Here is a 111,750-nt window from a genome sequence, read left to right as displayed (position 1 = left end):
GTAGTCGCCAAGCGCATAGTGCTCGACCTCGGCCAGCCTGTCGCGCAGCGCCTCGCCGCTGACGCCGTCGGCGCCAAGCCGCACCGCCGCCAGCGAAGGCAGTTCGAGCGCCCAGTGCAATTGATCGAATTGGTCCGGCCGCACCAGCATGAACTCCAGCGCCGGCGAGATCAGCACGATACCGGAGGGACTCAAGCCGACATCCTCCTGCAGCGTCCTGGCCAGCAGCGCGGCTCGAAAGCCGCCATAGCTTTCGCCGGCGAGGAAGAGCGGTGAAGCGGTGCGGCCGTTCTGCGCCAGATAGAGCCGGATGAAGGCGCCGACCGAGCTGGCGTCCTGGTCGACGCCCCAGAACGCTTTGGTGTCCTCGCCCGGTGCTTCGCGGCTGTAGCCGGTGCCGACCGGATCGACGAATACGAGATCGGTCATGTCGAGCCAGCTATCCGGATTGTCGATGAGCCTTTGCGGCGGCGGCAGGAATTGGCCGTCGGCAGCGGTCGCGACGATGCGCGGGCCGATCGCGCCGAGATGCAGGTAGGCGGAAGCCGCGCCCGGCCCGCCGTTGAAGACGAAGGTGATCGGCCGCTCCTTCGCCGGGGCGGGCGACTGCTGCGTGTAGGCGACGTAGAAGATTTCGGCCGTGACCTCGCCCTTGCCGGAAAGCAGCGACAGCGTGCCGGCCTTGGCTTGGTAGTCGAGCTTGCGCCCGCCAAGCGTGAGCGAATGCTCGGTGACCTGCGGCGGCGGCAAAAGCGACAGCACGCCGCCGGCCGGCGCCGGCCGTTCAGGTGTTTCGGCGCCGGCTGGCTGCGCAAAGGCTGTGAGCGCCAGGAGGATGAGGGGTAGGAGCTTCAACTTGGACCGCATGCGACCTCCGCGGGAATGACTGCCGCAAAGGTATGGCTGGAAGGGGCGAAGTCAAAGGGGATAGGCTTGGCGCTGTGTTTGGAACTGCGATCTCCCCCGCAAGGGGGGAGATTGGCAGCTTCACCCCCCAAACGCCCTCTCCAGCGCCGCGACATCGATCTTGACCATACCCAGCATCGCCTCGGTGGCGCGTTTGGCGCGCTCGCGGTCGGGATGCGCGGCCATGTCGCCGAGGATTTTTGGTACGATCTGCCACGACAGGCCCCAGCGGTCCTTCAGCCAGCCGCATTGCTCGGGCTTGCCGCCATTGTCGAGAAAGGCGTTCCAGATGCGGTCGATCTCGGCCTGGTTATCGAGCTCGACGAGGATCGAGAAGGAATGGTTGAACGGATCGAGCGGACCGGCTTCGAGCGCGATGAAATTCTGATCGTCGAGCACGAATTCGATGATCTTGACGCTGCCGGCGGGGCCGCTCGGATTGTCCGCCGCCACATCGGTCGTGCGGCCGATCGCGGAATTGGGAATGGTGGCGACATAGAATTCCACCGCTTGCCGCGCGTCTTTTTCGAACCACAGATGCGAGGTCACCTTGGCCATGCTGGATCTCCTTCCTGTCTGGCAACGGCCCAAGGACGTTCGAGTTTCGCTCCATCCGACAGGGTATCTCGTTTTCGAGTTTGGAAATCGCCGACGGTGGCGGCCGATGCCGGGCAGAGGAGCGCTGTCCCGCCAGCATCTCAGTGCTATCCAGGCACCGAAAACGACCGGAAGGGATGCAAATGGACGCGACTGCATCAAGGCTATGCAGGCACCGCTGAAGGAGGCTTACCGCGAAGACGCCGCCAAGGCTCTGATCACACTCAGGGTGCGCGGCAGCCTCGACGGTCAGCCGATCGCCTGCAAGGTGGAGCCGGGCAGGGCCCCGCTATGGCCGCTTCGCGGCCATTTCCCTTCAAGGGGGAGATCGGCTAGCGCTACTGTGCCGATGGCTCTTCCGCATCCCCCTCGTCGGTGAAGGGCGAGGCGCTCGGCACGCACTGCACGGCCCAACCCTGCGGCGTCGGCTGCTTCTGATATTCGGCAATCGCGTTGCTGCACTGTTCGCGGGTGTCGAAAGTGCTGGGCAGCACCACCATGCCGCCCTGCGGGCCGGCGATCACAAGATACCAGACCAACGCTACGCTGGGGGTGGCAGCCATGGGAATTCCTCTTTGCTGGATGTCGGAGTCGGATCGATCCTAGCAACTCCCGGCAAACGGCGAAAGCAGGACGGCGGCACACGCTCCCCCGCCCTGGTCACAGACCCGTGAACGACCGTTGGCCGGACGCTTACTCGACAGCGAAGCAGTAGAACAGGCCGTCGCCGCCCGTGCCTTGGAGGGCTTCCTGGCTGCAGCCGCCGCGCGAGGCATGCGAGGAGTTCCACGACTTGGCCGCTGCCGAATCGTCGAGCCCCATGCGGTCGTGATGGCCCACCATCGCGACGCCCTCGGCGCCGCTCATCGTCCAGTCGCCGCAGGTCTGCTCGGCGATCTTGGTGCCGTCGGGCTTCGAGCCGGTCAGCACGTCGTGCCGGTTGGGCTTGTCGCCGCGGCCGTTGACGACTTCGCCCTTCTCGGTCAGCGCCGCCTGCTTGGTGATGGCGTTGGCGTCGCTGTGCAGCGAGGCGACGTCGTCGGCGATCTTCTCGCCCTTGGCATTGAACCAGGGACCCTTGCCGATGCGGTCGCGCGCATCCTCGGCGCTGGAGGAGAGATAAGCGTGCCAAGTCTTGCCGCTGACGCCGGCCGCTTCTGCCAGCGAGGCGCAATGCGCGTCCGCACCCTTGAGGCCGCCGAGATCGGCGCCCTTGCCGGAGCCGACGCTGGTGACGAAGAAGCTCATCTTGGCGTCTTGCGACAGCGCCGCGCCTGCCGTGGCGGCAAGTGCGGCGGCAATGGCGGTGGCGGCAACGAGAAGAAGTCTGCGCATGTCGGTCCTCCGATTTCGAATGTTCTACATTCGAAGAACGTAGCCGGAGGCTTGTTTCATCCGCCTTGAGGCAGGTTTATTCCGGCTGCCGATAGGCGACGAAACGGTTGTGCTTGGCCTGGAAGATCAGCCCGGTTTCCTTCAAGTCCGGGCTTGCCAGCGGCACGATGCGTTTGGCGATCTCGGAAGGATGCGGCAGCGTCTCCGGATCCTCGCCCGGCATGGCCTGGGCGCGCATCGCCGTGCGGGTGGCGCCTGGATCGGCGGCGTTGACCCGAAGCGACAGGCTCTCGGTCTCATGCGCCCAGGAGCGCATCATCGTCTCGACCGCGGCCTTGGAAGCGGCGTAGGGCGCCCAGAAGGCGCGCGCCGAATGCGCCGCGTTGGAGGACATGATGATCGCGCGGCCGGCATCGGAGAGCCTAAGCAGCGGGTCGACCGTGCGGATCAGGCGCCAGGTAGCGGTGACATTGATGGTCATCACCTTTTCGAAGGTTTTTGCTTCGACATGGCCGATCGGCGAGATCACCCCGAGGATGCCGGCATTGGCGACCAGGATGTCGAGCTTTCCCCAGCGCTCGTGGATCGCGCCGCCCAGCCGGTCGATGCCCGCCATGTCGGCGAGGTCGAGCGGCACCAGCGTCGCCTGTCCGCGGCCGTCGGCCTTGACCGCGTCGTCAAGCTCTTCCAGCCCGCCGACAGTGCGGGCGACCGCGACGACATGCGCGCCGGCGGCGGCCAGTTCCCTGGCGATGAAGTAGCCGATGCCGCGCGAGGCGCCGGTGACGACCGCGACGCGGCCGGAAAGGTCGAGGGTCATGCGAGCGATTCCGTGGGGTGGACCGGCTTACGAGCCGCCGCTCGCCAGCAGCGACAGCGTGCGCACGTTGTCGTGGCCTTCGAAGTCGAGCAGGCGGGTAGGGTACTGGCCGGTGAAGCAGGCGTCGCAGAATTGCGGCTGGTCGTTGTCGCGGCGCGCCTCGCCAACGGCGCGGTAGAGCCCGTCGATCGACAAAAACCCGAGCGAATCGACGCGGATGAACTCGGCCATCTCCTCGACCGACATGCGCGACGCCAACAGCTTAGACTTCTCCGGCGTGTCGACGCCGTAAAAGCACGATGCGCTGGTCGGCGGCGAGGCGATGCGCATATGCACTTCCTTCGCGCCGGCATCGCGCACCATCTGCACGATCTTCTGACTGGTGGTGCCGCGCACGATGGAATCGTCGACCAGCACCACGCGCTTGCCCTCGATCATGCGGCGATTGGCGTTGTGCTTGAGCTTCACGCCCATGTGGCGGATGGAATCGCCCGGCTGGATGAAGGTGCGGCCGACATAGTGGTTGCGGATGATGCCGAGCTCGAAGGGAATGCCGGCGGCCTGGCTGAAGCCGATCGCGGCCGGCGTGCCGGAATCCGGCACCGGCACCACGATGTCGGCCTCGACCGGGTTTTCTTGCGCCAGCTCCGCGCCGATGCGCTTGCGGACCTCATAGACATTGCGGCCCTCGACCGAGGAATCCGGCCGCGCGAAATAGACATATTCGAAGATGCAGAAGCGGGTCTTCTGCGGTTCGAACGGAAACAGGCTCTCGATGCCCTTGGAGGTGATGACCACCATCTCGCCCGGCTTGATGTCGCGCACGAAGCGGGCGCCGATGATGTCGAGCGCGCAGGTTTCCGAAGCTAGGATCCAGGCGCCGTCGAGGTCGCCGAGAACCAGCGGACGGATGCCGAGCGGATCGCGGCAGCCGATCATCTTCTTGGCCGTCATCGCGACAAGCGAGAAGGCGCCCTCGACCTGGCGAACGGCATCGATGAAACGCGAGTTCAAATCGCGTTCCTTGCTGGTCGCGACCAGGTGGAGCAGCGTTTCGGTGTCGGAAGTGGAGGAGAAGATCGAGCCTTGTTTCTGCAATGCGCGCTGGACGGTGAGCGCATTGGTGAGGTTGCCGTTATGGGCGACCGCAAGGCCGCCTTCGGCCAACTCGGCGAAGAAGGGCTGGATGTTGCGCAGGCCCGCGCCGCCGGTGGTGGCGTAGCGGGTATGGCCGATCGCGCGGTTGCCCTGCAGGCGATCGATGACGTTCTGCTTGGTGAAGGTGTCGCCGATCAGCCCGACATGACGCTCGACGTGGAACTGGGTGCCGTCATAGGAAACGATGCCGGCGGCTTCCTGGCCGCGATGCTGGAGTGCGTGAAGCCCGAGTGTGACGATGGCTGCCGCGTCCTGGCGGCCGAAAATGCCGAACACGCCGCACTCGTCATGGAAATGGTCATCGGCCTCGGCGGAAAGGACTTTGCCTGCGTCTGCCGTTGAGTCTGCCATCTGGGGCTCAAGCTCCGCTAAAACCGCCATATAAGGCGATCGCTCATCGAACGCAACGCACGCGATGCCGCATTCATAAATGCTTGAGGCCAGCGCTGGCGCTGGCCTGAACTTCAGTTTGCCGGTGCCGGAGTGGCGGGAGCCGGCGCAGGGGCTGGTGCCGGCTCATTGTCGGCCGGCGCTTCGCCTTCGCTGTCGTCGGGTGCCGTCGCGTTGTCGTCGCCGGTCGCCGGCGGTTCGGCCGCGGGCTGGTCGGTGGTCGCCGGCGCGCCCGCCTGGGGCGTGCCCTTACGCGTATATTTGTTGACCAGCTCTTCCGTGTTCTCGGGCAGCACGCTTTCGAGCTTTGCTCCGATCGTCTCGAGCAGCGGCCGGGACTTGGCGTTTGCCACCCAAGCGGGCGCCTTGGCGCCGGCCAGCCAGTTGAAGAACAATAGCGCCACCGCGACGACCAGGATGCCGCGCGCCGCGCCGTAGAGGAAACCGAGCGTGCGATCGAGCGCGCCGATGCGCGAATCGATGATCCAGTCGGCGATCTTCATGGTGATCACCGAGACGACGATCAGCGCGATGACAAAGACGATGCCGGCCGCCGCGGCCATGGCGATCTTGTCGTTGTCGACATAGGGCTGAACGTAGGGCAGGACCGGCTTGTAGAAGAAGAAGGCCGCCGCCGCCGCCGCTGCCCACGACACCACCGACAGCACCTCGCGGGAAAAGCCGCGCACCATGGCAAGCATTGCTGAGACCAGGGTGAAGCCAACGAGAATTCCGTCAAGCAGCGTAATCGGCATGTCTTTCGCCCCACATCATGAGCTGCATCACTCCCCCTCGTCGGCGCGGCTGCGCCGTGAGCCGGCTATGCGCGCCACCAGGTCGGCAAGCTCGGTGGGCTGGAAAGCGCCGGCCGCGATTCCCCCGGCCCCATTACCGCCAACGACTTCCTCGCTGCCAAGCGGCAGCACCGCGCTTCCGAAACCCAGCTTTTCGGCCTCTTTAAGGCGCTGCTGCGCATGCGCAACCGGCCTCACCGCGCCCGAAAGGCTGATTTCGCCGAAATAGACGCAATCGGCGGGAAGGGCAAGACCGGTGAGCGACGAAACCAATGCTGCGGCAACCGCGAGGTCGGCCGCCGGCTCCGAGATTCGGTAGCCGCCGGCGACGTTGAGATAGACGTCGTGCTGGCCGAAACGGACGCCGCAATGCGCTTCGAGCACCGCCAGCACCATGGAGAGCCGCGCGCCGTCCCAGCCGACGACGGCGCGGCGCGGCGTGCCGAGCGAGGAGGGCGCCACCAGCGCCTGGATCTCGACCAGCACCGGCCTTGTGCCTTCCATCCCGGCGAACACGGCGGCGCCGGGCGATTTCGCATGCCGCTCGCCGAGGAACAGCTCGGATGGATTGGCGACCTCGCGCAGGCCCTTGTCCGACATCTCAAAGACGCCGATCTCGTCGGTCGGCCCAAAACGGTTCTTCACCGTGCGCAGGATGCGGAAATGATGGTTGCCTTCGCCCTCGAAATAGAGCACGCCGTCCACCATGTGCTCGACGACGCGAGGGCCGGCGATCTGGCCTTCCTTGGTGACGTGGCCGACGAGCACGATCGCGGCACCTGTGGATTTCGCATAGCGGATCATCGCCTGGGCGGCCGCGCGCACCTGGGTGACCGTGCCGGGCGCCGAATCGGCAAGATCGGTCCACAGCGTCTGGATGGAATCGAGGATGACCAGATCCGGCCGCTTGCCGTCGGCGATTGTCGCGAGAATGTCCTCGACATTGGTCTCGGCCGCGAGTTCGACAGGCGTCGAGGCGACGCCGAGGCGCTGAGCACGCAGCCTGATCTGCGCCACCGCTTCCTCACCCGAAACATAGACGATGCGGTGGCCCTTCGAGGCCAAAGCAGCTGCGGCCTGCGTCAGCAGCGTCGACTTGCCGATGCCGGGATCGCCGCCGACCAGAAGTGCGGAGCCGCGCACGAAGCCGCCGCCGGTGGCGCGATCGAGCTCGCCGATGCCGGAGACGATGCGCGGCGCGTCCTCGATATCGCCGGCCAGGCTGGTGAGCACCACGGCGCGGCCCTTGCGCACATTGCGGGTGTTGGCGGGCCCCGAGCCGATGCCGCCTGCGGTGCCTTCTTCGACCAGCGTGTTCCACTCGCCGCAGGCGTCGCATTTGCCGGCCCAGCGCTGATGCACCGAGCCGCAATTCTGGCAGATGAACTGAACGCGCGATTTGGCCACGCTGCTACCTTTTCGGCTTCTGGCGGACGTCGCGTTCCTTCGCGCCCCCCTCTGTCCTACCGGACATCTCCCCCACACGGGGGGAGATCAGACGGCACGACGGATTTCGCCAATTTTCAGCGTTGCAGAAAAAAATGTCGGCGCGGATGACGGCCAATCTCCCCCCTCGTGGGGGAGATGTCCGGCAGGACAGAGGGGGGCGCCGTAGAGCGCCTACGCCCGTCACCTTTGTAGCCGTCGCGACCACGCGCCTACTCAAACCTCTCCGGTAAATGATGCTCTTCCGCCAGGTCGGAGAATCGTGTGAACTCGCCGTGGAAGGCAAGGCTGACGGTGCCCGTCGGTCCGTGGCGCTGCTTGGCCACGATGCACTCGGCCTTGCCGCGCGCCTCGTTCATCTCGTTTTCCCACTTGATGTACTCGTCGGTGCCGAGCTTCGGCTCGCGGTTCTTGAGGTAGTATTCCTCGCGGTAGACAAACAGCACCACGTCAGCGTCCTGCTCGATCGAGCCGGATTCACGCAGGTCCGAGAGCTGCGGCCGCTTGTCGTCACGGCTTTCGACCTGACGCGACAGCTGCGACAGCGCGATGATCGGCACGCCGAGCTCCTTGGCTAAAGCCTTCAGCCCCGTGGTGATTTCGGTGATTTCCTGCACGCGGTTCTGCGAGGCGCGCGCGCTCGAGCCCTGCATCAGCTGGATATAGTCGATGACGATGAGGTCGAGGCCGCGCTGGCGCTTCAGCCGCCGCGCCCGGGCGGAGAGCTGCGCGATAGAAATGCCGCCGGTCTGGTCGATGAACAGCGGGATCTTCTGCATCGTCTGCGAACAGGCGACCAGCTTCTCGAAATCCATCTCGGATATCTCGCCGCGGCGGATCTTCGATGACGAGATTTCGGTCTGCTCGGAGATGATGCGGGTGGCGAGCTGTTCCGACGACATTTCGAGCGAGAAGAAGCCGACCACGCCGCCATTGGCCGCCTTGAAGGTGCCGTCGGCCTGCTGTGCCGGTTGATAGGCCTCGGCAATATTGAACGCGATGTTGGTGGCCAAGGAGGTCTTGCCCATGCCCGGGCGCCCGGCAAGCACGATCAGGTCGGAAGGCTGCAGGCCGCCCATGCGGCGGTCGAGATCGCGCAGGCCCGTGGCGATGCCTGACAGATGGCCGTCGCGCATATAGGCGGCGTTGGCCATGTCGACTGCGGTTTTGACCGCATCGTTGAAGCTCTCGAAGCCGCCGTCGTAGCGGCCGGTCTCGGCGAGCTCGAACAGGCGCCGCTCGGCGTCCTCGATCTGCTCCGACGGCGACATGTCGACCGGCGCGTCATAGGCGATGTTGACCATGTCCTCGCCGACGGTGATCAGCGCCCGGCGCGTGGCGAGGTCGTAGATGGCGCGTCCGTAATCGGCGGCGTTGACGACGGTGACCGCCTCGACGGCGAGCCGCACGACATACTGCGCCACCGTCATGTCGCCGACCTTCTCTTCCGCCGGCAGGAAGGTCTTCAGCGTGATCGGCGTTGCGATCTTGCCCATGCGGATGAGTTCGGCAGCCACCTCGAAAATCTTACGGTGCAGCGGCTCGTAGAAATGGGCGGGCTTGAGGAAATCCGAGACGCGGTAGAAGGCGTCGTTGTTGACCAGTATGGCGCCAAGCAGCGCCTGCTCGGCCTCGATGTTGTTCGGTGCCTCGCGATAAAGCGGTTGCTCCGCCACGCCGATTTTGCGCGCTGCTTCAGCCATGATGTCCCCGATTTCGATCCCGCCTTTTCGATATCAGAATTGGACAAATCGGTGCTGACTTATCTGCAACAGTGAGGTTCCAACTGGCTTCGATGCTCGCGATTCACAACCAAAATTTTTCCGTGGAAAGAATCGTCATTGACTCGAATCGAAGGGCGCAACCGTAGCGGGTCCCGAGCGAGAACAAAACAGGAAAATACGATGCTGGCCATATCAGTCGTGGCAATCCTCGTCTGCGCCGTGTCGCTTCGACCCGGGATGACAAAGCGGCTCAGCCAAGCGTGTCGCCCCAGTCCGCCCGCCGCGCCGCTTTGAACGATTCGCCGTCGCGCTTGCTGGAGAGGCGCTCGCCGGCATGGCCGTCGGGCTGGCAGAGCTTGAGCACGACGACCTTGCCCGAACCGCCCTTTGGCGGCGCGATCACCCGGGAGGCGCGCTGCGGCGCCGGCAGTCGCGAGGCGGCGAGGTAGATGAACTTCTCGTCCTCCCACGGCACGTCGGCGTCCTTGGCGAGCCGATGCAGCCGCGAACGCGCGACGCGGCGGGAAAAATGGCACCAGTCGGGCGCAATGAGCGGGCAAGGCGCTTCATGCGGGCAGGGCGCCAAGACGTGCGCGCCGGCTTCGATGAGCTGCCGGCGCGCGGCAAGGATACGCTGCCAGCCGGCCGGCGTGCCGGGCTCGACGATGAGGAGCGTGTCGGCCGTCAATCGCCAGAGCCGGTCGACGAGTTTTGGCAACGAGGCCGGCGCGATCTCGTCCAGGACATAGGCGGCGCTGACCAAGTCCGCAGGGTCGAGACCATCGAGATCGATGGTGGCGTCGCCGGCTACCCAGCTCGTGCGGGCCGCGATCGCGCCGGCGGCCAGCGACTGGCCGACCTTACGCACCGCGGCGCTTGCCTCGACCAGAACCGCCTGTTCGAGCTCCAGCCAGGTATCAGCTGTGGCCCAAAGCATGGTGCCAGGCCCGGCGCCGATATCAAGCAGGCTTTTCGGCTGGAAATCGGGATGGGCATCGGCCAGCGCGTCGAGGCAAGCGCGAACGGCGGCATAGGTGGCGGGCAGCCTGGTCGCCAGGTAAGCCTTCACCGCCATGTCTTCGCCCATATGCAGGCGGCCGTCACGCAACTCGGCGCGATAGCGTTCCGAAAGCGTTCTCGCGGCCTGTTTCAGCGCCGGCAGCGATACCTTTTCGAGCAGGCTGTCGACGCCTTGCCGGAGCGCGGTGGGCAGTTCCAATTCAGGCTCCTCTTGGCGCGAGCAGGATCACCGAGGCGCCGACGATGCAGAGCGCGGCGCCGGCGAGGTCGAAACGGTCGGGGCGCATGCCTTCGGCCAGCCAAAGCCAGCCGAGCGAAGCGGCGATGTAGATGCCGCCATAGGCGGCGTAAGCGCGACCGGCGGCGCTCGTGTCGACCAGCGCCAAAAGGAAGCCGAACAATGCCAGCAAGGCCAAGCCCGGCACCAGCCAGAGCGGCGACTTCGCCAGCCGCCACCAGGCCCAGAAGGAAAAGCAGCCGGCGATCTCGGCAAGCGCGGCCGCGATGTAGATCAGGTAGTTCATAAAAAAGGCCTCGCGAACGAGACCTTTTTCGTGGCGTCAGGCGGCAATGGCAAGCGGCAATCGCCGCCGTTCTATTCCACCTTCTTGCGGCGGCTCGGTTTGACCGCCGGCGTCGCCGGCTCCTGATGGCCGAGGTCGCGCAATTCCAGCGCCTTCTCGCATTTGGCCATATAGTCGCGCGTCATCGGCAACGTGTCGTTCTTCTTGGCGAGCTGGAACTGAAAGATCACCAGGTCCTGCCAGCGGAAGGCGGCTTCCGAGGCCGCAAGGTAGAACTCCCACATGCGGCAGAAGCGCTCGTCATAGATGGCCTTCGCCTTGTCGCGGTTGGCGGCAAAGCGCTGGCCCCAATGCTTCAGCGTGTCGGCGTAGTGGAGCCTGAGAATCTCGATGTCCGTGACGATAAGGCCTGATTTCTCAATCGCCGGCAGCACTTCCGACATCGCCGGGACGTAGCCGCCCGGGAAGATGTATTTGCGGATGAAGGCGCTGGTCGCCCACGGCACGCCGGAGCGGCCGATGGTGTGGAGCAGCATCACGCCGTCGGGCTTGAGCAGCGTCGCCGACTTGTCGAAGAAAGTCCGGTAGTGGTTGACGCCGACATGCTCGAACATGCCGACCGAGACGATGCGGTCGAAACGTTCATTGAGCGCGCGATAGTCCTTGAGGTCGAAATGCACGCGGTCCTGCAGGCCCAGCGCATGCGCGCGGTCGGTGGAGACGCCCTGCTGCTCGGTGGACAGTGTCACGCCCTGCACGTCGACGTCGAAGGCCTTGGCGAGATAAAGCCCGAGGCCGCCCCAGCCGGAGCCGATATCGAGCACCGTCTGGCCGGCTTTGAGTCTCAGCTTGGCGGCGATGTGGCGCTTCTTGGCGACTTGCGCTTCGTCCAGCGTCATGTCGGGCTGTTCGAAATAGGCGCAGGAATACTGCATGTCCTCGTCGAGGAAGAGCTTGTAGAGCTCGCCGGAGAGGTCGTAGTGGCGCTGCACGTTGCGGCGTGATCTCGACGCCGTGTTGATCTGCTGCAGGCGGCGGAAGGCATGGCGCAGACCCTCGATGGCCTTCGACCAGGTCACGTCGATGCCGCCGCTGCCCATGTTCTGGAAGGCGATCCGCATCACCCCGAGGACGCCGCCCTCGGGGATGTCCAGTTCGCCGTCCATATAGGCTTCAGGCACGGCCAGCATCGGATCGAAGGTGATCGCGCGCTCGGCATGGGTGGTCTTGATGTGGATGTGTACGGGTTCGCCGCTGCCGTCGCCGAACTTATGCGTCGAGCCTTTCGGCCCGGTCACTTTGAGGTCGCCGGTCCGCACCAGCCGTTCGAGAACGTGTTTCAACAGGATATTCATGACCAAATGTCCCCTCAAACGGACCATCCGGCAGCCGGACCGAATGCCAAATCGAAAGTGCCACAGCGCATCGCTCGCGTCCAATCGACGCGCCAAGCCGTAATCTGCAACAAGATATAGGGATTAGAAAAGTTCCTATTGGCACAAAAAAGCCCGGGTCGAAGACCCGGGCGTTGGTCCAGTCGGCGCTGGACCCAGGAGGAGCCGGAGCACGGCTCCTGCCTTGTCGATCAGGCGTTGTCCTCGCCGCCTTCGAATTCGGCGTTCGGGTCGAAGAAGTTGTCCGGCCGGGCGTTGTCGTTGATGTCTTCGCCATAGATAGCTTCGGCCGTCGTCAGCGTCTCGCCCTTGGCCTGGCGCTCCGCTTCATCGGCCGAGCGGGCGACGTTGAGCGTCACCGTGACCTCGACTTCAGGATGCAGCGCGATCGCCACGTTGGAGAGGCCGATGGTCTTGATCGGCTGGTTGAGCTCGATCTGGTTGCGGTTGACGGAGAAGCCCTCGGCGGTCAGCAGTTCGGCGATGTCGCGGGTCGACACCGAGCCGTAGAGCTGGCCGGTCTCGCCGGCCGAGCGCACGACGATGAAGCTCTTGCCGTCGAGCTTCTCGGCGATCTGCGAGGCCTCCGACTTGCGCTCGAGATTGCGGGCTTCGAGCTGGGCGCGCTGGCCCTCGAACTTCTTCTTGTTGGCTTCGTTGGCGCGCAGCGCCTTGCCCTGCGGCAGCAGGAAGTTGCGGGCGAACCCATCCTTGACCTTGACGGTGTCGCCCATCTGGCCGAGGCGGGAAATGCGCTCGAGGAGAATGACTTCCATGGTTTCGTTCCTTTGGTTTGGCGCCATCGCGGATGACGGCGGATTCTTTTGGGAACAGGTCAGGAAGCAAATGGCGTCTTCGCCGGTGTCGCTGTCCTGCCTGTTTTGGCAGTTAGAGGTTTATGGCCTCAACTCGGGATTTTGAGCCTACCCGTCGCGGCGCCCGTCGCCGTGGGTCGAAGCGGGCGGCAAGCCGCCCGCATCAAATAGCTTAGCGAACCACGTAGGGCAGCAGGCCGAGGAAGCGGGCGCGCTTGATCGCCTTGGCGAGTTCGCGCTGCTTCTTCTGGCTGACAGCGGTGATGCGCGACGGCACGATCTTGCCGCGCTCGGAAATGTAGCGCTGCAGCAGACGCACGTCCTTGTAGTCGATCTTCGGAGCGTTGGCGCCGGAGAACGGGCAGGTCTTGCGGCGGCGATGGAACGGGCGCCGGGTCGGGATCTGGTTGATGTCGACCATTATTCTGCACCCCCTTCAACGTTTTCGCGCGGACGGCGCGGACCACGGTCGCCGCCATCACGGTCGCCGAACGAACGCGGGCCACGGTCACCGCGGTCGCGGTCGCCGAACGAACGCGGACCACGGTCGCGATCGCCGAAGCCGCCGCGCTCGGAGCGCTCCTCGCGCTTCTGCATCATCGCCGAGGGGCCTTCCTCATGCGCCTCGACCTTGATGGTGAGGAAGCGCAGCACGTCTTCCGACAGGCCCATCTGGCGCTCCATTTCGTTGAGCGCGGCCGGCGGGCAGTTGATGTCCATCAGCGTGTAGTAAGCCTTCCGGTTCTTCTTGACCCGGTAGGTGAGGGACTTCAGTCCCCAGTTCTCGATCCGGCCGACCGATCCGCCATTGGCGGTGATGACGCCCTTGTACTGTTCGACAAGCGCATCAACCTGCTGCTGCGACAGGTCCTGCCGGGCAAGAAACACATGTTCGTAAAGAGCCATTATGTTTTTCTGCCTTTCTTCGTTTCTCTCACCGGCCCTCGCGGCTAAGCCTCTGCAACTTGTCTGGCCCGGTCGCAAAGGAGCGGGGAAGAAAGGAGCATCGCGAGACGGTCGAGAGCGGAGACACGGGAGGCCCAAAGCGCTTATGGCTTCATGACGTGGCCCTTCAAAGCCACGGCCCTCCGTTCAGCCCCCAGCAAGGACCGGCAGATTGGGGGCGTCTATACAGCAATTCGTGAGGAAGGCAAGGGCGGGAGAGCGGGTCGGCGGTCCCGCAGTGTCGCAGGACTGGCGGCACTTGGGGGAATTGGCTGACCCGTCGGCCCGCAGCAGGTCGGCCATTTCATCGGAAGGCGATCCACTCAGCTCATATGCGCGACGAGCGGGACTACCGTCTCGGGGAAGAAGTCGGGCGCGACCCGGCGCTTGCCGAACATCATATCGTACTGGATCAGCCGAAAATCGTTGATCTTCGGATCGATCTTCTTTTGTCGTGCCCAGTCGGGCGTCGCCTCGCCGGAGGGCGAAAGCAGAAGGTTGCGGTCGACGACGCGGTAGCGCTCGCGCAGCGCGCCGAGGAAACCGGTGTAATAGGGGTGGGTGATCCCGGCCGTGGTCAGGATATGGTAGGGCAGGAAGGCGGGACTCACCGAGCCCAGATTCTCGACCGGACCGGAGCGGTTCGACCAGATGATCAGCGGCGTGTCGTGATGCTCGAGCGCTGCCTCGGGCGTCGGCTCCCTGCGCGGCGCGACATTGTCCTTGAGGAAGCCGGTCTCGACATAGACCGGGCCGAGCGGCGGCAGATGGTCGCCGAAGAACGCGATGACGGTCGGCCGCTCGCGCTTCTTCGCCCAGTCGATCAGGCGCTGCAGGCCGCGATCGGCGTCCGCCGAGCCTTCGGCGTAGGAGAGCAGCGATTCCCGCGCCCAGGTGCTGATCGGCGCGTCGACCCGATGGGTCGGATTGTAATAGCGGTAGGGCTCGTAGGGCCCGTGGTTCTGCAGGCTGACCGCGAACAGGAACACCGGCTCTTCGCTGGCATCGGCTTCGCGCATGATCTCGTCGGTCATAGCCGCATCGGAGGCCAGCGGCCCGCGCTTTTCCATCGGCGGCAGCGTCTCTTCCGAGCGGAAGTCGTTGAAGCCGAAATCGGCGTAGACGGCGCCCCGGTTCCAGAACCAGTTGGTGCCCGGATGGATCGCGCGCGCCCTATAGCCTTCGCTCTTCAGGAAAGTCGCCAGCGACGGCGTCGGCGTGCGCACATATTGCTGATAGGGAATCGAGCCCGCCGGCAGGAAGGCGTTGGAAAAGCCGGTCAGCGCCTCGAACTCGATATTGGCGGTCATGCCGCCGAATTCCGGTGAGAACATCGAGCCCGAGCGCAGCGCGCGCACCGTCGGGATCGGATCGGGCTTGATGCTGACGCCGGGAAGCTCCGTCGGATCCCAGAAGGATTCGCTCATCACCACGATGATATCGGGCTTCTGGTCCGGCACCGAGGCGGCAACCTCGGGACGCGCGATCGCGTCCATCGTCTTCTCGGAATAGACGGGCGGGGCCGAGACATGCGCCATCGGCACGTTGAGCGCGAAGGCGAGCGCGAAGCCGTTGGAGGCGTAATTCTCCTTCTGGTCCCACATGATCGGGATGATCTGCAGCCTGTCGCGCGTCCACGAGAAGGTGGCGTAGTCCATGATCGAGACGAAGAAAGCGAGCAGCGGCACGGTCAGCGTCAAGCGCGCCAGCCGTCCCTTTCGGCTGAGGATCGGCACACGCCGGCGCCAGAGCCGCCAGCCATAGACGAGCAGCGCGAGGCTGGCGACGATCGCGGCCGCAAGCAGCACGGCCGTCCACGGGCGCTCGCGCACCAGAAGCGGCATCAGCGCCATGATCTGGCGGGCATAGAGGAAATCGGTCGGGTAGAGCGGATCGCCAAGATAGTGCGATTTCTGGTGACCGACAAAGGCCAATGCCAGTGTCAGCGGCGCGACGATCATCAGGCTTTGATGGCTGCGGCCGAGTATGGCGTCGAGCCCGACCAGCACCAGCGAAAAGACGATGATCGTGGTCCAGCCGGGCTTGAAGGGCTGCAGGAAGAAGTCGACGGTGCCGAAGAAGTCGCCGCGCACGATCCATTCGATGGCGAACACCAGAAGGGCGGAGGCAAGCAGCGTCGCCAGGCCGTAGCGGACAATCGGCCATCTGCGCCCCGGCAGATAGCCGGTGGACGGATCGTCTTCCAAAAATTGCGGCGCGGGCTTGGCCGCGCCTTTCCTGATCCTAGCCACTTTGCTTCCCCGGCCCATGTCACGCGTCTTCCACTCGCGTCACGCCACTGTCATCGAAATGTCACACAAAGCTAGCGCCTGTGGCGGAAATAAGAAGAGCCAGCAAACGATTCGTGAGCGGTTTTCATCAGGTGTGATCGCCAAAAAGCCTTTCAGAACAGGGAACTCGGCCGGTTTCCCGGCTGGAACAGGCGCTGAACTGGTGCTTGCGGGCTTGACTTGGCCGTCCGCCTTGCGCCAGAGGCAGGGAAAAACCAGCCGCTGGAGACGCTAACATGGCCGTCGCATTCACCTTTCCGGGACAGGGCAGCCAGGCCGTCGGCATGGGCAAGGACCTCGCCGATGCCTTTCCCGAGGCGCGCGGCGTCTTCGAGGAAGTTGATGAGGCGCTCGGCGAAAAACTGTCGAAGCTGATCTGGGAGGGGCCGGAAGAAACCCTGACACTAACGGCCAATGCCCAGCCGGCGCTGATGGCGGTGTCGCTGGCCGCGGTAAGGGCGCTGGAATCGCGCGGTTTTTCGCTGAAGGACAAGGTGGCTTATGTCGCCGGCCATTCGCTCGGCGAATATTCGGCGCTTGCCGCAGCCGGCTTCGTTTCGGTGGCCGATGCCGCGCGGCTGTTGCGCACCCGCGGCAATGCCATGCAGGCGGCGGTGCCGGCGGGCGAGGGCGCCATGGCCGCGATCATCGGGCTGGAGCAGGCCGATGTCGAAGCCGCCTGCGCCGAAGCGGCACAAGGCTCTGTCTGTCAGATCGCCAACGACAATGGCGGTGGCCAACTGGTGATTTCCGGCGCCAAGGCGGCCGTCGAACTGGCGGCGAAGCTCTGCACCGAAAAGGGTGCCAAGCGGGCGCTGATGCTGCAGGTCTCGGCACCCTTTCACTCGGCATTGATGACGCCGGCCGCCGACATCATGCGCGAGGCGCTGGCGGGTGTGGCCAAAAGTTCGCCAGTCGTCCCGATCGTTTCCAACGTCACCGTCACGCCCACCAGCGACCCGGACGAGATCGCCCGCCGCCTAGTCGAACAGGTCGTCGCCCGCGTGCGCTGGCGCGAGACGGTGGAATGGTTCGGCGCCAATGGTGTCGCGACGCTCTACGAAATCGGCGCCGGAAAGGTGCTGTCCGGCCTCGCGCGCCGCATAAACCGCGACATCGCCACCGGCGCCATCGGCACGGCGGCGGAGGTCGAGACGGCGCTGGCTGCTTTAGGATAAACGGGAAACTCTTGCCGGCGGGTGCGGCATGCCTACTTCCATCCGTCTTCTCCCGAAGTCGAGTGTCGCCTCGACGATCTCGTGGCGAGGACTGGTCGAAGCAAAGCCGAATACCTGCGTACTTCGTTGAGCGTGGACTCGAAGATCTCGAGGACTATTACCTGGCTGCGGAAGTGCTGGAGCGGATCAGGCTTGGTGAAGAATCGGTCGTGAGTGCCGAGAACTTCTGGTATGGCCTGGACAACATGACAAATGCGGAACGAGGGTCGCTCGCGGGGCGTCCGGAAGAATGAGGTTGAAGCAATGTTCGAACTGACCGGCCGCAAGGCGCTCGTCACCGGCGCATCGGGAGGCATCGGCGAGGCGATCGCCAGGGTGCTGCACAGCCAGGGTGCGATCGTCGGCCTGCACGGCACCCGTGTGGAGAAGCTGGAAACGCTGGCCGGCGAGCTCGGCGACCGCGTGAAGCTCTTCCCGGCGGATCTGACCAACCGCGACGCGGTCAAGGCGCTCGGCCAGAAGGCGGAGGCCGATCTCGAAGGCGTCGACATCCTGGTCAACAATGCCGGCATCACCAAGGACGGCCTGTTCGTGCGCATGTCGGACGCCGACTGGGATTCCGTGCTCGAGGTGAACCTGACCGCCGTGTTCCGGCTCACCCGCGAGCTGACCCATCCCATGATGCGCCGCCGCCATGGCCGCATCATCAACATCACCTCCGTGGTCGGCGTCACCGGCAATCCCGGCCAGACCAATTACTGCTCTTCCAAGGCCGGCATGATCGGCTTTTCCAAGTCGCTGGCGCAGGAGATCGCCACCCGCAACATCACCGTCAACTGCGTCGCCCCGGGCTTCATCGAATCGGCCATGACCGGCAAGCTCAACGACAAGCAGAAAGAGGCCATCATGGCGGCGATTCCCACGCGGCGCATGGGCACCAGCGCCGAGGTCGCCTCGGCGGTCGCCTATCTCGCCTCGAATGAGGCGGCTTATGTCACCGGGCAGACCATCCACGTGAATGGCGGCATGGCGATGATCTAAGGGCATGGTGACATTCAGCTGATGCCGGCCTGCAAACGGTGGCTTTCTGCGTTTCCGGTGCAAACGGACGCAAATATCCGCTCCGCGACGGTCCTGGAAAGCCACCATTTTCGGCTCGGCTTGACCTGAATCTCACACACCTAGCCGACCGAGCCCCGGGCGCCTGTGAAAACAGCCATTTCGGCTTGGACGCCCGCTGTTTTTCGTGTAATGCGGCCGGCAACCCGGCGGTTCGGGCAAAAACCGGTCCTGTGGCGTTGCGTTTCCCACAAGACCATCTTTCAGCTTGATTAGCGGCATTCCGCCCGCTAACGAAGACAACACAACGTAAGACGAGGCCCCAAATGAGTGACACCGCAGAGCGCGTCAAGAAGATCGTCATCGAGCATCTCGGCGTCGATGCCGACAAAGTGACGGAGCAGGCGAGCTTCATCGACGATCTGGGCGCGGACAGCCTCGATACGGTCGAACTCGTGATGGCGTTCGAAGAAGAGTTCGGCGTCGAGATTCCGGACGACGCCGCCGAGACCATCCTGACTGTCGGCGATGCCGTGAAATACATCGACAAGGCCTCGGCCTGAGGCTTTCCGCGGGTATCGCCGGGGAGGACCTGCGATGAGGCGAGTCGTCGTCACGGGCCTTGGCCTGCTTTCGCCGTTCGGCATGGGTGTCGAGCACAGCTGGAAGGAACTGCTTTCCGGCCGCAGCGCTGCCTGCCGCATCACCGAATTCGAGGTGGACGACCTTGCCTGCAAGATCGCCCACGTCATTCCGCGCGGCGACGGTTCGAACGGCACCTTCAATCCCGAGGCCGTGCTCGAGCCGAAGGAACTGCGCAAGATCGGCGACTTCATCCTCTACGGCATCGCGGCCGCCGACGAGGCGCTGGCCGATTCCGGCTGGAAGCCCGAGACGCATGAAGATCAGTGCGCCACCGGCGTGCTGATCGGTTCCGGCATCGGCGGCATAGACGGCATCGCCGAGAACGCGATGATCCTGAAGGAGCGCGGCCCGCGCCGCATCAGCCCCTTCTTCATCCCCGGACAGATCATCAACCTGGTCTCCGGCCAGGTTTCCATCCGGCACGGGCTGAAAGGCCCGAACCATGCGGTCGTCACCGCCTGCTCGACGGGCGCGCACGCCATCGGCGATGCCGCGCGGCTGATCATCTGGGGCGATGCCGACGTCATGGTGGCCGGCGGCGCCGAGGCGCCGGTCACGCGGCTTTCGATGGCAGGTTTCGCCGCGTGCCGCGCGCTCTCCACCGAGCGCAACGATACGCCCGAGATCGCTTCGCGCCCCTATGACCGCGACCGCGACGGCTTCGTCATGGGCGAGGGCGCCGGCGTCGTCGTCCTGGAAGAGCTCGAGCACGCCAAGGCGCGCGGCGCCAAGATCTATGCCGAGGTCACCGGCTACGGCCTGACCGGCGACGCCTATCACATCACCGCCCCGGCCGAGGACGGCGACGGCGCCTTCCGCTGCATGACGGCGGCGCTGAATCGGGCGAAGCTCTCGCCCGCCGACATCGACTACATCAATGCGCACGGCACCTCGACCATGGCCGACACGATCGAACTCGGCGCCGTGGAGCGGCTGGTCGGCAACGCCGCTTCCAAGATCTCGATGTCGTCGACCAAGTCGTCGATCGGCCATCTGCTCGGCGCCGCGGGCGCCGCGGAAGCGATCTTCTCGATCCTCGCCATCCGCGACAACATTGCCCCTGCCACCATCAATCTCGACAATCCGGAACGCGAGACGGCGATCGATCTCGTGCCGAACAAGCCGCGCCAGCGCCAGATCGATGTGGCGTTGTCGAACTCCTTCGGCTTCGGCGGCACCAACGCCTCGCTCGTCTTCCAACGTTACGATGGCTGAACATTCAGCCTACCGGCAGGTCCGCCGCCTGCCGTCATTTTTGCCAAATTTGCCCCTACACTTCGGCTAGGGGATTCGTTGCAAGATCAGACGGTAGGGCGCCATGAATACAAATCCGGGCGGCGGTGGAGAATTCGGACAGCGCCAGGCGCAAGGACCGATCGTGCCCAAGACAGCCGCCGAGGCGCTGCGCCCCGAGGCCGGCACGCCGCCGCCGTCGAAACGCTCGCGCGCGTCGCGCAGCCAGGTCGTCGTATTCCTGAATTTCTTCCTTTCGTTGGTCATCCTGGTCGTGCTTGCCTCGGGTGCCGCACTCTATTTCGGCATGCAGGCCTTCATTGAGCCGGGTCCGTCCGCCAATGGCGACACCTTCATGGTCAAGCCGAACACCGGCGTGCAGGAGATCGCCGATCAGCTGGAGCGGCGCGGCCTGGTCAGCGATGCGCGCATCTTCAGGCTGGGGGTGCGTGCCACCGGCAACGATTCCGCGCTGAAGGCCGGCGAATACGCCATCAAGCCGCGCGCCTCGATGCGTGACATCATGGAGCTGTTCAAGAGCGGCAAGTCGGTGATGTATTCGCTGACCATCCCCGAGGGGCTGACGGTCGAGCAGGCGCTGCAGCGCGTGGCCGAGCAGGATGCCCTGACCGGCGACATGCCGGCGACCATGCCGCCCGAGGGCAGCATCGCGACCGACACGCTGCGCTTCACGCGTGGCGCCACCAGGCAGCAGATGATCGAAAAGCTGGTCGCCGATCAGAAGAAGCTGGTCGAGGACGTCTGGGCGCATCGCGCGCCCGACCTGCCGATTGCGAACATGGAGGAGTTCGTCATCCTGGCCTCCATCGTCGAGAAGGAGACGGGCAGGGGCGACGAGCGCTCGCGCGTGGCCGCCGTCTTCCTCAACCGGCTCGCCAAGGGCATGCGGCTGCAGTCGGATCCGACCATCATCTACGGCCTGTTCGGCGGCAAGGGCAAACCGGCCGACAGGCCGATCTACCAGTCCGATATCGACAAGCAGACGCCGTACAACACCTATCTGATCAAGGGCCTGCCGCCGACGCCGATCGCCAATCCGGGCCGCGCCGCACTTGAGGCGGTGGCCAATCCGTCGAAGACCGACGACCTTTATTTCGTCGCCGACGGCAATGGCGGCCATGTCTTTGCCGCGACGCTGGAAGAGCACAACCAGAACGTCGCCCGCTATCGGGCGGTGCAGAAGAAGCAGGCCGATGCGGCAGCCAAGGCCTCCGGCCAGACGACGGCGCCGGCCGCTCCTGATGGCGATGCCAACTCCGATTCCAGTGCAGGCGCCAGCGGCGAGAATGGCGATGCGGGCGGCGACGCGGCCCAGTAGGCCACGGTGATTGCCGGATCTGGCCCGCCTCCTTTGACGCCGGGCCGTATTCATGTTTTGAGGGGACATCCGACGCCGGCCAGAGGTCCGGCGTCTTGCAAGGGGCGCATGCACGGGCAATCGGGCCGGGCCTGCGTCAAGGGGTGACACGCATCATGAACGTGCAGAGCATGACCGGTTTCGCGCGAGCCGCCGCTGAGCTCGACGGCACGTCGATCGCCTGGGAAGTCAAATCGGTCAACGGCAAGAGCGTCGAGGTCAGGCTGAGGCTGCCGCCGGGTTTCGACCGGCTCGAACCCGCTGTGAGGCAGACCGTGCAGAAACGCTTCGCGCGCGGCAATTTCCAGGCGACGCTGACTGTCGCCCGCGCCGTCGCCCAGCAGGCGCAGCCGGTCGTCAACGAGGCGTTCCTGAAGGACCTGGCGGGACTGGCCAAGCGCCTCCAGGAGCAGTTCGGCACCGCGCCGGCGACGGCTGACGGTCTGCTGTCGCTGCGCGGCGTGCTCGACATCCTGGAGACGGTCGAGACCGAGGAGGAGCGGGCCGCCCTCGACGCGACGATCCTGTCGGCGCTGGACATGGCCCTGGCCGGGTTGGAGCAGGCAAGGCAGAGCGAAGGTGCCGCCCTGCGCAAGCTGTTGTCCGGCCATATCGACGCCATTGAAGCGCTGACGCTGAAGGCCGAGGCCGACCCATCGCGCGAGCCCGCGGCGATCCGCGAGCGTATCGCCGAACAGGTCAGCCTGCTGATGGATGCCTCGGCCAATCTCGACGCGGTCCGTCTGCATCAGGAAGCGGCCTTCCTCGCCACCAAGGCCGATATCCGCGAGGAGATCGACCGGCTGAAGACGCATGTCGCATCAGGCCGGGCGCTGCTTTCCAGCGGCGGCGCCGTCGGCCGTAAGCTCGATTTTCTGGCGCAGGAATTCAATCGCGAATCGAATACCTTGTGTTCCAAGTCGAATGCCGCCGCGGTCACCGCGATCGGGCTGGAGCTCAAGGCGGTGGTCGACCAGTTTCGCGAGCAGGTTCAGAATCTGGAGTGACGGGGATGGTTGCCAAGGAGCCGACGGCCGCCAGGGATCTGGGGTCCCGCATCCGCCGCCGCGGGCTGATGCTGGTGCTGTCGTCGCCGTCGGGCGCCGGCAAGTCGACGATCGCGCGCAATCTTCTGGAAAGCGATTCGAGCCTGGAGCTGTCGGTCTCCGTCACCACCAGACCTCGTCGCGGCTCGGAGATCGAGGGCGTCCACTATCATTTCTGCACCATGCGCGAGTTCGAACGGCTGCGCGATTCCGACGCGCTGCTGGAATGGGCGGAGGTGCACGGCAATTTCTATGCGACGCCGCGCGAGCCGGCCGAGGCGGCGCTTGCCGAAGGTCGCGACATGCTGTTCGACATCGATTGGCAGGGCGCCCAGCAGCTCAAGGAGAAGATGCGCGCCGACATCGTCTCGATCTTCATCCTGCCGCCCTCGATGAAGGAATTGAAGGCGCGCCTGAAGCGCCGTGCCGAGGACCAGGAGCAGGTCATCGAGACCAGGCTGAAGAATGCCCGCGTCGAGATCGAGCACTGGAAGGAGTATGACTTCGTCATCGTCAACGACGATCTCGACCGCGCCTTCGCCGAGGTGCGCGCCATCGTGACGGCGGAGCGGCTTCGCCGGGACAGGCGGCCGGGCCTGTTCGATTTCATTTCCGGGTTGCTGGACGAGAAGACGGAGTGAAGGGCGGCGCTCCTCCGCTACACCGCATTAGTCAGCCGCACGAATTCCTCGACGCTCAGCGTCTCGGCGCGGCGCGTCGGGTCGATGCCGGCGCGGGAGAGCAGGGCTTCGCCGCCGAGGCTCTTCACGCTTTGCCGCAGCATCTTGCGGCGCTGGCCGAAGGCGGCTTCGGTGACGCGGCCCAGCCTCCTGCCGTCGGTGGGCAAGGGAGATGCACGCGGCACCAGATGCACCACCGAGGAAGTGACCTTCGGCGGCGGGGTGAAAGCCTGCGGCGGCACGTCGAAGGCGATCTTTGCCTCGGTGCGCCAGCCGGCAAGCACGCCGAGCCGGCCATAGGCGTCGCTGCCCGGGCTTGCGGTGATGCGCTCGGCCACCTCGCGCTGGAACATCAGCGTCATCGATTGATAGAAGGGCGGCCACTCGGCCGTTGTCAGCCAGCGGATCAGAAGCTCGGTGCCGATGTTGTAGGGCAGGTTGGCGGCGATCTTCACCGGGCCGCTGCCCGCCGTGCCGGCAAGCGCGGTGAAATCCGTCTTCAGCGCATCGCCGGGAATGACCTCGAGCCGGCCGGGATAATGGCCGGACACCTGCGCCAGCGCTTCCAGACAGCGCTCGTCGCGCTCGATGGCGATCACGCGCTTGGCCCCGTTGAAGAGCAGCGCCCGGGTCAGCCCGCCGGGGCCGGGGCCGACCTCGATCACGGTCGTTTCGCTGAGGTCGCCGGCCGCACGCGCGATCTTGCTCGTCAGGTTGAGGTCGAGCAGGAAGTTCTGGCCGAGCGCCTTCTTCGCCTGCAAGCCGTGGCGCTCGATCACCTCGCGCAGCGGCGGCAATCCGTCGATTGTCGTGCGCCCCCCGCTCAATCGAGCCTCATGCCGCCGCAGTCCGGTGGCCGCTGTCGGCGAGGCGGCGTGCGAGCCTCAGCGCCGCGATCAGGCTGTCGGCGCGTGCAATGCCCTTGCCGGCGATGTCGTACGCCGTGCCGTGGTCCGGCGAGGTGCGGATGAAGGGCAGGCCGAGCGTCACATTGACGGCCTCGTCGAAGGCAAGCGTCTTGGCCGGGATCAGCGCCTGGTCGTGATACATGCAAAGGGCCGCGTCATAGCCGGCGCGTGCCTGCGGATGGAACATCGTGTCGGCCGGAAGCGGCCCGACTGCCTCGATGCCCTCGGCCTGCAGCGCTTCGACGGCGGGCAGGACGATCGACAGATCCTCCGTGCCCATCGCGCCGCCTTCGCCGGCATGCGGATTGAGCCCGGCGATGGCGAGCCTGGGCCGCGCGATGCCGAAGCGGCTCTTGAGGTCGGCCGCGGTGATGCGGCCTGTGGCCACGATCAGCTCGCTCGTCAGCACCTTCGGCACCTCGGCAAGCGCAATGTGGATGGTGACCGGAACCGTGCGCAATTCGGGCCCGGCAAGCAGCATCACCGGCGTCACCTCGGCGCCGGTGTGGCGCGAGGCCAGATGCGCGAGATATTCGGTGTGGCCGGGAAAGCGAAAGCCGGCGTCGTAGAGCGGCTTCTTGGCGATCGGACAGGTGACCACCGCGGCGGCGCGGCCGGCGAGGCAGTCGGCGACGGCGCGGTCGATCGCTTCGATGGTGCCTGCTGCATTGGCCGAGTTCGGCTTCCCGGGACTGTCCAGATGCCGGGCGTAGAGTGGAACGACGGGCAGCGCGCGGGGAAAGTGATGCGCCGCTTGCCCTGGCAAGGTCTCCATGATCGCCACGTTGGCCCCGATCTCGCGCGCCCGCGCCTCGATCAGGGCAGGATCGGCGAGGAGGTAAAAGGGCGGCACGCCGGCGCTGTCGCCCGCCTGCCAGGCGGTGATGGCGATCTCGGGCCCGATGCCGGATGGATCGCCGACGCTGAGCGCCAGCGGCGCATCGGTCCTGCCTGCGCTCATGACTTCACGCGGGGCGCCATGCCTGCTTCGGGGCAGGGCGGGTGGCTCGAGCCTTCTTCTGTCATGCGCTGAAACGGCCTATCGCTCGACGATGGTAGCCTTCTTGCGCAGTTCCTCGACATATTTCTTGCTGAGCTCGTCGGCGTCCTTGTCGTTGCTGCCGCCTTCGGCCTGGAACACCATCTGGGCGGCCTTGTCATCGGAAACCTCGCGCGAGGAGCAGATCCCGATGAACTCGACGCCGCGTTCGGTCTCGCGCGTCGGCGTCGCGCCGCCGACCTTGGTCGCCTTGATCTGCTCGGCCCAGTCCGACGGCAATTGCGGCGCCAGCACGCGGCCGAGATCGCGCACCGTGACGTCGATCAGTCCCTTGGCGAATTCGCGCGTGGTGTTGCAGCCATTGAAGCGGGCACGCATGGCATCGGCCTCGCGTTTGCGCTTGGCAAGCGTGGCCGAGCGCTCGGAAGCGGGCACCACGAAGATGACCTGCTGCAGCATGTATTCCGTGGCGCTCGGCTTGGAGCCGCCCTTGTCGAGCATGCGGCGGACCGCGTCCTGCTCGGTCACCGAGCCACCCTCACCGGAGCGGTAGCGCGCGCCAAGCGCCTGGTTCCAGGCCATCTGCGCGCGGATGAACTCCTTGAAATGCTCCTTGGTGACGCCCGACTGCGCCATGACGGCGTCGAGCTTCGCCAGCGGCATCTTGTTGTTGGAGGCAAAACGCTGATAGGCGGCGTCGACCTGCTGGTCGGTGATGCGGATGCCGAGCCGCTTGGCCTCGGCCAGCCGCAGCGTCTGGTCGATCATTTCCTTGGCTGCGTCGCCTTTCTTGCGCTGCAGCTTGAAGAATGCGGCGCGGTGGGCGATGTCGCCGCTGGTGATCGGTATGTTGTTGACGACATATTTGATCTGGCTGGCGAATGCCGGCGGCGTCATTGCCGCGATCGAAACCGAGGTCGCCGCCACCAGCAGCGCGAATCCTGCCGAAAACAGGTATTTCCTCATCTCACCTTCCCAATTCCTATCCGCCACGACGGCGCCGCACGTCCTCCGAACGCAGGCACTATGTGGTCGACCCCATGCCCGTCCTATGCGGCGAAACAATGTCGCCGGCACATGACCCCGAGAATCGGCCCCATTTTCGAAGGATCACGCGCCACATCAAGCTTCACGCCAGCGACAGCGCACGCCGTGACCCGCGTTGCCTCGCTTACTGGATCGTGTCGACGCCGCTGGTCGACGAGCCGAAATCGCCGAGCGTGCGGAACGACAGGTTGAAGCCGATATTCTGCGACACCTCCTTGGTGACCGTATCGCGCGTCTGCGAAAACGTCATCACATAGGTGAAGCAGGAATCGTTATAGGCGAAGCCGACGCCATCCTTGACCAGGACGCTTGTCTCCAGATCGTAGGTGCCGGTGCCGAAGACCCGCCAGCTCTCGGCCAGATGCGTCGAGGCTCCGAGCGTGACCTCGTGGCGGTCCGTTGCGAAGCCGTAGAGCGGCTGCGCCTGGATGAAGGCATATTTGGCGCTGAGCGAAACCGGCAGGCCGGAATAGGCGGCCTTGATCTCCGCGCGCCTGACCTCGAATGTCTGCTCATCGAATCGGCCGCTGAGCGAGCCGGAGAAGCCGCTCGGGCTGTTGAAGCCGATGAGGCCGACATAGTCCGACTTCGCGGTCTGCAGGCCCGAATAGGCACCGACATTGACGAGGTCCGGCGCGTCGAAGGAGTTCTCGCCGCCCAGTTGGTAGGACTGGCCGAAGATGGCGTTGGTGCCCCAGCCGTTTCCATAGGCGCCCGAATAGCGGAAGCCGACATTGGCGCGCGTGCCGCCTTCGATGCGATCGTAGCCGGAGAACTTGTCGCGCTCGAACAGGGTCGTGGCGTCGAAGACGAAGCTCTGCGCGTCCTCGTTCGGAATGGCCAGCCCACCGACATATTGCTCGTTCGGGCGTACAAAGATCTGCGCCGTCGGCTCCAGGACATGACTGGAGTTCGGCATCGAGAACAGGAGCGGCCAGCGCGCCTCCAGGCCCAGCGTGGCCATGTAGCGGGCGAGCGAGGAGCGCATGTCGACGTCCTCGCCGAGATTCGTCGCCATCTGGTTGACCGCCGCCAACGATTCGGATGTGGTCGATACATAGCCGGCGTCGCCACGGAAGGCGAGCAACGGCGTCAGCTGCAGTCCGCCATCGGTGGTGAAGGTGCGCTTCCATTCGGCCTCCGCCGTCAGCCGGCTGGATTGGCCCTCGAGGCCGCGCACGTTGTTGATGGAAGTGTCGTCGAGCGGATTGGCCAGCACCGCGTCCAGCCGGTCGCGGCTGATGACGCGCGCATTGACGTTGAGCGACAACTGCCCGCCCGCCACCGACATGTCGGGGATATAGGCATAGTCGAACGACGGCAGCACCCAGGGCTGCTTGGCGGAGCGCGCGGTCGGGTCGCTGGACAGCGTATCTTCCTGCACCTCGAAGCGCATTGCCCTGACATCGAAGTAATTACGGTCGCTCAGGCCAGTCAGATAGATCGACGACTGGTGGACGAGGTCATTGTAGCCGTCGATATTATAGGTGCGCGAAAAATTCTTGTCGGTCTGCAGCAGCACGTCCCAGCCGAAGTTCCAGCGCTCGTTGATGGCGAACTGGCCCTTGGTGCCCATCATGCCGCGGAACTTGTTGGGATCGTTTGGTTCTCCCGAATCGACGGTAAAGCGATTGCCCGTGCCGATGAAGGCGTCCGGGTCCTGCTGATTGATGCCGGCGATCTTCAGGCTGTATTCGCCATTGTTGAAGCGCTGCCGCCATTCGGCCTCGCCGAGGAAGCCCTGCTTGGTGTAGCCGCTGCCGGTGACGGTCAGGTCATAGGTCGGCGAGAGCGCGAAATAGTAGGGTACTTTGAGGCCGACGCCGAGGTGGTTGTTGTAGACGATGCCGGGGATCAGGAAGCCGCTCTTGCGCTTGACCGTCGGGTCGGCGATCTCGAAGGCCGGCAGATAGGCGAGCGGATAGCCGAAGAACTCGAAATTCGCATTCTCGAAGCGAACGGTCTTCTTCTCGCCGTTCCAGATGATTTTTCTCGCCTTGACGCGCCATGTCGGCGCCGAGTCGGGCTTGTCCTCGCAAGGCTCGCAAGCGGTGTAGATGCCGTTGTGGAATGTGGTCAGCACGCCGCCCATGCGCTCGGCGCTTTCGGCGGCGAAATAGGCCTTCTCGACCGTCTCGACACGCAGCGCGTTGACGAAGCCGTCGGCGAAATCGTCGGTGATGTCGATATGCTCGGAATTGATCTTGGTGCCGTCGCTGTTGATAAGCTCCACAGCGCCGCTGGCGACGAGGCGCTTGGTGTCGCGGTTGTACACCACGCGCTGGGCGACGAGCTTGTTGCCGCCGTAGTCGATCTGCACGCCGCCGACGGCGGTCACGGTGTGCTTGTCGTTGTCATAGACGAGCGTATCGGCGGCCAGCAGCATCTGTGTGCCGGAGGGAACAGGCTTCGCCGTGATAGTCTGCGCCAGCGCCGGCACCGTCGGTACCACGCAAGCGAACAAACATGCCAAGGCTGTCGCCCCATAAAGGCGTGCCAAGCCGGCCTGCCTATGGCTGCGCAAACCAGCCTCCCTCACTAGCCGTCTTCCTTGTATAGCAGAAAAGTCACCCCGAAGAACATAGCCACGACAACCGGAACCCATGCAGCCACCATTGTAGGCACGAATCCGGCGACCCCGAATGCCTTGACCAGTACCGAAACGACATAAAGCAGAAAGCCGGCGAGGACGCCACCCAGAATCATCGTCGCCGACTGCCCCATCCGCGCAAATCGCATTGAAACTGTTGCCGCAATCAGCGTCATGGCGACGAGGAGGAACGGCAGCGCCACCAGCGAATCAAACTGCATGGCGAAGGCATTTGCCTTGAGGCCGAAGGAGCGGGCAACATCGATCTTGGCCGGCAGTTCGTAGAACGGGATGGTTTCCGGGCGCGCCAGGCGTTCCTGCACGAATTCCGGCTTGAGGTTGGTGGGCACGCGGTCGGACGCCTGGGGACGGATGTTGCCGTCCTTGAACAGCTTGACGTCCTGCAACTCCCAATAGCCGTCGCGCAGGAAGGCGCGCGCGGCGTCCTTGCGCTCGACGATGTTGCCCTGCTGGTCGAGGACGAAGAATACCGCGTCCGCCATCTCCAGCCCCTGGTTGAGGATGGCGCGGGCGCCGATGATGGTGTCGCCGGAACTGGTCTTTTGCCTCAGCCAGGGCGTCGTATCCTCCGGGACGGCGTTCGACTTGCCGGCACGCAGTTGGTTTTCCATCTGCTCCGACCAGGAAAAGCCGTGCGCGGCGATCGGGTTGAGCACGCCGACCGACAGCAGGCCGAACATCAGCGCGCCGACGCAGCACGGGAACAGGAACTGCCAGGCCGAAACGCCGGCCGAGCGCGCGATGACAAGCTCGTAGCGGCGGTTGAGCGACACGAGCGTCGCCATCGCCGAGAACAGCCCGACGAAAGGCACCGTCTGCAGCATGATCATCGGCATCCTCAGCGCCGAAATGGCGAATGCGGTGCCGTAGGTGAAGCCCGGCAGTCCGGTCGTGCGGCCCGAAAGCTCGGTGAAATCGATCAGGAACACCAACGCCAAAAGGCCGAGGAAGAACCAGATGGTGATCGACACGTAGCGGAAGAAGAAATAGCGGCCCAGCGTCCAGCCCATCGTCAGGCTCCCTGGCCGGAGGTGCCGCGCCGGGCGAGCCACAGCTTGAGCGCCGTCCAGCCCTCGCTGACGCGGCCGGCGAGATTCGTCATCCAGTCGGCCCAGGCGGCGGGCAGTTCCATGCTCCGCGACGAGACGATGAACCAGGCGGAGACCCCCGACGCCACGATCGGAACGGCGTAGACCATATAGGCGTAGTACCAGACCTTGTCGGCCTTGCCGGCGGCGAAGAAGCCAAGCCAGCGGACGAAAAGGGCGATTGCGATTGCCGTGATCAGCGGATGGATGCGCGCCTCGCGGTGCGAGCGCGCATCGCCTGCGACCGCAAGCGCGATCAGCGCGAAGACCAGCGAATAGGACCATTCGGAGAAGCGCTGGTTGACCTCGGCCGTATAGCTGCCCGGATTGCGCTGGTACATCTTGTCGTTGGGATCCGGGTCGAGCAGGTATGGCGTCGTCCGGTCCTTGGGCAGCAGCGTGATCTCGTTCGCCGCCGACATGAAGGCCGATAGGTCGAAGGCGTAGGAGGTGAAACGGATGACGGAAAGGTCACCGGTCGCCGATTTGCGGTTGATGACGCCGTCATTCATCATCAGCACCTTCTCGTCGCCTTTTTCGACGATGCTGCCGGTCTTTGCGTAATAGGTGAGGTTGGCGCCTTCCTCGCGCGAATCGGCGACGAAGATGCCGCCGAGCTTGTTGTCGGGGAGCCGTTCGCCGATCTGCAAGAACAGGCCGTCGTCGATTTTGCGGAAGGTGCCTTCCTGGATGATCAGCGACAGAAGGTCGGCGCGCGAGGCCGCCACCAGCTGCCGGTTCTTCTGCCTGGCATAGGGATCGACGCCGTTATCGACGGCAAAGGAAAAGACGCTGGCCGCCAGCGCCAGCAGAAGGATCGGCCGCGCGATCGCCCAACGCGAGGCGCCGGCGGCGTTGATCACCGCCAGCTCCGAATCCGTGTTCATGGCGCTCAGCGTCTGCGCCACCGCGACCACCAGCGCGAACGGCACCACGATCGGGACGATCGAGGGGATGATCAGCGCCGCGACTTCGAAGAAGGTCAGCGCCGACTGACCGCTGTCGGTGACGAGGTCGATCTTGGCGAGCACCTGCGTCGTCCACACGATCGCCAGAGTCCACGCCAGCGCCGCCAGGAACATCGCGGTAGCGCGACGCATGATGTAGCGTTCAACGACCTTCATGAAGGCTTTTCTCGATTGTGCCGAACGGCATCATGCCCGCCGACAAGGTAGTCATCCGCCGACGCCTGCACAACCGGGTCCATAGGCGGCTCATCTGGTTTGTCCTCTCCATGCCACGCGCCCGGCGCGGCGGAGTCTCCGCGTCAATGAATAAGAAATGCGAAACATTGATGGTTAACAATAGGTTGCGGCATGAAGCTTGCGTTCGGCCGCGACGAATCCTTGGTTGGTTTCGGCGCCGATATAGACAGCGATTTCGGCCAAAGTCTTGCCAAATGGCCGAAAACGACCAAATGTCGCGCACACTTGAAAGCCGGTTCGCGGCGCCTCACCCCGAAAGCAGGATCTGATGACTTCGAGACCTTCGATTGCCTTCGCCAAATTCGCCGCGCCCAAGAAAGGCAGCGTCTTCGTGCTTGCGACCGACGGCGGCGGCCTTGGCGAGGCCGCGAAGGCTTGTGACCCGGCTGGCGCATTGGCGCGCGCGTTTCCGGTCGCCGATTTCTCCGGCAAGTTCGCGAGCTCGGTAGAAGTGCTGGCGCCGGAAGGGACCTCTGTCGACCGGCTGGTGGCGGTCGGCGCCGGCAAGGTCGCGGGCCTCGACGACTACGCCTGGCTGAAGCTCGGCGGCGCGGTTGCCGCCGCGCTGCGCAAGGCTGTGGAAGTCGCTGTCATCCTCGATCTTCCGGACCTCCAGCCGGACGGCAGGCAGGCGGCGCACCTTGCCGCCGGCATCCTCCTGCGCAGCTACGGCTTCGACAAATACAAGACCAGGAAGGACAAGGAAGAAGGCCAAACCGACGCCAAGGGGGCGGAGAGCAAAAAGGCCGAATCCGCAAAGCCGGCCAAGATAACCATCCACTGCGCCGACCCTTCCGCCGCCAAGAAGGCCTTCGCCGGGGAAGAGGCCGTCATCGACGGCGTGCTGCTTGCGCGCGATCTCGTCAACGAGCCGGCCAATACGCTCGGTCCGGTCGAGTTCGCCGCTCGCGCGAAGGAACTGGAAGGCCTCGGCGTCGAGGTTGAGATCCTCACCGAGAAGGAGATGAAGAAGCTCGGCATGGGCTCGCTGCTTGGCGTCGCGCAGGGCTCGCCGCGCGGCGCCCGCATGGCCGTCATGCAATGGAAGGGCGGCAAGGCCAAGGACGCGCCGATCGCCTTCATCGGCAAGGGCGTAACCTTCGACACCGGCGGCAATTCGATGAAGCCGGCCTCCGGCATGGAGGACATGAAGGGCGACATGGGCGGTGCCGCCGCGGTCACCGGGCTTATCCGCGCGCTGGCCGCCCGCAAGGCCAAGGCCAATATCGTCGGCGTCATCGGCCTGGTCGAGAATGCCGTCGACGGCCATGCGCAACGCCCGGGCGACATCGTCACCTCGATGTCGGGCCAGACGATCGAGGTCTTGAACACCGACGCCGAAGGCCGCTTGGTGCTCGCCGACGCGCTCTGGTACACCAACGATCGCTTCAAGCCGAAATTCATGGTCAATCTGGCGACGCTGACCGGCGCCATCATGGTCGCGCTTGGCCAGCATTATGCCGGCCTGTTTTCCAACAATGACGAGCTGGCCGGCAGGCTTTTCGGCGCCGGCCAGGCGACGCAGGAGCGGCTGTGGCGCATGCCGCTTGGCGCCGAATACGACAAGCTGATCGATTCCAAGAATGCCGACATGAAGAACATCGGCGGCCGCTATGGCGGCGCCATCATCGCCGCGCAGTTCCTGCAGCGTTTCGTCAAGAACACGCCCTGGGCGCATCTCGACATCGCTGGCACCGCGATGGGCGCGCCGGCGAGCGAGATCAACCAGTCCTGGGGTTCCGGCTTCGGCGTGCGGCTGCTCGATAGGCTGGTGCGCGATCACTACGAAGGATAGGCTTCGGGGATGGCCGACATCCTGTTCTACCACCTGACGGAATCGACGCTTGAGGAAGCCCTGCCGGGCCTGCTCGAGCGCAGCGTCGAGCGCGGCTGGCGCGCGGTCGTGCAGACCGGCACCGAGGAGAGGCGCGACGCGCTCGACCAGCATCTGTGGACGTTTCGCGACGACTCTTTCCTCGCGCATGCCACAGACCGCGAAGCCCATCCGGCCGAGCAGCCTATCCTGCTCACCACCGGCGAGGGTAACCCCAACGCTGCCCAGATCCGTTTCCTGGTCGATGGCGCCGCGCCGCCCGAACTCTCCGGCTACGAGCGCGCCGTCTTCCTGTTCGACGGACATGACGCGGCGCAGCTCGAAAGCGCGCGCAGCCACTGGAAGACGATGAAGGAAGCCGGCCACGCGGTGACCTACTGGCAGCAGACGCCCGACCGCCGCTGGGAGCGCAAGGCGTGAGGCTGGTCAGCCGCCGCTTATCGTCACCTTGTTGATTTTCGTGCCGGGTGGAAGGTCCTTCACCTGTCGGTGGATTTGGCCGGCGATATGCACTTTGACCACGAAGAAAGTCTTCTTGATCTGCTCAACGGACACTTCCCCTCCGGGCACGGGTGGCTTTTCAAAGTCGTCACATTCGACGGCGGCAGGCGCGCTACATCAGCGATGCGGTGGCCATGCGGTTTTTGGCTGTATTCGGCTTCTTGTCGCCGACATACTCAACATTCGTGTCGATGAGGCGGTCGCTGTCGATACCGGCCGCGCTCAGAATGTCCATGATTGCCTTGACCCGCTGTTTGGCGAGATTCTTGTTCGCCTTTGCCGCATTGGCGCCCGTGATTTCCTTGGCGGCCAACGCCGTCAGTTCCACGTTGCAACGCGTGTCTTTGATGCTGGCGGCGAATTTCTCGAGGTCGCGTTTGACCGGGGGTGAAATCATCGAGGATCTGCTGTCGAAGAAGAGGGCGACCTGGACCGGGCTTCGCTTTTCATACTGCCGGCAGGAGATCCCTTGCTTCGGCAAGGTGTACAGGATAGCGCTCCGCGCCTGGTTCTTATCGGTGGCGCTATCGTCGACCCAATGAGAAAGCGCCAGCACCATTTCGGGCTTGACGCCCTGCGCTTTCAAAAACGCGCTTGTGGCGTTCAGCCTTTGGCCGGCAATGCTGTCCGCCTTGTCGTACGCGCCTTCCTTGCTGGCCGTCGCGTAGAGCCGGTAGCCGCAATCGCGACCGGCGTCCTTGACGAATGCCGCCAGCCCTTTCGCGGTTTCGTCGGAAATCTTGCCGTCGCCCTTTTTGAACAGGACGCGGTACGAGTTCCACTGGGTGCACTTCGGCCCGACGTCGCGCTCCTGGGCGGCGGCTGTGAAAAATGCCGCGCTGAGGGGAATGATGAAAAGACCCAGGACAAGGCCGACAATACTTTTCATTTCTTTGGCCCCCTTCCACACTGACCCGATCTGTTCTTATCGCACTTCGCCCCCGTGATTCGCACCCCTGAAGGTCACGTTCGCGCGATGGCGGGCTCCCGCCCTTCAGTCCCACACGAGTAGCAATTTGCGCCAGAAGGCGTTGGACGGCATCGGCTTCGAACCGCGCGGCAGTTTGATGGCCAGATAGATGGTCAGCCATTTGCGGTCGATCTCACGGACGGAAACCTTCAAATCGTGCAACTCGAATGGCTTCGAAATCCGCGTCCATCCAGAGAACGCCAGGGCGCCGACCGGCGCGTCGTTTTTCCAGACCAGTTTTTCTTCCGGCCGGCCCAGCGCCATGGCGAACTCGAACGGCGAGGCATCCTCGTGGGCGATCTCCACTGAGGCGATGACACTGCGGGCAAAGGTTGGGAAAGTCGAATTGAGGGCGGCGACAACCGGGCCATGGATGCTCGGCCGCAAGAAGATGCCGCCATTGTCCCCGGCGACCAGCAATGCCGGCAACTCGGACGGATAGTTCGTTACAAGCGCTGCGCGCTTCAGCTCCTCGCCGGTCAGCCGCCGCATGCGCTGACGCTCTTGCGGCGCGTTGAGACGCGGGTGCTTCCCGCCGGTCGAAACCACATTTCGGACCTGAATGCTTGAAAAGCCTCCGAGCACCCGTGCGTCCGGCCGATTGCCGCCGCATCTGACCGCGAGCAGCAGGTCGCGTCTGCCGGGAGCAGGCGAATTGACGCCCGTCGCGATCTCGCGTGGTTCGTGCGGGCGGCTGACATCGGCCCAACCGTTCCCGCCATCCTCGAGGAGCCGGGCGAGCTGGTCGAAGGTCTGGTTTTCCGCGTCCACGATGGCGATCTGAAACTGCGCCGGCCCCGTCAGTGCCTCGTCGAGATAGACCCAGCAGCTCGCGCTGATCGTTCCCGCCGGACAGACGCCCTTCAGCAGCGCCATTGAGACGGTGCCGGCGCTGGCCTGGACAAACAGCTGGTCCGGCGATTGCTCGACATAGCTCAAGAGATCCGCTTCGGCAGCCGGATGCGAGCCGACATGGGCGCGGCGCAGGGCTTCGACCGGGAGGTAGCGTTCGCTGTACAGGGAGGAATGGAGTTCCGGCACGGTTTCTTCGGCGGCGGCGTTGAGCAGTTCGACGACGCCCAGCGTGAAGTCGGACCGTCCGGCGTGGGCGAGCAGCGAAATGGCCGTGTCGGCCCTGCCTTCTCGCGCCGCAATCTCGGCCAGCAACTGCACTGCGTCCGCGGAGTTGGGGGAAGCTGCGCTCAGCCGCAGATACCGCTCGTCCTTGACGCGCAGTTCAAGGTTCCAGAGGTTGAGGTCCTTCTCATGATCGGCAGTGTTCGAGCTGATGCCGAGCTGCACGAACATGTCGGTGTGCGCGAACTTGTACTTTCGAAACACATCGATGATCGGCCGGCGGTTCCTCAGCCACTCGGCATTGCGGTTCATCCCGGCCGGCGAAGACCGGTACCAGTACAGCGGCTCCGGCACGGTGACGATTTCCAGACCCGCGAGATCGGCGCGCAGGAAGAATTCCCAATCGCTCGCCGAAAAGCCGCGCTCCTCGTTGAGGTAGCCAATCTTGTCGAACACTTCGCGCCGGAACATCGCATTGGCATCACCGTATGGATTGGTGATCAGCGCGATGTCCGGCGGACCGCCGACCGGAAAGTAGAGCATATAGCCGCTCTTGGTGTCCGGCGGCACGAAAGGCTCGTTGAGCCACTTGGCGAAAGTCGTGCAGATATCGGCACCGGCTTTTTGCATGCCGGTCACCAACGTGCTGACCGCGTTGGGGAAGAGGGCGTTGTCGTCGTCCAGGAACAGGATCAAGGACCCCTTGGCGGCGCGAATACCGGTATTGCGCGCCTTGCCGAGGAAGCCGTTCTTCTGCCGGATGATCCGCCAGCCGCGCTGCTCGAACCCGGGCTCGATCGCGTTGAGCAGCCGAATTGCGTCCGGATCCGTGCTGCCGTCATCGACGACGATCAGTTCGATATTGGGGTAGTCCTGGCGCCGGACCGATGCAATCGCCTGCGGCAACAGGCGCGCCCGATTGTAGTGCGCCGTGATTATGGATACGAGCGGCGGTCGGTTGCGGTTCCGGCTTGGGCCGTCGGCTTTGGCCGGATGCCGGCATAGTTTGGCGTGCAGTTTGCTCCAGGCCTTCTCGCGCGCTTCCCGGTCAAGCAACGGCTTTGCCGGACCGAACGATCGGCTCTCGAACACAGATTGGATCTTGGCCGCGATCGCCGAAGGGGATGCCTGCATCATGACCGCCTCGGCGGATTCCGGCTGAAGCAGCCCGCGTATGCTGCCGACGTCCGTCGTGACGAAGGGGATCTCCTCGTCAAGGCACGTCACCACATCCAGCGGGAGCTGCGCGGCCGAGTGCGTGATTGCCACCAGCGCATGGCTTTGCCGCAGATAACGAAATATCTCGGGCTCGTCCCGGATGGGCAGCAGCTTCAGCTTGAACGGCCACTGCCGGGCGCGCCGCAGGATCATGCCGCCCGAATGCTCGCCGAGCACATGATCAAAGGCGCCGACGATCGTCACGGCCAGGTCCGTCACGCCATTCTCGGCCAGGCGATCCAGTGCGTCGCAAAACAGCGTCAGTCCGCTTCGCGTCTCGGTGCCTGAGAAATGAACCACCTCGGCGGCCGGCTTTTCCCGGGGCCGGTAATGATCGACGGCGAAGTTCGAACGCCACTCCTCAGGCTCCAGCGGCGTCGCGATGTGGTGGCTGGCCGGCGGTCTCCACCCCGCCTTCGTCATCCAGTCGAGCAGGGACTGGCCGGTGACCACAAGATGGTCGCAGGTCTCGGCGGAGGTCCTCTCCATATGGGCGACGGTCATCTGCTCCTTGCGTTCGATCGCCCTGGCGTTAGCCTCCAGATCCCACATGAGCGGCTCATGCGCGAGCACCACGAGGATCGGAGGGTCGGCAAAGACACCCGTGCGCTTGGCGACGGTGGGGAAATGCGCCAGCCCGCCTTCAAGCGCGAAATAGACGACATCGAAGGGATTCTGCTTGAGGTAGTGGTAGACGGCTACGGAATTCTTGTCGCTGGACTCCAGGCCACGCAGCAATTCGGGTGACCGCGGCAGCAGTTCGAGCCGCACCAGGAAATTATCGAAGCTCCATTTGGCGAGCCTGTCGATTTCCTGCTCGTCGGGCTGGCTGCCGAGCGGGCTCGGCACCCATAGCAGCGTGACGGTGTCGCCGATTTTCGCCAGGTGCTGGGCCAGCGCATACGTCGCCGACCCTGGATCAGCGGTCACTGTCGAGCCGAACTCGACTTCGGAAACGACACACACCCTGCGGGGTTTGTGGCTTGACTGCCGCTTAGGCGTAGAGATGGCGCCCGTCTTCGAACCAATCTTCAATCGGTCCCCCTCGATCCTCAGCCGCAGCAGTCTCGCCGACAGGTGGATAACACTTTGATAATTGTCTGACGGGGATAATCATCGAAAGCCTGCCCAGGCTCCTCGCGCAAACCGCATTTGATTGGCGTCCGCATGCTTGCCCATCGACCTCCAAAACACCTTGAGCGGCTGGACCATAGGCCGCTTGACGTGCGCAAGGACGAGATTCTGTGCTTCGTTGCACTGCGCAACGAGAGGACGTTGCTGCCGCATCTTCTCGAACATTATCGAAGGCTCGGAGTCGACCGGTTCTTCTTTCTGGACAACGGCTCGACGGACGGGACGAGAGAACTGGTCCTGGAGCAGCCGGACAGCCATTGTTTCCACACGGAGGGGTCGCATTTCGCCGAGAACATCACTCCGCCGCGATGGATCAACACATTGATGCGCGTGTTCGGTTCCGGCCACTGGTGTCTGTCCGTCGATGCCGACGAGCTTCTCGTCTATCCCGATCTCGAGCGGGTGAGCCTGCGCCGGCTTCTCACCTATCTCGAGTCGACCGGCGCCGAAGCTGTGATCGGATCCATGATCGACATGTACGCCGACGGCCCGTTGGCAGAGTGCAGCTACGACGGCAGCATCCCTCTCGTGGATGCTTCCCCCTATTTCGATCCGGAGCCAGGGTGGTTGCGCGCGCGGGATGGACTTTATCCTCCCGAGCAAATGTTCGGCGGGGTGCGCGAGCGCGTCTTCTGGCGCGGCCGCTTCAAGCAGACCTTTCCACCGTGCCTGACCAAGGTGCCGATCGTGCGGTGGAGCAGGGACACACACTATCACGCGGCGCAGCACACTATCAGCAAGGTGCGGTTCAGCGAACTCCGCGTCGCGCTGCTGCACTTCAAATTTGTTTGGGGCTTCCAGCAGAAATCGGCATCCTCTCTAGGCGAGAACGCGCAACTGAAGGAAAAGACGCTCGAAGAGCGCGCCGCCTATATGGAGGCCTTGGAGCGCAATCCGAAACTCTCGCTTCGCAACGACCGGTCCATCCGCTATCGCGGCGACACTGCCCAGCTCGTGGAACTCGGCTGGATGAAAACCTCGGATCGCTACGCCGAATTCGTCGCGACGGGCAGGCCGCGGTTGCACGAAACCGCGGCCACCTGATCTGACGATCTATTGAGCGGAAAATGCGGCCGGCAACTATCCGCCGTAGCGGCCGCCGCCATCCCCGCCATTGCCGTTCCCACCGTCCCCGGCAAACTGCGACAGGCTGTTGAGAGCCAGCGCTTTGCAAGCCGTCGGCGCGTTCGGATAGCGGTGAAGGTAATCCTCGAGCGCCTCGATGGTGCCGATCTTGAGAGCCTGCTCGCAGGCGAGCTCGGCTTCCTTGATGGGAGCAACTTCGATCTGCGCCTGCGCCGCGTTGGAAAATGCGACACTCAACCCAAGCAGGCTAAGCCCACCCAAAAGTAACGATTGGACCTTACGCATAACATACCCCGTCCTGTACACACCCCATAGCCACTTGATAGTATTAGCATGTTAGCAATTTGTCAACCATAACAACATGTCACCGGGGTCCTGTTCGAGGGGAAGACGCCGTTGACCTCAAGCGCGGTCGCGCCGGTCTCTCGAACCGCATTCAATCGCTGATAAGGGTCAGTTCTCGGAAGAATGCGTTGGTTGGAAAACCATTGGGAAGTCCCGCGAAACGCACCGCAAGAATGATCGATAGCGGCATCTTGCGCCGCACGCGAAGCGTCGTCACCAGGCGGTGGCGCGCGAACTTTTCCCGCACGGTCATCCAGCCCGAAAAGACGATCGTCTGTGCCGCGAGATCCCGCTGCCAGTCTATCCTCTGATCGGGGCGGGCGAGGGCCAGGCCGAAGTCGATTGCCGGTGCGTCGGCATGCGCGACTTCGACTGTTGCCTCGAGCCCGCGGAAGAACGGCGGGAATTGATGATCGAGCGATGCGGCGACTGAGCCTTCCGCGTGCGGGCGCAGGAATATCCCCCCGCCATCCCGCGCCACGAGAAGCAATGGGAGATCCGAGGCGCGCGACGTGAGAAGCCTGGCGCTCCTTAGCGCTTGATAGGCGAGGCTGTGCGAACCGCCGGCCCCGTCAACCTCGTCGGAAGCATCTTCACCAGTCTTGGCGGGCCCCCGTTCAAGCAGGATCGCAGCGGTATCGGGGCGACCCGCCGATGCGGCGATAGCAGCAAGTTTCTCGATGGCCGCAGCGCTGTTCGGTTCGAGATCGCAGAGTTCGAGATACTCTCGATAGGCGGGAACGTATCTCAGGTTTTCGCGCGCGCTGTCGATTTCAGACCGCGCCGTGTTCTGGGCGATGGCCAACTGATAAAGCAGCCGGGCGCCGTCGAAATGCTGCGACCCGAACGCCTCTATGAGGGGGCAGCGATTGTCGTACCAGTTCGAGGTCCGGAACATCCCGTCCGGTTTCGAGCGGTACCAATAGAGCGGCTTCGGAATTAGCCGGACCTTCAATCCGGCAAGCGAAGCTCGCGCAAAGAATTCCCAGTCGTGCATGGCATAACCTGGTTCCTCGATCAGAAAGCCGATCTGCGAGAAAACCTCGCGGCGCACCATCGCATTGGCGTCGCCGTAGACATTGTGGATCAGGCCGAGCGCGTCGGGGCCGCCGAGCGGCAGATACTGGATCAATCCGTCGGCCCGGTCCGCGGGAACGAAATCCTCATAGAAGATCAGTTGGAAGGCAGTGCAGATATCGGCGCCGGATGCCGCCATGGCGCGGACGAAATGCTCGACGGCTTCCGGAAAAAGCGCATTGTCGTCGTCCACGAACAGGATGAGCTCGCCGCGCGCGGCGCGAACGCCGGCATTTCGCGCGGCGCCAAGGTGTTTGTGCGGCCGGCGCAAAATCCGCCATCCGCGTTGACGGAACGTCGGCTCCAGCGCGTCCAGCAGTCGCTTCGCCTGATCCTCGTCGCTGCCGTCATCGACAAGCACCAGTTCCAGCCGGTCATAGGTCTGTGCCTCGATCGCCGCGATCGCCTGCTTCAGAAAGAGTGGCCGGTTGCGATGCGCCATGACGATCGACACCAGCGGCGATGTCGAGGCCTGCTTGCGTTTGCTCCGCGCCGACGGCGGCGTGTCGCGCGTGTCCAGCCAGGCCTGCCTGCACCGGCCAAGCAGGTCGATGCGTTGCGGCCGTGGCGGCTCGTCAAGCGCGGCCAGGAGCGATCGGGCCAACTGGCCCGCTTCGGGCTCGGCCAATTGAGGTTGCCTCGCCTCCGGGTCCCATGTCTCGGCATTCGCGCCGACATTGGTGGCCACGAATGGCAGCCCTGCCGCAATCAATGTCGCGACGGCGGCGCCGGTCGACGCGGCGAGCGAGGGTATGACCGCCAGGGCGCCGTGGCGCTCGACATAGTCGAGCTTCGCACTGGGCTCCGCAGCCGGCAAAAGCTTGAATTTGAACGGCCATTTCTCGGCGCGGCGCAAAAGCAGTCCGCCGCTGTGCTCGCCCATGATCTTGCCGAATGGACCGAACGCGGTGACGGTCAGCGCTTCGGGCGCCGATTGCGCGAGGATGTCGAGCGCATCGCAAAGCAGCGTCGGGCCATAGCGAAAGCGCGCCGCGGACAAGACGGCGATCTCGCGCGCGTCTCCGCGGTCGGGCGTCGGCAGCGCGGCGGCCGGCCCGATGCCGGCCGACAACGGCACCATCGGCATCACTGCCGCCCTGCGGACCTTCCAGCCTTTCGACAGCATCCACTTGCGCAGCGCGGCAGACGCACAGATCGTCCTGTCGGCGGTCTCGGCGCAATATTTTTCCATATAGGCGATGGAGATCGCCTCGGTGCTTGCCATAAAGCTCTTGTCGGCCTCATGCACCCACTCCTCCGGAGCGTGGGCGAAGACAACGACCGGCGGGAGCGCAGTGGCCGCGGTTTCTGCCGCCAGCAGCGTGTAGTACGCCAATCCGCCCTCGAGGGGCGCGTAGACCAGATCGTAACTGGACCGTTCGAGATGATGCAGCAGCGCAGCGGAGCGGCTTTCGGGCGTCGCCAGCGAGGGAAGCAGCTGGTCGGACCGGTCGAGAACCTCCAGTTTGACCGAGGCGGCCTCGAACTCCGCCCGGCGGGCCGCCACCTCCTCCGTGGATGGCACGTCCCGGCCGGCAACCCACAACAGCGTGACGTCGTCTCCGTTTTCAGCGAAGAGCCTGGCAAGTTCGTCGGGCATCGTCGAGTCGTCAATGTCGGCGTCGCGGCGGATCGCTTGCGCGGCCACGCAGATGCGGCGACGTTCACCACCCGGCCCCAACGGCTTCAGCTTGCTTCCGGCCATTGCAGCTTCCCTTAACCCAATTCGGCTAACAACGCCTTTCGCTATCCTGCCTTCTAGTCGCGCCGGATTTACTTTTCAGTGATCATCCTTCTGCGCCTTTGATAAACCAAGGCAATCAAGCGGCTCCTAAAAAGACTGTACAATCAGGCAACTGTTACAAGTTTATCGACGCAGCATAACCAATGTTTACGCCTCCCGGCTAACCGTTCACGGCATAGCAGGAGGCGCAAATGAAAACGATAATGAAGTTTATCGCTGCGCTCGCCTTGACGGGCGCGATGATCTCGACGAGCTCGGCAGACCAATTGCTGCGTCCGCGCATGAATCTCGGCAAGAGCTACGTCAAGACGATCAGCGGCGACCGCGGCGGCTATGTGATCGACTACGCTATCCGTGCCTTGAAGATGCGGCGCAGTGGCGGCTTCGTGCGGTTTGATGGCGCGTGCGATTCGGCCTGCACCCTCTATCTGTCGATGCCCAAGAGCAAGATGTGCGTCACGCGCAACGCATCGTTCGGCTTCCATTTGCCCTATGGCGCCGGCGCGCGGGGCAATCAGGTGGCCGCGAATTTCATGATGAAGAACTATCCCGGCTGGGTTCGCGGGTGGATCGCCAAGCGCGGTGGGCTGACGAACTCCGTCGCGACCATGAGATACGCGGATGCGAGCCGCTTCCTGCCGACTTGTCCAACGGAACGGGGTACTATCGCGAGTCTCAGCCCAACGCGCCTGCGTGGCGGTTGATCCTCCGACTGGCGCTGGAGCAATCACGACGGCGGGTGCTTCACGGCGCTCGCCGTTGCCGATTCTTGCAGCGGTGCGCAATTGAACCGAAAGATCATTGGTGTATTTTTCGGGCATGACATGATTGGGCCTGGTACGAATGCAGTCTTGCCAGAACTTTGTGCTGATCGCTTCACCACGAACCGGCTCTCAAGCGCTCAATCGCCATCTCAACCAATATGACGGGATGGTCCTGCACGGCGAAATCTTCAATCCGAGCTTTGTCGGCTTGCGCCATGACTACCACGAGAAAATCGATCTGCCGCGCGATCGGGTCGATTTGCGAGATGCCGAGCCGGAGCAGTTCATCGCGCGCATTTTCGACGATCCGTCGGCTCGCTTCGTCGGTTTTCACATATTTCCCGACCAGACGCGCGCGGCCATACTCCCCGTGCTGGAAGATGAAAGCGTCAAGAAGCTCTGGCTTGTCAGGAATCCGATCGCGTCCTTCGTCTCGCTGCTCGAAGCGGAAGCATCCGGAGTATGGATAGTCCATGCCACCGATCCGTTCGCAGCCGACAGCCCCAGAAAGAAGGTGCATTTCGACATAGACCGTTTCAACGCGTTTCTGCGCGAGCTGAATCTGTTTCGCGCAAAGATCAGATCCGTGCTGTTCGAGACCCGACAGCCGTATTTCCCGATCCACTATAGCGACATCGGCGATCCACTCGTTGGCAATGCAATCATTGCCTATCTCGGCGGTTCCCAGCGACTGGACAACTTCGAGACCGAGATCCTTAAGCCGCCGCAGCGGCCTTTCGTCGACCGCATCGAGAATTACTGGGAATTCGTGACCTATTTCAGGGCAGTCTCGACGGACGATCTGTACGCTTTCGGCTGATGCGTCAGATGGGCGGGCCCATGAATGCGCTATCGACTGCTGCAGAGGCGGCGCGTAAGCGAGCTGGTCGCTGCCGCGGAGAACGACGCGGGGCACTGCACAGCCACAAGCGTGGAGATCGACGCGGCCGGCACCGATTACCAGGGTCAGCCTCGCTTCGACGTCTTCGCCGGCGCCAAGCGCCTTGGCGAGATCGCCGTCCAGGGTAAGGAGAGCAAGGCCTCGACAGGCGAGCAGCGCGTGGCGGAACTGACGGAGGCGGCCGTCGAGGCGCAACCGTTCCACATCGACCTCAGCGGCGGGCTCAATCCAAAGACGATCGAAATTCGCTATGTCAACGACCAGCGGGCCGGAGACGGCCGGCCCGGCGATCGCAACCTTTTCATCAGGAGCATCAAAGTGAACGGGCAGCCTGTGCCCAACAGCAAGCTGCACGTCGACGAGCAATCCCATGGCTACACCGACGACAGCGGAACCGCCATGTATACCAATGGCTCGCTATGGGTCAGCGGCCCTTTTATCGAAGGATGCAGTTAGGGCAGGGCATCGGTGGCAGCGCTTCGCCTTACCGCTTGCCGTCCGGCCGCCATTCCCGCCGGTACCAGTCGACGAATTTCGCCAGTCCTTCCTCGATCGGCACTTTCGGCTTGAAGCCGATGTCGCGCTCCAGCGCGCTTGTGTCGGCATAGGTTTTCTCGACATCGCCGGGCTGCATGGGAAGATCCTCACGGATCGCCTCAACGCCGAGCAGCCCTTCCAGCGTCTCGATGAAGCGGCCGAGATGCACCGGCTGGCTGTTGCCGATGTTGTAGATCCGGTGGCGCTCGCCGCCGGCCGCCGGCGGCTTGTCGAGAACCGCGATCACGCCGTCGACGATGTCGTCGACATAGGTGAAATCGCGCCACATCTCGCCATGGTTGAAGACGCGGATCGGCTTGCCGGAGAGCATCGCCTCGGTGAAGATCCAGGCCGCCATGTCCGGTCGTCCCCAGGGGCCATAGACGGTGAAGAAGCGCAAGCCGGTCTGCGGCAGCCCGAAGAGATGCGAATAGGTCGAGCTGATCAGCTCGTCCGCCTTCTTGGTCGCCGCGTAGATCGACACCGGATTGTCGACGCGGTCGGTTTCCACGAACGGCACCTTGGTGTTGCCGCCATAGACCGAGCTCGACGAGGCATAGACCAGATGCGTGATCTCGGGCGATGCACGGCAGAGCTCCAGCACCTCGAGATGGCCGGCGATGTTGGCGTGGATATAGGCGCGCGGATTTTCGAGCGAATAGCGCACGCCCGCCTGGGCGCCGAGATGCACGATGCCGCTCAGCAGCGTTCCCTCGAGCTTCGCTGCCAGCGCGCCCGGCTCGGCTATGTCGAGCTGGAGGAACGAAAATCCGCTCCGGCCGGAAAGCCTGGCGAGCCGTGCCGCCTTCAATGCCGGGTCATAGTAGGCGTTCATGCTGTCGACGCCGACAACGGAGTCGCCGCGGGCGAGCAGGCGCTGGCAGACATGGCTGCCGATGAAGCCGGCGGCTCCGGTCACAAGGATGGTCATGCGCGGACCTCGAATGAGGGCAGGGGCGGGATCATTTCCGTCTCGGGGCTTTCTTGGCTTGCGCCGGCGGGCTCGGCCAACGCCAGCCATCGCCTTCGCCAGGCGCGGGCTGCGGGCGCGCCACATAGGCGAGCGAAACATTCGCCTCGAGATAGACGCGCGACAGCATTTCGGCGAGCACGCCCGACGTTACCATCTGCAGGCCGGCGATGACCAGGAAGAAGCCGGTGAACAACATCGGGCGCGTTCCAATGTCCTGTCCGAAAAACACCTTCAAGCTGAACAGGTAGGTGAGGATCAGCGAGCCCAGCACGCCGAACACGATGCCGATGCCGCCGAAGAAATGGCCGGGCCTCGTGCGGTAGCGCATGAAGAAGAACATGAAGACGAGGTCGAGCACCACGCGGAAAGTGCGCGAGATGCCGTATTTCGACTGGCCGTGGATGCGGGCGTGATGCGTGACCACTTCCTGGGCGATACGGCGCGGCGTCGTCACCGTCGCCAGCCAGGCCGGGATGAAGCGGTGCATTTCGCCATAGAGCCTGACGCTGCGGATGACGCTGCCGCGGAACACTTTGAGGCTGCAGCCATAGTCCTTCAGACGCACCCCGGTGACGCGCGCGATCAGCGAGTTGGCGATCCGTGACGGTAGCCGGCGCATCCAGAAACCCTCCTGGCGGTTCTTGCGCCAGCCGGCGACGAGGTCGAGGTCCTCGGTCAGCAGGCGATAGACCATGCGCGGTATGTCGAACGGATCGTTCTGCAGGTCGCCGTCGAGCGTCGCGATGACATCGCCGCGGGCAGCGTCGAGGCCTGCCTGCATGGCCGCCGTCTGCTTGAAGTTGCGCACCAGCTCCACGGCGTGCACATGCGCACCGTATTCGGCCGCCAGGCGGCGAATTTCGTTCGGCGTGGCGTCGGTGCTGCCGTCGTCCACCAGCACCACTTCCCAGGGTTGGCTGTAATTCTCCATCGCCTGGTGGATGCGCACGATCAGCGGCTCGACGTTGTCGGCCTCGTTATACATCGGGATGACGATGGAAAGCTGGTGCTCGGGCATGACGGCGCCGGCAGGCAGCCCCGACTGAGGGATGGGAAGCATGTCCATGGCGATCATTTCCTTGCGGGTCCCGCGGCCGGGTTTTCCGGCAGCGTCGATTTCGAGGGAAATAGCCAGGCGATCGCACCGGTGGCAACGGCCGAGCAGAGGATGAACAGATGCAGTGCCAGCGCCGCCTGCAGGCCGTCCTTCATGGCGATGCCGGAATAGAGCAGCGCCGCCGCGGCGCCCGCCTCGTAGGTGCCGAAGCCGGCGACGCCCTGCACCGGCAGGATGGCGGCGGCCTCGGCACCGACGGCGCCGGGAAAGGCGGTCTGAAAGGAGGTGCCGAGCAGCATGGCGAGCAGCCATCCCTGCACGGCAAGCTTCAGCATCCAGTTGGCAACTGTCCACCACCAGCCGTAGCGCGAGCGCCCCGTGGCCTCGGTGAAGATGTCGCGCAGCTTGCCGAGCTTCGACACGATGCTGCCGCGTCCGGCCCAGTCATGCGGCGCGCGTGCCCAGCGCGGCAGGTACCAGGCGGCGGCAACCAGCGCCGCGATGCCTGCGGCCCTGAGCGCCGGGTGAAGGCCGGGCCACACCAGGCAGGCAAGCACGCCGACGACGAAGGCGTCCTGCAGCCTGAACCACAGGAGCGAAGCGCCGGCGCGCACGATCGAGATGCCGAACACCTGCCGCAACAGCAGCGGGAAGGCGGTCTCGCCGCCGCGGAACGGCACGACGTTGATCATGGCGTTGTGAATCAGGATGACGCGCAGGCAGGCGCCGAAGCGGCCGTTCACCTCGTCGCGGAACTCGTCGCAGACCCGCAGCGCGCGCAGCACATAAGTGACGAACAGCGCCAGCGTCACCGCAGCGAAGGCGCCGGGCGTGATGCTGGCGAAGGCGTCGCCTACCATCTTCCAGCGCGAGTCTGCGGCAAGCCATGCCAGCAGCGCCAGGGTGACGATTATCGAGAATGCTCTTTTCAACCAGTTCTCCGAATGGCGCCGACCGCCGCATTCCGGGTAATTGCTTCGATTTCGAAATCGGCCGCACGGCCGGGGGCCGCTCCACGTCGCCGGCTCCCTTGCCGGTTTCCAATAGCTTGGCGAGGCGCCAAGATTGCGAGCCCTTCCGTGGTCGCCGGCCCGTTCAACGTTTCTGCTCCATCATAAGCGGCCGATCCTATAGACCAGCGGCTTGCTCATCCACAAGCTTTGGCGCGGCCGCAATTACCGTCCGCGGACGATCCTGCCTCGCTGCGACGGGAAGGTTGACACCATTCCTCGAGCGGCAGTTAATATCATGTGGGGGCGGTAGCTGCGCATTGGGATCGAATACCCAATCCGGGTAGTGACGCCAGATCGAAAGGCGTCGTCGACATGTTATCGCTCATCATTCCTGCAGTTCGAAAAATATTGCCGTCCAGACCAGCGCGGAGCGTGAGGTGCCGTCGGTCTGCGCGGCGCGCCGACCTGATGCTTCTGCTCCTCTGCGGAGTGACGCTGTCCGGCGTTGCTCACGCCGCCGGCGCTCGGTCCCCGGCAGCGGCACAAGCAAGCACCACGCCGACGGCGTTTGAGTTGCAGTTGTTCTATGCCGACCGCACCTGGAACTGGGAGGACGGGGCCGCCTATTTCGCCCAGGACAGGCGCATGCGTGCCTGGACATCCAAGCCTGGTTCAACGTCCTTCGCTGAAGGCACATGGCATCTCAGCAATGATGGCAAGATGTGCATGGAGCTCGTCTGGCGGTCCGAGGCCTATACGGCACAGCCCATCCGCACCTGTTTCAGCCATCGCGTCCTGAACGGGACCGTCCAGCAACGGAGGGATCCGGATGGCCGGTGGTACAGCTTCAGGCACGCTTCGGACAATTCGGCCGACGAGCTCAAGAAAATTCAGGCGGGCGATACCAGGAGCGTCGATTTCGAAAAGGCCCGCAAGTTGGTCGATCCCAAGAGTTAGTCGCTGCTGGCGCAAGTCCAGGAAAATGCCCAGAGCGGCTCGCCGTTTCACGGAAACGCCGAACCGCTCTATCTCTTTACTCACGCCATTCCGGACGGAAAACCGCTGCATCTGTTTCCTGGAATTGCTCCAGCAGTTTTCCGCCCGAAATTGTTCCGGCGATCAAATTTAAGAGGCTCGCTGAGACAAGCCCTCAACCCAGCTCAGCGAGCCCACGCCCCGACACATTACTCACAGGGACGACGGCCAGCCGTGCAGGCTGGCGTTTTTCCGCGGCGCTCATGCCGCGCGGCGCGCGCTTCGCACGCGAGACGGCGGCGGACGCGGTGAAAGGCTTCGGCCTCAAGGTCGGCCGCAGCCCGAAGAAGGGCGCTGCCGTCCTGACGATGGTGTCGATATCGGAAAGTTCCGCCACGAATCCCAACTGCTGTTCTGCGAGGCCGGGATCGGCGAACAGCCCGGCCGGGTCGCCGGGCCGGCGCGGTTTGTAGGCGACCGGGACCGGCCGGCCGGTGATGCGGCCGACGGCCTCGAGGATCTCCTTTATCGAGATGCCTCGGCCGGTGCCGAGATTGACGGACAGGCTGACGCCGCCGGCCTCGAGATGCATCAACGCCATGAGATGCGCGCGGGCGAGGTCGCTGACGTGGATGTAGTCGCGCACGCATGTGCCGTCCGCCGTCTCGTAATCGGCGCCGAAGACCTCGATCGCCTCGATCATGCCGGAGGCCGCCATCAGCACCCGCGGAATGAGGTGGGTTTCGGGCGTATGCCACTCGCCAAGCTCGCCCTCGGGATCGGCGCCGCAGGCGTTGAAGTAGCGAAGGATCGCGTATCTCGTTCCATAGGCCGCGGCATAGTCCCTGATAATTTCTTCGCCCATCAGCTTGCTGCGGCCATAGGGGCTGATCGGCTTCTGCGAGGAGGCCTCGCTCACCGGCAATGCTTCCGGCACGCCATAGGTCGCGCAGCTCGAGGAAAAGATCACCTTGTCGATGCCGCTTGCCCGCGCGGCGTCCAGTACGGCGATAGTGCCGCCGACATTGGTCGCGTAGTAATCCGCCGGCGCGCTGACCGACTCGCCGACATAGGCAAGGGCGGCGAAATGGATGATCGCCTGTGGTCTATGAGCGTCGATCGCCCGTTGCAACGCTTCGCGGTCGCGGATGTCGCCGACGACCAGCGGCCCCCAGACGACGGCTTTCTCGTTGCCGCGGCTCAAATTGTCGTAGACCACCGGCAGGTAGCCCGCCGCCGACAGCAGCTTGCAGGCATGGCTGCCGATGAAGCCGGCGCCACCCGTCACCAGAACGGGGCGGCGGGTCATCATGCCGTTGCCTCCCTGACGGTCGATGCCTGGACCGTGCGCGGGGCGATAAACCGGCGGCCGCCCAGGACGGCGTCGAAATAGGCTGTGGTATGGGCGAGCCCTTCGCTCAGCGCAACCTTCGGCTCCCAGCCGAGATGCTGCCTGGCAAACGAGATATCGGGCTTGCGCTGCCTGGGGTCGTCGACCGGCAACGGCCTGTGCACGATGCACGAGCGTGAATTCGTATAGTCGATGACCAGCTCGGCCATTTTCATGACGGTGAATTCGACGGGGTTGCCGAGATTGACCGGGTGCTGGGGGGCCACGCCGGCATTCATCAGGCGCACGAAGCCTTCGATCAGGTCGTCGACGAAGCAGAAGGAGCGCGTCTGCGTGCCGCTGCCGTAGACGGTGATGTCGTCGCCGCGCAGCGCCTGGACGATGAAGTTCGACACCACGCGGCCGTCGTCGGGCCGCATGCGCGGGCCATAGGTGTTGAAGATGCGCGCGACGCGGACATCGATGCCGTATGTCCGGGAGTAATCGAAGAACAGCGTCTCGGCCGAGCGCTTGCCCTCGTCGTAGCAGGAGCGCGGACCGTGCGTGTTGACATTGCCGAAGTAACCTTCGGGCTGCGGATGCACCAGCGGATCGCCATAGACCTCCGAAGTCGAGGCCTGGAAGATCTTGGCGTTGTGGCGCCGCGCGAGCTCCAGAAGGTTGATCGAGCCGAGCACGCTGGTCTTGAAGGTGTGGATCGGATCGGCCTGATAATGCGGCGGAGAAGCGGGGCAGGCGAGATTGTAGATCTCGTCGACAGCAAGGTCCGTCGGCAGCTCCTCGACGATGTCGTGCCTGATGCAGGTGAAAGACGCGTCACGCGCTATCGCTGACAGGTTGTAGCGCTTGCCAGTGTGGAAATTGTCCAGCGCGATGACTTCATATCCATCGGCAAGCAGCCTTTGGCACAGATGCGAACCTAGAAATCCTGCTCCGCCGGCGACCAGCGCGCGTCCTTGATCGGCACGCCTGCGTCCCGGCTTGGTATCCAGCTTCAGAACCTTGATGACCCTACCCATGGCGACCTCATACTCGCACACACCCACGCATCGATCGTTCCGGGCCGGGACAACAGCGCTGCCCGACCAGGTGAAATCATGGCGATCCCTCCGCATGCGCGGAGTCGCCAGAAACGATGTGTTTTTTCTGAGTAAGCGGGGTCGTTGCCGTACGGCTTTATTTGCTGCCGCTCAGCGTCCCTTTGCCCCTAAGTCGCGATCCACGATCATGGTTGCCACCACCGCGGACTGCTCGCCCAAATTGCACACCCAACGCATAGAAAGATATACCTGTGCGCAGCATAGTCAACTAATTTAGAGATTCATTAACCTCACTCTTTTGCGGTTGGTTAACTGTAAGCATAGGCAGGCGCACCTTTCGCGTCATAGAAGGGGTCGGTTCCGGTCCGGTTTCCCGCGCTACGCAAAGCTCTTCGAGCGGGAGCGGCGGAAGCCTTCAAGGTGAAGGACAAGGAACGCATCTGGGGCCGTCTCTCGGGCTCTGGCGTTTCTTGCGGCCGGTCTTTCGCGCCAGAAAATTGCGAAGTATATCTTAGCTCGCTACAGGAATATCTGGTGGGCCTGTGCGCCCTATGTGCGAAGCGCGTTTCCGAATTGGTCGGCGCAGGCGGCCCCTGTGACGACGGCTCCGCAGCCGTGCTGTCCGGCACGCCGAGATGGCCTCCCGGCATCGCTACCACTCTGAGATGCGTCAAAAAGGGGAGCACAGGAGCAGCGCAGGTTGGACTGGACGACGCGATGGCGGCGAGCAGCGAGGCGAACGAAGGCAAGAACGCGATTGAGATCCTGCGAATGACAGGCATGGTGTTCTCCTCTGGTCTTTGTTAGCCTTACGGTGTAAGGTGACCTTACAGTGTAAGTTGTCAAGCGGCGCCATGGACTCACCGAGCAAGAAAATCCGAACCCGCGGAAAACTGTCCCGCGAGATGATCGAAGACGCGGCCTTTGAGGTGATCGAGCGGGAAGGGCTCTCCGGCTTCTCGATGCGCAAGCTCGCTGCCAGGCTCGGCTGCGAGGCGATGAGCATCTACCATCACTTCCCTTCGCAGGCGCATCTTTACGAGGCGCTGGTCGATCGCCAGATGAGCGGGCTCGTGATCCCCGATGACAGCCTGCCCTGGCGTGAGCGGGCGCGCATCGGCATGCAGGAATTCCGACGCGTGGCGACGGAGCATCCGGCCTTCGCGCCGTTCATCGTCGTCTATCGCATGAACTCGCCGCCCTGCCTCGCCAAGCTGAACGCCATCATCGGCCTGTTCGAGGATGGCGGCTTCGGACCTGAGCTCAGCGCCCGTCTGTTCCGCGCCGCCGGTTATTACCTGATGGGCGCGATCCTCGACGAGACCGCCGGCTACGCCAAGGGGCCGTCGGCGGTTACTACGGTCGGCGACGAGGAATTGGCGCGCGACTATCCCAGTGTCATGGCGGCCGCGGCTTATTTTGGCACAAGCGGTTTCGACAAGACTTTCGAGCTTGGCTTGGAGTTGTTTCTGGACGAGATGGAGCGGATTCGCGACGCTGCCCGGGACCTGGCCGCCAAGAGTGGCGGTCGCGCCCGCAAGAAACTGTAACCAGGGTCTCAATGCGCTTCCTCTCGATTCTTGTCCTCATCGCCGGCGCTGCCATCGGCGTCTTCTATCCCTGGGCGATGAGCAATTTCTCCGGCCATGCGATTGGCACCTGGCGCGTCTACGAGGGCGGCCGCTTCCGGCCGGCGACCGTACCGCTCGCGGCGCGCGATGCGCCTGTCCGTGTGCTGGTCGATCTCACCGCGCGGGCCGAGCGCGTGGCCTCCCAGCAGCGCACGGTGCTGACGCTGACGGCGGCAAGCGGCGGCCGCACGGCGCTCGCCTCGACGCTCTCCTTCAACCACACCGACAATCCGCGCCAGGTGAGCCCGCAACTGCCCGACAAGATCTTTCGCGACGAGGCCGGCGTGATCGAGACGGTCACGCCGGGTGCTTACGTCTTCACCGTCGGTCTGGGCGATGCGGACGGCATCGACATGCGTGCCGTCGACCTGATCTTGCGTGCCGGTACCGGCTCGGTCGACGAACGCGCGCAGCCGGCCGGTTACACGCTGATGGGCGTCGGCTTGGCAGGGCTGGTGCTTTCGCTGGTCTTTAGGCGTGCCAACAAGCCGCCGCAAAACCCCAACTCGCAACCCCCGCCGCCGCGCTGGGGCCGCGGCGGTTCGCAAAGGTGAAGGCGGCATGAATTATCGCCACGCCTACCACGCCGGCAATTTCGCCGATGTCGTCAAGCACGCCGTGCTCAGCCGGCTGGTCGAGTATCTCAAGCAGAAGGACAAGGCCTTTCGCGTCATCGACACCCATGCCGGCATCGGCCGCTACGATCTCGCCTCGATGGAGGCCGGCAAGACGGGTGAATGGCAGGGCGGCATCGGCCGGCTGTTCGAGGCCGCGCTCGAGCCTCGGACGGCGGCGCTCCTTGAGCCCTATCTGGAAGCGGTGCGCTTGGAAAATTCCGACGGCGGTCTCCGCCGCTATCCCGGCTCACCGCTGATGGTGCGCTATCTCCTGCGCAAGCAGGATCGGCTTACGGCGATCGAGTTGCACCACGAGGACGCGGCGCGGCTCAAAGCCGTCTTCGCCGGCGACTTCCAGACCAGGGTGATCGAGCTCGACGGCTGGTTGGCGCTCGGCGCGCATCTGCCGCCGAAGGAAAAGCGCGGGCTCGTGCTTGTCGATCCGCCCTTCGAGGAGGATGGCGAGTTCGAACGTCTCGTCGAGAACCTTCGCCGAGCGCACCGGCGCTGGCCGGGCGGCATCTACGCGCTCTGGTATCCGATCAAGGATCGCAAGGCGGTCGCCGCCTTCCGCGCGGCGCTGAAGGCGACAGGCATTCCAAAACTGCTCGACATCGCCTTCGAGATCCGGCCTGCCTCGAGCGACCCCAGCCTCGACGGCAGCGGCCTTGTGGTGGTGAACCCGCCCTTCACGCTGGAAGCCGAATTGCGGGTGATGCTGCCGGCCTTGCATAGAGCGCTTGCCGTCGAACAGCCGTCGCGCTGGACGGTCGAATGGCTGGCCGGTGAGTAAGACCGGGGCCAGACGAAGGTTGAGCTAAGCCAGCGCCGAGGGTGTCACGCCGGTCAGCCGCCGGCTTTCGCGGATCAGATGCGCCTGGTCGGCATAGCCGGCCTCGATGGCGAGCAGCGCGGTCGAGGCATCGCTATGCCATCGTTGCAGGCGCCGGAAGCGGTGGAAGCGCAGGATGCGGTCGAGGGACTTCGGACCATAGCCGAAAGCGTCCTCGAAGCGTCGGCGCAGCGTCCGCTCGCTCATATGCAGGTGGCGCTGCAGGAAGGGAACCAGCGGCGTTTCAGGCGGCGGGCCTTCATCAATGAGCTCGAAGGCTCTGCCCATCAGCGGATCGAGCGCATCGCGCCCCTCTGTATGCGCGCCGACGGCATTTTCCAGCTGCCGCACCATGGCGGCGAGGTCGGGCGCTGCCTTGACGCGATCCGACAGTTCGCGGGCACGCCTACCCCACAAGTCTTGGAGGCTCAGCCGCCCGCCGACGATTTCGCCGGCCGGCACGCCGAGCCAGCCGGCGGCGGCGCCCGGCCGGAAGCGGAAGCCGATGATCACCGACCCGGAGGGAAGTCGCTCGATCTGCGGCTCCTTGTCCGGTCCGGCCACGCGGAAGCGACCGTCGATCCATTGCAGATCGATGGTCGCGTCCGGCGTGATGACGATTGGCGGGACGTCCTGCTTCGCCATGCGATGCACCCAGACCGCGGAGAAGGCGCCGGCCAGGCCTTGCGGGGCGGGCCGTTCCCGAAAGAAGCCGGTGGTCTGCGCCAGCACCGCTTCCATATCTTCTCCGATCTGCTTCGGCGTCTTCTGACGGATCGGCTTCGGCCATTTTGGCCGAAATCTTCAATGCCGGCTGCCTTCGTCGTGGCAAAACAGATGCAGCCTTTTGGCGCGTCCAGCGCCTTCACTGCGCCGCATCCGGTTGCGGATTTGGTCACGAATATAGAAAGGAGTGAGAGAAATGAAAGCTCGCATCACCGTTTTCACCCTTGGCGTCGACGATCTGGAGGCGTCGCTTCAATTCTATCGCGACGGCCTGGGCCTGCCCACCGAAGGCATCATCGGCCGCGAGTTCGAGCACGGCGCCGTCGCCTTCTTCGAGCTTGCCGGCGGCTTGAAATTCGCGATCTTCGAGCGCTCGAGCATCGCCCTCGACGCTACCGTGCCGCAGAGCGGCCGCAGTGCGACCGAGTTCACCATCGGCCACAATGTGGCGAGCGAGGCCGAGGTCGACGCGGCGATGGCCGAGGCCGTCAAGGCCGGCGCGCGCGTGGCCAAGCCGGCGCAAAAGTCCTTCTGGGGCGGCTATGCCGGCTATTTCCAGGATCCCGACGATCATCTCTGGGAGGTCGTCTACAACCCCGCTTTCATCCCGAAGGATTGAGCCGGAAGCCTGGAGGTGGTCGACATGTCCATCGACACCGTTCAGGCGATGGGCGCGCTTCTCATCGGCGGCGTGTTCGTTTTCGCCGGCATCGAGCACTTCCTGAAATTCAAGGCGATGTGCGACTATCTGGCGAGCCGGAAGTTTCCGGCTCCCGCTCTCATGCTGCCCGCCGGCTCAGCGCTCGAGGTCGTCGCCGGCTTGATGCTCGCGCTCGGCCTTGCCGTGCCTTTCGCCGCCGGCGCGCTTGTTGTGTTCACGCTGGCGACGAACGTCATGCTGCTGCGCTTCTGGGAGTGCGAGGAGCCGGAGCGGCAGGTGCTGCGCAACGCTTTTCTGATCAACCTGGCCGTCGTCGGCGGACTGTTGGTGGCGGGAACCGTCTGACAGCCGGTCCGCATCTGGAACGATGATTTGGGAAACCATTGTCTTCACAACCGCTTGACCGCCGCCAAGCGAATCCGCACAGTGCGTGCAACCGACCTTGAGAGGCTGTCATGACTCGCTTCGCCCATTCCGCCCTTGCCGCGCTGATTTCGCTTCTGACGCCGCTTGGCACGTCGCTTGGTTTCACCCAGGCAGCGCAGGCTGCCGATCTTGCCGTTTACACCGAGGATGACGGCAGCGTCTGCGGCGAGGCCTGGGTGCTGAGCAAGATCACCGATCGCTTCAGCTATCAGGTTCATCATGTGCCGCACCTGCCGGATGTCGCGATCACCGATTTCCATAACATCCGCCAGCATCGCTATCTGCCGTCGAGCGAGAGATGGCCGATCGGCCGGCACTATTGCCGCGCCACCGTCAGCCTGTCGGACGGCCGCGACCGCTCGATCTTCTACCTGATCGAGGAAGGCCAGGGCTTCGCCTCGATCGGCGACAATGTCGAGTTCTGCGTCTCCGGCTTCGACCGCTGGATGGTTTATAACGGCCGCTGCCGCGTGCTTCGGTAAAAAGTCGGCCCGCGCTTGACCTCTCGCTGTCACCCAGGCTGAGCTCGGCCTTTCGGAAGCCGCATTGATGGCAGCTGGGCCGCTCTTCGCGCTGTCGGCCTCGCGGCGAGCAGCCGAGGGTCGCGACGAGCGCGAAGCTGTCGTCGGCCAGCATCGCGGGCTATTGCTACAGACGCCGCAATGCCTATGGCATCCCCGCCGAGCCAGATCTCATTCGCCTGGCCGGGCAGGAACTGGGTGAGCGCGATGGCCGCTCCGGTGACCACGCCCCAGACAATGAGAAAAAGCGCTGGCATGGCCGTAGTCGAGCGCCTGACGCATGCGGCGCTCGGCCTCGGAGATTTCGGATAGCGACAGCGTTGCCTGCTCACGGGGGATCGACATGGCAATGCTCCTTTTTCGCAAGATTACTCTGTACCTCAGAGTGTGAGGCGTGACCTCACAAGTCAGCGATGCATGATGCATTGGACCTGCATGATACCGACGCTTGGCGACCTCGCCAATTGACAGGAGCCGAGCGGTCATCCTAAAAGAGACAGACCTGTCTCATCATAGGGTGGCAGCATTGACGCCTTCATCAGCCAAACGCCAGCATGTCGTCGATACCGCTTATTTGCTGTTCAAGCGGGACGGCTTCCACGCCACCGGCATCGACCGCATCATCGCGAAGGCGGACATCGCCAAGATGACGATGTATCGCCACTTCCCGGCGAAAGACGAACTGATCGTCGCGGTACTGGAGCATCGCGCGGCGCGTTTCGAACGCCAGCTCGACGGGCTGGCCGCGACGGCGGATACAGCGGAAGCGAAGATCGCGACGATCCTGGACTGGCACGAGCGCTGGTTTCGCGATCCGGATTTCCACGGCTGCCTGTTCGCGCACGCGATCGCCGAGTTCGGTGATCCCGATCATCCAGTGTTCAAGGCAGCCAGTCGCCAGAAGAACGGCTTGCGGGCACGTATGCGCGCCATCCTGGAAGAAGAGATGCCGTCGGATTGTGCCGAGGGCGTCGCCACGGCACTGCTGATGCTGATCGAGGGCGCGACTCTGATGGCCCAGATGGGGGAGGCCGATATTGCCATTGCCAATGCGCGCAAGGCGGCTTCCGCCATCCTCGCCGGCGCGCGAGCACCGCAATGAACCCGACGGTCGTCGGGCTCGCGCTGTTCGCTGCCATTTTGCATGCCGGCTGGAACGCCTTCCTGCGGACCGGGGCCGACAGGCTGTGGACGGTCACGGTCATGAGCTTCTCGAGCACTGCCGCCGCTATTGTCCTGGCGCTCTTCCATCCACTGCCAGTCGCGGCTGCCTTGCCCTACGTCGTGCTATCGGCCGTCCTTCAGGTCGGCTACAGCGTGTTCCTGGTTGCCGCCTACCGCGACGGCGAGTTGGGACAGGTCTATCCGATCGTGCGCGGCAGCGTACCGCTGCTGGTGGCGCTTGGCGGCTTCCTGCTCGCCGGCCAGCGGCTGGCCACGCCGGAGCTCCTCGGCGTGGCGCTGGTCGCCTGCGGCATCATGGGTCTGTCGCTCGGGAGGGGCAGAGCCTCGGCGATATCGATCGTCTACGCTCTCGCCACCGGCGCGATCATCGCGGCTTACGCGACCGTCGACGCCATCGGCGTGCGAGCCGCAGGCGATAGCGGCGCCTACACCGCCTGGGTGCTTTTGATCTATGGCATCCTGCTGCCGGCAACCTTCGTCGGCTTGCGCGGCAGGCTGGCCGTCGACCTGCGCGCGCCGGAGACGCGCAAGGCCCTGGCAGGCGGCCTGTTCGCGCTCATGGCCTATGGCGCGGTCGTCGCCGCCTTCGCGCTGGGGCCGGCCGGGCCGATCACCGCGATCCGCGAGACAAGCGTCGTCTTCGCGGCCTTCATCGGCCGGTTCTTCCTCGGCGAGGCGTTGACGCCGCGGCGCGTCGGAGCCTGCGCCGTCGTCGCGCTGGGCGCGATCTGCCTCGGCTATCAGCCCTGACGGCGTCGGCAGCTGGATCTCGCCATCGTCACGCCCGCACGCCCTGGCCGGACAGATAGGCGCAGATCAGCTCGCCGAGCTGCTTCTGCAGCTCCGGCGCATCGAGCATGTTGCGGCGCGCCGCATTGTGGATCACGCCCTCGACGGCGGAGGAGAGCACGCGCGCCACGGTCTCGGTATTCTTCAGGCGCCGGCGGTATTGCGCGACGGCCGCCGCATAGTGCTCGAGATAGCGGGCCTGGAACGAGGCATGCGCGGCGCGCGAGCCGCGGTCGCCCGGCGTCTCGTCGAGCAGCACCTGATGCAGCGTCGGGTGGATGCTGTGCGCGGCGATCATGCCGCGCACCAGCTCGCGCGCGAATTGCCTGAGCGGCTTCTCCTCGGCCGCTGCTTCGCGAATGACGGACAGCACATGGTCGAAGTGGCGGCGCCGGATGGCGTCGACCAGCGCAAGCTTGTCGGGGAAATACTGATAGAGCGACCCGATGCTCACGCCCGCGGCCTCGGCCACCTTGTTGGTGCTGAAGCCCGCCCAGCCGATCTCGCTTAGAACGCGAGCACCTGCTTCGATTATCGCCTCGACGGTGGCGACCGAGCGCGCCTGGCGCGGCGCCTTGCGCATGCGCGGGGCTGGCTTTGCAATGCGAGTAGACATCCTGCCGGGCCTCCCGAGAATATAAACAAGATACTCACATTTGGCCGAAGGGCAATTCCAGGACAGTGCGCGTTTTCTGCCCGGAATTGCGAGGGAGCATTGGAAGGGCGGAGTCCTCAAGCCTTCTGCAGCGAGAGCCTGAGCTGATCGAGCTCCCGAGCGGCCGTCCTTGAATGTGAGCTATATGCTCGCTTTTTTTGCCGCGCAAGGTTTGCCCCTTCGCCGGTTCGGTTCTGCTCCGCCTTGACTTGTAAATCTTTCCGCTGGACAAGATGAGGTGCTCGGATTGGTGTGCGTTGTCCATTATGAGCAATAAGCTCACATTCTACGCTCTACGCGGCGCCAAGATGTCTGGATGATCCGGCGATAGAGAGCATCGGGAATTCTCGATGGCGCAATTTCACTTCGACGGGCAAAGATTCTGTCGTTTTTTTCGTTGATGCCCTTGTCAACGCGTCTTGTGTAACCAAAATTCAATAACTGAAATTCATTGTGTTGCTTCGCTGGCTAGATAGCCGCGAGTCAGATATGCATGAGCACGCCGGGTCACTCACGACCTTGGGCAAAACGCAAGGGGCATCGCATGGCAAAGACGACAACCAAGGCGCCGGCGGCGAAAGCGCCGGCAAAGAAGCCGGCAGCTAAGGCTGCCGCGAAACCTGCAGTGAAGAAGGCAGCGGCACCGAAGGCAGCCGCCAAGGCTCCGGCCAAGGCAGCGGTAAAGCCTGCGGCGAAGGCTGCGGCTAAGCCGGCCGCGAAGGCGGCAGCGAAGCCCGCCGCCGCCAAGAAGCCGGCAGCGAAGCCCGCCGCGGCTAAGAAGCCGGCAGCAAAGGCAGCGGCTAAGCCCGCCGCCAAGGCGCCGATGAAAGCAGCAGCCGCCAAGTCGACGGCAGCCGTGAAGAAGGCAGCGCCTGCCAAGAAGGCGCCGGCCAAGAAGTAATCGCGTAACTTCGCTCGCGAGCCTGAACAGGCGAGGGTGGGTGCCGTCGAGGCGCCCCTCTCGCCAGTTCGGCGTGACAGCGGGCGAAGTGGATCGGCAAAGACCTGTCCTGAAAGCTCCCGGAAATTTGCCGCCCGGCAAACTCCGGGAGCTTTTTTATTGCGCGACCGGCACGCAGCGTCACGATGCGTTCTGGTCCGGGCAGTGTCGTCTGCTGCCCACGTCGGTCAGGTAAAGGGTCGATCATGGCTTTGCGGCTTGGAATTCGCCGGGCAGGCGAGGGCGATGCCGAAGCGGTAAGCCGGGTCATTATGGCCGCTCTGTGCAGAACCAACGCCAGGGATTACGGGCCGGAAATCATCGCCCGCGTTGTGCAGAGCTTCAGCCCCTCGGCCATGCTGCAACTTTTCAAGAAGCGCCAAGTCTTTGTCGCCATTTGCGGCGACAAGATTGTTGGTACCGCGGGCCTGGACGGAACAACGGTTCGATCTGTGTTCGTCGATCCTGAATTTCAGGGACAGGGCGTCGGCAGCCGGCTGATGCTGGAGATCGAGGAAGCAGCGCGGGCAAACGCCGCGACGGTGCTGACGGTGCCTTCCTCGGTCACCGCGGAGCCATTTTATTCCACACTTGGCTTCCGCGCGCTCCGGGACAGCTTCCACGACGACGAGCGAACCATCATCATGGAGCGGTCCCTGAAGTAGCGGCGGCACGCGCCGCTCGAACAAGGTGCGGCCAACTGGCGGTAGGTTTTGGCGGCGCTGGCCGTTGCTCTGGCAAGAGCATTCGGTCAACAGTGCGCGCGGACAATCAGGAACCCGATCCATGCCGAAGCTGCTCTACGCCTCCACCTCTCCCTATAGTTCGAAGGTCCGCATGGCCGCCGCCTATGCCGGCATCGCCATCGACCTCGTGCCGGTCAAGACGGAGGACAAGCCGGCGGAGCTGATCTCGGCCAATCCGCTGGGCAAGATCCCGGTGCTGGTGCTGGAGGACGGCCGCACGATCCACGACAGCCGGGCGATCACCCAGCATCTCAACCGGCTGTCGAAGAACGTGCTGTTCCCGCGCAATCCCGACAAGCGGCTCGAGGCCGAGGTGCTGGAGGCGCTGGCCGACGGCATCTGCGACTGCGCGCTGTCGATGGTCTACGAGCGGCGCACGCGCCCGGACGCCATGGTCTATCAGCCCTGGCTCGACCGCCAGTGGGCGAAGATCACCGCCGCGCTCGACCTCCTCAACGCCAACCCGCCGAAACTGCCCAAGAAGATCACTGCTGGCCAGCTGGCGCTGCGTGCCACTCTCGGCTATCTTGCGCTGCGTTTCGGCGGCCAGTGGGAAAAGGGCCGCGGCCGGCTTACACGCTGGGCCGCGCGCTTCGACGAGAAGTTTCCTGAGCTGAAGGGCTGCGTGCCGGGGTAAGCACTGCTGATCTCCCCCACGAGCGGAGATTTGCGGTTCGCGCGCCGGTCTTGAACCTCGACCCACTTCCATGCTTGCCTGATGCCGCGCAAATCGCGGAGGGCTGAGCATGGCGAAGGCAGTCACCAAGAGCAGCACCACTCCCGACCCGATGGTCGGGCGCCTGCGCGCGGCCCTTGGCCGGCGCGCTTTCACGGAACAGAAAATGTTCGGCGGCACCTGTTTCATGATCGACGGCAATATGCTGATCGGCACCTCGAAGCGCGGCTTGCTGGTGCGTGTCGGCAAGGAAGGGCACGCGGCCGCAGCCGCACGGCCCCATGCGCGGCCGATGGAAATGGGCGGGCGTTCCATGGAAGGCTATGTCCATGTCGCGCCGGAAGGCACTGCAACCGAGGCGGATCTCGCCGGCTGGATCGACCGTGCGCTGGCCTTCGTCGAAACATTGCCGCCGAAGGTCAAACCCGCCAAGGTCGCAAAGCGGCCAGCCTGAACAGATCGCGCGGTCTATCCTTCTTCACATCGGCGGTGTCGGCGGGGTCGGCCCGGGCACGCAGTCGGCGGAGGAAGCGATGGCATCTCTGGCGGGACGTTGCATGTGCGGCGCGGTCACCTGGACCTATTCCGGGGAGCTCACGCGAAACCTTGTCTGTCACTGCGCCGATTGCCAGCGCGCCACGTCCGCTCCCTTCACCGCTTTCCTGGGCATGAGGCCGGAGCAGCTGAACTGGGCCGGCGTCATCAGTCACTATGAAAGCAGCCCGAACACCTTTCGCGGGTTCTGCCCGTCCTGCGGCACCAGGCTCTATTTCCGCGCCGACAGATGGCCCAGCGAGATCCATGTTCACGCCGCGACCATGACCGACCCGGCCGACTACCGTCCGGACGCCCAGGTCGTCATGCGCTCGCGCGCGAGTTGGCTCGATCAGCTGCCGTCGGTTCCGGTCCATGAGGATTTCCAGCAGGCTCCGGCAGATCCTTCGATTGCCGCAAGTCGTTGAAGCCTCGAACGCGCGCCGGATTGATGGCTGTCGAAGGGCAAACAAAAAAAGCCGGGCGCGCGGCCCGGCTTTTCCGTGTCGTGGCTTGGACGACTTAGAACTTCATACCGACGCCGAAGAGGACGCGGTTGTCCTTCGACTTGACGTTGCCGAGGGCGCCAAAGTCCTTGTCGCCGTAGTCGGTATAACGGTACTCGACGCGGCCAAACACGTTGTCCGTGATCTTGATGTCGGTGCCGACGCCAGCCGTCCAGCCGAGCATCGCCTTGCTTTCGTCGGTGGCGGTGATGTCATCCGTGATCTTCTGGTTCTTGGCGGCGAGACCGCCGGTGCCATAGAGCAGAATTTCCGGGGTCACGGCATAGCCGAGGCGAGCGCGCAGCGAGCCTTCGAGGCCGCCCTTGGCGTTGATGCCATCGCTATCGCCCTTGACGCCATTGTAGCCGAGATCGGCTTCAGCGCCGTAGACGAAGTTGTCCTGCTGCCACTGATAGCCGCCGAAGACGCCGCCGATGAAGCCCTTGGTCTTCACGTTGACGCCGGCGTCGCGGGCGTCGGCATGGCCGCTGAAGCCGTAGCCGAGGCTGATACCGGCATAGGGGCCGGCCCAGGAAGCGACGGGGAGTTCGGCGACCGGGGCCGGTGCCGGCGGCTCTTCGGTGACGGCGTCCGCGGCATAAGCGGTACCACCGAGGGCGAAGAGCCCGAGCGCAACCGCCAGCGGCCGCGCAAACTTGAGATTAGCTTGCATTGTTGTTTACTCCTTAAGCCACAAGACACGAGGCTTTTTATGTTCATGAATGCCCCCGGCCCGTCCGGGGGGATAAACGGGCCTGGCGTTCAACGGTTCCAAATGTCGTGCTGAAATACGGCTGAAGCGAACCTGAACTTGGGTCATTCCCTGGCACGAATGAGGCCGAAAGGTGACGTTGCATCTTCGCAACAGCGAATGTCAGCACGCTAGTCATGTTGCGCTGCACGCCGCTTGGTTCAAGGGGTTCGGGGACATATATTGCATTATGAAAGATCCCCAGTCCGGGTTGGCAGCGTGCGTACGGGCCGCTTCGCCACATTCCTGCCCCAGGTAGAAATGGCATTTAACGCTTGGCCCGTCATATTGTGCCGGCTTCCCGGAATCGTGAAGCCGGTAGAGGATTGACGACATGAAAGAAGCCCTTGGCGTGGTGCTGGTGACGGGTGGAGCGAAAAGGATCGGCAAGGCGATCGTCGAGGACCTTGCCGCGCATGGCTTTGCCGTGGCCATCCATGCCAATCGTTCCGGAGCCGAGGCCGAGGCGCTGGCCGGCCGCATCAGGAACCAGGGCGGCCGTGCCGCCGTGCTCGTCGCCGACCTCACCGACATGAATGCCGTCGGCGATCTCGTCGGTCGCTCCGAGGCTGCCCTTGGCCCGGTCACGCTGCTCGTCAACAACGCGTCCTTGTTCGCCGACGACCGGATCGAGGATTTCGACTGGCAGGCCTGGGACCGCCACTTCGCCATTCATCTGAAGACGCCGGCGCTGCTGGCGCAGAACTTTGCTCGCGCCTTGCCGGAAGGGGTTGAGGGGCTGATCGTCAACGTCATCGACCAGCGTGTCTGGCGGCCGACGCCGCGCTATTTCTCTTACGCGCTGTCGAAATCGGCCCTGTGGACGCAGACCCAGATGCTGGCGCAGGCCCTGGGGCCGCGCATTCGCGTCAACGCCATCGGCCCCGGCCCGACGCTGAAGAACAAGCGCCAGGACGACGATGATTTCGGCAAGCAGGTCGAAGGACTGATTCTGAAGCGCGGCCCGCAATTGCCGGAATTCGGCGCCACCATCCGCTATCTTTGGGAAGCGCGCTCCGTCACCGGCCAGATGATCGCGCTCGATGGCGGCCAGCATCTTGCATGGCAGACGCCCGATGTGACAGGCATGGTGGAATGAGTCCTGCCCAAAAACACAGCCCCATCGGCGCCGCCGATGATTTGCCGCCCGATCTCCATATCGAGGACGAGGCGTCGGAGGAGATCGTCGAGCCGGAGGCGGTTGGCGCCGGTCCCGACGTCGCTTTCACGGCCATAGACTGGACGCCGCATGCCGGCGACGCCGGCGGCATGGTCGGCGCCGAGGTGATCCAGACTTTCGTCAAGCGGCTGCCCAACCAGCCCGGCGTCTACCGGATGATGAACGCCGCCGGAGACGTGCTCTATGTCGGCAAGGCGCGCAGCCTGAAGAAGCGCGTCACCAATTATGCGCAGGGGCGCTTCCACACCGCCCGCATCGGCCGCATGGTGCGCGAGACGGCGACGATGGAATTCGTCGTCACCCGCACCGAGATCGAGGCGCTGCTGCTCGAGGCCAACCTCATCAAGCGGCTGAGGCCCCGCTTCAACGTGCTGATGCGGGATGACAAGTCGTTCCCTTACATCCTGCTTACCGGCGACCATGTCTCGCCCGGCATCTACAAGCATCGCGGCGCGCGCTCGCGCAAGGGCGACTATTTTGGGCCCTTCGCTTCCGCCGGCGCGGTTGGGCGCACCATCAATTCGCTGCAGCGCGCCTTCCTGCTCAGGAGCTGCACGGATTCCTTCTACGAGAACCGCACGCGCCCCTGCCTGCTCTACCAGATCAAGCGCTGCGCCGGCCCCTGCACCGGCGAGATATCGCATCGGGGCTATGCCGAGCTGGTCGCCGAGGCGAAGGATTTTCTCTCCGGCCGCAGCCAGAAGGTGAAGACCGAGATCTCGGCCGCCATGCAGCAAGCCTCCGAAGAGCTCGATTTCGAGCGGGCCGCTATCTACCGGGATCGCCTCGCGGCGCTGTCGCATGTACAGGCGCATCAGGGCATCAACCCGCAGACGGTGGAGGAGGCGGATGTCTTTGCCATCCACCAGGAAGGCGGCCAGACCTGCATCCAGGTGTTCTTCTTCCGCACCGGCCAGAACTGGGGCAACCGCGCCTATTTCCCAAAGGCCGATCCGGCGCTGGAGCCGGCCGAGGTGCTGGGATCCTTCCTGGCGCAGTTCTATGACGACAAGCTGCCGGCGCGTACGCTGCTTCTCTCCCAGGCGGTGCAGGAGCAGGAGCTGCTCGCCGAGGCGCTCTCCACCCGTGCCGGGCGCAGGATAGCGATCTCGGTGCCGCAGCGCGGCGAGAAGAAGGATCTCACCGATCACGCGCTGCAGAACGCGCGTGAGGCGCTCGGTCGCAGGCTGGCGGAAACCTCGACGCAGGCGCGGCTGCTGCAAGGTTTTGCCGAGACTTTCGGCCTTGCAAGGCCGCCGGTGCGCATCGAGGTCTTCGACAACTCGCACATCATGGGCACCAATGCGGTCGGCGCCATGGTCGTCGCCGGGCCGGAAGGTTTTGTGAAGAACCAGTACCGCAAATTCAACATCCGCTCGACCGAGATCACGCCCGGTGACGATTTCGGCATGATGCGCGAGGTGATGGAGCGCCGCTTCTCGCGGCTGCTCAGGGAGCATGGCGACGTCCAGCCCTCGGGTGAGGCGGGAGCGGAAGCCGAGGACGATGCGGCAGAGGATCTCGTCGGCGGAAACGGCAGCTTCCCGGCCTGGCCGGACGTCATCCTGATCGACGGCGGCCAGGGCCAGATGACGGCGGTGCGCAAGATCCTGTCCGATCTCGGCATTGAGGACCGGGTCGTCGCCATCGGCATCGCCAAGGGCCAGGACCGCGACGCCGGGCGCGAGCGCTTCTTCGTCAAGGGCAGGGACTCTTTCACGCTGCCGGTGCGCGACCCGGTGCTCTATTTCGTCCAGCGCCTGCGCGACGAGGTGCATCGCTTCGCCATCGGCTCGCACCGCGCCCGCCGCAAGAAGGAGATGGTGAAGAGCCCGCTCGACGAGATCGCCGGCATCGGGCCAGGCCGCAAGCGGGCGCTGCTTCACCATTTCGGCACCGCCAAGGCGGTCAGCCGCGCCGCCGTCGAGGACCTGGTCAAGGTCGACGGCATTTCCGAGCACGTGGCCAAGCTGGTCTACAACCATTTTCATGACAGCTGACCATTCTTGCGCCTATTTTGGGTTGACCAATCGAATCTCGCCTGTTGACCCCCCACATTGGCTTCTGATTTGAGTAGGCAGGCGGAGAGAGATCCCGATCAGTTATGGCCCAGCGCGCTTTCAACCTGCCGAACATCCTCACCTACGCCCGCATCATCGCGGTGCCGCTGGTGGTGCTATGCTTTTTTCTCGAAGGCCATCTGAAGTCCTCCGACTTCGCCCGCTGGTCGGCGCTGGCCATCTTCCTGCTCGCCTCCATCACCGACTATTTCGACGGCTATTTCGCGCGCGCCTGGCAGCAGACCTCCAACATCGGCAAGATGCTGGATCCGATCGCCGACAAGCTCCTGGTCGCCACCTGCCTGCTCTTGCTCGCCGCCGACACCGACCGGCATGCCGGCATTGCCGGCTGGTCGCTATGGGCGGCGATCATCATCCTGTGCCGCGAGATCCTGGTCTCGGGCCTGCGCGAATATCTGGCGGCGCTGAAAGTGTCGGTGCCGGTGACGCAGCTTGCCAAATGGAAGACGACCATCCAGATGGTCGCCATCGCCTTCCTGCTCGTCGGCCCGGCCGGCGACAAGATCTTCCCGCTGACCACCCAGATAGGCCTGGTGCTCTTGTGGATCGCGGCACTTGTCACGCTCTACACCGGCTACGATTATTTCCGCGCCGGACTGAAGCACATCATGGACGAGTGAGGGGCAGGCGAATGTCGACAAAACTTATCTATTTCGCCTGGGTGCGCGAGCGGATCGGCAAGCCGGAAGAGCATGTCGAGCTGCCGGCCGGCGTCGAGACCGTCGCCGACCTGTTGCGCTGGCTGAAGTCGCGCGGCGAGGAATACGAAAACGCGCTGCAATATCCGGACGTCATCCGCGTCGCCATCAACCAGGAACATGTCGGCCACCGCGAGAAAATCGCGGGCGCGCGTGAGATCGCGCTGTTTCCGCCGATGACCGGGGGCTGAGATGGCAAGCACGATCGTGCCGGCCATCCGCGTCCAGCGCGAGGATTTCGACGTCGCCGCCGAGATTGCCGCGCTGACCGAGGGCCGCGCCGACATCGGCGCCGTGGTCACCTTCTCCGGCCTCTGCCGCGACGAAAAAGGCGCGCTCGCGGCGCTCGAACTCGAGCACTATCCCGGCATGGCCGAGGCCGAGATCGGCCGCATCGCCGCTGAGGCCATCGAGCGTTGGCCGCTGCAGGGCCTTACCGTCATCCATCGCCATGGAAAAATCACGCCGGGCGAAAACATCGTGCTGGTGGTCGCCGCCTCCGCGCATCGCCAGGCGGCATTCGAGGCGGCGAATTTCCTGATGGATTACCTGAAGTCGCGCGCGCCCTTCTGGAAGAAGGAGCACCGTGCCGACGGCTCCGAAGGCGGCTGGGTCGAGGCCAAGGAAGCCGACGACCAGGCCGCCGGCCGCTGGAAGACGCCGGACCGGTAAACTTTGGCCGAAGTCATTGATTGACCGCAATCCTTCCCGACCTTCCAAATCGGTTTGATTTGCTGGGCGGAGCAATCTCATGCTGGACAGCATTGCGGAATTCTTCATCTTCGGCCTGGTGCCGCTGGTGGTCGGCGTGCTTGCCGTGCCGGAGTTCACCACCGCCGAAAAGACGATTGCCGGCGAGGTGACCTATCGCGAGCATATCGCGCTGCCGCCCAATGCCGTGCTTTCGGTCGAGCTCGCCGACGTCTCGCCGGCCGACGCGCCGGCGACGATCCTTGGCCAGCGCAAGATCGTACTGGCCGGCCAGGTGCCGATCAAATTCGAGATCGGCTTCGATCCCAAGGCGATCCAGCCCGGCAGGACCTACGCGCTGCAGGCCCGCATAACTGTCGATGACCGGCTGATCTTCGTCACCGACACTAGCCGCCAGGTCGATCCGCTGGACGGTAAGCCGCAGACCATCGTGCTGAAGAAGGTCACGTCGTAGCCTAGCTTGGTTCGCTAGATCTCCGCCGGCGGGACAGCGCCTCCTCTGTCCTGCCGGCCATTTCCTCCACTTGGAGAGATTGGCAGCTTCGTTGGCAGCGCAATCCTTCGACGTTTGTGGAGGAGATGTCCGGCAGGACAGAGGGGGTGCGAAGGAACGCGGCGCAACCATAGTGGCCCCAATTGACCGCGACGCCGCGACCACCTAGTTTCCCTCCTCAAATGGGGATGGGGTTCCCCCGAAACCGCCCGAGCTTTTCGTATCTGGGCTGATGACTCCTGCCAGGCGTGCTTTCGCGCGGCAGGATTTGTTTTTTCCGCTCGCACATGCCTGTCTTGATGGCGCGATTCCCGCGAGGAAATCGCTTTGTGGAAAGGCAATGAAGCGATGAGCCTTGCGGCCTGCGCCCTGGTCCTGATCGGCGGCTTCCTCGGCGGTATTTCCCGCTTCTTCCTGTCGGGCCTTGTCGGCCGCAGCGTCGGCGAGACGTTTCCCTGGGGCACGCTGGTGGTCAACGTCTCCGGCGCTTTAGCCATAGGCGCCTTTGCCGGCGCGGCGCGCTCGGTCGGCGGCATCTTTTCCGCCGAGCTCGTGCGCGACTTGATCGTGGTCGGTCTCTTCGGCGGCTACACCACGGTTTCGTCCTTCTGCCTACAGACGCTCAACCTCGCGCTCGACGGCGAGCGGCGGCTCGCCGCTTTCAACATCGTCGCCTCGGCGGCGCTCTGCGTGCTTGCGGTTGCCTTTGGCTTCTGGACCGTCATGCGGATGGCAGGGTAGGGCCCATGTTTGGAAACGATAGACAGACAGCCATGCGGCTTTATCTGGCGGTCGGCTGCGGCGCGGCCATCGGTTCGCTGGCGCGCTTCCTGTGCGGCTTTGTCGTCGTCTCGCTGCTGGGCTGGAGCGCGCTGCTTGCAACGGCTTTCGTCAACGTCGTCGGCTCCTGGGTCATCATGTTCTTTTCCACGCTGACCCGGCCGGATGGACGCCTGATGGTCGGCCCGGCCGGCCGCCAGTTCGTGACCGGCGGCTTCTGCGGCGGTCTCACCACCTTTTCGTCGATGAGCCTCGACACCTTCATCCTGCTTCTCGAGGGCGACCTCGGCCTTGCCGCGACCTATCTTGTCAGTGTGGTGGTGCTGTCGCTTGCTTCGGCCTGGCTCGGCTATGTCATGGCGGCCAGGTTCAATCGCTTGCCTGTCACCAGGTGATCAGGGAGGAGAACATGGAGCTTCCCAGCCAATGCGTGCCGCTCAGGATATTCTTCGGCGAGGACGACAGGGCGGCCGACGGCACGCCGCTGCATGAGGCGATCGTCATCAAGGCACGCGAGACCGGCATGGCGGGCGCGACCGTGCTCAGGGGACCGCTCGGCTTCGGCCGATCGAGCGTGCTCCACACTGCCAAGATCCTGCGGCTATCGCAGGACCTGCCCATCGTCGTCGAGATCGTCGACGCACCCGAGAAGATCGATGCGCTGATCCCTCAGATCAAGGCGCTGACCAGCAGCTGCCTGATCACCAAGGAGAAGGTCGAGGTCATCCGCTACGGCGACAGGGACTAAAGCTGGATCGCTCGGCCAGCAGTGGCAAAGGCGACGGCCCATCGAATCTTCGTCGAAAATGCCGGCGGAAAGGAGCTTCATGGCTTCAATCGCCACCTCGGAGGCTCGGCGCTGCCGCGTACAATGCGCCGTTGCAGCCCGCTCCAACAAAAAAAGGCGGCCCGAGAGCCGCCTTCGTTGTCAAGACCGGAGCGTCTCAGCCGACGATCTCGGTGTCGGAGAACCAGTACCTGATCTCCTGCGCGGCGGTCTCCGGCGCGTCCGAGCCGTGCACCGAATTTTCGCCGATTGACAGCGCATGCACTTTGCGGATGGTGCCCTCGGCGGCATTGGCCGGGTTGGTGGCGCCCATCACTTCGCGGTTCTTGGCGATGGCGTTCTCGCCCTCCAGCACCTGCACGACGGTCGGGCCCGACGACATGAACTCGACCAGCTCGCCGAAGAAGGGACGATCCTTGTGGACGGCGTAGAAGCCTTCGGCCTCGCGGCGGCTCATCCACACGCGACGCGACGCGACGACGCTGAGGCCCGCCTCTTCCAGCATCTTGGTGATGGCGCCGGTCAGATTGCGCTTGGTGGCATCCGGCTTGATCATGGAGAAGGTGCGTTCGATCGCCATTGGGTCGTCCTTGTTTTGGGAATGGAAATTGGAGTGGCGGGCTCTATACAAGCCGCTTGGCGGCTTGCCAAGGGGAGGCGGCTTCTGGTCAAGGCCGGCTGTTTGCGGGATAATTAGACGGCTGAGAGCGCGCTTCGCGTGCAGCCCGGAGCGCCGTGGCAGCGGAGCAGGAGGCGATGAACCGGCTCTACCTCAGACGCGACGATATCGCCGGCATTCTCTTCATGGCCGTGGTTCTTGCCGTGATCGTCTTCGTCCTGCTGTTCTTTCCACAAACCGGACAGCAGAATTTCGGCTTCGGCCCGGAGTGGCAATGCGCCCGCATGGAAGAGGGCGATCCGATCTGCGTCAGGCTGGTCGAGAAGGATGAAACGGGAAATCTCCCCCCTTGAGGGGCCCTTGAGGGGGAGATGGCCGGCAGGCCAGAAGGGGGCACCGCGTGAAGCGCCGACCTCTTCTTTCGCCGCCACATAGCGTCGCGGCAGTTGAGGCGACCCCCTCTGTCGCCTTCGGCGACATCTCCCCCTCAAGTGGGGAGATCAGGCTGCCGCGGCCGCAACTTCGCGCCCGATTCCGCCATGCAGGTCGAGGCAGCGTTCGAACCATTCGGCAACGCTGTCGCCCGTCTCGAGCAACTGGTAGGCCGAGGCGACGCGCGCCCATTGCAGCGCCCCGAACACGATGTAATCGGCAAACAGCGGCGATGTCCCGCCGATGAAGGGCTGGTAGGCCAGCATCGAGCGCAGCGGCTCGAGCGAAGCACGAAAGCCGGCAAGCCCCGCGTCGCGGCCGGCCACTACCTCTTCGAGCCGCTTGCCGTAGCGCTGCTCGCGATTCTCGCGAAAATAGGCGGCGTTCGTCTCATCCTGCATGGCGTTGAGGTCGGTGAGCGCCACCGTTGCGATGTAAGGATGGATGGTGAGCTGCGACCAGCGTTCGACGAAGCGCGCCGTCGCCTTGCCGCCTTCGCCGCCGAACAGCGTCGGCCGCTCGGGGTAGGCTTCGTCGAGATAAAGCGCGATGGCGAAGGAATCGGCCACCACGCGCTCGCCGTCGCGGATCACCGGCACCGTCTTCGACACGCCGCCTTCCACCTTGGGGACTTCCAGGAAGCGCGTCGGCATGTTGGTGGCATCGAGCCCTTTATGGGCCAGCGCCATCTTCGTCTTCCAGCAATGCGGACTGAAGGGGCGTTTTGCGTCGTGGCCGACGAGATCGTAGAACAGAATGGTCATTGCGGTTCCTGCGGGTTACGAAGAGCCGGGATTCGTTGCGAGCCGGATGGAAGAATGAAACAGCATTTCATGATGTTTGCGGCCTACAATCAATGGGCCAACACGCGCATCTATGATGCCGCCGCCGACCTCAGCGAAGAGGAACTCTCCCGCGAGGTCGGCGCTTTCTTCGGCTCGATGCTGGGCACGCTCAATCACCTGCTCGTCACCGACCGCGTCTGGATGAAGCGCTTTACGGGCGAGGGGGACGCGCCCTCAAACCTTGCGACGATCCTCTATCGCGCCTTCCCAGGCTTGCGCCTGGCACGCGAGGCCGAGGACAGGAGGATCGTCGACTGGATGGGCGGCATGACCGATAAGGCGCTCACCGGGCGTTTTTCCTATATGACCACCGACATGCGCACCGTTTCGCAGCGGCTGGCGCCGGCGCTCAGCCACCTTTTCAATCACCAGACCCACCACCGCGGCCAGGCGCATATGTGCCTCACCGTGCTCAGCAGGCCATCTGTGTCGCTTGACCTGATGCAGTTCCAGCGCTCCGAGGAAGGCCGCGCCTACGCCTGAAGCTTTCAGGGATTTCGGTTGCCAATTCCGAAAAACTAAAAAACACATCAATTTCATCTATATTTTTAAAACGGAAGTATCGTGATTGAAAACTACGATTAGCCATATTCGCAATGGCTAAAGAAACCAGAAGGGCATTCTCAGCGTATTTCTGTTTCAAAAGCTACGCGCGCTAGAAAAGCGCAATGCAAGACGGAAATACAAACCACATGGAGAGTGTCATGGCCAGTATCGTAAAGAGATTCGCCAGCACATTGGCGAGTGGTGCAATCATCGTTGCTCTTGCCATGCCTGCGAACGCCCAGAGCGTCGGGCTCGGTGGCGTCGGCGGCGTATCCGTAGGCGGCAACAGGGCCGACGCCAATGCGGGCGGCCCAAATGGGGCTGACGCAAATGCATCCTTCGGCGGCAGCAGCACCAGCGCCAACGTTTCGATCGGCGGCGCAGGCGGCGGCACCGGAACCGCCAACATCGGCGGCAGCAGTTCCACGGCTACGGCATCCATCGGCGGGACAAGCGGGGCTGCAGCCGATGCGACGGTGGGCAACGGCACCAATAGCGCCCTCAACGTGACGACGGGCGGCACGAGCGGCGTTGGCGTCGGCATCGGCGCTGGCGCCACCGTTCCCGGAACCGTCGGCGCGACGCCGCCGGGAACGACGAACCTGTCTTCCGTCGTCGCCCAAATGTCGAGCAGCCAGTTGTCGCGGATGAAGAAGCGCTGCGTCGATGTGCTCAGCAGTGAAGGCACCTATGATCGTGATCTGAGGGCGCTCTGCCTGATGATTTCACGTCGTTGACGGCGCGCTGACGAGAGCCTCCGGCCAATCGCAAAGCCCGCCGCTGCGTCGGCGGGCCTTCTTCAAGCTGGTATCGAGTGCGCCGTGCTCGACGCCTGGTTAACCACATTCCCATTGAAGCTAATATATTAGGACTTCTTTTGCGCTCGCGCTCCACAATAAGGCAGTTGTAGTGGGAGCAATGCCATGCGCATCGATTTGTCCCCCACCAGTTGGGGCAGGGTCGCGCTGGTCACCGTCACCGGCACGGCATTCTTCATTGCCGCGGCCTTCTTTGTCGATTCCTTCAACTTTCCCTCGCTGTCACCCGAAGCGCTGCTCTGGGCCAAGCTCACCGACCTGTTCCTGCCGCTCATCCTTGGCGGCTCCTTCCTGTTCTTCCTGATGTGGAAGATGCGCCAGCTGGCCATCGCTCAGAAGGAGCTCAGCATCATTGCCGCGACCGACAGCCTGACGGCGGTCTTCAACCGCGGCGCTTTCTCGATGCTGGTCGAGGCCTATCTCGACAAGGCCCGAAGCCATGCGGTCGCAGATGCCGGCGCGCTGCTGATCGTCGATGCCGACCATTTCAAGTCGATCAACGACCGGCTCGGCCACGATTGCGGCGACCAGGCGCTGAAGCTGATCGCGAGCACGATCCGGAGCCAGCTCCACGGCGCCGACATCGTCGGACGCATCGGCGGCGAGGAATTCGCGGTCTTCCTTCCGGGCGCCGACGCGACGCGCTCCTTCCTGGTCGCCGAGTCGATCAGACTGCGTATCCGCGAGGCCGAGTTCGCGCCGGGCGGGCAGCCGTGCCCGCTTTCGGTCAGCATCGGCGGCGTCGCCTTCAGCGGGCCCACCACCTATCACCACATGTTTCAGGTCGCGGACCGGCATCTCTACAAGGCGAAGTCGAACGGACGCGACCAGGTGAGCTTCGAAAGCCCGCGCAGCAGGCTATCCGGCGAGGTCGCCGGCACGTTCCACTGAACGAACCCGCGCGGCAGGAAACGGAGCGCCCTCACCGGTGGTTGGGGTTGAGCTGCGGCCTGTGCCGGCGGCGTGGCGCCGGCCGTCCCGCCAGGCTCCGCCGGCTTGCATCCGTGGTGATCGAGAGACATGCGCTCCCCCCTGCCCACGTGCGCAAACTGCATGAGGACCGCGAATATTCTGTGCACTGTTTCACGCTACGAACTGTTCTGTGCGCTGTTTCACGCAGCGCTCCGTTCTATGCGCTATTTCATGCAGCGCCGGAAAAGTTTCGCGGCATCCGGCCGAGGCAGCGGTTTGCATGCGGGAAGGCCGTCTTGAACGAGAAAACCCGCCCGAGAGCCGTCTCAAGCGGGTTTCGTCAGGAGCTATGTCGGCCGCCTGGCCGGCTGATCTCAGGCGGCGAAGCCGCCATAGCGTGAGCGTCGTCCCGCCTTTGGGTAGGCGCCTATTTCCACATGCCGCGCATGCGCGCGCCGAGATCGACCTTGACGCCCGGCTTTTGGCGCGGGTCGTCCGTGATCGCCGCGCTCGCCCAGGATGACTGTTCGAAAGCCGGAAGCATCGAGGCCGGGATGAAGCGGGTGCGCGAGGCATAGACGTGGCGGTCGCCGCGCGCCGGCTGGTTGTGCGGATAAAAGCGCTGCGGCACCACCAGGTGCAGGCTGTCCTTGGCGCGCGTCATCGCCACATAGAGCAGCCGGCGCTCCTCCTCGATATCCTCCTTGGTGCCGACGCCGAGATCGGCCGGGATGCAGCCGTCGACCGTGTTGAGCACGAAGACGTTCTTCCATTCCTGCCCCTTGGCCGAATGGATCGTCGACAGGATCAGGTAATCCTCGTCGCGATGCGGCGGGCCGGCCTGGTCGCTGGTGGCGTCTGGAGGGTCGAGCGTCAGCTCGGTCAGGAAACGCTCGCGCGAGGGATATCCCGATGCGATCTGCTCGAGCTGCAACAGGTCGGCCCGGCGCGTGATCGCGTCCTCGTGGATACGCTCCAGATGCGGCTCGTACCAGAGCCTCACCCGCTCGAGGTCGGCCGGCCATTTGGCGCCGGCGCGCAGCCCGCCGTAGATGTCGAGGAAGACCGGCCAGTCTTCGGCCGCGCGCTGCGGCGGCCGGAAGCGGGCAAGGCCCAGCGTTTCGTCGAGCGACGTCGCCATCGCCTCGACGATCTGTGAGGCGGCCGAAGGACCGATGCCGGGCATCAACTGCAGCACCCGGAAGCCGGCGACCCTGTCGCGCGGGTTCTCGGCAAAGCGCAGCATCGCCAGCATGTCTTTCACGTGCGCCGCGTCGAGGAATTTCAGCCCTCCGAATTTGACGAAGGGGATGTTGCGCCGCGTGAGTTCCACCTCCAGCGGCCCGCTGTGATGCGAGGCGCGGAAGAGCACCGCTTGCGCCTTGAGCGCCGTGCCAGCCTCGCGCTCGGCAAGGATCGCCTGGCAGACATAATTGGCCTGTTCAGCCTCGTCGCGCACGCTCACCAGTTGCGGCTTGTGCGACGACCGGCGTTCGGTCCAGAGGTTCTTGGTGAAACGCTCGCTTGCCTCGCCGATCACCTTGTTGGCGGCGGCCAGGACCGGCTCGGTCGAGCGGTAATTGCGCTCCAGCATGACGATCTCGGCGCCTTGCGCGAACTGTTTTGGGAAATCGAGGATGTTGCGCACTTCCGCGGCGCGGAAGGAATAGATCGACTGTGCGTCATCGCCCACCACGGTCAAGCCCGCGCCGTCCGGCTTCAGCGCCAACAGAATAGAGGCCTGCAGCCGGTTGGTGTCCTGGTATTCGTCGACCAGCACATGGTCGAAGCGGGAGCCAAGGTGAGCGGCGATCTCCGGCTCGGCCGCCATCTGCGCCCAGTAGAGCAAAAGGTCGTCGTAATCGAGCACGTTCTGCGCCTGCTTGGCCTCGACATAAGCCGCGAACAGCTCTTTCAGCTGTTCCGCCCATCCTGAGCACCAGGGAAAGGCCGCGCCCAGCACTTCGCCAAGCGGCGCCTGCGCGTTCACCGCTCGCGAATAGATCTGCAGGCAGGTGGCTTTGGTCGGAAAGCGGCTTTCGGTCTTGGAGAAACCGAGCTCGTGCCGGGCAAGGTTCATCAGGTCGGCCGAATCCTCGCGGTCGTGGATGGTGAAAGCCGGATCGAGGCCGATCTGCTCGGCATAGTCGCGCAAGAGTCTGGCGCCGATACCGTGGAAAGTACCGGCCCAGGAGAGTGCATCGGCGATGATCGCGGCATCGCGGCCCAGCACCTCGCCGGTGATGCGCTCGACACGCTTGGCCATTTCAACCGCGGCGCGGCGCGAAAACGTCATCAAAAGGATGCGGCGCGGATCGGCGCCCTTGACGATGAGGTGCGCCACGCGATGCGCCAGCGTGCTGGTCTTGCCGGAGCCGGCGCCGGCGATCACCAGCAGCGGCGCGGCCACCTTGCCGTCGCCATGCACCACCGCCAGCCGCTGCTCGTCGTTGAGCCGGGCAAGATAGGCAGGAGTTTCGAAGGACGAATCACGGGCGGCGATGTTCATCGCCCATCAAGCATCGTTTCCGCTTTGTTCGCAATACAGCGCTCTGGCCTGCCGGCCATCTTCCCCACAAGGAGCCCACAAGGGGTGGAGATTGGCCAATCTACCTTTTCGGCTCGACACCCATCGCCGCGGACTGGCGCCGCAGCGACCGCCGACCGTCCGGCGGCGCGAGATCGCCGGACGCCTCTTCGATGATCCTCATCGTGACGCGATAGGCGGTATAGCCGAACAGGCCGACGAGCAGCAGACGGATCATGACATCTCCTCGTGAGTTATCGAGGTTCAACCGGAGACAGGCGCGTTGGTTCCCGCCGGACGGCGCAACCAAACCGCCGCCGCCTCGTTTGCCTCGAAGAAAGGGGCGAACGAGAGGAGGTCGTCATGAAGAAGCTTCCTGTGCTGCTGGCTGTCGCGGCAGGGCTCGCGCTCGCCGCCTGCGACAACAGCGTGCAGCCCACCAAGGCGCCAAGCGACACCGTCGACAAAAACCCGCAGGTCGACAAGAACCCGGTGCCGCAATCAACCACCGGCGGCGACCAGCCCGGCACGCCGCCGAAGCAATGAGAGCGGACGATGTTGGTCGGGAGACGAAGCGGCGCTGCCACAGAAGAAGGCCGGCGCTGCTTGGGAGGAAGCTGGAAAGCGCCGGCCAAGCGGGAAAATCAGGCCCGCCGCAGGATCAAAGATAGCTGAGTCTCTCCGCCGCGTCATGGGGCGATCGCGCTAGCCGGCTACAGGTATTCGTCTAAACGCTTCGTCGGCCTTCAAGGATCGGAGAAGGGGTGACGGTTTGCGTCGCTTGCGCCGCCGCCTCACGCCATCGCGGCGCGCGCCAGCGGCACGTTGGCGATCTCCAGGTCCAGCTGGCGCTGCGTCAGCGCCGCTTCGGCCATGATCCACTGCTTGAACAGCTCCACCTTGCGAGCCCCGAGCGCCTTGATGGGGCTGACGAAATACCAGCCGGCGGTGTTGGGATGGTGGACCGCGAAGGGGGCCACCAGTCGCTCGGCTCGGATGTCGCTTGCCATATAGGCGCGGTTGGCAACGGCAAAGCCCATGCCGGCATTGGCCGCCTCGTAGGACATCATGCACGAATCGAAATAGATGCTCTTGGTCTCGCCAAGCACGAAACTCGCGCCGGCAAAACCCAGCCACGACTGCCAGTTCTGGGTGCAGGTGTCGGAGTGGAGCAGGGTGAAGTGCCTGAGGTCCTCCGGCGTCACCTTGGACAGCGGCTTGTCGCCCAGGACCTCGCGGAACAGCTTGCGGCTGCACACCGGCGTCAGGTCCTCCTTGAACAGCAGCGCGGCGTTGAGGCCGGGGAAGTTGCCATCGCCATAGCGGATCTCGAGATCGTATTCGGAGGTCGCGAATTCATGCGTGGCATAGGAAGTCGAGACCCGCATCTCGATATCCGGATACTGCCGCTGGAAGGTGGAAAGCCGCGGAAACAGCCAGCGCGCCGCGAAGGTCGGCAAAACGCAGATCTTCAGCACATGCGCCTGGGACTGGCCGGTCGCCTCCATGCTGGCCGCCACGATCCGCTCCAGCGCCTCGCGCACGCGCGCCACATAGGTCTCGCCTTCCGGCGTCAGCGACACCGCGTTGCCGCCGCGCTCGAAGATCTTGAAGCGCAGCTGGTCCTCCAGGCTCTTCACCCGCTGGCTGACGGCGGAGGCGGTGATGAACTGCTCTTCGCCCGCACGCGTGAAGTTGCGGTGCCTGGCAGCGCTCTCCACGATTTTCAGCGAGTTTAAGTTGACCTGGCTGAGCAGACGCACGGGGTTCGACCTTTAGCTATGCTTAAAGTAGCACCAGCATTCCTAAATTTACAGGGGAGGGTGCTCAATCGACTGTTTACCAAGTGTTGCCCCCACCTTGGAGAAGTAGAATGAACGCCCATACAATCCCCGAACTGCGCTATGCGATGAGCCGTGAAGCCATCATCGGTCATGATACGGCGTGGAAAGTGTCGAGCTTCGGCGTCGCCCAGTATCTTCACGGCTACGACCCGCAACTGCTCGCCGCGATCGAGGAGGCGGCGCTCAAGCTCAAGGCCAGTCATGCCGTGCACAAGCATCTCGACCTCACCTTCATCACCGGCGCCGACCGCTACATTCCGGAGATCAAGGAACTACTGAACGACAAGCTGCGGCTGGAACGGCTGTCCGACATGATGGGCACCAAGCTCGAACCCTATCCGCTGTCTATCGTCGGCTCGACGGTCACCTTCATGAACCCCAAGGACGGCGCCGTCGAATGGCACTGCGATGGCGTTCCGGTGACGGAACTCATTCCGCTCTCGATCAGCGATCCTCTGATCGGCGGCCATCTTGAAATCTATTGCGACGATTCCGAGACCGGGCGCGCCATCCTCGAAACCGGTGGCGACCTGCCGCGCAACAAGGTCATGCGCATCGACCACAAGATGAATTACGCCACGCTCGGCCAGTTCCTCGGCGTGCTCCATCGCACCGCGCCGATCCAGCTCGGCTCGCGCGTCACCCTGGTGCTCAACCAGCGTTCGGTGGCGAAGCCTTACGTCGACGACAACCGCATGTTCTACCTCGCCGCCGATAACGACCAGGACCGCGGCTGGGTGAACGAACTGGCCGAGGACGTCTGGACCAACCAGCTGCCGGCCTATCGCCGTCATGCGGAAGAACATCCCGTGCCGAAGCCGGCTGTCGATCCGGTCTCCGGCGGAGCCAGGGAATCGTGGTAATGGCTGACGATCCGGCCGGTCGCCAGCCGCCTTCAGCTTCGCTGAGCCTGGGCCCGGTCGCCGCCGACAGGCGGAAGGACCGTTCCAGCGCTGCTCCCTCGGCGGCGCTGGCCTTTGCCTTCGGCGCCGTGGCGCTCTGGGCGACCAACGCTTTGGTCGGCAAGACACTGCTTGCCAACCACCCGGTATCCGAGGTGCAGTTCCTGCAGTTCTCAGGCGCCGCGCTGGTCTTTGCGCTGATCAGGCTCTTCCCTTCTCCCCTTGTGGGGTCCGAAGGACGGAGCGAGACCCGTGGCTCGCCCCCGGGCAGTGGCCTCGCCAAGCGAGGTCGGATCAGGGGGGCTGGACGCATCGCCGACGCAGGAGTTTCTTCCAGCACCCCTCATCCATCTCGGCGCTCCGCGCCGATTCCCCTACTCCCACGAAGGGAGAAGGGGAACACCGTGCTCGCCTGCGTCGTCGGCTTCGTCGGCCTGGTCGGCACCATGGTGCTGCAATACATTGCCTTCGCCTCGATGCCGGTCATCGAGGCCAATCTCGTTGCTTACACCTGGCCGCTGATGGTCGCCGCCGCCGTCATCGTGCTCGGCCGTCCGCGACGGCCGCTGCTGCTTGGACTGACCGCCGCGCTTGGCTTCGCCGGCGTCGCGCTGGTGATCTCCGGCGGAGGCGCGCATGCCTGGTTCGGAGGCAGCCTCGTCGGTTATTGCGCCGCCTTCGGCTCGGCACTTTGCATGGCCTTCTACTCGCTTGCCGTCGGCCGCCTTGCCGTGCCGCCCGATCGGCTTCTGCTGCCTTCGGCGCTGATCGGCATCGCGCTGACCTTCGCATGGTGTCTGCATGACGGCGTCGCCGCCCTAGGCGGCTTGGACCTGCTGCTCGGACTCTATCTCGGCGCCGGGCCGATGGGGCTCGGCTATTATTTCTGGTCGCGCGCGCTCAGCCTCGATCAGGAGGGGCGGCTCGCGGTCGTGGCGTATCTCACGCCGATCGCTTCCACGCTTTTGCTGGCGCTGTCGGGCGAAAGCCTGTCGATGACGGCCATGGCCGGCGCCGTCCTCGTCATCGGCAGTTGCATTGCTGTCGGCATCGAACGTCCGGAGGACTGAAGACCATGTCAGGGATCGTGCTGGGAAACAAGCCAGGAAGCGGGCTTGACGACGACGAACGACGGGCCAGACAGGAGGCGCATTGGCTGGTCAAGGAATTCGGCGCCGAGGCGCCGCTCTATGCCGCCATGAAGGCTGCGAAGGCCATCGAGCAGAAGGATTTCGGCCGCTGCGCCCGCTGGAAACGCGTGCTGGAGATTCTGGCCGACGCTGCCGCGAAATAAGCGACTTGCCCTAACGAATCGGGCATGATCGATGATCCGAGAGCCAGCGCTGCTCGCAAGTATTGGCTTTCCGTCCAGAATTCCAATCTTTACAGGAATTACTCGTAGAAATTGAAGTGCTGTTGCGTCATTTACGGGCCCGTGCAGAGCTCCGGTGCTGTAAAGTGTTTGTTATAGGTATTAGAATTCCTAACTTGCGCGGTCGCGACCCGCGGTGAAAACATAGCTTCGGTATTGAGTCTCGTACGTTTACTGACTCTGGACGGTCCGTTGGGGGACAGGTCCAATCGATACCTAGACCAAAGTCTTAAGAACAGCTGGCCATTTGAGAGCCAGCAGAAGGTGAACAAATTGTCCAATATCGACGACAAGACTGCAATCGAGCTGACCGCCGACATTGTTTCGGCCTATGTGGGCAACAACCCGCTTCCGGCATCCGGCCTGCCTGATCTGATCGCCAGCGTCAGCGCTTCGGTGCGCAAGCTCGCCGGCGGCGCCCCCGTCAAGGAGAGCGCGCCTCAGACGCCGGCCGTCAATCCGAAGCGTTCGGTATTCCCCGACTACATCGTCTGCCTTGAGGACGGCAAGAAGTTCAAGTCGCTGAAGCGGCACCTGTCGACCGACCATGGGCTGACGCCGGACGAATATCGCGCGAAATGGGGCCTGCCGGCCGACTATCCAATGGTGGCGCCCAGTTATTCGGCCACTCGCTCGGCGCTCGCCAAGTCTTCCGGCCTGGGTCGCAAGCCGGCCGCGGATTCCGGCAGGGGCAAGCGCAAAGCCAAGGGCTGAGCCGAAGGTCATGCTACCCGCAACGGACGGCGCCATGCCGTCGGCCGACCGCTTTGCCGCGCTCGACGCGTTGCGTCGCAGGGTGGCCATCCAGTCTTCCGCCGATGCCGGCGAGGGGGTCAAGGCGCGGCGCGTCCTGTTTTCATTGGACCTGCCGGCCATCGATCTGCGTATCGCGCTCGACGCGCTCGACAATTTCGAGCGCGCCGTCGTCGAGCATGACGACCGGCCCGTCGTCGCTGCGCGACGGCTGAGATGCCTCGCGGTCCTGGACGGCATCATCGGCGGATGAAAGGCGTGCCGTGCTCACGGCGGTTCCGGGAAAACCGCGCAGCGGTTCTCCCGGAATCGTGTGAGGAAGGGTAGTCGGGGTCAGCAGCTGTCAAAGCCGGACCGCTCGGGCAGCCTTCAATTGCGCGGCAGCTTGCCCGCCCCCGCGCGTCGATCCTGTTCGGCAGCGAGGCTGTCCGCCTCGACGGCGGTCATTCCAGAAAATAGACAAGCATCTGATAGCGCGTGCTTGAAAGCATCTTCGCCAGCCTGCGCGTGATCTCCGCCACATATCTCAGCATGCGCAGATCGTTTGCCGCCCCGTCCATCGTGAGCTCCTAAACAAGCCAAGTTATTGTTGTTGTTTTTGATCGTTCTTGGCGCTTACACGCGACTCTCACAGCGCAATTCCAAATTCGCAGGCTCACGACAAAAACTGAAGTCAATTTTCGGAAAGCATCAAGCCTGCGCCAAAAGCTTTCGGCGCCCGGCAGCCCAGAAGCGCTGCGCCGGCGGCCTATCGGTCATTGCGTAGGCGATGGCTGGGATTGGTTTCCAGGATAAATTTGGATCAGCAGGTGTTTCGTCGCGTCCGCCTCTGGCCTGCCGGTCATCTCCTCCACTTGGGCGGAGGTTGGCAGCGACGGCGCCGCGCTTGCCGGGTCAGTTAAGGGGAGCACCGCAGCCGTCCCGCCCTCAAACAGCACCACCTGTGTCGCCAGCGCGGCGGTCGTGGCGACCTGGAAGAAGATGAAGGCGAGGGCGAAATAGCGGATCACGGGCCTCAAAACGCTTCGGCCGGCAACTGGTTCCCTGATCGGGCTTGGGACCGGCGCCCGGACACGGCGAGCCTTCCTCCAGGCCTGGCTCTTGCGAAGCGCCGACGTCCGGTGCAAAAGCCCGCCCATGCTTATCATCAACGACCTCTCGCTGCGCATGGCGGGGCGCCTGCTTCTCGATCATGCCTCGCTGACCCTGCCGGCCGGCACCAAGGCCGGTCTCGTCGGCCGCAATGGCACCGGCAAGACGACACTGTTCAAGGCAATCACCGGCGATTTCCCGTCCGAGACTGGCTCGATCAGCCTGCCGAAAAACACCCGCATCGGCCAGGTGGCGCAGGAAGCGCCGGGCACCGAGGAGCCGCTGATCGACATCGTGCTGAAAGCCGATGTCGAGCGACAGGCTTTGCTGGAAGAGGAGAAGACCGCGACCGATCCGCACCGCATCGCGGAAATCCACACGCGGCTCGCCGACATCGACGCGCATTCGGCCGAATCCCGCGCCGCCACCATCCTTGCCGGCCTCGGCTTCGACGATGCCGCGCAGAAGCGCCCGGCTTCGTCCTTCTCCGGCGGCTGGCGCATGCGCGTCGCTTTGGCCGCCGTGCTGTTCTCCGAACCCGATCTCCTGCTTCTCGACGAGCCGACCAACTATCTCGATCTCGAAGGCACGCTCTGGCTCGAGAACTATGTCGCAAAGTATCCGCACACGGTTTTGCTCATCTCCCACGATCGCGACCTGCTCAACCGCGCGGTCAATTCGATCGTCCATCTCGACCAGAAGAAGCTGACCTTCTGGCGCGGCGGCTACGACCAGTTCGAGCGCCAGCTCACCGAGCAGCGCGAGCTGCAGGAAAAGAGCCGCGCCAAGCAGGAAGCGCAGCGCAAGCATATGGAATCCTTCGTCGAGCGTTTCCGCGCCAAGGCCTCCAAGGCGAGGCAGGCTCAATCGCGGCTGAAGGCGCTGGAAAAGCTGAAGCCGATCGCCGCGGTGGTGAACGACACCGTGCGGCCGTTCTCCTTCCCCGAGCCGGTGAAGACGGTGGCTTCGCCGATCCTGGCGCTCAACGGCGTCAATGTCGGCTACACCGAGGGCAATCCGGTGCTGAAGAAGATGACGCTGCGCATCGATGCCGATGACCGCATCGCGCTGCTCGGCGCCAACGGCAACGGCAAGTCGACCTTCGCCAAGATGCTCGCCGGCCGGCTCAAGGCCGAAACCGGAACGGTGACGGTGGCGCCGGGCCTGAAAGTGGCGATCTTCGCGCAGCACCAGCTCGACGATCTGCGCCCCGAGGAAAGCGCCTATGAGCATGTGCGCCGGTTGATGCCGGATGCGCCGGAAGCCAAGGTGCGCGCCCGCGTCGCCCAGTTCGGCCTGTCGACCGAAAAGATGAACACCGCGGCCAAGGACCTGTCCGGCGGCGAGAAGGCGCGGCTCCTGATGGGCCTCTCGGCCTTCGAGGGCCCGAACCTCTTCATCCTCGACGAGCCGACCAACCACCTCGACATCGACAGCCGCGAATCGCTGATCCATGCGCTCAACGATTTTCCCGGCGCGGTGATCCTCATCTCGCACGACCGGCATCTGCTCGAGGCCACCGCCGATCGGCTCTGGTTGGTCAAGGACGGCGCGGTCAATCCTTATGACGGAGACCTGGAGGATTACAAAACCCTGGTCACCGGCGTCTCATCCAATCGTCGCGAGCAGAAGGAAGCGGACAAGGCATCCAAGGCCGACCGCCGCCGCGAAGCGGCCGCGAGGCGCTCGGCGCTCGAGCCTTTAGCCAAGGAGATCCGCGCCACCGAGGCACTTATGGACCGCCTCCGCAAGCGCATCGATCTGATCGAGGACGAGCTCGCCAACCCGGCGATCTACGAAAAGGATCCGTCCACCGCGACGCGGCTGGCCAAGGAGCGCTCGCAGCTTGCGCAGACGCTGGCGCAAAACGAGGACAAGTGGCTGACGATGTCGGCGGAGTATGAAGAGGGGATCGCGGAGTGATTAGCTGATCTCCCCCCTTGTGGGGGAGATGCCCGGCAGGGCAGAGGGGGGCGCTGTCCCGCGGCTTATCAACTCTTTGTAAGCGACCGGCCGCCGAGTGGTTATAGCTGACAATATCAAAAGCTGGCGTTCCTTCGCGCCCCCCTCTGTCCTGCCGGACATCTCCCCCACAAGGGGGGAGATTGGCTAGTCACATCTGGCCCTACACCTCTCCTCCAAAACCCGCTACACACCCTCGCATGAACCAGCACGCCAAGCTAAGGATCGGCCATTCGGCCTGTCCTCATGACTGTCCTTCCACCTGCGCGCTCGAGGTCGAGCTGCTCGACAACAACCGCATCGGCCGCGTCCACGGCGCGAAGGCGAACAGCTACACGGCGGGCGTCGTCTGCGCCAAGGTCGCGCGCTATGCCGACCGGGTGCATCATCCTGACCGGTTGCTGAAGCCGCTGGTGCGCTCAGGCAGCAAGGGCGAGGGGGGTTGGAAGGAATCCAGCTGGGAAGCGGCTCTCGACCTCGTGGCGGAAAAATTCATCGCCGCCGAAGAGACATATGGCTCGGAAACGGTCTGGCCCTATTTCTACGCCGGCACGATGGGGCTGGTGCAGCGCGACGGCATCGAGCGGTTGCGGCATGCGAAGAAATACTCAGGCTTCTTCGGCTCGATCTGCACCAATCTCGCCTGGACCGGTTGGATGATGGGGGCAGGCGCCTTGCGCGGTCCTGATCCGCGCGAGATGGCGAAGTCCGACTGCGTGGTGATCTGGGGCACCAATGCCGTGGTCACGCAGGTCAATGTCATGACCCATGCGACCAGGGCGCGAAAAGAGCGCGGCGCCAGGATCGTGGTCGTCGACATCTACGACAACGCCACTATGAAGCAGGCCGATCTCGGCCTGGTGCTAAAACCCGGCACCGACGGCGCGCTGGCCTGCGCGGTCATGCATGTGCTGTTTCGCGATGGGTTTGCCGACCGCGCCTATCTGGAAAAATACACCGACGATCCGCGCGGGCTGGAAGAACATCTGAGGACGCGCACGCCGGAATGGGCCGCGACAATCACGGGTCTGACAGTCAGCGAGATCGAGACCTTCGCGCATCTGGTCGGCACAACGAAGAAGACCTACTTCCGCCTCGGTTACGGTTTTGCACGCCAGCGCAACGGCTCGGTCAACATGCATGCCGCCTCATGCATCGCGGCGGTTACCGGCGCCTGGCAATATGAGGGCGGCGGCGCCTTTCACTCCAATTCCGGCATCTTCAAGCTGAACCAGGATGTGCTCGAAGGCACCGCGATGCGCGACCCGAAGGTGCGCTATCTCGACCATTCGCGCATCGGCCCGGTGCTGACCGGTGCCGAGGATTCGCTTTATGGCGGCCCGCCGGTGACGGCGATGCTGATCCAGAACACCAATCCCGCCAATGTCGCGCCCGAGCAGCGGCTGGTGAGAAAGGGTTTCCTGCGCGAGGACCTGTTCACCTGCGTGCACGAGCAGTTCATGACCGATACGGCCAAGCTCGCCGACGTCGTGCTGCCGGCGACGATGTTTTTGGAGCATGACGACATCTACAAGGGCGGCGGCAACCAGCACATCACGCTCGGCCCCAAGCTGATCGAGCCGCCGGAAGGGCGCGCACCAACCACTATGTCAATGAGGAGCTCGGAAAGCGGCTGGGCGTCGGCGACCGGCCGGGCTTCGGCCTGACCGAGAAAGAGCATATCGACATCATTCTCGGCAAGCGCGGGCTAGGTAGCTTCGACAGTCTGAAGGAACGGAAGTGGGTCGACCTGCAGCCCGATTTCGACGACGCGCATTTCGTCAACGGCTTCGGCCATGCCGACAAGAAATTCCACTTCCGGCCCAATTGGACCGGGCAGTCGGCGCCCAACCGGCCACCGAAGAGCATGGGCCTGTTCGGACCGGTCGAGCGGCTGCCGGAATTTCCCGACCATGTCGAGCTGATCGAGGTCGCGGACGAGGAGCATCCGTTCCGGCTGGCAACTTCGCCGGCGCGCAATTTCCTCAATTCCAGTTTTGCCGAAACGCCGGTGTCGAGGGCCAAGGAAGGCAGGCCGGAGCTTTTGCTGCACCCGGAAGATGCCGCGGCGCTCGGCGTCGAGAATGGCGGCCGCGTCGAGATCGGCAACCGGCGCGGCGACGTGGTGCTGCACGCCAGGTTCTTCGACGGCGTGAAGCGCGGCGTGGTGATTGCGGAAGGCATCTGGCCGAACAGCGCGCATGAGCGCGGCGAAGGTATCAACGTTCTGACCGGCGCCGACGCGCCGGCGCCCTATGGCGGTGCCGCCCTCCACGACAACAAGGTCTGGCTGCGCGCGCTCTGATGGCTATTTGGGGCGAGTGTTCCAGGTCCAAGTGCGGATTGGCAGGTCGAGTGCCTGAGAGACTGGTCGCAACGCTTACCGCTTCGTCATCTTGGGGCGAAGCAGCGAGCGAAGCGAAGCGGCGTAGACCCCAGGATCCATGCGGTGACTTCAAAGTGTTGCTGCGGGTAAGAATTCTGCTCCGCTGCATTCTTCGGCTGAGTTCACGGCATGGATCCTTGGGTCGTTGCTCCGCTTCGCGTCGCTATGCCCAAGGATGACGATGCCGCAACAGCCATTGAAAATAGCCATCGCCGGCGCGCTCGGCCGCATGGGCCGGCAGATGGCGGAGGCCGTCGCGGCCGATCCGCAGCTGGAGCTTGTCGCCCGCTTCCATCGACCGGGCAGCGCGGGCGAGGGGCTGGTCGGGCGCGACGAGGCGCTGGCGCTTGCCGACGTCGTCATCGACTTCACCACGCCGGCGGCGTCAGTCGAACTGGCACAGGCCTGCGCGGCGCGCGGCGGTCCCGCGCTGGTGATCGGCTCTACCGGCTTTAATGTTTCCGAGCTGGCGATGATCGCCGACGCGGCGAAGGCGATCGCGATCGTGCGCTCCGGCAGTTACTCGCTGGGTCTCAACATGCTGATCGGGCTGGTGGAGCAGGCGGCGCGGGCGCTTGGGTCCGACGATTGCGACATCGATATCCTGGAAGCGCACCATCGTTTCAAGGTCGATGCGCCGTCCGGAACGGCGCTGATGTTGGGCGAGGCGGCGGCGCGCGGACGCGGCGTCAGGCTGGATGAGGTGGCGCGCCGCGCTCGAAATGGGATTGTCGGCACACGCCCTGTCGGCGAGATTGGCTTCGCCGTGCTGCGCGGCGGCAGCATCGTCGGCGAGCATTCCGTCAGCTTCCTCGCCGAGGGCGAGGCGCTCACGCTCTCGCATTCGGCTGGCGATCGCTCGATGTTTGCTCGCGGCGCCATCGCGGCGGCACTCTGGGCCGCCGGCCAGTGTCCAGGCGAATACGGTATGCGCGATGTGCTTGGCTTCGCCGCTTCGTGACCAACGATAGCTGCGGCATTCGTTCGTTCGGCCGCTAAAATGACTGAAAGCCAGCTGAAAGCTTGGGCGTGCCATGACAGTTTTGCGGCGTTCGCCGCGTGACCGGTCCGGGAGCGGACCGGCAAGGAGGAAAATGCGGCGCAGCCTAATGCACGCCGCCCAGGTGGAGGAAGTTACGTGACCGGTTTCATCTCGAAGTGCGTCTTGCGTTCGGCGGCGCTTTCGTTTGCCATCGTCGCCGCGGGCGCCACGGCGGCATCGGCTGCCGACAAGATCACCATCATCGTCGGCGGCATGGAAAAGCAGATCTATCTGCCGGCCGTGCTCACCCAGCAACTCGGCTACTTCAAGGATGAGGGGCTCGATGTCGAGCTCGTCAACTCCCGCGCCGGCGTCGAGGCCGAGAATGAATTGCTGGCCGGTGCCGTGCAGGGCGTCGTCGGATTCTACGACCACACCGTCGACTTGCAGTCGAAGGGCAAATACATCCAGTCGATCGTCCAGTTCAGCCAGGCGCCGGGCGAGGTCGAGCTGGTTTCGGCCAAGCATCCGGAGATCAAGTCGCCGGCCGACTTCAAGGGCGCGACGCTCGGCGTCACCGGTCTTGGCTCCTCGACCGATTTCCTCACCCAGTATCTTGCCGTGCGCAACGGCCTGAAGCCGGGCGACTACACGCTTCTGCCGGTGGGCGCCGGCAACACTTTCATCGCCGCCGTCAAGCAGGACCAGATCCAGGCCGGCATGACCACCGAGCCGACCATCGCTAAGCTGCTCCAGACCGGCGAGGCCAAGGTGTTGGTCGACATGCGCACGCCGGAAAAGACCAAGGAAGCGCTGGGCGGCGACTATCCGGCGGCCTCCTTCTATGTCCAGTCCGCTTGGATCGAGAGCCATAAGGACGAGGCGCAGAAGCTCGCCAACGCCTTTGTCAAGACGATGAAGTATATCGCCAGCCATTCGGCCGAAGAGATCGCGGACCAGATGCCGAAGGATTATTACGCCGGCAACAAGGACCTCTATGTGCAAGGGTTGGCCGGCGGCAAGGCGATGTTCACGCCTGACGGCCGCATGCCCGCCGATGGCCCGGAGACGGTGCTGAAGGTGCTGTCGACCTTCTCGAAGAGCCTGCAGGGCAAGCAGATCGACCTGTCGAAGACCTACACCACGGTATTCGTCGACGCCGCCAAGTAGCGCCGACAGGCGAGCCGGGCCTGTCCGGCTCGGTCGTTCAAGAACAACAAGTTGCGCCGCTTGCCTGAATCAATTCGGCAGCGGCGCCTTTCCGGATACCGAGGCGCGGCGGGCCCATGGGCTCGAGCCCCAGCCATCCCCTCACCATCGCCACAGGAGTGTGCCATGCAGTTGCAAACCATGGCGGCCGAGAAATTGTCTCCGGCCGCGCCGCCGGCCGATGCCGCGATCGCCATCGACGATGTGACGCTGCGCTTCGTCACGCCCGACGGCCATATGATGACGGCCATCCGCGATTTCACCATGACGGTGGCGCGCGGGGAGTTCGCCTGTGTCGTCGGGCCGACCGGCTGCGGCAAGTCGACGACGCTCAACCTCGTCACCGGGCTGCTCAGGCCGACGACCGGCAATGTCCGCGTCATGGGCAATCCCGTCACCGAGATCAGCCGCGACATCGGTTTCGTCTTCCAGGCGGACGCGCTGTTTCCGTGGCGCAGCGTCATCGACAATGTCGCCGCCGGCCCGCTCTATCGCGGCACGCCGAAGGCTCAAGCCTATGACCGGGCGCGCGACTGGATCGCCCGCGTCGGCCTTGCGCGTTTCGAGAAACACTATCCGCACCAGCTCTCTGGCGGCATGCGCAAGCGGGTCGCGCTGGCGCAAACGTTCATCAACCAGCCGAAGATACTGCTGATGGACGAGCCGTTCAGCGCGCTCGACATGCAGACCCGCACCGCCATGCAGGACGAGCTGCTCGGCCTCTGGTCGGAGCTCAAATCCTCCGTCGTCTTCGTCACTCACGATCTCGAGGAGGCGGTGGCGCTGGCCGACAAGGTCTATGTGCTCACCGCCGGGCCGGGCACGGTGAAGAGCGTTTACCGCATCGACCTGCCGCGCCCGCGCGTCATGGCCGACATCCGCTACGATCAGAAATTCATCGAGATCGCCAAGGTGATCTGGAACGACCTGCGTGAGGAAGTGCAGCTCGGCCAGAGCCGCGGCCTGCAGACCGGCCATTGAAAGGAGACTTGCCATGACCGCCATCTCTCCAGCCTCTGATCAAGCCGCCCGCGCGACCTCGATCGTCGCCGCGGAAGCCCGGGCGAGGGCGCGGCTGCGCCGTCGCCATGCCCTGGTCATCGGCCTGCGGCTCGCCATCCTGATCGTCTTCCTCGCCCTTTGGGAGCTTGGCGCCGACTACGGCGTCATCGATCCGTTCTTCTTCTCAAGCCCCTCCGGCATCTGGGAGCAGATCTGGTCCTGGGTTACCGAGGGCACCTCGCAGGGGCCGCTCTGGCTGCAGATCTATGTGACGCTTGAGGAAACCTTCCTCGGCTTCGCCATCGGCGCCGTCGGCGGCATCGCCGCCGGCATCGTCCTTGGCCGCAACAAGCTCCTGGCGGATGTGTTTTCGATCTACATCAAGATCGCCAACTCGGTGCCGCGCGTCGTGCTGGGCTCGGTCTTCATCATAGCGCTCGGCCTCGGCATGGCCTCCAAGGTGGCGCTGGCCGTCGTCATGGTGTTCTTCGTGGTCTTCGCCAACGCCTTCCAGGGCGTGCGCGAGGCCGATAGGGCGATGATCGCCAACGCTCAGATCCTCGGCGCCTCGCCCTACCAGATCACCGCCACAGTCATCATTCCGTCGGCCATGAGCTGGATCCTGGCGAGCCTGCATGTCAGCTTCGGCTTCGCGCTGGTCGGCGCGGTGGTCGGCGAGTTCCTCGGCGCCAAGCAGGGCATGGGCTTGCTGATCTCGACCGCCCAGGGCGCCTTCAACGCCAATGGCGTCTTCGCCGCCATGATTATCCTGGCGGTGATGGCGCTGGTGGTGGAGTTCATCATCACGCGCTTCGAGAACTACGTCGTCAAATGGCGTCCGGCGCCGTTCAACGAGCAGGGGACCTGACCGCTCCAGTCGGCCTGTCTTTGGGTGCGGCGAGCGGCAGCCGGACCTCGACCCTGAGCCCGCTGCCGGCGGCCTCGCCAAGCGCAACGCTGCCGCCGGCATTCTCGACCACCTCGCGTACGATCGCGAGCCCGAGCCCGCTGCCTTCCTCGGCAGCACCGGCAATACGGTAGAAGCGTTCGAAGACCTGCTCCCGCTCTTCGGCCGGAATGCCGGGACCGGTGTCGGTGACCGTCAGCACGCCATCGCGATCGATCGCGGCCAGCTTGACGGTCACCGTGCCGCCAGCTGGCGTGTAGCGCAGCGCGTTGTCGACCAGGTTGACGATCATCTCGCGCAGCATGGTGCCGTCGCCGATGACGGGAACAGGTCCGGCTTCCTCGAGCCCAAGATCGATGTCGCGCTCGACGGCCTTCGGCGCATGTGTTTCCAGCACCTGGCGGGCGGCTTCGGTGAGGTCGATGCGGTCGACGCGCGGCCGCCGGCTGCCTGGCTCGGCGCGCGAGAGCGTGAGCAGCTGTTCGGCCAGCCGCGCCAGTCGGCCGGAGCCTGCCTGCAGGGCCACCAGCGCCTCCTCGCGCCGGTCGGCGGCGCTTTCGCGCAGCGCATAGCTCGCCTGCGTCGACATGAGCGCCAGCGGCGTGCGCAGCTGGTGCGCGGCATTGGCGATGAAGCGGCGCTGCGCCGCCATCTGCGCCCGCACGCGCTCCATATAGGCGTTGAGCGCGTCGATCAGCGGCCGGATTTCGCTTTGCGCGCCCGGCACCTCGACCGGGTCGAGATCGCTGCGGTCCGGCGAGCGCACCGCATCGCGCAGGCGCATCAGCGGCGCCAGCCCGCGGCGCAGGCCAAGCAGCACGAAGAGGCCGGCGATCGCCACCAGCGCCAGCTGCTGGGCAAAGGCGCTGAACCACAGTCGCTGCACCATCGCGTCGTGGCCGGCGAGCGTGACGCCCACCGTTACCCTGATCGGCGAATCGGTGCCGGCGCCGATCACGGCATGGCTGAGCGTTGCCAGACGCAGCCGGTGATCGCGATAGGAAGCCTCGATGCTGCCGCTCTGCGGCGCCTGGGGGAGGTCGGGATAGCCGGTCAGCAGCCGGCCGTTCGCGGTCTCGACCCGGTAGTAAACGCTGTCGCGGTCGCCGGTGTCGAACATCTCGATCGCCGCCGGCGGAATGGTGGCGTCGAGCACGCCGTCGGCCATCGCCACCCGCTCGGCGATCGCGCGCGCCGAGCCGACCAGCATCCGGTCGGTGACCAGATCCGCCGTCGCCAGCGCGTTGCGCTGGCTGGTCCACAGGTTGACCGTCACCAGTGCGGCCAGCGGCAGCACCACCCATGCCAGCAATTGCAGGCGGAGGCTGCTAATCTTCATGGCGCAGCAGATAGCCAAGGCCGCGCAAGGTGGCGATCTGGACGCGCGAGCCTTCCAGCTTCTTGCGCAGCCGATGCACGTAGATTTCTATAGCGCTGGGATCGGCGTCGGTGTCGAAATCGTAGATCGCCGCCGAGAGTGCCGCCTTGCTCACCGTGCGCCCCGCCTTGACCACCAGCTGCTCCAGAACCGCATGTTCGCGCGGCGTCAGCGAAAGCGCCGCGCCGCCGAGCGAGAACAGCCTGGTGTTGGTGTCGAAAACGAGGTTGCCGCAGGAGATGACGGGCGCTGTCCGGTCGTTGGCGCGGCGCAGCTGCACACGGATGCGCGCTTCCAGTTCCTCGATCTGGAAGGGTTTTGCCAGATAGTCGTCGGCGCCCTCGTTGAGGCCCTTCACCCGGCCGTCAAGACTGGCATTGGCGGTGAGCACGATGACCGGCACCGGGTTGCCGCGTGCCCTTAGGCGCTTCAGCACCTCCATCCCGCCCATGCGCGGCAGGGCGAGGTCGAGGATGATCAGCGCATGGTCGCCGGCCGCCAGCGCATGCTCGACATCCTCGCCGTCATGTACGACATCGACGACATAGCTCGCCTGGCGCAGCGTCTTGCTCAGCCAATCGGCCAGTTCGCGATTGTCTTCGACAAGCAAGAGCCGCATCGTCCATCGCTGTTCAGCAATGCCTCCATCCGGGTGGCGCCGGGCTTTCGCGAGCGCGGCCGGCGGTCCGAACGGACAGTTTGAAAACAATCGATAGTATCGATCCGCCGACAAGGCAAACGCCGGCTGCGACTGGCCTGAAGTCTCAATTCGTCCGCGCAAGGGATAAAACCGAACGGTTCGGTTCAATTTATGTTGACGGTTCGTTAACTCAGGTGAACGCTGGCTTTGCGCGATCAAAGTGCCAGATTGCGTACCGTAATCTAAGTGTCTGATATTAAATCGGAAGATTGTGGCAGCCGCGCTGTTCACGCGATTTCAAGGTCGAACCGATCGGTTCGATTTGCACATTTTCGTGATTGGAAATGGCAACAGGACCGACCCATCTCGGGGTGGTCCGAGCGACGCGAATTTCCATTACGGCACGCCACTTGACGGACAGGATTTTTGAAAATCTGGAGTACCTAAAATGAACAAGATTGCTCTTACCGCCGCTGCCCTTCTCGTTGCCACGGGCAGCGCCTTCGCCGGCAGCGACCATTACGGTTCGGATAACGTCAACCAGCCGGCCGTCGCCCAGTCGGTTGCGCCGCGGTCCGGCGACAACGTCGACCGCAGCATCACCGGTTCGATCCGCAAGTTTGAGCAGCGCGATCTCAAGATCACGCCCGATCAGAACCAGCCGGAATCCGGCCAGGGCATTTGGGGCCGCTAAGCCGGCCCCGCCCCGAACCGATCGGAACCACAAACCCTCAAATCTGGAGTAACTGAAATGACCAAGATCGCTCTTACCGCCGCTGCCCTTCTCGCTGCCACCGGTGCCGCTTTCGCCGGCTCCGACAACTACGGCTCGGCCAACGCCAACCAGCCGGCCGCTTCGGTCGACACCTCGCACACCGCTTCGGTCAAGAAGTCTGATGCGAACGTCCAGAAGCCCGTCACGCAGGGCAGCGACCGCGACCTGTTCGGCAACCACTAACCGGCTCGCCAAGCCAACCTCCCCACATCACCCCTCAACTCCGGAGTAGCCAAAATGACCAAGATCGCTCTTACCGCCGCCGCCCTTCTCGTTGCCACCGGTGCCGCCTTCGCCGGCTCCGATAACTATGGCTCGGCCAACGCCAACCAGCCCGCCGCCTCGGTCGACACCTCGTACACCGCTTCGGTCAAGAAGTCGGATGCGAACGTCCAGAAGCCGGTCACCCAGGGCGCCGACCGCGATCTGTTCGGCAACCACTAAACGGTCGATCGATAGACCTCAAAGCGGCGGGCTTGTCCCGCCGCTCTGTTATTATGGAGCCGGCTATCCGTACGCCGGCTTTTTCGTGCGTTGACCGTCGCCATCGACCGCACGGTGACGACCTCGATCGCCAGCAAGCCGCAGACCCAAGGCGCTGACCGCAACCTGTTCGGCAATCACTGATCGGCTGCCGAGCTTCAAGGGGCTGCTCGCCCGCCGCTTTTTTCTCGAGCGGACTGACTCAATCGCCAGGCTGGCGTTCCTTCGCATCCCTCTGCCCCCGCCTTGTGTCGTGACGTTAGGGCCGGCTGCGCACAGAGCCGCTCTATTCCAAATCCTTCGGCCTGACGAAATGCGTCAGTCGCGCTCCGCCGAACTCGAGGTTCGCCCAATCCTGCTTCACCGTGAACCGTGCCAGTGCCGCGGTCGGGAACTTCGCTTCGACTTTTTTGAATATGTCCTCGTCCGATCCGGTGCCGGCGAGCCGCAGCACAAAATTTTGCAGGCCGGGATTGTGACCGATCACGATCAGGCAGGTGGCTTTCGCCTGCCGCACGCACGCCAGGATGGCGGCCGGCGCCGCCTCGTAGAGCTCCTCGGCGAATTCCGCCGGCCCATGCTTCGGCAATTCGGCGGCGACCAGTCGCCAGGTATCGCGGGTGCGCAGCGCCGGCGAGACCAGCGCCAGATCCGGCAGCCAGCCGCGCCGCGAAAGCTCGCGCCCGATCAGCGGCGCCGTCTTCAGCCCGCGCGGCGCGAGCGGCCGGTCGAAATCGGCGAGCTTGGGATCGTCCCGGCTCGACTTGGCGTGGCGCAGGATAAGCAGTTGTCTCATCGGCATTGATCAGGACCACGGAATCTCGGCGTTGAAATCCTTCCCCTGCTTACCACCGTATCTCGCCCTCGTCGCGGCATCGGTCCGTCGGCCTCTTCATATTCGAAGACACCGGCGAGGTCGCCTTTGTCCGGACTGCGCTGCCGAAAATCTCCAAGCTTCGCCTCCTTAGAGCAGCGTTGAGACATCGCGCGCGCCATGCACGACACGCACAACCTCGATCCGTTCCTCGGCGAGCCGGTAGAGAATGAGATAGTTGCCGATGGTCAGCGCACGTGTGTCGGCCCCGATATCGGGTCTTCGCGGCCCGGATTCGAGGAAGACGGCTACCTGCAGGATGCGTTCGGCGATCGCATCCAGAAAATGGTCGGCCGCACGCGGGCTGTCTTTCGCAATGGAAAGCCAGATGTCGGCCAAGTCATCTTCAACCGCAGGACTGCGGATGATCGGCAGGGCTGCCATGGATTATTTCTTGGCAGCTTCGATGAGACGGCTCCGGGCTTTCCGCTTGATGTCCTCGATGTCGAAAGGAACGAATGGGCCGCTCTCCAGTCCCTCGGTCCAGGCCCTGCGCAGCCGCTCTACTTCGGCTTCGCGGAGCGGTTGGCGCAAGCGCCACTCGCGCAGCGCCTCCCGAATGACTTCGCTCGCCGAGCCATAACGACCGCTATCGACGGCATCTTTGACCATCTCCAGCAGTTCCGGCGAAAGCGCCACGCTGACTTTTTCGACTCCTGCCATGAACGGTCTCCCTTGGATTGAGGGTAGCAATAATTGCTACCGCCCTCAAGGAATTACGGCGTGATCCGCGCCAGCTGTTCGAGGTCGGTTTCCTCGCGCAGCGGGTCCGGCGCCATCACCACCGAGGTGGCGTTGTCGGCGTCGTCGGCGAAGTGGGCAAGCACGGTGTGGCCTTTTTCCATCCGCGCCTTGCCTTCGGCGACCAGGCCCAGCGCCAGCGGGTAGAGCCGGTGCTCGACCTTCAGCACCCGCGCGGCCAGAGTGTCCTCATTGTCGCCGACCATCACCGGCACGGCTGCCTGGGCAATGATCGGTCCATCATCCATCTCGGGCGTGACGAAATGCACGGAGCAGCCATGGATGCGCACGCCCGCGCGGATGGCGCGCGCATGCGTGTCCAGCCCCTTGAAGGCAGGCAGAAGGGCAGGGTGGATATTGACCATGCGCCCCTGCCATTTCTCGACCAGGCCACGGCCGAGAATGCGCATATAGCCGGCCAGGGCCACGATCTCGGCGCCGAAGCCGGTAAGCGCGGCATCGATCGCTGCGTCATGCGCGTCCTTGCTCGGATGGTCGGCGCGCTGAACCACCTTGGTAGCGATGCCGCGCGATTGCGCGATGCCGAGGCCTGCGGCGTTCGCCCGATCGGAGATGACGCCGACGATCTCGGTCGGATAGGTCGGGTCATTGGCTGCCGCGATCAGCGCCGTCATGTTGGAGCCGCGTCCCGAGATCAGGACGACCGTGCGTTTCCTGCTCATAGTTCGATCGAGCCCCGGTAGATGACACCGGCGTCGCGGCGCGGCACGATGCGACCGATAGGCGTCACCGTTTCGCCGGCTTCCTGCAGCACCGCCGCCACCTGCGCTGCCTGGCCGGAAGCAACGGCGAGGATCATGCCGATGCCGCAGTTGAAGGTGCGCATCATCTCTTCCGGCGCGACGCCGCCGGTCCTGGCGAGCCAGGAGAACACCGGCGGCACGTCTATCGCCTCGAGGTCGAGCTCGGCGGAGAAATCCTTGGGCAGCACGCGCGGAATGTTTTCCGGAAAACCGCCGCCGGTGATGTGAGCCAGCGCCTTGATGCCATGCGTGTTGCGGATCGCCTTCAGGATCGACTTCACATAGATGCGCGTCGGCTCGAGCAGCGCCTCGGCGAGGCTCAGTTCATCGTTGAACGGCGCCGGATCGCTCCAGCCAAGCCCGCTTGCGGCGACGATACGGCGCACCAGCGAAAAGCCGTTGGAGTGAAGGCCGGAGGAGGCGAGGCCAAGCAGCACGTCCCCTTCGACGATGTCGTCGGTGGGCAGCAGCTGGCCGCGCTCGGCCGCGCCCACGGCAAAACCGGCAAGGTCGTAATCCTTGTCGTGATACATGCCGGGCATCTCGGCGGTCTCGCCGCCGATCAGCGCGCAGCCCGCCTGCCGGCAGCCTTCGGCAATGCCGCCGACGATGGCCGCCCCTTGCTCGGGATCGAGCTTGCCGGTGGCGAAATAGTCGAGGAAGAACAGCGGCTCCGCGCCCTGCACGACGATGTCGTTGACGCACATGGCGACAAGGTCGATGCCGATCGTGTCGTGCTTGCCGGAATCGATGGCGATCTTGAGCTTGGTGCCGACCCCGTCATTGGCCGCGACCAGCACCGGATCGGTGAAGCCGGCGGCTTTCAAATCGAACAGGCCGCCGAAGCCGCCGATCTCGCCGTCGGCGCCAGGGCGGCGCGTCGCGCGCACCAGCGGCTTGATCTTCTCGACCATGAGATTGCCGGCATCGATATCGACGCCCGCCTCGGCATAGGTGAGCCCGTTCTTGCCCTTGCTCATCTTCGGCTCATCCGTGTTTCCATTGCGGGCTCATCGCATGAATGGTTTCGGGGGGCAAGGCGGGTGAACGGCCAATCTCCCCCCGAGCGGCCTCGAGCGGGGAGATCAGCAACTCCTCCCTTGCGCGCGCCTCCCATCTCCATCAACTATCTCCCAACAAAAGCCATGACAGGACATCACGTGACCATACCCAACATGATCACGATCATGCGGCTCCTGCTGGTGCCGGCCGTGGTGCTGGCCATGCTGCAGGCGCGCTGGGACTGGGCCTTTGCCGGCTTCCTCGTCGCCGGCATCTCCGACGGCGTCGACGGTTTCATCGCTCGCCGCTACCGGTTGTTCTCGCGGCTCGGCGCCTATCTCGATCCGGTCGCCGACAAGCTTCTCCTGGTCTCGGTCTTCGTCGTCATGGGTTACGCCGGGGAACTGCCGCTCTGGCTTGTCGTGACCATGGTCTCGCGCGACGCACTGATCGTCTGCGCCGTGCTTTTGTCCAGCGTGATGGCTCAGCCTGTCGAGATGAAGCCGCTCTTGGTCTCCAAGGTGAACACCGCCGTGCAGATCGCGCTGGCGGCGCTTGTGCTGGGCGAGCTTGCCTTTTCCATGCACCTCGATCCGCTCCGGCCGGCGCTCATATTGCTCTCCGGGGTCTTGACCGTGGCTTCGGCCGCGGCCTATCTCGTGGCCTGGCTAAGGCATATGAGTGGCTATGGCGAAGGCTCCCGGACGAGCAACACCAAGTCGGGCAATTCCAGCACGGACACCTGACGGCGAAGCCTGGACGGCCGCGGCCTCGACCGCGTTGCGCCGGCAGATCGCGTTCTGGCTGATCGTGGCCGTGCTTCTGGCGCTGTTCCTCTATGTCTTCTCCGGCATCCTCTTGCCCTTCGTCGCCGGCATGGTGCTGGCCTATTTCCTCGATCCGGTCGCCGATCGGCTGCAGCGGCTCGGCCTCTCCCGGCTGATGGCGACGGTGGTGATCCTCATTGCCTTCGTCGTCGTCGTGGTGCTCGCCTTCGTCATCCTGGTGCCTGTGCTGGCCACGCAGATGGCCGATTTCGCGCGCAAGCTGCCGGAATATCTCACCCGCTTGCAGTCGCTCATCACCAGCTTCGACCCGAATTGGCTGGAGCAGCGTTTTGGCGTCAACGCGGCAAGCCTGCGCAACGGACTGAACTCGCTGCTCACCACCGGCTTTGGGCTGCTCACCACCGTCTTCACCTCGATCTGGAGCTCGGGCGTGGCGCTGGTCTCGGTCGTCAGCCTCTTCGTCGTCACCCCGGTGGTTGCCTTCTACATGCTGCTCGACTGGGACCGGATGGTGGCAGTGGTCGACAGCTGGGTGCCGCGCGACTATGTCGAGACGGTCAGAGCGCTCGCGCGCGACATCAACACCGCCACCGCCGGCTTCGTGCGCGGGCAGGGCACGCTCTGCCTTGTGCTGGGCGCCATGTACGCCACCGGCCTGACGCTGACGGGGCTGAACTTCGCCATCCTCATCGGCTTCTTCGCCGGGCTGATCTCCTTCATCCCCTATGTCGGCTCGCTGACCGGGCTGGTGCTCGCGGTCGGCGTCGCCTTCGTCCAGTTCTGGCCGGATTGGACGATGATCGTGGCGGTGGCCTGCGTGTTCTTCGTCGGCCAGTTCATCGAGGGCAACATCCTGCAGCCGAGGCTGGTCGGCAAAAGCGTCGGCCTGCATCCGGTCTGGCTGATGTTCGCGCTCTTTGCCTTCGGCGCGCTGTTCGGCTTCGTCGGCCTGCTGATTGCGGTGCCGGCTTCGGCGGCCATTGCGGTGCTGGTGCGCTTTGCGATCGCCCGCTATCTCGAATCGCCGCTCTACAACGGCCATGCCACCGAGCCAGCACCTCCGTTGCCGGCGGATCGCGGCCGCGGCCACCGCTCACAGCCGCGTGGCTGAAATGGCTGGCGAACGAACCGATCCGCCGCGGCAACTGCCGCTCGATCTCGGCCATGGCACCGGCTATTCGCGCGACGAGCTCGTCGTCTCCGGCACCAACGCGCAGGCCGCAGCACTTGTCGACCGCTGGCCGGACTGGCCCTCGCCGGTGGTGGTGCTCGCCGGCCCCCCGGGTTCCGGCAAGACGCATCTCGCCCAGATCTGGCAAGCGCATGCGCACGCTGTCGCCATCGCTCCCGACAGGATCGGCGAGCACATTGGCGGGCTTGGCGCGAGCCCCGCGCTGATCGACGACATCGACAAGGTCCCGATCGACGAGCAGGGCCTGTTCCACCTGATCAACACCGTGCGCGGCGCCGGCTCCACGCTGCTTCTGACGGCGCGCCGCTTTCCCTCCGCCTGGCGCGTCGCGCTGCCGGACCTCATCTCGCGGCTGAAAGCGGCGGCGACCATCGAGATCCACGAGCCGGACGACCTGCTGCTCGCCGGCGTTATCACCAAGCTGTTCGCCGACCGCCAGGTCGAGGTCGAGCCGCATGTCGTGCAGTATCTGGTGCGGCGCATCGAGCGCTCGCTGGCCACCGCCATGCGCGTCGTCGAACGCCTCGACCGCGCCGCGCTGGAGCGCAAGACGCCGATCACCCGCGCGCTCGCCGCGGAGACCGTCGGCGCCATGGACGAGGGGCAGGGCGAGTTCGATATCTAGAATATCGAAGGGCTGCTGGCGGGACTGTGTGCCTTACGCCCATAGCTCGGCCAGGTGCCGAGCCAGCAGGTAGACTCCTGTGTGCGCCGCCACGTAGCATGCGGCGACAAAGACGAAGAACACCAGGCTGGCGATCCGCGACGGGGCGACGCTGCCATTCTGCCTCTTGCTCGGCCGGTTGTTCCAAACCCAAAGAGCAGCGCACAGGATTGCCCAGGCGACCGCGACCGGAACCGTGAAGCCATAATAGGCCAAGTAGGCCGGGCCGATCAGCGACAGCAGCGCCTCGAGAACAGGCATCCATAATCCCCCATTGCCGGAAGTCTAGAGCAACTCCAGAAAAAGGGCGTAGCGGTTTTTTCCGAGTTGTCCCATTTCGGGATGATGCCGCTGGCATCCATTTTGCACTATAAGATACGCCGGTTGATCCCGGTCCCGGTCACGTTCCAGATCGGGTTGTAGGCTCGCCGGGCTCGAGGTTGTTGGGGACTCGCCCGGCGGGTTTACTCGGTCCACGCCGCCGGCTCCCTTCAGAGACCAAGGTCTGTTGCTCGATGCTGGAAACCTTCAGCGCTGGAAACCTTCAGCCCGTCTTGCCATGGCTGGTGAGCAATCGCAGCACTTGCACGCTCTTCGGCAGCTCGATCAGGAATTCCGCGTCGCGGTCGAGATGGTGGACCTCGGTCGGCCCGCCGCCGGTGAAGCGCGCCATTGCCTCGATGCTCTCCCAATAGGAGATCGTCACGAACTCGGAATAGGTCGCCGAGTCCTCGCGAAATGTCTGGACGCCGAGTGCCTTTTCGATGAGCGGCTTGATGCCGGTCTCGTAATTGTAGGCTTCGTAGTCGTCGGCTTTTTCCGGCAAGGTCCTGCCGCGCCAGATGCGGGCTATGGTGGGGATCTTCGTAGTGTCGGCCATGGCAACAGAACTTCTGAAGGGCCGACAGGGTTCCCGGCGCGCGGGCTGCAAGATGTCCAGGAAAACTGGTCGGAGTGGCGTGATTCGAACACGCGACCCCCTGATCCCAAATCAGGTGCGCTACCAGGCTGCGCTACACTCCGACGCGGATTTCCCATAGGGTTCCGGCCGGCTTAGAGCAAGCCCCAAAATGGAAAAGCGAAACGAACGGCGTACTGCGGCAGGAATCGATGCAGAAAGTCCCACGCAAAGTGTCACGGGTGTTCGCCGGTCGTTCACTCCCTCGGCGGGTGTGTACGCGCTGGCGACCTTGCTTGATATCGACCACCCCGCCGGACATCCGCTCGCCTTTCAACTCGGAATTCTCCTAGGAACCCGTCATCCTCCAAGCCTTCGACCTGACGTTCCAGCGTCTTCCGTCACCGGGCTGCTCAAATGAGAGACCCGGTGCTGCATCGAAATTGGTACAGGCGGCGATACTTGCTCGATTGCTAAAATAGTGAAATTTTCGGCTTGAGTGCGTGGAGGCAGGATTGGGGAGATGTACTTTCCTCAGTTTCTGGTCGGAATGCTGATCACGTCGAGCGTAGTCGGAACCTGGGCCTATGAGGCCACAGGGTCCGTCTGGATGAGTATTGCCTGGAGCCTCTTGGCCGCGCTTCTGCTGCAGGTCGGGTATCTCGGGATTGTGTTCAGGCTTGTATATGGTCGGCGGCACTCCGAGCAGAAGGCGCAGGAGACTGATCCGGACGCTACCAAACAACAGGCCCTTCCGCACCAGCCACGACATACGGACGGCCGCTAGCCAACTGCTGGCTTAGGTTTCTTGACCCTGCTGGAGATTCGTAGCGTCCGCGCAGGCCCGGTATGCTTCCGCTCACAAGATTCCCGCCACATTGCGAAGCATTGGCTAGCGTCGCTCCCGGGAAACACGCAACAATTGCTGGAGTCGGACCGGCAGGTGCGGCGAGGCGTGCAATTCGGCACAGCTCTTTTTCCATCGGCGGAGATATTCAGCGATTGGAACCCCGCTGCGGCCAGGCCAGCGGTTGAGCGCTCCCAGCGCCTCAATGCAATCGGGAACCTGCTCATATTCTGCGAGAATGGTCAGGCACATTGCTTGCGCGAACGGATTGAGACCTGGAATTTCGATCTCGCTTCGGTGGTCGGCGAACCACGTCGCAGCATCTCGAGTAAGCCCCTGGCTGTCGGCGAGCGCGGTATAGCGTTTGATGATGTTCTCGCGATATTCGGCAATGGCATCGCCGAAAGCGTTGTCACCTGCGAAAGGCGGGTTCTGTTTCCAGTCTTTCGCCAGGCGTCCGAGGCCTCGCAGTGAGAAGGCCTCCACCATAGCTTCCTCCAGCCATTGGCAAGGAGGTGCCGGCTTCGCATCGGCCTGCCAGCTGTTGGCAAGCACATGGCCGAGTTCATGGCCGAACTGGTAGGCAAGCTTCGACCAGTCCCGTTCGCCGATGTCGACAATGATCCAGGCCATACTGCTGCCGTCGGGATGCAGCCAGATCGCCGGCTGTCCGGTGCCATGGCGGTCGACGCGGAGCTTTGCCGGCTGGCGATCAGAGAGCAGTCGGATGCCGTCTAGGCAGGCGCGCCGCGCCCTTTCAATGACCTGTTCTGCCGCTTGCGGGAGCATGCGGCCCCACTTACCCGCGAGTTCGAGGGGGGCGGACAGAAGTGTCGCGGGTGTCTTATCCCGGCGGGATGGCATAGCTGCAGCGGCCGAAAACTTTGCCAGTGCGGTAGCCGATGCTGCCGCAACGATGATGCCAACCGCCAACTCTCGGCGCCTCATAGCCTCTCCAGTTCCCGGACGCAAATCCTCCAAGCTTCGAATGCCCGGTCCAGGCCGTCTCGCCAGCTATCACCGAACCCGCTAGACTTGAAGTGCTCTCACGTAGAGGCCGGGGTGCAAGCTGGTTCGCCCGATGCAAAGTGATCGAATGGACGAACCATCGCCAAAATGGGGCTAAAAGCGTCATGTCGGAGATCTATGTAATTAATCTCGATCGAAGTGTCGGGCGGCTGGATAAATTTCGCAAGTTAAACTCGCACCTGCCGGAAGTCCGGAGGTTCTCCGGATTTGACGGAAAATCCCTCGACCGCGACAAGCTGATAGAGCGTGGGGTTATCAGGTCGGATTTGGAGTATGCGCCTGGGAGCCTTGGCTGCGCCATTTCGCACGTGACGCTCTGGAGAGAGGCCGTCGGGCGGCACAAGGTCATAACGGTTGCCGAGGATGATGCGATCTTCTCTCGCGAGTTCGAACGACACAAGAACTCGCTCTTGGCGAATATCCCGGCCGATTGGGACTTTATCCTGTGGAGTGCAAGCTTGCGGTGCTATGCCTGGCTGGATGCCCTTCCTGGCGGAACCGGTGCCAGGCTGGAGTTCTTTTCGGGTGAAGTCATGACGCATATTGCTGACTTCCAGGAGGCGGAAATCGAACCTGCTCTGCTTCGAGCGCACTATCTGCTCGGCACGGTTTGTTACTCCGTCTCGCCGCGCGGCGCGCGTGCGCTGTTGGAGTGGTGCCTTCCGATACGGCCGATGATCGTCGATTTTGCAGGCTTCGGCCTCAGGCTGAACAATGCAGGCATCGATTGCATTATGGCCGGCGTGATGCCCTCGCTCAAAGCCTACGTATGCTTGCCACCGCTTGTCATCAGTGACGAACGGCCGGAAGAATCGGTACGGATCAATACGTGAGCGAGAGTTTGGCCTTGACCTCGGTCGGCCAGTCCGTCCCGGCAACTGGTCGACTTCACCGAACACCCTCTTCGCCGAGCGGTGCTGCTCGATCCTCTTGTCGGCGCCGAATGAAGAAATCGAGGTTGTTCCTGAGACGCTCATTGCCCGGATCAAGCTCGAGCGCCATCTGCCCCCATTCCACAGCGCGGTCCATCGCATTCAGGTGCCATGAGGCTATGGCGCCCAAATCGAAAAGCCGAAACCCCCAGCAGTTCGGGTCATCGAGATAGCTTCCGGTGCGGCGGGTGTTTTCGATTCCGTTGCTGCATGCCCAGAACAGATTCAACCAGTCGGCCCTGCCGTGGAGTTCCTCCGCAAGGTCGGCCCAGACTTCGCGGCGATGCGGCGCTTCCATTCGTGCTTTGTCCAACCATACCAATCTCTGGTCGGGCATCATGCGGGCGATGTAACGCATCGCTTCTGACCGTTCTTCGCCCCAGGTGCTTGCCGGCAAGCCAAGGTAGCGCTCGAGCAGCCGGACGGCCTGGTCGGGCCGGTTGGCCCACATCAGGTCCCGCCCGAGCCAGAAACACATCTGTGCGTCGTCGGGATCTTCCTTGTAGGCAACCTCCATCAGCGGCAGGTAGCTGCTCCTGGTTGGCTTGGCCAGGTCCTGTACCTCGAACATGACAAGCTCGTCGCTGGTCGTGACCACCTCCCTTTCTCCGGTGAAGACGAGGGCCTCATGGACCGGGCGCTTGAAGCGATATCCCCAGCGATGGTGAAAATTCTTGGTGGCCCATTGCCGCAACGGTCTGGGGTCGTCGACACTCGCTCTATAGATCGTCTGACAATAGAGGGCTGTCGTTTCGGGTCTCCAGGCCGCCTCCAGCTTGGGGCGCCAGCCGGGCTCGAGGAAACGATCCATGTCCATCGTGCAGCACACGTCGACGTCGGAGGGGATGAGGGCCAGGGCGGCATTTCGGGCGTCGTCGAAGCGCCATGGGCGGACCGCGATCCGGTGCACGGTTACGCCGGCGTTGATCAGTCGGGATACCGTGTCGTCGGTGCTGCCGGTGTCGGCGACTATCCGATAGTCGGCGTCGACGGCCGAATTTGCCCACCTCTCGACGTGTGCGGCTTCGTTCAGCGCGATGGTGTAGACCGCGATTTTCAAGGAAGGGGTCCGCGATTGGACGCAGTCGTCAAGCGACCTCCCGCTATACGGCTGGACCCATCCAAACCCGGCCGCAACGCCCTGTGACGCTCATCGAACAAGGCCGGCGCCTCCGCGCTTGCGGATCGCCACTAGCCCTCCGAGCAATTTTGCCTGGCTAAGCTCGAAGTGGCTGTCGAAGAACCGGATTTCTGCAAACTGATCGGCAAGGTCGCTGATCCCGACCGGGTCGATTGATCGCGCCGTGCCGTGCTGTTGGATTTCTCGCAAGAGATCCTTGCTGAGTGTGATTTCACCGGCATTTTCGCCTGGTGGCTGCCAGTCGAGGTCTTCGATGAAATACCATCCACCTTCGGCGAGCAGCGGGAAGAATTCGCGCAGCGTCAGTTGCTCGTCGAACGAAGCATGACTGCCGTCGTCGATAATCACGTCAAGCGAGCCCGGTTCCAGTTTCGCGGCGACGGAGCGCAGATCCTCCAGCTTGGATTGATCGCAAACGAAAGACTTGAACCTCTCATTGTTGAACTGAGAAAAATCCGTCAGGTCGACACCGATCACCTCGGCGTAAGGAAAATAGGACTGCCAGAGCGAGACCGAGGGCGTCTCGGACTGGTCGCGTTCCGCGGCGATGCGACAAAGGCCGATCTCCAATAGCCTTCGCATGGAGAGTCTCCGGCTGGACAGCAGCCGCTCGTAGACGCGCGCGTAAGCATGCCGGTTGCCGGTATGGCGGTTCTTGTCGGTGTTGAAGCGATCAGCAAGATCGATGAGTGTGGGAAAGCTCTGCAGCGGCTCGACCAGCAATGAGATGAGCGGCGCTCCTTCCCCGCCCGGGCGAGCTTCATTTCGTGCCGTCCACAGGTGTGACCCGAAGACGCGCTCATCATTCAAGTAGACAGCCAGATCGGAGAGCGGCTTTTCGAACTCGCTTATCTCGGTCCAATCGATCGCGTTAAAGAACATCGGCCCGAATACCCAATCGCGCAGCTCGGCGCCTTGATCCGAAGCGACGTAGTCGGAAAGCAGTTTCGGGCCGATCTCGCCGAACCCCTTGCCGCTCTGACCGAAGAACCGCTCGATTGACATCTCGTAGAGCGCTCTCAAATGGGGGCTGAAGGCTTCGGCATAGATCACGTTGCCGCAGACGAAGTGGCCTTGGTGGCCGCCGCGCCATTGCAGATTGAAAAAGTAATCGCCGCGGAACGGAAACGGTCGCAGCATGACCACGTCGCAATCCATCCACAACCCGCCATGTTCGTAAAGCACGGCGTAGCGAAAGGCGTCGCTGAAATATCGGATCTCGGAGCCGGCGACCATTCGCTCGAACAAGCTGCGCGGCATCACGTCATCCGCGGCGCGTACCTCGATGCCGAGCGGCACGAGGAAGTCAAGCTTGTTCGGCGAGTAGCTCCAGACCCTCACGGGATGGCCTGCGGCGCGCATCGACGAGGTGGCGGCAATCAAGGTCAGATGCTTCGAAGTGTCGGAAAGCACTTCGTAAAAGCAGTGGATCTGAGGCAGCGCGGCATCTCCCCTGCCCAGGAAGGGGGCTATCCGGCTATCGAACGCCCACGATTGACTGCGACGCTCATGCGGCGAATCTGCCAAGCGAAGGAACGGCGCCAGCTCGAGCAGGACCTCCTCTGTGCCCTTCGCATTGCCGGAGAGGACAATCCTGCTCGCCGCCTTCGGGAGTCCGCTGTCAGGCCGGGTTTGTTGATGGAGGTCGCCGGGTCCGGGCCGGGCGCGGGCGGCGAGTTCTTTGCGCTGCTGAGCCGCCACAATTTGTATGGTCGGACCGTCCAACGACGCCGTCGCAAGTGAGCTCCAATATGCTTCGCTTGCGGACAAACAGTCGGTCCTCTCCAGCAGCGAGCTTACCTCCGAGGCATCGACGGCGGCGATCCACGCTTCGCTCCCCGCGACGCCGTACGAAATCAGCAGGCGCTCGTCCTTTGGATGCCAAGCTAGGCCGGCTGCAAACTCAACCCCCTTTTCATTGAAGAAGAACGGCCGGCTGATCTTTGCCAAGCAGCCCGTTTCGTCCAACCAGACGAAGCGGTGCTGGCAGTATGGCTGAGCCCCGTCCGGCCTTGCCCGCGTCTCGTGGGCAAGTGTCAGCCATCCGCCCTCGAATGGAATCGCCTGCGTGCCTCCCTTGAGCTGGTCGGCAGCGACGGAAGACGGCTTTTCCGATATCGTCTGCCCTTGATCGCCGACGATGCGGATGGAATCACCCACAGAAAGGAACTGCAGCCGCTCCCGGTCGGTGCCGATGCCGGCCGGCTTGACGAGGGGGACCCAGTTGTTGCCGTTCATCTTCGCACCGATCGGCCGGATCACACGCCAGTCAGTCATCCGGTATGGTGCAGGCCCGCCATCGTCGATGCGCGCGATGACTGGTTCGCCTTCTGCGGCCGACGCGCGCATGTAGGCGCTGCTCCACAATTGCCCCTCCCAGGCAAACGGACGCAAGGCCTCGAGCCCGTAGGCCCGGTCGTTAGCAGGTCGCGGCAAGTCGGTCGGCTGTGAGATCTCATCGGCCGACGCGATCCCGAATTCACTGTCGATGCGCAGCAAGAAATTGCGTGTGTGGACCGCCGCTCGATCCGGCGCTTGAGCCCGGAGATTCTCTTCCGCCGCCGCCGGGGTGACGGCCCCCTGCAACAGGACGATCTGGTTGTCCCACCGAGCCACGGACGGGTTTGCGAGCCGATAGCCGTCGGGGGGCATGAACCCGACCGGTTGCGCAGTGAACGATGGCATCATCGTCTTGGCGGGCTGGATGTAGAAGAACAGGTTGGACCGCGCCAGATCGACGGCACCGTCGCCGATGCTGCGGCTCAGCGCCAGCCAATTGCACGCTGCGAACCCGCGGTCCTTGCGCAACGGATCGCGCGCGTAGTTTGCCGCGATCGCGTATTCCTCGCGAAGGCCCGTCGTGTAGATGAAATCCTCGAGAAACAGGATGTCCTGCTCGGGTTTCCTGATCGCCAGGCCGGCTTCCGAAAACAGCACGCTGGCGTCGTTCATCCCCTGCTCGCGATGGAACCGCGCGAGATCGTAGAGGGGTTCGGCACGTTGCGGGCGCTGATTGAAGGCAGCAAGCGCCTGGCGAACGAAGCCTGCATCGTCCCCAAGCTTTTTTAAGCAGCGCGCCTCCTGCAGGCGGGCGTTCCATGCTTCCTCGTCCCAGCCGCCCATCGCCGCGCGTTTGGCGTAGGCTACCGCCGCCTCGGCCGTGCGTCCGGCGTCGCGGTAGGACTGCGCCAGGTAGAACCAGTATCGGTGGTTCTCCGGGTCCTTTTCCAGCGCTTCCAGTAGGAGCTTGATGTCGCGCTCGAACTTGTCGACGCGGTTCGATCCGCTGGCATGGTCCTTGTACCAAACGCCCTGCAGTTCCTTCACGTCGCCCGGAACGTCAAGATATTCATGCGTCACGCCGCGGTAGCGGGCGCCGGCATCGCGCCTGACGATACGGGTGTTCCAATAGGCGAGGTCGGAACCGGATCGCTGGAGCAGCCGATAGCCAGGACAGTCGAGCTGCGCTCGGAAGCCCGCGTCCTCGACGACCAACTCCATGTCGGCGTCGTCAAAAAGCAGATAATCATAGGCGAGCGACGAAGCATATGCATGATCGAGCGCGGCGTTGCGGGCCTGCTCGAAATTTTCGAAGGTGAACTCATGCAACTCGCCGGGCAGGTTGCGAGCGGCGAAGAAAGCCCTGATGAAATCCTGTGTCCCGTCGGTCGACCCGGTGTCGCCGATGACCCAGCAGTCGATGTGGTCGACAACCGCCCCCAGACAGCGCTGCAGGTTGGCCGTCTCGTTCTTGACGATCATGTTCAGGCAAAGTCGCTTGCGCGTTGTCATCGGTGAATTGCCATCTCTCGCTCTGATGATCCGCGACGTTCAAGCAATGCCATTCTCTTCGTGCCGCAGATGAGTTCGCGGGGCTGTCCCGAAGCTCCTATTGTTCCTGGCCTTCAAATCAGTCCAATCGTCTGTTCCGCCACCCGATCAGCTAAGGTCCTCAGACGTTCTCCGCCCACTTGACCGCCATTTGCCAACCGACGTCAAGATCGACGAAGCGGTAGTTGGCGTCGACCCAATCGCCACGCCGCAACGGGCATGGCGGCGCTCGAGCTCGATCACGTTTCTCCGATTGACTCAAATTGAGGAGCGAGGGTTAAGTTATGGATTTCAAAAATATTTTCTAGAGTTTCAGTCTGTAATATTTCCCGACCTAATACTTTAGAGGTAGGTAAGTTTAGTCGCTTCCACAGTTTACAGATCGCTAATTTTCAAATTTACTAATGTGCTGCTGTGAGGGGGGGCCACAGGTCGTGGGTAGCTGGCATTCTGCGGAAGTCGTAGGGGAGTCAAGCCAGAGGGTTCCGGAGTAGCAAGGCCAAAGTCGCGGACGACTAAGCACGTGCGTTTGGTGAGCGCGCGGCCGTGTAAGCGTTTGTCTTTTTTGTTCGGGTCGAACGGGTTTTCCACTCCGGAGCTCTCGCGAGTTTTCGCCAAGAGATCGGCGTCAGCTGTGACGGGAGTGGATCGTGCATCACGTGATATCACGTGCGTTTCCCAGGGAGTTTGAAGCCCGCCGCTTCGACCAACTTCAAACATATCCGCAACTGAGCGCCGCAGGCGGTGCCCATCTATGCAACGGTGGGAAATTTATTGCTGCAAGGTGCGACGGGCTGCTCCCGTGCCCCCCATCCAAACCAAATCTGTACAGGGTTATTCAAGCCGAGTGCCGTCGGCGAACGTCGCCGTCTGCGACTTCCTGCCAGCCGATCGGACCGGGAGTCGTCTGGAGCAAAGGCTGCAGCCCATCACGCCTTCGCGGGCGAGCTTTCGTGAGAGCTTGCGGCCAAGCTCGTCGGGTCGAGGGCGCACTGTGGTCATTGAAAGTCAAGTGTGAAGCAGGAGAAGCCGCGGCACCAGCCGCAGTTAATCGGGGAGTGCATGATGACCTACGCAACTTTGTCTACTGCAATGGATGTCACCGTTAGGGGCGTTTTGCCCATCGGCGACGCGACCGAGCATATAACTTATTTCATTCTGGACGCCGCCAAGAACGCGATCGTCGGCCAGGTCATTCTTCCCGCCGCCCTCAAGCGAAGCCACGCTGTAGCAATAACCGTCAAGGTTCCAAGCACCGCCGGCTCTCTCGCGATCGGGACATTTGACGATGGCGGGAATTTCCAAGCCTCCGGTTTCCTCCGCGTGGAGGCCCCTGCCGTTGGTCGCCCAAGCGGCGCCATCGGGCCATCGGGAAGATGACCGCGGCCAAGCGCCATTTCCGCACCGCTCGCCGACTAAGCCGGTGGGCGGCTTCCTTTTGAATTGAATTGGAAGCGAACAGGAGCCAGTCATGGCCCGTGCCTCTGAAATTCTCTTTGTGGATCCTTCGATCTCCGATCTCGAGACTGTTCTGAGCAACGTGCGACCGGGGGTCCAGGCCATCCTGCTCGATGGCCGTCAAGCGCCGGCGGCGCAGATGGCTGCGGCGCTTAGAGGGCACGAAGAGCTGGACGCCGTCCACATCATCGCGCATGGCGCGCCGGGTCGGGTTAATTTCGCTTCAGGAGAATGGTCGGTCGGGACGTTGAAGGGGGCGGCTGAGGAATTCGCCGCAATCGGCAGGGCGCTCGGTGCGGACGGCGAACTGCGGCTGTGGAGCTGCGAGACGGCGCTGGGAAAGGCAGGCAATGCCTTCGTCGACGCTTTGGAAGCGGCCGTCGGCGTGGATGTCTGCGCGTCCAGTTCGCTTGTTGGCGCGGCAGTCCTGGGCGGTGCCTGGGAACTACCCGCACGTGTGGGCACGTCGGCGCCGCTGCCGCCGCTGACCTCAGTTGGCTTGGCAAGTTACATCGGGCTCCTGGTGGCGGGTGATCTGACGCTTACTGGTACGATTACTGGCCCCGGCAATAGCAGTAACGTCAACACATACTACCTGGTGGATACAACACTCAATCCTGATACGGTGGTGGGTAGCTTCCAGCTTCCATCTGCGACCAACGGTTTGGTATTTAGATTTGCTGTAACGATAACAATTCCAGACACCACTCATAACTATACCATTTACAACCAGAATTTTGGCGTAATGGGTACACTTACGCCTGGCCCCGGTAATACGTATATTTTCACATCCGGCGCGGCTAATCCAACCAATAACAATACCTTCGATGGCGGTAGTTTCGCCGTTACGAGTCAAATAGGCCCGACGGGCCCGGCGGGAGCGACGGGCGCTACGGGTGCGACTGGCGCGGGTGCAACAGGCGCGACGGGAGCGACCGGCGCCACGGGTGCGACCGGCGCCACGGGCGCGGGTGCAACAGGCGCGACGGGGGCTACCGGCGCTACGGGTGCTACGGGTGCGACCGGAGCCACAGGCGCGACCGGCGCCACGGGTGCGACCGGCGCTACGGGTGATACCGGCGCAACGGGCGCGACTGGCGCGACGGGCGCCACAGGTGCGACTGGCGCTACGGGTGATACGGGAGCAACGGGCGCGACTGGCGCGACAGGTGCTACCGGAGCTACGGGTGCGACCGGCGCCACGGGCGATACCGGCTCGACTGGAGCCACAGGTGCGACCGGCGCTACGGGTGCGACCGGCGCCACGGGTGATACCGGCTCGACAGGTGCCACTGGCGCCACTGGCGCGACAGGCTCGACTGGAGCAACCGGCGCCACAGGTGCGACCGGCGCCACGGGTGATACCGGAGCAACGGGCTCGACAGGTGCGACCGGCTCGACTGGTGCAACCGGCGCTACGGGTGCCACCGGCGCCACGGGCGATACCGGCTCGACCGGAGCCACAGGTGCAACCGGCGCCACAGGTGCGACCGGCGCTACGGG

General features: G+C 63.9%; 114 protein-coding genes, 1 tRNA gene, 4 pseudogenes and 1 riboswitch (1 of these 120 only partly in view). Of the genes and pseudogenes, 65 read left to right on the top strand and 54 right to left on the bottom strand.

Annotated elements, in window-relative coordinates; genetic code table 11:
- Positions 1-867, bottom strand: partial view of a peptidase S10 gene (locus CK220_RS17695; RefSeq protein WP_095812756.1) — the 5' portion only. Its footprint begins 636 nt before the window's first position; the window shows 867 of its 1,503 coding nt (coding positions 1-867); it begins with the start codon at positions 865-867; the stop codon falls past the left edge of the window.
- A 120-nt stretch (positions 868-987) separates the two neighbouring features.
- The gene (locus CK220_RS17690; protein WP_095812755.1) at positions 988-1,464 is read right to left on the bottom strand and encodes a VOC family protein; all 477 of its coding nucleotides are present in this window, start codon (positions 1,462-1,464) and stop codon (positions 988-990) included.
- Positions 1,465-1,669: 205 nt separating this feature from the next.
- Here CK220_RS17690 and CK220_RS32510 point away from each other — a divergent pair.
- Positions 1,670-1,789 (top strand): annotated as a pseudogene (locus tag CK220_RS32510) (OsmC family peroxiredoxin); the annotation flags it as partial.
- Positions 1,790-1,841: 52 nt separating this feature from the next.
- On the opposite strand, the gene CK220_RS17680 reads toward CK220_RS32510, so the two are convergent.
- The 11 genes from CK220_RS17680 to rplI form a co-directional block, all read right to left on the bottom strand.
- Positions 1,842-2,066 carry a hypothetical protein gene (locus CK220_RS17680; protein WP_095812754.1) on the bottom strand — a complete coding sequence of 75 codons (225 nt, stop codon included), beginning with the start codon at positions 2,064-2,066 and terminating at the stop codon, positions 1,842-1,844.
- Between the two features lie 130 nt (positions 2,067-2,196).
- Positions 2,197-2,838, bottom strand: coding sequence for a hypothetical protein (locus CK220_RS17675; protein ID WP_095812753.1), 642 nt, complete (start codon positions 2,836-2,838; stop codon positions 2,197-2,199).
- A 76-nt stretch (positions 2,839-2,914) separates the two neighbouring features.
- Positions 2,915-3,658, bottom strand: coding sequence for an SDR family NAD(P)-dependent oxidoreductase (locus CK220_RS17670; RefSeq protein ID WP_095812752.1), 744 nt, complete (start codon positions 3,656-3,658; stop codon positions 2,915-2,917).
- Positions 3,659-3,685: 27 nt separating this feature from the next.
- Complete coding sequence (gene purF, locus CK220_RS17665) at positions 3,686-5,167, bottom strand: amidophosphoribosyltransferase (RefSeq protein ID WP_095800085.1); 1,482 nt, start codon at positions 5,165-5,167, stop codon at positions 3,686-3,688.
- A 113-nt stretch (positions 5,168-5,280) separates the two neighbouring features.
- Complete coding sequence (locus tag CK220_RS17660) at positions 5,281-5,961, bottom strand: CvpA family protein (RefSeq protein ID WP_095812751.1); 681 nt, start codon at positions 5,959-5,961, stop codon at positions 5,281-5,283.
- Between the two features lie 27 nt (positions 5,962-5,988).
- A complete protein-coding gene (gene radA / locus CK220_RS17655; RefSeq protein ID WP_095812750.1) occupies positions 5,989-7,407 on the bottom strand; it encodes a DNA repair protein RadA in 1,419 nt (472 codons plus the stop codon).
- A 251-nt stretch (positions 7,408-7,658) separates the two neighbouring features.
- Entirely contained in the window at positions 7,659-9,149 is a 1,491-nt protein-coding gene (locus CK220_RS17645; RefSeq protein ID WP_095812749.1) for a replicative DNA helicase, read from the bottom strand.
- 271 nt (positions 9,150-9,420) lie between these two features.
- Positions 9,421-10,389 (bottom strand): small ribosomal subunit Rsm22 family protein, encoded by a 969-nt coding sequence (locus tag CK220_RS17640; protein ID WP_095812748.1) that lies wholly within the window; start codon positions 10,387-10,389, stop codon positions 9,421-9,423.
- A gap of 1 nt (position 10,390) precedes the next feature.
- Positions 10,391-10,714: a YnfA family protein gene (locus tag CK220_RS17635; protein WP_095812747.1), complete on the bottom strand. Its 324-nt coding sequence runs from the start codon at positions 10,712-10,714 to the stop codon at positions 10,391-10,393.
- 71 nt (positions 10,715-10,785) lie between these two features.
- Positions 10,786-12,069, bottom strand: coding sequence for a cyclopropane-fatty-acyl-phospholipid synthase family protein (locus CK220_RS17630; protein ID WP_095812746.1), 1,284 nt, complete (start codon positions 12,067-12,069; stop codon positions 10,786-10,788).
- Positions 12,070-12,299: 230 nt separating this feature from the next.
- Complete coding sequence (gene rplI / locus CK220_RS17625) at positions 12,300-12,884, bottom strand: 50S ribosomal protein L9 (protein ID WP_095812745.1); 585 nt, start codon at positions 12,882-12,884, stop codon at positions 12,300-12,302.
- On the opposite strand from rplI, the gene CK220_RS31960 reads away from it, so the two are divergent.
- Positions 12,883-13,029: a hypothetical protein gene (locus CK220_RS31960; RefSeq protein WP_176479120.1), complete on the top strand. Its 147-nt coding sequence runs from the start codon at positions 12,883-12,885 to the stop codon at positions 13,027-13,029. The genes rplI and CK220_RS31960 overlap by 2 nt on opposite strands.
- Before the next feature lie 66 nt (positions 13,030-13,095).
- On the opposite strand, the gene rpsR is transcribed toward CK220_RS31960, so the two are convergent.
- The 3 genes from rpsR to CK220_RS17610 all read right to left on the bottom strand — a co-directional run bounded on the left by rpsR (position 13,096) and on the right by CK220_RS17610 (position 16,138).
- A complete protein-coding gene (gene rpsR / locus CK220_RS17620) occupies positions 13,096-13,344 on the bottom strand; it encodes a 30S ribosomal protein S18 (RefSeq protein WP_006203718.1) in 249 nt (82 codons plus the stop codon).
- Positions 13,344-13,829 (bottom strand): 30S ribosomal protein S6, encoded by a 486-nt coding sequence (gene rpsF, locus CK220_RS17615; RefSeq protein ID WP_095812744.1) that lies wholly within the window; start codon positions 13,827-13,829, stop codon positions 13,344-13,346. Before rpsF ends, rpsR begins: the two co-directional genes overlap by 1 nt.
- Before the next feature lie 362 nt (positions 13,830-14,191).
- Positions 14,192-16,138, bottom strand: coding sequence for an LTA synthase family protein (locus CK220_RS17610; RefSeq protein ID WP_095812743.1), 1,947 nt, complete (start codon positions 16,136-16,138; stop codon positions 14,192-14,194).
- Between the two features lie 257 nt (positions 16,139-16,395).
- Here CK220_RS17610 and fabD point away from each other — a divergent pair, with 257 nt between their 5' ends.
- The 7 genes from fabD to gmk all read left to right on the top strand — a co-directional run bounded on the left by fabD (position 16,396) and on the right by gmk (position 23,339).
- Positions 16,396-17,337, top strand: a complete 942-nt coding sequence (fabD, locus tag CK220_RS17605; protein ID WP_095812742.1) for an ACP S-malonyltransferase — start codon at positions 16,396-16,398, stop codon at positions 17,335-17,337.
- Positions 17,338-17,640: 303 nt separating this feature from the next.
- Positions 17,641-18,378, top strand: a complete 738-nt coding sequence (gene fabG, locus CK220_RS17595) for a 3-oxoacyl-[acyl-carrier-protein] reductase (RefSeq protein ID WP_095812741.1) — start codon at positions 17,641-17,643, stop codon at positions 18,376-18,378.
- A 344-nt stretch (positions 18,379-18,722) separates the two neighbouring features.
- On the top strand, positions 18,723-18,959 hold the full coding sequence (locus CK220_RS17590; protein ID WP_006203723.1) for an acyl carrier protein: 237 nt from the start codon (positions 18,723-18,725) through the stop codon (positions 18,957-18,959).
- Between the two features lie 34 nt (positions 18,960-18,993).
- Positions 18,994-20,256, top strand: a complete 1,263-nt coding sequence (gene fabF / locus CK220_RS17585) for a beta-ketoacyl-ACP synthase II (RefSeq protein ID WP_095812740.1) — start codon at positions 18,994-18,996, stop codon at positions 20,254-20,256.
- A 103-nt stretch (positions 20,257-20,359) separates the two neighbouring features.
- A complete protein-coding gene (gene mltG, locus CK220_RS17580) occupies positions 20,360-21,613 on the top strand; it encodes an endolytic transglycosylase MltG (RefSeq protein WP_095812739.1) in 1,254 nt (417 codons plus the stop codon).
- A gap of 155 nt (positions 21,614-21,768) precedes the next feature.
- On the top strand, positions 21,769-22,659 hold the full coding sequence (locus tag CK220_RS17575) for a YicC/YloC family endoribonuclease (protein WP_095812738.1): 891 nt from the start codon (positions 21,769-21,771) through the stop codon (positions 22,657-22,659).
- Positions 22,660-22,664: 5 nt separating this feature from the next.
- The gene (gmk, locus tag CK220_RS17570) at positions 22,665-23,339 is read left to right on the top strand and encodes a guanylate kinase (RefSeq protein WP_095812737.1); all 675 of its coding nucleotides are present in this window, start codon (positions 22,665-22,667) and stop codon (positions 23,337-23,339) included.
- Positions 23,340-23,356: 17 nt separating this feature from the next.
- Here gmk and rsmA read toward each other — a convergent pair whose 3' ends face one another.
- From rsmA to lptF, 6 genes are all read right to left on the bottom strand, one after another.
- Positions 23,357-24,205 (bottom strand): 16S rRNA (adenine(1518)-N(6)/adenine(1519)-N(6))-dimethyltransferase RsmA, encoded by an 849-nt coding sequence (rsmA, locus tag CK220_RS17565; protein ID WP_095812736.1) that lies wholly within the window; start codon positions 24,203-24,205, stop codon positions 23,357-23,359.
- Between the two features lie 7 nt (positions 24,206-24,212).
- Positions 24,213-25,247 carry a 4-hydroxythreonine-4-phosphate dehydrogenase PdxA gene (pdxA, locus tag CK220_RS17560; protein ID WP_095812735.1) on the bottom strand — a complete coding sequence of 345 codons (1,035 nt, stop codon included), beginning with the start codon at positions 25,245-25,247 and terminating at the stop codon, positions 24,213-24,215.
- 78 nt (positions 25,248-25,325) lie between these two features.
- Positions 25,326-26,252 (bottom strand): peptidylprolyl isomerase, encoded by a 927-nt coding sequence (locus CK220_RS17555; protein WP_095812734.1) that lies wholly within the window; start codon positions 26,250-26,252, stop codon positions 25,326-25,328.
- A 205-nt stretch (positions 26,253-26,457) separates the two neighbouring features.
- Positions 26,458-28,872, bottom strand: a complete 2,415-nt coding sequence (locus tag CK220_RS17550) for an LPS-assembly protein LptD (protein WP_176479119.1) — start codon at positions 28,870-28,872, stop codon at positions 26,458-26,460.
- Positions 28,872-29,954: an LPS export ABC transporter permease LptG gene (gene lptG / locus CK220_RS17545; RefSeq protein WP_095812733.1), complete on the bottom strand. Its 1,083-nt coding sequence runs from the start codon at positions 29,952-29,954 to the stop codon at positions 28,872-28,874. Before lptG ends, CK220_RS17550 begins: the two co-directional genes overlap by 1 nt.
- A 2-nt stretch (positions 29,955-29,956) precedes the next feature.
- Complete coding sequence (gene lptF / locus CK220_RS17540) at positions 29,957-31,156, bottom strand: LPS export ABC transporter permease LptF (protein ID WP_095812732.1); 1,200 nt, start codon at positions 31,154-31,156, stop codon at positions 29,957-29,959.
- Between the two features lie 349 nt (positions 31,157-31,505).
- On the opposite strand from lptF, the gene CK220_RS17535 reads away from it, so the two are divergent.
- Together CK220_RS17535 and CK220_RS17530 are read left to right on the top strand one after the other, a co-directional pair.
- On the top strand, positions 31,506-33,032 hold the full coding sequence (locus tag CK220_RS17535; RefSeq protein ID WP_095812731.1) for a leucyl aminopeptidase: 1,527 nt from the start codon (positions 31,506-31,508) through the stop codon (positions 33,030-33,032).
- A 9-nt stretch (positions 33,033-33,041) separates the two neighbouring features.
- Positions 33,042-33,491, top strand: coding sequence for a DNA polymerase III subunit chi (locus CK220_RS17530; RefSeq protein ID WP_095812730.1), 450 nt, complete (start codon positions 33,042-33,044; stop codon positions 33,489-33,491).
- A gap of 6 nt (positions 33,492-33,497) precedes the next feature.
- Here CK220_RS17530 and CK220_RS32800 read toward each other — a convergent pair whose 3' ends face one another.
- The 3 genes from CK220_RS32800 to CK220_RS17520 form a co-directional block, all read right to left on the bottom strand.
- Positions 33,498-33,626, bottom strand: coding sequence for a hypothetical protein (locus CK220_RS32800; protein ID WP_280952734.1), 129 nt, complete (start codon positions 33,624-33,626; stop codon positions 33,498-33,500).
- A gap of 58 nt (positions 33,627-33,684) precedes the next feature.
- Positions 33,685-34,482 carry an OmpA family protein gene (locus CK220_RS17525; RefSeq protein WP_141245159.1) on the bottom strand — a complete coding sequence of 266 codons (798 nt, stop codon included), beginning with the start codon at positions 34,480-34,482 and terminating at the stop codon, positions 33,685-33,687.
- Between the two features lie 84 nt (positions 34,483-34,566).
- Positions 34,567-37,767 (bottom strand): DUF6212 domain-containing protein, encoded by a 3,201-nt coding sequence (locus CK220_RS17520; protein WP_141245158.1) that lies wholly within the window; start codon positions 37,765-37,767, stop codon positions 34,567-34,569.
- Between the two features lie 294 nt (positions 37,768-38,061).
- On the opposite strand from CK220_RS17520, the gene CK220_RS17515 reads away from it, so the two are divergent.
- Positions 38,062-39,015, top strand: a complete 954-nt coding sequence (locus CK220_RS17515; protein ID WP_176479118.1) for a glycosyltransferase family 2 protein — start codon at positions 38,062-38,064, stop codon at positions 39,013-39,015.
- Positions 39,016-39,051: 36 nt separating this feature from the next.
- Here the strand turns inward: CK220_RS17515 and CK220_RS17510 are convergent, their stop codons facing one another.
- On the bottom strand, positions 39,052-39,342 hold the full coding sequence (locus tag CK220_RS17510) for a hypothetical protein (RefSeq protein ID WP_141245157.1): 291 nt from the start codon (positions 39,340-39,342) through the stop codon (positions 39,052-39,054).
- A 151-nt stretch (positions 39,343-39,493) separates the two neighbouring features.
- Positions 39,494-42,184: a DUF6212 domain-containing protein gene (locus CK220_RS17505; protein WP_095812725.1), complete on the bottom strand. Its 2,691-nt coding sequence runs from the start codon at positions 42,182-42,184 to the stop codon at positions 39,494-39,496.
- A gap of 278 nt (positions 42,185-42,462) precedes the next feature.
- Between CK220_RS17505 and CK220_RS17500 the strand changes: the two genes are divergently transcribed.
- The 3 genes from CK220_RS17500 (at position 42,463) to CK220_RS17490 (ending at position 44,344) form a co-directional block, all read left to right on the top strand.
- Positions 42,463-42,927, top strand: coding sequence for a hypothetical protein (locus CK220_RS17500; protein WP_245429252.1), 465 nt, complete (start codon positions 42,463-42,465; stop codon positions 42,925-42,927).
- A 139-nt stretch (positions 42,928-43,066) separates the two neighbouring features.
- Positions 43,067-43,807, top strand: a complete 741-nt coding sequence (locus CK220_RS17495; protein ID WP_095812723.1) for a sulfotransferase domain-containing protein — start codon at positions 43,067-43,069, stop codon at positions 43,805-43,807.
- Positions 43,808-43,918: 111 nt separating this feature from the next.
- On the top strand, positions 43,919-44,344 hold the full coding sequence (locus CK220_RS17490) for a carbohydrate-binding domain-containing protein (RefSeq protein WP_176479117.1): 426 nt from the start codon (positions 43,919-43,921) through the stop codon (positions 44,342-44,344).
- A 28-nt stretch (positions 44,345-44,372) separates the two neighbouring features.
- On the opposite strand, the gene CK220_RS17485 is transcribed toward CK220_RS17490, so the two are convergent.
- Genes CK220_RS17485 through CK220_RS17475 form a run of 3 tightly spaced genes read right to left on the bottom strand, consistent with a single transcriptional unit; the run spans position 44,373 to position 47,387 of the window.
- Complete coding sequence (locus CK220_RS17485; protein ID WP_095812721.1) at positions 44,373-45,356, bottom strand: NAD-dependent epimerase/dehydratase family protein; 984 nt, start codon at positions 45,354-45,356, stop codon at positions 44,373-44,375.
- Positions 45,357-45,387: 31 nt separating this feature from the next.
- Complete coding sequence (locus CK220_RS17480) at positions 45,388-46,464, bottom strand: glycosyltransferase family 2 protein (protein ID WP_095812836.1); 1,077 nt, start codon at positions 46,462-46,464, stop codon at positions 45,388-45,390.
- Positions 46,465-46,469: 5 nt separating this feature from the next.
- On the bottom strand, positions 46,470-47,387 hold the full coding sequence (locus CK220_RS17475; protein WP_095812720.1) for a lysylphosphatidylglycerol synthase domain-containing protein: 918 nt from the start codon (positions 47,385-47,387) through the stop codon (positions 46,470-46,472).
- Positions 47,388-47,876: 489 nt separating this feature from the next.
- Here CK220_RS17475 and CK220_RS17470 point away from each other — a divergent pair, with 489 nt between their 5' ends.
- Positions 47,877-48,365 carry a DUF995 domain-containing protein gene (locus CK220_RS17470; protein ID WP_245429250.1) on the top strand — a complete coding sequence of 163 codons (489 nt, stop codon included), beginning with the start codon at positions 47,877-47,879 and terminating at the stop codon, positions 48,363-48,365.
- 193 nt (positions 48,366-48,558) lie between these two features.
- On the opposite strand, the gene galE is transcribed toward CK220_RS17470, so the two are convergent.
- Together galE and CK220_RS17460 are read right to left on the bottom strand one after the other, a co-directional pair.
- Entirely contained in the window at positions 48,559-49,692 is a 1,134-nt protein-coding gene (gene galE, locus CK220_RS17465; RefSeq protein WP_095812834.1) for a UDP-glucose 4-epimerase GalE, read from the bottom strand.
- Entirely contained in the window at positions 49,692-50,753 is a 1,062-nt protein-coding gene (locus CK220_RS17460) for a UDP-glucuronic acid decarboxylase family protein (RefSeq protein WP_095812719.1), read from the bottom strand. Before CK220_RS17460 ends, galE begins: the two co-directional genes overlap by 1 nt.
- A 926-nt stretch (positions 50,754-51,679) precedes the next feature.
- On the opposite strand from CK220_RS17460, the gene CK220_RS17450 reads away from it, so the two are divergent.
- The 3 genes from CK220_RS17450 to CK220_RS17440 are packed head-to-tail and all read left to right on the top strand — an operon-like array spanning position 51,680 to position 53,815.
- Entirely contained in the window at positions 51,680-52,324 is a 645-nt protein-coding gene (locus tag CK220_RS17450; RefSeq protein ID WP_245429248.1) for a TetR/AcrR family transcriptional regulator, read from the top strand.
- A gap of 11 nt (positions 52,325-52,335) precedes the next feature.
- Positions 52,336-52,959: a hypothetical protein gene (locus tag CK220_RS17445; protein ID WP_095812716.1), complete on the top strand. Its 624-nt coding sequence runs from the start codon at positions 52,336-52,338 to the stop codon at positions 52,957-52,959.
- Positions 52,960-52,966: 7 nt separating this feature from the next.
- Positions 52,967-53,815 (top strand): 23S rRNA (adenine(2030)-N(6))-methyltransferase RlmJ, encoded by an 849-nt coding sequence (locus CK220_RS17440; protein ID WP_095812715.1) that lies wholly within the window; start codon positions 52,967-52,969, stop codon positions 53,813-53,815.
- A gap of 24 nt (positions 53,816-53,839) precedes the next feature.
- On the opposite strand, the gene CK220_RS17435 is transcribed toward CK220_RS17440, so the two are convergent.
- Positions 53,840-54,595 (bottom strand): helix-turn-helix domain-containing protein, encoded by a 756-nt coding sequence (locus CK220_RS17435; RefSeq protein ID WP_095812714.1) that lies wholly within the window; start codon positions 54,593-54,595, stop codon positions 53,840-53,842.
- Positions 54,596-54,776: 181 nt separating this feature from the next.
- Between CK220_RS17435 and CK220_RS17430 the strand changes: the two genes are divergently transcribed.
- From CK220_RS17430 to CK220_RS17410, 5 genes are all read left to right on the top strand, one after another.
- The gene (locus tag CK220_RS17430) at positions 54,777-55,199 is read left to right on the top strand and encodes a VOC family protein (RefSeq protein WP_095812713.1); all 423 of its coding nucleotides are present in this window, start codon (positions 54,777-54,779) and stop codon (positions 55,197-55,199) included.
- A 24-nt stretch (positions 55,200-55,223) separates the two neighbouring features.
- Positions 55,224-55,586 carry a DoxX family protein gene (locus CK220_RS17425; protein WP_095812833.1) on the top strand — a complete coding sequence of 121 codons (363 nt, stop codon included), beginning with the start codon at positions 55,224-55,226 and terminating at the stop codon, positions 55,584-55,586.
- Between the two features lie 110 nt (positions 55,587-55,696).
- On the top strand, positions 55,697-56,149 hold the full coding sequence (locus CK220_RS17420) for a hypothetical protein (RefSeq protein ID WP_095812712.1): 453 nt from the start codon (positions 55,697-55,699) through the stop codon (positions 56,147-56,149).
- A gap of 565 nt (positions 56,150-56,714) precedes the next feature.
- A complete protein-coding gene (locus CK220_RS17415) occupies positions 56,715-57,290 on the top strand; it encodes a TetR/AcrR family transcriptional regulator (protein ID WP_095812711.1) in 576 nt (191 codons plus the stop codon).
- Positions 57,287-58,123 (top strand): EamA family transporter, encoded by an 837-nt coding sequence (locus CK220_RS17410; protein WP_095812710.1) that lies wholly within the window; start codon positions 57,287-57,289, stop codon positions 58,121-58,123. Before CK220_RS17415 ends, CK220_RS17410 begins: the two co-directional genes overlap by 4 nt.
- Positions 58,124-58,151: 28 nt before the next feature.
- On the opposite strand, the gene CK220_RS17405 is transcribed toward CK220_RS17410, so the two are convergent.
- Positions 58,152-58,745 carry a TetR/AcrR family transcriptional regulator gene (locus tag CK220_RS17405; protein ID WP_095812709.1) on the bottom strand — a complete coding sequence of 198 codons (594 nt, stop codon included), beginning with the start codon at positions 58,743-58,745 and terminating at the stop codon, positions 58,152-58,154.
- 616 nt (positions 58,746-59,361) lie between these two features.
- Here CK220_RS17405 and CK220_RS17400 point away from each other — a divergent pair.
- From CK220_RS17400 to CK220_RS17380, 5 genes are all read left to right on the top strand, one after another.
- Positions 59,362-59,718 carry a hypothetical protein gene (locus CK220_RS17400; protein WP_176479115.1) on the top strand — a complete coding sequence of 119 codons (357 nt, stop codon included), beginning with the start codon at positions 59,362-59,364 and terminating at the stop codon, positions 59,716-59,718.
- 245 nt (positions 59,719-59,963) lie between these two features.
- Entirely contained in the window at positions 59,964-60,422 is a 459-nt protein-coding gene (locus CK220_RS17395) for a GNAT family N-acetyltransferase (RefSeq protein ID WP_348629665.1), read from the top strand.
- A gap of 121 nt (positions 60,423-60,543) precedes the next feature.
- Positions 60,544-61,140 (top strand): glutathione S-transferase, encoded by a 597-nt coding sequence (locus tag CK220_RS17390; protein ID WP_095800053.1) that lies wholly within the window; start codon positions 60,544-60,546, stop codon positions 61,138-61,140.
- Positions 61,141-61,249: 109 nt separating this feature from the next.
- Entirely contained in the window at positions 61,250-61,633 is a 384-nt protein-coding gene (locus tag CK220_RS17385) for a TfoX/Sxy family protein (protein WP_095812708.1), read from the top strand.
- Between the two features lie 79 nt (positions 61,634-61,712).
- A complete protein-coding gene (locus tag CK220_RS17380; protein ID WP_095812707.1) occupies positions 61,713-62,141 on the top strand; it encodes a GFA family protein in 429 nt (142 codons plus the stop codon).
- A 94-nt stretch (positions 62,142-62,235) separates the two neighbouring features.
- Here the strand turns inward: CK220_RS17380 and CK220_RS17375 are convergent, their stop codons facing one another.
- Complete coding sequence (locus CK220_RS17375) at positions 62,236-62,892, bottom strand: outer membrane protein (protein WP_095812706.1); 657 nt, start codon at positions 62,890-62,892, stop codon at positions 62,236-62,238.
- A gap of 412 nt (positions 62,893-63,304) precedes the next feature.
- Between CK220_RS17375 and CK220_RS17370 the strand changes: the two genes are divergently transcribed.
- From CK220_RS17370 to CK220_RS17330, 9 genes are all read left to right on the top strand, one after another.
- Complete coding sequence (locus CK220_RS17370) at positions 63,305-64,069, top strand: SDR family oxidoreductase (RefSeq protein ID WP_095812705.1); 765 nt, start codon at positions 63,305-63,307, stop codon at positions 64,067-64,069.
- On the top strand, positions 64,066-66,150 hold the full coding sequence (gene uvrC, locus CK220_RS17365; RefSeq protein WP_095812704.1) for an excinuclease ABC subunit UvrC: 2,085 nt from the start codon (positions 64,066-64,068) through the stop codon (positions 66,148-66,150). The genes CK220_RS17370 and uvrC overlap by 4 nt, the downstream gene beginning before the upstream one ends.
- A gap of 104 nt (positions 66,151-66,254) precedes the next feature.
- Positions 66,255-66,851, top strand: coding sequence for a CDP-diacylglycerol--glycerol-3-phosphate 3-phosphatidyltransferase (gene pgsA / locus CK220_RS17360; RefSeq protein WP_067330383.1), 597 nt, complete (start codon positions 66,255-66,257; stop codon positions 66,849-66,851).
- Positions 66,852-66,862: 11 nt separating this feature from the next.
- On the top strand, positions 66,863-67,120 hold the full coding sequence (gene moaD, locus CK220_RS17355) for a molybdopterin converting factor subunit 1 (protein WP_067330385.1): 258 nt from the start codon (positions 66,863-66,865) through the stop codon (positions 67,118-67,120).
- Between the two features lies 1 nt (position 67,121).
- Complete coding sequence (locus CK220_RS17350) at positions 67,122-67,601, top strand: molybdenum cofactor biosynthesis protein MoaE (RefSeq protein ID WP_095812703.1); 480 nt, start codon at positions 67,122-67,124, stop codon at positions 67,599-67,601.
- Positions 67,602-67,680: 79 nt separating this feature from the next.
- Positions 67,681-68,094, top strand: a complete 414-nt coding sequence (locus tag CK220_RS17345) for a YbaY family lipoprotein (RefSeq protein ID WP_095812702.1) — start codon at positions 67,681-67,683, stop codon at positions 68,092-68,094.
- 214 nt (positions 68,095-68,308) lie between these two features.
- A riboswitch (Fluoride riboswitch) is annotated at positions 68,309-68,382 on the top strand.
- A 99-nt stretch (positions 68,383-68,481) separates the two neighbouring features.
- Positions 68,482-68,874 (top strand): fluoride efflux transporter CrcB, encoded by a 393-nt coding sequence (gene crcB / locus CK220_RS17340; RefSeq protein WP_095812831.1) that lies wholly within the window; start codon positions 68,482-68,484, stop codon positions 68,872-68,874.
- Positions 68,875-68,879: 5 nt separating this feature from the next.
- Positions 68,880-69,308 carry a fluoride efflux transporter CrcB gene (gene crcB / locus CK220_RS17335; protein ID WP_095812701.1) on the top strand — a complete coding sequence of 143 codons (429 nt, stop codon included), beginning with the start codon at positions 68,880-68,882 and terminating at the stop codon, positions 69,306-69,308.
- Positions 69,309-69,322: 14 nt separating this feature from the next.
- The gene (locus CK220_RS17330; protein WP_095812830.1) at positions 69,323-69,661 is read left to right on the top strand and encodes a DUF190 domain-containing protein; all 339 of its coding nucleotides are present in this window, start codon (positions 69,323-69,325) and stop codon (positions 69,659-69,661) included.
- Between the two features lie 196 nt (positions 69,662-69,857).
- On the opposite strand, the gene ndk is transcribed toward CK220_RS17330, so the two are convergent.
- Complete coding sequence (gene ndk, locus CK220_RS17325; protein WP_095812700.1) at positions 69,858-70,280, bottom strand: nucleoside-diphosphate kinase; 423 nt, start codon at positions 70,278-70,280, stop codon at positions 69,858-69,860.
- Between the two features lie 155 nt (positions 70,281-70,435).
- Here ndk and CK220_RS17320 point away from each other — a divergent pair, with 155 nt between their 5' ends.
- The gene (locus tag CK220_RS17320; protein ID WP_095812699.1) at positions 70,436-70,672 is read left to right on the top strand and encodes a hypothetical protein; all 237 of its coding nucleotides are present in this window, start codon (positions 70,436-70,438) and stop codon (positions 70,670-70,672) included.
- Positions 70,673-70,819: 147 nt separating this feature from the next.
- On the opposite strand, the gene CK220_RS17315 is transcribed toward CK220_RS17320, so the two are convergent.
- On the bottom strand, positions 70,820-71,515 hold the full coding sequence (locus CK220_RS17315) for a glutathione S-transferase family protein (protein WP_095812698.1): 696 nt from the start codon (positions 71,513-71,515) through the stop codon (positions 70,820-70,822).
- A gap of 54 nt (positions 71,516-71,569) precedes the next feature.
- On the opposite strand from CK220_RS17315, the gene CK220_RS17310 reads away from it, so the two are divergent.
- The 3 genes from CK220_RS17310 (at position 71,570) to CK220_RS17300 (ending at position 73,851) form a co-directional block, all read left to right on the top strand.
- On the top strand, positions 71,570-72,079 hold the full coding sequence (locus CK220_RS17310) for a DinB family protein (RefSeq protein ID WP_095812697.1): 510 nt from the start codon (positions 71,570-71,572) through the stop codon (positions 72,077-72,079).
- A gap of 185 nt (positions 72,080-72,264) precedes the next feature.
- Positions 72,265-72,879: a hypothetical protein gene (locus tag CK220_RS17305; RefSeq protein ID WP_245429246.1), complete on the top strand. Its 615-nt coding sequence runs from the start codon at positions 72,265-72,267 to the stop codon at positions 72,877-72,879.
- A gap of 186 nt (positions 72,880-73,065) precedes the next feature.
- Positions 73,066-73,851 carry a GGDEF domain-containing protein gene (locus CK220_RS17300; protein ID WP_095812696.1) on the top strand — a complete coding sequence of 262 codons (786 nt, stop codon included), beginning with the start codon at positions 73,066-73,068 and terminating at the stop codon, positions 73,849-73,851.
- A 448-nt stretch (positions 73,852-74,299) separates the two neighbouring features.
- On the opposite strand, the gene CK220_RS17295 is transcribed toward CK220_RS17300, so the two are convergent.
- Positions 74,300-76,381, bottom strand: coding sequence for an ATP-dependent helicase (locus tag CK220_RS17295; RefSeq protein ID WP_095812695.1), 2,082 nt, complete (start codon positions 76,379-76,381; stop codon positions 74,300-74,302).
- Between the two features lie 100 nt (positions 76,382-76,481).
- A complete protein-coding gene (locus tag CK220_RS31955; RefSeq protein ID WP_095812694.1) occupies positions 76,482-76,637 on the bottom strand; it encodes a hypothetical protein in 156 nt (51 codons plus the stop codon).
- Between the two features lie 125 nt (positions 76,638-76,762).
- Here CK220_RS31955 and CK220_RS17285 point away from each other — a divergent pair, with 125 nt between their 5' ends.
- Positions 76,763-76,945 (top strand): hypothetical protein, encoded by a 183-nt coding sequence (locus CK220_RS17285; RefSeq protein ID WP_095812693.1) that lies wholly within the window; start codon positions 76,763-76,765, stop codon positions 76,943-76,945.
- A 248-nt stretch (positions 76,946-77,193) separates the two neighbouring features.
- Here the strand turns inward: CK220_RS17285 and CK220_RS17280 are convergent, their stop codons facing one another.
- Entirely contained in the window at positions 77,194-78,162 is a 969-nt protein-coding gene (locus tag CK220_RS17280; RefSeq protein WP_095812692.1) for a LysR substrate-binding domain-containing protein, read from the bottom strand.
- A gap of 110 nt (positions 78,163-78,272) precedes the next feature.
- Between CK220_RS17280 and CK220_RS31950 the strand changes: the two genes are divergently transcribed.
- From CK220_RS31950 to CK220_RS17245, 5 genes are all read left to right on the top strand, one after another.
- Positions 78,273-79,106 carry a hypothetical protein gene (locus CK220_RS31950; protein ID WP_176479114.1) on the top strand — a complete coding sequence of 278 codons (834 nt, stop codon included), beginning with the start codon at positions 78,273-78,275 and terminating at the stop codon, positions 79,104-79,106.
- The gene (locus tag CK220_RS32505; RefSeq protein WP_245429244.1) at positions 79,106-80,215 is read left to right on the top strand and encodes a DMT family transporter; all 1,110 of its coding nucleotides are present in this window, start codon (positions 79,106-79,108) and stop codon (positions 80,213-80,215) included. The genes CK220_RS31950 and CK220_RS32505 overlap by 1 nt, the downstream gene beginning before the upstream one ends.
- A gap of 5 nt (positions 80,216-80,220) precedes the next feature.
- Positions 80,221-80,439, top strand: coding sequence for a hypothetical protein (locus tag CK220_RS17255; RefSeq protein ID WP_095812691.1), 219 nt, complete (start codon positions 80,221-80,223; stop codon positions 80,437-80,439).
- 351 nt (positions 80,440-80,790) lie between these two features.
- Positions 80,791-81,231: a MucR family transcriptional regulator gene (locus tag CK220_RS17250; protein ID WP_095812828.1), complete on the top strand. Its 441-nt coding sequence runs from the start codon at positions 80,791-80,793 to the stop codon at positions 81,229-81,231.
- A gap of 34 nt (positions 81,232-81,265) precedes the next feature.
- Positions 81,266-81,523, top strand: a complete 258-nt coding sequence (locus CK220_RS17245; RefSeq protein WP_095812690.1) for a hypothetical protein — start codon at positions 81,266-81,268, stop codon at positions 81,521-81,523.
- A 502-nt stretch (positions 81,524-82,025) separates the two neighbouring features.
- Here the strand turns inward: CK220_RS17245 and CK220_RS17240 are convergent.
- Positions 82,026-82,280 carry a hypothetical protein gene (locus CK220_RS17240; RefSeq protein ID WP_141245156.1) on the bottom strand — a complete coding sequence of 85 codons (255 nt, stop codon included), beginning with the start codon at positions 82,278-82,280 and terminating at the stop codon, positions 82,026-82,028.
- 127 nt (positions 82,281-82,407) lie between these two features.
- Here CK220_RS17240 and CK220_RS17235 point away from each other — a divergent pair, with 127 nt between their 5' ends.
- The 6 genes and pseudogenes from CK220_RS17235 to CK220_RS17210 all read left to right on the top strand — a co-directional run bounded on the left by CK220_RS17235 (position 82,408) and on the right by CK220_RS17210 (position 90,771).
- A complete protein-coding gene (locus tag CK220_RS17235) occupies positions 82,408-84,285 on the top strand; it encodes an ABC-F family ATP-binding cassette domain-containing protein (RefSeq protein WP_095812688.1) in 1,878 nt (625 codons plus the stop codon).
- A gap of 239 nt (positions 84,286-84,524) precedes the next feature.
- Positions 84,525-86,629: pseudogene (locus tag CK220_RS17230) on the top strand (molybdopterin oxidoreductase family protein).
- A gap of 262 nt (positions 86,630-86,891) precedes the next feature.
- Complete coding sequence (gene dapB / locus CK220_RS17225) at positions 86,892-87,671, top strand: 4-hydroxy-tetrahydrodipicolinate reductase (protein ID WP_095812827.1); 780 nt, start codon at positions 86,892-86,894, stop codon at positions 87,669-87,671.
- Between the two features lie 204 nt (positions 87,672-87,875).
- Positions 87,876-88,862, top strand: coding sequence for an ABC transporter substrate-binding protein (locus CK220_RS17220; protein ID WP_245429257.1), 987 nt, complete (start codon positions 87,876-87,878; stop codon positions 88,860-88,862).
- A 165-nt stretch (positions 88,863-89,027) separates the two neighbouring features.
- Complete coding sequence (locus tag CK220_RS17215) at positions 89,028-89,882, top strand: ABC transporter ATP-binding protein (protein WP_095779136.1); 855 nt, start codon at positions 89,028-89,030, stop codon at positions 89,880-89,882.
- A gap of 13 nt (positions 89,883-89,895) precedes the next feature.
- On the top strand, positions 89,896-90,771 hold the full coding sequence (locus CK220_RS17210) for an ABC transporter permease (RefSeq protein WP_095812686.1): 876 nt from the start codon (positions 89,896-89,898) through the stop codon (positions 90,769-90,771).
- On the opposite strand, the gene CK220_RS17205 is transcribed toward CK220_RS17210, so the two are convergent.
- Complete coding sequence (locus CK220_RS17205; RefSeq protein ID WP_095812685.1) at positions 90,752-92,149, bottom strand: sensor histidine kinase; 1,398 nt, start codon at positions 92,147-92,149, stop codon at positions 90,752-90,754. The two genes, CK220_RS17210 and CK220_RS17205, sit on opposite strands and share 20 nt — an antisense overlap.
- Positions 92,139-92,807: a response regulator gene (locus CK220_RS17200; RefSeq protein WP_095812684.1), complete on the bottom strand. Its 669-nt coding sequence runs from the start codon at positions 92,805-92,807 to the stop codon at positions 92,139-92,141. Before CK220_RS17200 ends, CK220_RS17205 begins: the two co-directional genes overlap by 11 nt.
- Positions 92,808-93,276: 469 nt before the next feature.
- Between CK220_RS17200 and CK220_RS17195 the strand changes: the two genes are divergently transcribed.
- The 4 genes from CK220_RS17195 to CK220_RS32500 all read left to right on the top strand — a co-directional run bounded on the left by CK220_RS17195 (position 93,277) and on the right by CK220_RS32500 (position 94,230).
- On the top strand, positions 93,277-93,522 hold the full coding sequence (locus tag CK220_RS17195; protein ID WP_095812683.1) for a DUF680 domain-containing protein: 246 nt from the start codon (positions 93,277-93,279) through the stop codon (positions 93,520-93,522).
- Positions 93,523-93,579: 57 nt separating this feature from the next.
- Positions 93,580-93,786 carry a DUF680 domain-containing protein gene (locus CK220_RS17190; protein WP_095812682.1) on the top strand — a complete coding sequence of 69 codons (207 nt, stop codon included), beginning with the start codon at positions 93,580-93,582 and terminating at the stop codon, positions 93,784-93,786.
- A gap of 54 nt (positions 93,787-93,840) precedes the next feature.
- Positions 93,841-94,047: a DUF680 domain-containing protein gene (locus tag CK220_RS17185; protein ID WP_095784163.1), complete on the top strand. Its 207-nt coding sequence runs from the start codon at positions 93,841-93,843 to the stop codon at positions 94,045-94,047.
- Between the two features lie 90 nt (positions 94,048-94,137).
- Positions 94,138-94,230 (top strand): DUF680 domain-containing protein, encoded by a 93-nt coding sequence (locus CK220_RS32500; protein WP_245429242.1) that lies wholly within the window; start codon positions 94,138-94,140, stop codon positions 94,228-94,230.
- Positions 94,231-94,372: 142 nt separating this feature from the next.
- Here CK220_RS32500 and CK220_RS17180 read toward each other — a convergent pair whose 3' ends face one another.
- From CK220_RS17180 to purM, 5 genes are all read right to left on the bottom strand, one after another.
- Entirely contained in the window at positions 94,373-94,882 is a 510-nt protein-coding gene (locus tag CK220_RS17180; RefSeq protein ID WP_095812826.1) for a histidine phosphatase family protein, read from the bottom strand.
- 168 nt (positions 94,883-95,050) lie between these two features.
- A complete protein-coding gene (locus CK220_RS17175; protein WP_095812681.1) occupies positions 95,051-95,344 on the bottom strand; it encodes a type II toxin-antitoxin system RelE/ParE family toxin in 294 nt (97 codons plus the stop codon).
- A 3-nt stretch (positions 95,345-95,347) separates the two neighbouring features.
- Positions 95,348-95,623, bottom strand: a complete 276-nt coding sequence (locus tag CK220_RS17170) for a type II toxin-antitoxin system ParD family antitoxin (RefSeq protein WP_095812680.1) — start codon at positions 95,621-95,623, stop codon at positions 95,348-95,350.
- A 53-nt stretch (positions 95,624-95,676) separates the two neighbouring features.
- A complete protein-coding gene (gene purN, locus CK220_RS17165) occupies positions 95,677-96,384 on the bottom strand; it encodes a phosphoribosylglycinamide formyltransferase (RefSeq protein WP_095812679.1) in 708 nt (235 codons plus the stop codon).
- Complete coding sequence (purM, locus tag CK220_RS17160; RefSeq protein ID WP_095812678.1) at positions 96,381-97,445, bottom strand: phosphoribosylformylglycinamidine cyclo-ligase; 1,065 nt, start codon at positions 97,443-97,445, stop codon at positions 96,381-96,383. The genes purN and purM overlap by 4 nt, the downstream gene beginning before the upstream one ends.
- 180 nt (positions 97,446-97,625) lie before the next feature.
- On the opposite strand from purM, the gene CK220_RS17155 reads away from it, so the two are divergent.
- The 3 genes from CK220_RS17155 to hdaA are packed head-to-tail and all read left to right on the top strand — an operon-like array spanning position 97,626 to position 100,072.
- Complete coding sequence (locus tag CK220_RS17155) at positions 97,626-98,213, top strand: CDP-alcohol phosphatidyltransferase family protein (RefSeq protein WP_095812825.1); 588 nt, start codon at positions 97,626-97,628, stop codon at positions 98,211-98,213.
- Complete coding sequence (locus CK220_RS17150) at positions 98,155-99,366, top strand: AI-2E family transporter (protein ID WP_095812677.1); 1,212 nt, start codon at positions 98,155-98,157, stop codon at positions 99,364-99,366. Before CK220_RS17155 ends, CK220_RS17150 begins: the two co-directional genes overlap by 59 nt.
- 1 nt (position 99,367) lies before the next feature.
- Entirely contained in the window at positions 99,368-100,072 is a 705-nt protein-coding gene (gene hdaA, locus CK220_RS17145; RefSeq protein WP_095812676.1) for a DnaA regulatory inactivator HdaA, read from the top strand.
- A 33-nt stretch (positions 100,073-100,105) separates the two neighbouring features.
- Here the strand turns inward: hdaA and CK220_RS17140 are convergent, their stop codons facing one another.
- The 4 genes from CK220_RS17140 to CK220_RS17120 all read right to left on the bottom strand — a co-directional run bounded on the left by CK220_RS17140 (position 100,106) and on the right by CK220_RS17120 (position 102,789).
- On the bottom strand, positions 100,106-100,372 hold the full coding sequence (locus CK220_RS17140) for a hypothetical protein (RefSeq protein ID WP_095812675.1): 267 nt from the start codon (positions 100,370-100,372) through the stop codon (positions 100,106-100,108).
- A 283-nt stretch (positions 100,373-100,655) separates the two neighbouring features.
- Entirely contained in the window at positions 100,656-100,991 is a 336-nt protein-coding gene (locus tag CK220_RS17135) for a hypothetical protein (RefSeq protein WP_095812674.1), read from the bottom strand.
- Positions 100,992-101,057: 66 nt separating this feature from the next.
- Positions 101,058-101,134 (bottom strand) — tRNA-Pro (locus CK220_RS17130).
- Between the two features lie 767 nt (positions 101,135-101,901).
- On the bottom strand, positions 101,902-102,789 hold the full coding sequence (locus CK220_RS17120; RefSeq protein WP_245429240.1) for a hypothetical protein: 888 nt from the start codon (positions 102,787-102,789) through the stop codon (positions 101,902-101,904).
- 200 nt (positions 102,790-102,989) lie between these two features.
- Between CK220_RS17120 and CK220_RS17115 the strand changes: the two genes are divergently transcribed.
- A complete protein-coding gene (locus CK220_RS17115; RefSeq protein ID WP_095812672.1) occupies positions 102,990-103,718 on the top strand; it encodes a glycosyltransferase family 25 protein in 729 nt (242 codons plus the stop codon).
- Between the two features lie 55 nt (positions 103,719-103,773).
- Here CK220_RS17115 and CK220_RS17110 read toward each other — a convergent pair whose 3' ends face one another.
- Both CK220_RS17110 and CK220_RS17105 read right to left on the bottom strand, forming a co-directional pair.
- Positions 103,774-104,877 carry a glycosyltransferase gene (locus tag CK220_RS17110; protein ID WP_095812671.1) on the bottom strand — a complete coding sequence of 368 codons (1,104 nt, stop codon included), beginning with the start codon at positions 104,875-104,877 and terminating at the stop codon, positions 103,774-103,776.
- 90 nt (positions 104,878-104,967) lie between these two features.
- Positions 104,968-108,750: a glycosyltransferase gene (locus CK220_RS17105; protein WP_095812670.1), complete on the bottom strand. Its 3,783-nt coding sequence runs from the start codon at positions 108,748-108,750 to the stop codon at positions 104,968-104,970.
- 1,101 nt (positions 108,751-109,851) lie between these two features.
- On the opposite strand from CK220_RS17105, the gene CK220_RS17100 reads away from it, so the two are divergent.
- From CK220_RS17100 to CK220_RS32490, 3 genes and pseudogenes are all read left to right on the top strand, one after another.
- Positions 109,852-110,169 (top strand): hypothetical protein, encoded by a 318-nt coding sequence (locus CK220_RS17100; protein WP_176479113.1) that lies wholly within the window; start codon positions 109,852-109,854, stop codon positions 110,167-110,169.
- Positions 110,170-110,260: 91 nt separating this feature from the next.
- Positions 110,261-110,755, top strand: a pseudogene (locus CK220_RS32495) (DUF4347 domain-containing protein); the annotation flags it as partial.
- A 237-nt stretch (positions 110,756-110,992) separates the two neighbouring features.
- Positions 110,993-111,750: pseudogene (locus CK220_RS32490) on the top strand (hypothetical protein); the annotation flags it as partial.

Origin of the sequence: Mesorhizobium sp. WSM3860, assembly GCF_002294995.1 — a bacterium.
Taxonomy (GTDB): Bacteria; Pseudomonadota; Alphaproteobacteria; order Rhizobiales; family Rhizobiaceae; genus Mesorhizobium.
This window is presented reverse-complemented; position numbering and strand designations above follow the sequence as displayed.

Coding starts and splice junctions, on each gene's coding strand:
- CK220_RS17510 (WP_141245157.1), bottom strand. CDS start 39,342: ATGCGTAAGGTCCAATCGTTACTTTTGGGTGGGCTTAGCCTGCTTGGG.
- CK220_RS17680 (WP_095812754.1), bottom strand. CDS start 2,066: ATGGCTGCCACCCCCAGCGTAGCGTTGGTCTGGTATCTTGTGATCGCC.
- CK220_RS17425 (WP_095812833.1), top strand. CDS start 55,224: ATGTCCATCGACACCGTTCAGGCGATGGGCGCGCTTCTCATCGGCGGC.
- lptG (WP_095812733.1), bottom strand. CDS start 29,954: ATGGGCTGGACGCTGGGCCGCTATTTCTTCTTCCGCTACGTGTCGATC.
- CK220_RS17645 (WP_095812749.1), bottom strand. CDS start 9,149: ATGGCTGAAGCAGCGCGCAAAATCGGCGTGGCGGAGCAACCGCTTTAT.
- CK220_RS17235 (WP_095812688.1), top strand. CDS start 82,408: ATGCTTATCATCAACGACCTCTCGCTGCGCATGGCGGGGCGCCTGCTT.
- CK220_RS17450 (WP_245429248.1), top strand. CDS start 51,680: ATGATCGAAGACGCGGCCTTTGAGGTGATCGAGCGGGAAGGGCTCTCC.
- CK220_RS17660 (WP_095812751.1), bottom strand. CDS start 5,961: ATGCCGATTACGCTGCTTGACGGAATTCTCGTTGGCTTCACCCTGGTC.
- CK220_RS17630 (WP_095812746.1), bottom strand. CDS start 12,069: ATGAATATCCTGTTGAAACACGTTCTCGAACGGCTGGTGCGGACCGGC.
- CK220_RS17380 (WP_095812707.1), top strand. CDS start 61,713: ATGGCATCTCTGGCGGGACGTTGCATGTGCGGCGCGGTCACCTGGACC.
- CK220_RS17405 (WP_095812709.1), bottom strand. CDS start 58,745: ATGCGCAAGGCGCCGCGCCAGGCGCGCTCGGTCGCCACCGTCGAGGCG.
- CK220_RS17170 (WP_095812680.1), bottom strand. CDS start 95,623: ATGGCAGGAGTCGAAAAAGTCAGCGTGGCGCTTTCGCCGGAACTGCTG.
- CK220_RS31950 (WP_176479114.1), top strand. CDS start 78,273: ATGAACGCCCATACAATCCCCGAACTGCGCTATGCGATGAGCCGTGAA.
- pdxA (WP_095812735.1), bottom strand. CDS start 25,247: ATGAGCGCAGGCAGGACCGATGCGCCGCTGGCGCTCAGCGTCGGCGAT.
- CK220_RS17190 (WP_095812682.1), top strand. CDS start 93,580: ATGACCAAGATCGCTCTTACCGCCGCTGCCCTTCTCGCTGCCACCGGT.
- CK220_RS17535 (WP_095812731.1), top strand. CDS start 31,506: ATGACTTCGAGACCTTCGATTGCCTTCGCCAAATTCGCCGCGCCCAAG.
- CK220_RS17445 (WP_095812716.1), top strand. CDS start 52,336: ATGCGCTTCCTCTCGATTCTTGTCCTCATCGCCGGCGCTGCCATCGGC.
- purF (WP_095800085.1), bottom strand. CDS start 5,167: ATGGCAGACTCAACGGCAGACGCAGGCAAAGTCCTTTCCGCCGAGGCC.
- CK220_RS17350 (WP_095812703.1), top strand. CDS start 67,122: ATGGCAAGCACGATCGTGCCGGCCATCCGCGTCCAGCGCGAGGATTTC.
- CK220_RS17300 (WP_095812696.1), top strand. CDS start 73,066: ATGCGCATCGATTTGTCCCCCACCAGTTGGGGCAGGGTCGCGCTGGTC.
- CK220_RS17485 (WP_095812721.1), bottom strand. CDS start 45,356: ATGACCATCCTTGTGACCGGAGCCGCCGGCTTCATCGGCAGCCATGTC.
- CK220_RS17185 (WP_095784163.1), top strand. CDS start 93,841: ATGACCAAGATCGCTCTTACCGCCGCCGCCCTTCTCGTTGCCACCGGT.
- CK220_RS17635 (WP_095812747.1), bottom strand. CDS start 10,714: ATGAACTACCTGATCTACATCGCGGCCGCGCTTGCCGAGATCGCCGGC.
- CK220_RS17330 (WP_095812830.1), top strand. CDS start 69,323: ATGGAGCTTCCCAGCCAATGCGTGCCGCTCAGGATATTCTTCGGCGAG.
- fabD (WP_095812742.1), top strand. CDS start 16,396: ATGGCCGTCGCATTCACCTTTCCGGGACAGGGCAGCCAGGCCGTCGGC.
- CK220_RS31960 (WP_176479120.1), top strand. CDS start 12,883: ATGGTTTCGTTCCTTTGGTTTGGCGCCATCGCGGATGACGGCGGATTC.
- CK220_RS17505 (WP_095812725.1), bottom strand. CDS start 42,184: ATGGCCGGAAGCAAGCTGAAGCCGTTGGGGCCGGGTGGTGAACGTCGC.
- CK220_RS17470 (WP_245429250.1), top strand. CDS start 47,877: ATGCTTCTGCTCCTCTGCGGAGTGACGCTGTCCGGCGTTGCTCACGCC.
- CK220_RS17675 (WP_095812753.1), bottom strand. CDS start 2,838: ATGCGCAGACTTCTTCTCGTTGCCGCCACCGCCATTGCCGCCGCACTT.
- rplI (WP_095812745.1), bottom strand. CDS start 12,884: ATGGAAGTCATTCTCCTCGAGCGCATTTCCCGCCTCGGCCAGATGGGC.
- CK220_RS17435 (WP_095812714.1), bottom strand. CDS start 54,595: ATGGAAGCGGTGCTGGCGCAGACCACCGGCTTCTTTCGGGAACGGCCC.
- moaD (WP_067330385.1), top strand. CDS start 66,863: ATGTCGACAAAACTTATCTATTTCGCCTGGGTGCGCGAGCGGATCGGC.
- CK220_RS17460 (WP_095812719.1), bottom strand. CDS start 50,753: ATGGGTAGGGTCATCAAGGTTCTGAAGCTGGATACCAAGCCGGGACGC.
- CK220_RS17310 (WP_095812697.1), top strand. CDS start 71,570: ATGAAACAGCATTTCATGATGTTTGCGGCCTACAATCAATGGGCCAAC.
- CK220_RS17555 (WP_095812734.1), bottom strand. CDS start 26,252: ATGAGGAAATACCTGTTTTCGGCAGGATTCGCGCTGCTGGTGGCGGCG.
- CK220_RS17140 (WP_095812675.1), bottom strand. CDS start 100,372: ATGCCTGTTCTCGAGGCGCTGCTGTCGCTGATCGGCCCGGCCTACTTG.
- CK220_RS17315 (WP_095812698.1), bottom strand. CDS start 71,515: ATGACCATTCTGTTCTACGATCTCGTCGGCCACGACGCAAAACGCCCC.
- CK220_RS17375 (WP_095812706.1), bottom strand. CDS start 62,892: ATGCAAGCTAATCTCAAGTTTGCGCGGCCGCTGGCGGTTGCGCTCGGG.
- CK220_RS17150 (WP_095812677.1), top strand. CDS start 98,155: ATGGCGAAGGCTCCCGGACGAGCAACACCAAGTCGGGCAATTCCAGCA.
- gmk (WP_095812737.1), top strand. CDS start 22,665: ATGGTTGCCAAGGAGCCGACGGCCGCCAGGGATCTGGGGTCCCGCATC.
- CK220_RS17495 (WP_095812723.1), top strand. CDS start 43,067: ATGCAGTCTTGCCAGAACTTTGTGCTGATCGCTTCACCACGAACCGGC.
- CK220_RS17670 (WP_095812752.1), bottom strand. CDS start 3,658: ATGACCCTCGACCTTTCCGGCCGCGTCGCGGTCGTCACCGGCGCCTCG.
- CK220_RS17575 (WP_095812738.1), top strand. CDS start 21,769: ATGAACGTGCAGAGCATGACCGGTTTCGCGCGAGCCGCCGCTGAGCTC.
- rpsR (WP_006203718.1), bottom strand. CDS start 13,344: ATGGTCGACATCAACCAGATCCCGACCCGGCGCCCGTTCCATCGCCGC.
- CK220_RS17385 (WP_095812708.1), top strand. CDS start 61,250: ATGGCGAAGGCAGTCACCAAGAGCAGCACCACTCCCGACCCGATGGTC.
- CK220_RS17480 (WP_095812836.1), bottom strand. CDS start 46,464: ATGGACATGCTTCCCATCCCTCAGTCGGGGCTGCCTGCCGGCGCCGTC.
- CK220_RS17370 (WP_095812705.1), top strand. CDS start 63,305: ATGAAAGAAGCCCTTGGCGTGGTGCTGGTGACGGGTGGAGCGAAAAGG.
- lptF (WP_095812732.1), bottom strand. CDS start 31,156: ATGAAGGTCGTTGAACGCTACATCATGCGTCGCGCTACCGCGATGTTC.
- galE (WP_095812834.1), bottom strand. CDS start 49,692: ATGACCCGCCGCCCCGTTCTGGTGACGGGTGGCGCCGGCTTCATCGGC.
- CK220_RS17245 (WP_095812690.1), top strand. CDS start 81,266: ATGCCGTCGGCCGACCGCTTTGCCGCGCTCGACGCGTTGCGTCGCAGG.
- CK220_RS17200 (WP_095812684.1), bottom strand. CDS start 92,807: ATGCGGCTCTTGCTTGTCGAAGACAATCGCGAACTGGCCGATTGGCTG.
- CK220_RS17530 (WP_095812730.1), top strand. CDS start 33,042: ATGGCCGACATCCTGTTCTACCACCTGACGGAATCGACGCTTGAGGAA.
- CK220_RS17135 (WP_095812674.1), bottom strand. CDS start 100,991: ATGGCCGACACTACGAAGATCCCCACCATAGCCCGCATCTGGCGCGGC.
- CK220_RS17590 (WP_006203723.1), top strand. CDS start 18,723: ATGAGTGACACCGCAGAGCGCGTCAAGAAGATCGTCATCGAGCATCTC.
- CK220_RS17345 (WP_095812702.1), top strand. CDS start 67,681: ATGCTGGACAGCATTGCGGAATTCTTCATCTTCGGCCTGGTGCCGCTG.
- CK220_RS17255 (WP_095812691.1), top strand. CDS start 80,221: ATGTCAGGGATCGTGCTGGGAAACAAGCCAGGAAGCGGGCTTGACGAC.
- fabG (WP_095812741.1), top strand. CDS start 17,641: ATGTTCGAACTGACCGGCCGCAAGGCGCTCGTCACCGGCGCATCGGGA.
- dapB (WP_095812827.1), top strand. CDS start 86,892: ATGCCGCAACAGCCATTGAAAATAGCCATCGCCGGCGCGCTCGGCCGC.
- CK220_RS17400 (WP_176479115.1), top strand. CDS start 59,362: ATGGCAAAGACGACAACCAAGGCGCCGGCGGCGAAAGCGCCGGCAAAG.
- CK220_RS17395 (WP_348629665.1), top strand. CDS start 59,964: ATGGCTTTGCGGCTTGGAATTCGCCGGGCAGGCGAGGGCGATGCCGAA.
- CK220_RS17210 (WP_095812686.1), top strand. CDS start 89,896: ATGACCGCCATCTCTCCAGCCTCTGATCAAGCCGCCCGCGCGACCTCG.
- mltG (WP_095812739.1), top strand. CDS start 20,360: ATGAATACAAATCCGGGCGGCGGTGGAGAATTCGGACAGCGCCAGGCG.
- CK220_RS17610 (WP_095812743.1), bottom strand. CDS start 16,138: ATGGGCCGGGGAAGCAAAGTGGCTAGGATCAGGAAAGGCGCGGCCAAG.
- CK220_RS17295 (WP_095812695.1), bottom strand. CDS start 76,381: ATGAACATCGCCGCCCGTGATTCGTCCTTCGAAACTCCTGCCTATCTT.
- rpsF (WP_095812744.1), bottom strand. CDS start 13,829: ATGGCTCTTTACGAACATGTGTTTCTTGCCCGGCAGGACCTGTCGCAG.
- crcB (WP_095812701.1), top strand. CDS start 68,880: ATGTTTGGAAACGATAGACAGACAGCCATGCGGCTTTATCTGGCGGTC.
- fabF (WP_095812740.1), top strand. CDS start 18,994: ATGAGGCGAGTCGTCGTCACGGGCCTTGGCCTGCTTTCGCCGTTCGGC.
- purM (WP_095812678.1), bottom strand. CDS start 97,445: ATGAGCAAGGGCAAGAACGGGCTCACCTATGCCGAGGCGGGCGTCGAT.
- uvrC (WP_095812704.1), top strand. CDS start 64,066: ATGAGTCCTGCCCAAAAACACAGCCCCATCGGCGCCGCCGATGATTTG.
- purN (WP_095812679.1), bottom strand. CDS start 96,384: ATGAGCAGGAAACGCACGGTCGTCCTGATCTCGGGACGCGGCTCCAAC.
- CK220_RS17305 (WP_245429246.1), top strand. CDS start 72,265: ATGCAAGACGGAAATACAAACCACATGGAGAGTGTCATGGCCAGTATC.
- CK220_RS17690 (WP_095812755.1), bottom strand. CDS start 1,464: ATGGCCAAGGTGACCTCGCATCTGTGGTTCGAAAAAGACGCGCGGCAA.
- CK220_RS17410 (WP_095812710.1), top strand. CDS start 57,287: ATGAACCCGACGGTCGTCGGGCTCGCGCTGTTCGCTGCCATTTTGCAT.
- CK220_RS17105 (WP_095812670.1), bottom strand. CDS start 108,750: ATGACAACGCGCAAGCGACTTTGCCTGAACATGATCGTCAAGAACGAG.
- pgsA (WP_067330383.1), top strand. CDS start 66,255: ATGGCCCAGCGCGCTTTCAACCTGCCGAACATCCTCACCTACGCCCGC.
- CK220_RS31955 (WP_095812694.1), bottom strand. CDS start 76,637: ATGATCCGTCTGCTGCTCGTCGGCCTGTTCGGCTATACCGCCTATCGC.
- crcB (WP_095812831.1), top strand. CDS start 68,482: ATGAGCCTTGCGGCCTGCGCCCTGGTCCTGATCGGCGGCTTCCTCGGC.
- CK220_RS17115 (WP_095812672.1), top strand. CDS start 102,990: ATGTCGGAGATCTATGTAATTAATCTCGATCGAAGTGTCGGGCGGCTG.
- CK220_RS17440 (WP_095812715.1), top strand. CDS start 52,967: ATGAATTATCGCCACGCCTACCACGCCGGCAATTTCGCCGATGTCGTC.
- CK220_RS17430 (WP_095812713.1), top strand. CDS start 54,777: ATGAAAGCTCGCATCACCGTTTTCACCCTTGGCGTCGACGATCTGGAG.
- ndk (WP_095812700.1), bottom strand. CDS start 70,280: ATGGCGATCGAACGCACCTTCTCCATGATCAAGCCGGATGCCACCAAG.
- CK220_RS17195 (WP_095812683.1), top strand. CDS start 93,277: ATGAACAAGATTGCTCTTACCGCCGCTGCCCTTCTCGTTGCCACGGGC.
- CK220_RS17215 (WP_095779136.1), top strand. CDS start 89,028: ATGCAGTTGCAAACCATGGCGGCCGAGAAATTGTCTCCGGCCGCGCCG.
- hdaA (WP_095812676.1), top strand. CDS start 99,368: ATGGCTGGCGAACGAACCGATCCGCCGCGGCAACTGCCGCTCGATCTC.
- CK220_RS17500 (WP_245429252.1), top strand. CDS start 42,463: ATGATCTCGACGAGCTCGGCAGACCAATTGCTGCGTCCGCGCATGAAT.
- CK220_RS17420 (WP_095812712.1), top strand. CDS start 55,697: ATGACTCGCTTCGCCCATTCCGCCCTTGCCGCGCTGATTTCGCTTCTG.
- CK220_RS17205 (WP_095812685.1), bottom strand. CDS start 92,149: ATGAAGATTAGCAGCCTCCGCCTGCAATTGCTGGCATGGGTGGTGCTG.
- CK220_RS17100 (WP_176479113.1), top strand. CDS start 109,852: ATGATGACCTACGCAACTTTGTCTACTGCAATGGATGTCACCGTTAGG.
- CK220_RS17180 (WP_095812826.1), bottom strand. CDS start 94,882: ATGAGACAACTGCTTATCCTGCGCCACGCCAAGTCGAGCCGGGACGAT.
- CK220_RS32505 (WP_245429244.1), top strand. CDS start 79,106: ATGGCTGACGATCCGGCCGGTCGCCAGCCGCCTTCAGCTTCGCTGAGC.
- CK220_RS17390 (WP_095800053.1), top strand. CDS start 60,544: ATGCCGAAGCTGCTCTACGCCTCCACCTCTCCCTATAGTTCGAAGGTC.
- CK220_RS17175 (WP_095812681.1), bottom strand. CDS start 95,344: ATGGCAGCCCTGCCGATCATCCGCAGTCCTGCGGTTGAAGATGACTTG.
- CK220_RS17285 (WP_095812693.1), top strand. CDS start 76,763: ATGAAGAAGCTTCCTGTGCTGCTGGCTGTCGCGGCAGGGCTCGCGCTC.